We start from the raw sequence: 84486 nt of genomic DNA on the forward strand, positions 1-84486 counted from the left end.
ATCTAAAACAAACATTTCAATCCCCAGTTCTTTAGCATCATTGACAATATTCATAATTTTGTCTTCATTAAAGTCAAAATACGTTGCTTCCCAATTGTTGATTAAAGTTGGACGTTCTTGTAGACGATAGTTCCCACGAACTAAACGATGGTTATACAGTTCATGATACGTATGAGATAACGCATTTAGACCTTCATTACTATAAACCATCACGACTTCTGGTGTTTGGAACGTTTCGCCAGTTTTTAATTGCCAGCCAAAATTAAATGAATTAATTCCCATAATAACCCGAGTTTGCTCAAATGGGTCTTTTTGAATCACTGTTTCATGGTTTCCACTATATACGAAATTAAATCCATATGCTTCCCCTTGAAATTCATCCGTTTTGGGAGTAACTAAAGCCACAAAAGGATTTTGCTGGTGACTGCTTGAACCACGTTTACTATCCAGAACTTTAATTCCTGTATGAATTTTCTCTCTGGTCATTTGTCGTTCTCTTGCCCACGTACCATTTAAATGAATTAACTCTAATGGACGGTTTGCAAAGTCAATTGATTGACTGGCTAGACGATTAATCTCTACTGTTTCATCACTATTATTGACTAATTGGGTAGAGCGAATAATCGCACTGTGGTTTTGATAGATTGTATATAACAAATGTAAAGTTAGTCCACTGATAACATCTTTTAATTGAATAATCAGGGTTTCTGCTTCATTTTCATCTTCCGTATATAGGGCAGGTAAGCCAACTAAGCTAGGTTTTCCTTTTTGAATTTCGTAACTGTCATAACGAAAATCATTTACACGACTACCATTTGCTAATTTAATATTGTGTGCTGGTTCTCTAAAATCACCATGTCCATATCCTGGAAATTCTAATGGTAGCGTATCTAAAGATAACAACCGATCTTGCGCATTTGCATTATTTGGCGAAAAGGAACGATCTGTTCGTGGATAACGATAACCACCTGAATAGTGCCTAATCTTTTTCCCAAAATAAAGATGTGTTAAATAATTATTTTCTTCAATTCCTAATAAATAACTGATTTTTTTATTTTGCAAATGAAATGTTTGCGTTTGATTGTCAAATATAATCATAAGTTTGTAAACTCCTTTATAATGAAAATAATTTTTTACTATTTCACTGCTCCATTGCTCATACCTGCGATAATATTTCTTTGGAAAGTGAGATAAACTAGTGTAATCGTGACAATCCCTACTATATACGAAGCAAAACTTGGACCATAATCGTTAAAATATTGCCCCGTATAGTTATATTGAAACAATGGTAGTGTCCACATATTAGAATCACGATTTAAAATTAATAAAGGTAACATGAAATCATTCCAAAACCATAAAGCATTAAGGATAATAGTTGTCGCATGCATTGGTTTTAACATTGGGAAAACAATTTTAAAATAAGTGGTAAAGTGACTAGCCCCATCAATTTCTGCAGCCTCATCTAGGCTAATAGGGACATTTAGTTTAATAAAACCAACATATAAAAATAACGTCTGTGGTACGGCATATGTGAGATATAGCAAGATTAATCCCCACATATTTGCTAAACCAATTTTACTCATCATAACAGTAATCGGAATCATAATTACTTGGAATGGAACAAAAATTCCTAAAATTAAAAATAAATACATCAATCCGTATGCTTTTCCACGGTTCATTTTTCTAGCTAATGAATACGCAGCCATAGGAATGATTGCTGTCACAGCAACTACTGCAATGATCGTGATGATTGCAGAATTCCAGAAGTAATGACCAATTCCATCCGCTAACAATCTTCGGAAATTTTCCAAAGTCGCTGGGTTAGGAAAACTAAAGAAATTATTCATAATATCGGGTGTTGTTTTAAATGAACCGAATAACGTTGAGACTAAGGGAACTAAAATCATGAAGCCCCCTAACAATAAAAGCAAGTATTTATAAATATTTTTTTCTTTCGATGTTTTCATTGGGAAACCTCCTAGATTTCAAATTTTTTCGATAATTTTAATTGTGCCAGTGAAACAATCCCAATTAGGATAAATAAGACTAAAGCAATAGCATTCGCATAACCAAACTGGTTGTTTTTAAAAGCGTAATTATAAACAAGTAAACCCAAAGATGTTGTGGCATCGCTTGGTCCACCACCAGTTAAAGCAAAAATCTGATCGAATGCCGTTAAACCGCCTTTTAATGCCATAATAAATACCATTGAAATGCTTGGTAATAAGTAAGTGATTTCAATATTCCAAAAAATTTGCTTATCATTCGCCCCATCCATTCTAGCAGCTTCAATAATTTCTTGCGGAATACTTTGAAAACCCGCTAAAAAAATGATGACTGGCATGGCTATTCCTTGCCAAAGTAAAACAAAAATTACTGCAAAAATCGCTCCCCATGTTGTTCCTAAAAGACTGGTTTGTAAAAATTCAATGCCTAACATACTACCAATTTTTGGTAAACCATAGTTGAAAATTTGTTTAAATACTAAAGAAACAACAACGCCCGACAAGACTGCTGGAAAAAAGAACCATGCTCTAAAAAATGTTTTCCCTTTAATATTTGCGTTCAACGCCCGAGCAATCAAAATCCCAAAACCAATTTGTCCAGCAATCATGCAAATCGTCACAATTAAAGTGAAACCAATTGATTTGATAAACTTCGGATCAGAAAAAAGAATCTTATAATTGTTCAAACCAACAAAATCAAAATTATAAGTCAGACCAGTCCAATTAGTTAAACTGTAAAAAGCACCTTGAACCATCGGAAAGTAGAAAAAAACCATCTGCAAAATAATTGGAATTGCTACAAAAATGATTGCCCAGTAACGATTTAAAATTTTTTTTATTTTCATTTTATTTTCCTACCTTCCGTCAGCTTTCATTGGATTAAAGAAAGCATTTAATGCGTTAATCATGGCTTTTTGATTGCCATTGTGTAAATAATTGGTTGTTAAGGTATAAAAATCATTTTCACTATTCCAATCTTTGGCTAGCCAAACTAAATGACGATCAGTAAACGCAAGTTCAGTTAAACCACTCAATGGTGAATCTTGAGTATTTTCGATAACCCCCTCAACAGCACATGGTGCGCCATCTACATCATAATATTTCTGCATCGCTTCAGGCGTTGTCATATATTCTACAAAACGTTTGGCTTCTTCTTTATGTTGAGAAGTTGCAGAAACTGATAAGGCTAGATCTCCTGCACCAATCGTTAGACTTTGACCAGCTTCATCTGCTGGAAAAGGAAAAGTGGCTACTTCAAAATCTGGATTCTGTGAATTAATCATTGGCATTGCCCATGAACCATTCGGCATAATTAGCGCATCACCTTTTGTAAAAGTAACTACTGTATCGTTATAACCTGCACCTTGCCAGTTGTTTTGCAAAGCTTTCGGTTCTCTTAACAAATCTAACCGATTAAAATCTTTCTGCATTTCTTTGCTTTCAGCATTAATTCCATTAACTTCTGAGAAACGCCAAACATTGTTCGCTTCCTCTTCACCACCCGCAACAGTCGCTAAAGCTAGTTGGTGATAACCATTTAATGTCCAGCCTTCTGCGCCTGCAATCGCAAACGGTACCTTGTTTTGATTTTTAATTTCAGTTACTATTTCTTTAAATTCTGCCCAAGTTTCTGGTGCTTGAATCCCCATTTCCTCAAAAGCAGTTTTGTTATAGTAAAATCCATAGACATTAGCTGTCAATGGTATGCTATATACACGATCCTCAATAGCAAAACGTTGTGCATAGCCATTTTTGATATTCTCTAAATACGGTTCTTCAGTTAAATCTTCTAAATAACCTGCTTTCGCCCATTCTTTCAATTCTATGCTTTGGGGATACAGATTAATGACATCCGGTACATCGCCTGCAAGCATACGTGTTTTAATTACTTCACCTGCATTCGGTACATCCACAACTTTTACATGAATATCAGGGTTTTTTGCTTCAAAATCTTTAGCAATTTCTTGTATTGTCTGAGTCATTTCTTTTTTTTGATTAAAAAATTCTATTTCTACCTTACCGCTTGCGTCTTCCTGATTTTTTCCACAAGCAGTCAATGAGATTGTTGTTCCCAGTACCATACAAGCTAAAATGATTTTTTTAGACCATTTCATTTCATGCTCCTCCTTACACATTACGAATGCGTTTTCTTTTTTGTTAACAACACTATAACTGTTTACCAAGTGTTTTGTCAATATATTTTACTAAAAATATTAGTAAACAAAAAAGTAAACACCCGTTTATTTGGATGTTTACTTTTTTAATCGATATTTTTTTCGCTCTCTCTAACAATAATATTATTAGAAACAATGACTTGGATCGGAACTTTTCTGACTTCTTTTATTCGTTCATGAACAATACGAACTGCTAATTTACCAATTTCTTCTGTATTGACATTCACTGTGTTCAATGCAGGTGTTAAAAATTCTGCAACTTCAATATTGTCAAAACTGACAATCGAAATATCTTCTGGAATATGCAGACCATTCTTTTGAAGTGAACGATAAACACCTACAGCGATAGGATCATTGCCAACGATGAGCGCCGTTGGCAACTCTTTTTTAGCACATTCTTTTAGAAGTAAATCGGCTGATTGCATTCCATCAAGTGTCGTCCAGCCTTCTAAATACGTCTGAATATATTTTTCTAATCCCTTATCTTTCATCCATGTTTCATAAGCTGTTTTCCGATAATCATCATCTGACACATGTCTATGTCCCTGACTATCTAACCGAATACGTCTACCTCCGATAAAAGCAATGTTTCGATGCCCTTTTTTATACAACCGCTCTAAATGCTGATTGGTTGCTTTCGTTAAATCAGTGTAAACGGCATCCACTTCAGCTTCAATACTCGGATCATCAATAACCACAACGTTGGCATTAATTGCCAATACTTCTTTGATGACAGAAGGTAATACTTGCCCAATAATTAATACGCCCTGGCATTTAAGTAAATCATTTTTCTCTAACGGTGTTTCTGATAAGCGAATAATCTTTTTTAAATTGACTTTACTTTGTTCTGCTTCGACTTGAATTCCTCTGCGAATTGTTCGGAAATACGGATCTTCTAGCTCATCTACTTCAGAGACCGTGGTAATCAATGCAATATTGGTTAGATTTCTTGTTGCGGGATTTTTTTTGACATAATTATAAAAGTCAACCGATTCTGCAATCTTCCGTTTGGTTTCATCGGTTACTGAAAGCGTTGGGTCCTCATTTAATACTCGCGATACAGTTGCAATGGACACCCCCGCCCGTTTGGCAACGTCTCTAATTCCTACCATAGTAGTTCCTCTTTTCATTTTTGACAGTGTTTACTAAAATATAAGCATATTTTTTAGAAATAAGCAAATTCAAATAAATCACTAAAAAAAGGCCTGCGACATAAGAAAGCATAAGACGAAAACAGCCGAACAAAATAGCATAAGTTACGCCAAAGTAAGGCGAACTTGCGACGAAGATCAACTGGACCGTAGGAGTAATCTTCTATTATTCGAATATTTTACTGTCAATCTACTTATATCACAGACCTGTTCACGATACTCTATACATATTTACCAGTAATTGTTGCTGATGCTCTCAAATCTTTAACGGTTCCCTCAAAGAGAATCGTACCACCATCGCGACCACCGTCTGGACCAAGATCAATGACCCAATCTGCATTGCGAATAACATCGACATTATGCTCAATCACAATCACTGTATTGCCTTTTTCAACTAAATTGTTAATAATTCGAATGACATTTTTAACATCAGACATATGCAACCCGGTTGTTGGTTCATCTAAAATATAAATATTGCCATTTGTCTTTAATTCGTTCGCTAGTTTCAAACGTTGCGCTTCGCCTCCAGACAAAGTATCCATTGGTTGTCCTAATGTTAAATAGCCAATCCCCACTTCTTGAAGATTTTTCAGTTTACGTTGAATATCCTTTACATCAAAAAAAGTAACGGCTTCTTCAATTGTCATGTCCATCACTTCGACAATGTTTTTTCCTTGATAGACATATTCTAAAACAGTTGGATCATACCGCTTGCCCTGACAATGTGTACATTCTACTTCAGATTTATCCATAAAAGATAGGTTCAATTCAATCGTACCATTTCCATTGCATTCTGGACAAGCACCTTTAGAATTATAACTGAAGTAACCTGCATCCATGCCACTTTCTTTCGCAAATGCTTTTCGAATACTATTCATGATTCCTGTATACGTTGCTGGATTTGACCGTTTATTCGTATGAATTGGTGTTTGATTAATTTGAATTGCTTCTGAGTAATCTTTCGCAAAAACTTGATTAACCAAGGTACTTTTACCAGAACCTGCAACACCCGTAATAGCTGTGAAAATCCCTTTTGGTACTCGCAATTGCACATTTTTTAAGTTATGCAAAGAACTGTACTGACTCTCATAATAATCATTTGCTAGTCGTGGTTGTTCGTTAATTGGTAAGGATTGCCTTAATGATTTTCCAGTTAGCGTATCTGATTGTAATAATTCTTCGTAACTCCCTGTAAAAGTAATTTCTCCCCCATGTGTTCCAGCAAATGGACCTACATCTACAATATAATCAGCAATCTGAATAACATCTGGATCGTGTTCAACGACTAAAACCGTATTTCCTGCGTCACGAATCTTTCGTAAGAGTTCATTTAATCGATAAACATCACGGGGATGCAAACCGGTACTTGGTTCATCAAATATATAGATCATATTCGTTAAACTACTTGCTAATTGTTTCACCATTTTCACGCGTTGTGATTCTCCGCCAGACAAACTATTCGTCTCACGACATAAATCCATATAGCCTAAACCAATATCAACTAAATCCTGCACACGCTTTTGGATACCACTAACAATCGGGTGGCGTGTTTCAGTATCAATTTCTTTTAACATTTCAACAAGTTCAGTTAATTGGACAGATGTAACATCATGAATAGTATAACCATCAATCTTTGAAGCTAGAACTTCAGGGTTATAACGTTTGCCTGCACATGATGGACAAGATTTCATTACGGTAAATTCTTCAATCACTTTTGCTGCACGTTTACTGGTTTCTTTTTCGGTATGAATAGTCGTACGCATGAAACGAGTGACAATCCCCTCATAGGTTACATTCATATCGCCCGTTTCCACAGTTGTAATTTTTTGTGCCTCAGCATACATTAAAAGTTGATATTCTTCTGATGTATACTCTTTAATTTTTTTATCTGGATCAAACAAACCTGTTTCTGCATGTAGTTTCCAATACCACGAGCCTACTGTAAATCCTGGGAGCAAAATCGCTCCTTCATTTAAGGAACGGTCATGATTGACAGCCTTTTCCACATCTAATGTGATTGTCTTGCCAATTCCCTGGCAAACAGAACACATCCCACTAGGATCATTAAATGAGTATGCATTAGCATAGCCTAGACTAGGAGTCGCAAATCGTGAAAACAACACTCGGAATAACGCATTGATGTCAGTAATCGTCCCTAACGTTGAGCGCGCACTACCACCAATCTTCTTTTGATTAACAACAATCGCCGTAGAAAGATTGTTAATCTCATCCACATCTGGACGACTGTATTTGGGTAAGAACAAGCGAGTGAAACTATCATAAGTTTCATTTAACTGACGACCCGCTTCTTGGGCAATTGTATCAAAAACAATCGATGATTTCCCTGAACCTGAGACACCAGTAAAAATAGTAATTTTATTTTTGGGAATGGTTAGATTGACATTTTTCAAGTTGTTTTCTCTTGCGTGGATAATTTCAATATACTCGTTCATTTGGTACTCCCCTTTATTTTAAAATAGTTGAGAATGTTTCAATGAGACACGGTATTTTTGGCAGACGTTTAGTTTACCAAGAAAGCGGTATAAAAATCAAGAAAAAAAGAAGAAACAAAATTGTTTCTCCTTAGTCTGTAGAAAATGATATGGTCTCTGATAATGACTTAGGCATGAGTGAAGCTATTCTTGGAGAGCTTCACAATCAAACGGTTGAAAATAAACACTACGAAGAGCAAGAACAAGTTATGCAAAGCGTAGAGAGCTATACAACAATTGAAACAGTTGAAAATAATACGGTAAAAAAGAACACGTACATAAAATTGGAAATTACATTCATAACTAGTTATAAAATCGACTTCATAGCAGGATATTCTGTTAATTTTCTATTTGTTTTAATCTTAATAAATCTATATGTTTTTTTTCTGCAATTTTATCTAAATTATCATATAGATAGTCATATGCTTCTTGGCTAGAATTTGCGTTTTTAAAAATTTCAACTAATTCAATATTATCAACTAATTCAATATCATGTGCAGCAAGAAGAGAAGAAAGCTCAACAACCACGCTCACACTTTCGCATTCAAAATGTAAATAGGTCCCATCATTTAAGAATATTTTCAAATCTAAATTAATTCGAGTTCCGGGAGCAAAAACGACCACTGTCATTTTTTTGATAAGACCAATTTCTATTTTTTTAATTGTAGAGTAACGAATATCATCCATTGGTGTCTTTTTCTTTTTGTTTAACAAAGGCTCAGTGCCACTTATTTTGATTCCGCTTTCATAAAAACTCAAAAAGCAGAATGGTGGCATTTTTGTAGGAACACTAGGGTAGTCTTCCTTATTAATTTCAATTATTGATTGTAAAATACGGTTGTTAGCAAACTCTCTAAAATTTTTAGTATCCATATATAACCTCTCCTATTCGTAATTTTTTATTTTAATACAAGTAATAAAGGGATACAATGTACCATTTCTGCAATATGTTTCTACCTACAATCTGAGAAGAAACAAAATTGTTTCTCCTTACTCTTCGTCATGTTCTTGGCTGGCTAATTGTTGTTCCACCTGTTCACGAACAAAACTTAAATATTGTGGTAAATACAAAGGAATCTCTTCAAAACGAGGACTTTGATTTTCATATGCTTTCTCCTCTAATTTTCCTTCGCTTGTCGCTACTTCAATCAGCAATTGATTAGGATCACGATAATAAAGTGATTCAAAAAATTCACGGTTTTTTATTCCTGAATTCATAAAATTACGCTCTTGCAATTGTTTGTCAATAAGTTGCAAATCAGATTTATCCTCTACACCAAAAGCAACATGATGAACCCCACCAATTCCTGAAACAGCGATTGGGTTTTCACGATCTTGAATAATCTGAACTTCTTGATAGAACTGTCTATCTTGATTTTCCAAGATTGTTACCCGTTGATGACCAGAAAAGAAACCAACATATTCTTTCTGCTGCCAACCTAATGATAACAATTCTTTTTCGGTTGCATCTGAATACTGTACTCGCAGTTGAATAGCATCAATTCCTAAAATAGCATGTTCTTTGGGAATATGATCAGTAAGATATGGAAAATAATCATCACTGTCTTCAAAATCACGTAGAGGAACTAAAGCAAGCTGTGTCGCATCAGGTCCTTCGAAACGTAATATTGAGCGCCCTGAAAATGATTCGATTCCATAATGGCAAACTCCTTGTGTTTCAAAGTACATTTCCCAGAAATGTAGCGAGGCTTCAGAGGGAACTTTTAAGATTGTTCGTTCAATCGTATTGGTTCCAAAAAATTGATTATTTCCTTCGCGAACTTCAAAAAAAGTAAGTTCGGTACCAATACGCTGGTGATTATCTGAAAAAAACACATGGTACATAGTATGATCGTCTTGATTAATTGTTTTCATTAGTAATTTTAAACCGAGTATATTATGATAAAAGTCAAATGTCGGACGAATAAAGCGATTCAAAATCGAAACGTGATGAATACGTGCAGGCATAATAGAGTTCCTTTCTTTTTAGGAGGTTAGTCATGGATTATTTTTTTCAAGAAGGTACTACTCAAAAACAACTGGTTCTTGCTTTTCATGGCACAGGTGGTAATGAGTATCAACTATTAACGACAGTAGCAGAATTATTTCCACAAGCAAGCCTCTTGAGTTTTCGTGGTCCCATAGCAGAAGGCAATCAACGTCGTTTTTTTGCGCCTTTAACTAACGGGCAACTTAATCGTGAAGAGTTTGAACAGCAAACCACACAATTTTTACAAGAGGATTTTCTTACTTTGCTTCAAGATTATCAAGAAATCATTTTAATTGGCTATTCCAACGGTGCAAATTTTATTCTGGGACTGCTTGAACAACAAGCTGATATAGCCGATATCGTTATTCTACTGCATCCAAGTCGACTCGTCTATTCATTCACCCAATCCAGCAAAACGAGCATTTATTTAACAGTCGGTGCACAAGATGAAATCAGTCTTCCAGGTGATGGCGTAAAATTAACCGAAGAATTAAAAACATTTTTCCCAAATACAACAATACTTTTAACAGATGGCGGACACCAATTGACTGAACAAGAAGTCAATGACCTTCAAAAACGATTAGGAGAATGATTATGATGAAATCTCAAGCAGTTTTACATTTTTGGTTTAACGAGCTATCCCCTGAACAATGGTTTAATAGTACGGATGTCGATCAATTACTCGCTGAACGTTTTACTAATTTGCATAAACAAGCTACAGCTGGTGAATTGGTTAGTTGGCGCGACACTATCCATGGCCGTTTAGCAGAGATTATTGTATTGGATCAGTTTTCTCGTAATCTTTTTCGGCAGTCACCAAAAGCTTTCGCAACTGATGGCATGGCATTAATCTTAGCTCAAGAGGCACTGGCCCATCCAGACATCAATGACCTCTCTAATACTGAACGCAGTTTCTTGTATATGCCATTTATGCACTCTGAATCGTTGATGATTCATAATAAGGCGATGATTTTATTTGATCAACCAGGATTAGAAGAAAATTTTGAATATGAAAAGCAACATTATGCCATTATCAAACGGTTTGGCCGTTACCCACATCGGAATCAAGTACTAGGACGTACGTCGACTGCAGCAGAACTGGACTTTTTAAAAGAACCAAATTCATCATTCTAAAACTAAAAACATAACCCGTTTTTTCAAAGCAACAATCCGAACTATATAGAGACCCGTTCTGCTGTCTAGCAGATTTTCAGTGCAAATTCACAAGAATTAGGGCTCATTATATAGTTCGGATATTTTTGTGCTTGTTTTACTGATATCACCATTAATTTTTAAGCAAATAATTGAGAGAGACGTTTATCATGAAAATCATCGATTACAAAATCAACGACACCCGTTTCTTCCAATTTTTGATGGTTGCCATTTGTTGAAACAGCGATAATCTGTTTGGCTTTAGCATTGGTAGCACCTTGTAAACCAATTGGCGAATCTTCAAATACTACCATTTCTTGTGGATTGGCATCGATATTTTTAGCTGCTTGTACATAATAATCAGGTGCTGGTTTACTATTCAATGTACCATCATCATATACAACTCTTTCCAAATCAAACCAACGATTCAATTGAAAATAATCAAAGTAAAATTCTACATTGACGCGTGGGGACGCCGTTGCAATGTTCATTGAATAGCCTTTTTGTTGTAAGAAATCAAAAAATTCAGTCACACCACTAATCAATTGATCGTGTTGTTTTTCTAAGACAATTTCCCGATAAATAGCTTCTTTACGATCTGAAAAAGCAGCGCCTTCTTCTTTTGATAAACTGCGATTTAACAAGCGTTCCATTGTTAGGTGATTGGTTCGTCCATGAATTTTAGCAAACTCATTTTCTGAAAGTTGATAACCCAAAGTTTCTTGAATGAAGCGTTGCCATGCTTCTTCATGTAAATCAGTATCGCTGAATAACGTGCCATTGAAGTCAAAAATAATTGCTTGCATCTTTTCTACTCACTTTCTTTTTCTTTTATCTTAGCGTACTTGAATAACTTTTCCTAGTCTAATTCCATTAAAGAACGCTGTCGTAACATTGTCGTAAACACTAGTGGCGCTTCTTGAAGTGTTGCCTCTGTTCCTAAAAATAAAAACCAGTTAACCATTTCCATCACTTCATCGAGATTTTTTTCATTCACAAATGTTCGCAATAATGCTTGCATTTGATATGGATCAGTATAGGATAAGCTCAACTTAAACGGATGATATTTTTTGAATTGAGTAATTGCTTTAGGTCCTAACGTTGCAATCAAATTGATTGGCTCTTGCACATATTGTTTTTGGTGCCAGCGTTTTTTCCCGGTATAACAAACAACATCTACCAGTTGTCCTACCGCAAAAATCTGTTTGGTAGCTGACTGCAATTCAATTCCTTCAACAAACCATTTCCCTTTTTCATGATACAGATGTAGCACGTATACGTCGAGTTTATGCTCTTTAAACAAACATGTTACGTGGCAATCTAGCAACAACAATTGAATGACTTTTTCTAAAAGTGGGTGTGGCAAATCAGCTAAGTCTAATAAATCAGGATTAGATGGGTTGGTTCCTTCGAATAACAACATTTGATTTAATAAAACCAAATCATCTTGCTGATTTTCTGACAAAAGTGAAAGTAATTTTTCAGCTAATGATTGCCGACTTTTCAAATAAGGTAACTGTTGATTTCGTGTTGCCATAAATGCTACAAATAATGCTTTGACTTCCGCATCTAAAAAATGAATGGGTGGTAAAAAAGAGTTGTGCATGACAGAATATCCTCCATCACGTCCGACTTCCGCAATCAACGGAACGCCCATTGTTTCAATTTCACGAATATCTCGAATAGCCGTAGATCGAGATATCCCGAATTCTTGCATAATTTCTGCAATCGTAAAATGAGCACGATTATTAATGTAACGAATCATCGTATGAATTCTCTCTGTTTTTTTCATCGTATGCTCCTAAACAGTGTCAGTTTTTGACATGATTTAACTCTATTATAAATGTATCAAATATGAATTGACAACATTTGATACCATCAAAAGAAAGTAGGGATTACAATGTCAGTTTACACATTGGAAGAAAAAGAAGCCTTTACAGTTTTAGGTTTTGGTACAGAGTTAACAAGTGATTACACAGATTTTATGGGAATTGCGAAAGAAAAAGCAGCTTTTTGGGAAAAAATCACGACTGATGGCACACTCGATCAATTAAAAACCGTAGCAGATAACGAATTCGTCTTTGCTGTTAATGAAGCATACGATAATAAGATGATGTATTATGTGGGTGTCTTAACAAGTGAAACATTACCAAATGCAACACGTATCATTCAATTTCCAAAAGGGACGTATGTCATTGTTAAAGCAGAGGCAGCCACCTCTGAAGAATTAAAAAATACGTTAACAGGTCTTGCCTTTGGACAAGCACTAGTGGAAGAACAAAATTATGAATACGTTGGCGGACCAAACGCTGCCGTTGAAATGGGAACAAATGATCATCAAACTTTTGGTGAAATGTGGATTCCTGTAGTTGAAAAATAACAAAACAGAGAAACAGCCGAATCAAGCTGTTTCTCTGTTTTTTGTTTTCTTTACAATCTTAACGCTTCATTTACATAAACATTACCAAAATCTGCTTTTTGCTTTTTATACTTATATTATAATGATAGCAAGTTACTTTAGTTTATTGATGGAGGAAATCTATGAAAAAAAAGAAAAATATTGCCATTATTGATATTGGATCAAATACTGTTCGTTTAGTCATTTATCAATTAAATGAACAAATGATCTTTACTGAACTGCAAAATATCAAATTGCCTGTTCGCCTCTATCAATTTCTAGATGCAAACAATGAGCTAACTAAAGAAGGTATTCATCAATTACTTCGAGTAATGAACTTATTCAAAGAAATTGCCCATAGCTACACATTAGAGGAAATGATTACTACTGCCACCGCTGTTATTCGGCAGTCAAAAAATGCCCAAGAAATTTTAGAGGTAATCAAAAAGAAAACAGGCCTTACTATTCGGTTATTATCTGAGAAAGAAGAAGCTTATTATGGGCAATATGCCATTGTGCGTACTACTGCATTTTCAGAGGCGTATACCATTGATATGGGTGGTGGTAGCACGGAAATTACTTATTTTAAAAATAATGAAATCATTTATAGTCATAGTTTTCCTTTTGGTGTTGTCACCTTAAAACAACTATTTTTTAATGAATGTGCCACCAACGATGAACATGCCATTGCACAAATAAAAAGTTATCTCAAAAAACAATTCACCTCTTTGTCCTGGTTAAAAGATCGTAATATACCCATTATTGCGATTGGTGGGAGCTCCCGAAATATTGCAACAGTTCATGAACGGATGACTGATTTTCCAGTCGTAGGAATTCATCAATATGAAATGAAAAAGAAAGATTTGAAGGAAACACTCACTTTGTTCACCTCATTATCTTTTTCCGAGTTGCAGTCATTAGACGGTTTAAGTAAAGAACGTGCTGATATTATCATCCCCGCAAATCTTACCTTTATTGCTTTGATGGAACAAGTGCAATCATCCAAATTTATTTTTTGTAACAAAGGGTTGCGTGAAGGTTTGTTAATGGCATCTGTTAATCAAAAATATCCCGCAACATACAGTCCACATCAGGTAGCGATGACTAGCATTCAACGATTTGTCGATACCTATCAAATTGATAACTATCGTGCAAAAAAACGAACACAAATTGTTGAATTATTACTAAATGAAATTAAGCAAAAACAATTAATTAAAGAGGAAATCGAACAATTAATTGCTTATGTTTCTTACGGTTCACAGCTTTATCATATTGGTTCATACATTGAAGAAGATAATAGCGCGTATCACTCTTTTTACTTGTTAGCAAATAGTAATCTAAATGGATTTACTCATCGCGAACGCATATCTTTAGCGTTATTAGCCAGTTATAAGAATAAATCCTTGTTCAAATTATTTGTTAAACCTTTTAAGCAATGGTTTACAGAAGAAGAATTAAAGTACATTCGCTTAGCAGGTAGTTTAATTAAATTTTGTGAGGCACTTAATATTACTATGGTCAATGACATCATCCGGTTCTCGCTAAAAGAAAAAGAGACCTATTTTCTCTTGAAAGTCGAATGGTCTTTTGATCCCGTCGCTGAGGAATATCGTGCCAATCGTCAGAAAAAAAATCTAGAAAATATCCTTAATAAAAAAGTGGTTATTGATTTTAAGAAAGCATAGAGTAGGAGCATTCAAATGGAAGTATCTGAGTTTACGAGTCTCAATTACTATCATAGAGATTTAAGTTGGTTATTATTTAATCGACGCGTTATTCATGAAGCCAAAGATTTTTCAAATCCTTTATTAGAAAAATTACGTTTTCTAGCCATTGCAAGTAGTAATTTGGATGAATTTTTTATGGTTCGTGTACCTAGTATCCAAAGCTTAGCTCGCTTACAACCTAAAGCAACAGACGCTCGCACAGGTTGGACACAAGAAGACGTTTTATTTAAGTTATACGAAATAAATTTAAACAACACACGATTACAGTATCAATATTTCAAGCAGTTGATGGAAGAATTAACAAAGCATCAAAAATTTGTGAAATCAATTAATGAATTATCTGTCGAACAACTTCAAGAAGCAGATCGTTTCTTTTATGAGCTATTACTACCAGCAGTTACGCCGATTGGTTTAGATGCGTATCATGCTTTTCCTAAATTAGCAGAGAAGAAGGTGCACATTTTTGTACAAGTTCGACAAGCTAATCGAGTTGAACGTGCGGTAATCCCTTTGCCACCACTCTTTTCACGATTGCACCAATTAGCTAATCAACAAACCTATCTCTTTGTTGAACAGTTAATTATCCGACATTTACCTGAAATTTTTGTTGGTTGGGAAATCGATCATTCCTTTTGTTTTCGAATTACTTATGATAAAGATTTAGAATTTCGGGAAGATACAGAGGAAAAGCTTTTTACTCAAATGACGGAATACATCATTGAACGTGCAAAAGGACTTCCTTCTCGTTTAGAAATTAGCAGTGAATGGTCAAAAGAAGTTGAAGAAAGTGTGTTAATTCTAGCAAATCTCCTACAATTAAAAGCTCGTGATTTATATTGGGTGCCTGGTCCATTAGACTTAACCTTTCTTTTTCCATTTGTAGATAGCTTGGCACCAGATTTGCCTGGTCTAGTATTCCCTCGATTTATTGGGGATACGCATAAAGAATTAAACGGTGCACAACTATTTCAATCGATTGAACAAAATGATTTACTGTTCCATCATCCCTACGATTCATTTGATATCGTTTTAAATTTTTTAGAATCGGCAGCAACAGACCCTAATACCATTGCTATTAAACAAACGTTGTATCGGATGGCACCGAATTCACGGGTCATTAATGCTTTGAAAAAAGCTGCAGCAAAAGGGAAACAAGTCACCGTGCTTGTAGAATTGAAAGCACGTTTTGACGAAGAAAATAATTTGCATTGGGTTCAAGAATTAGAAGATGCGGGCTGTTATGTTAGTTACGGTTTACAACAATTAAAAACTCACAGTAAGGCTTTACTTGTTGTAAAAAAAGAAGGCCGCCAAATTAAGCAATATGTCCATTTGGGTACGGGAAACTACAATGAAAAAACTTCGTCGATTTATACAGACATTAGTTTCTTTACTGCGAAAAAAGAGTATGTAGAAGATATTACTGCTTTTTTCAATTATTTAAGTGGTTATCGAAAAGTTCCAAATTATCAACGCATTGCCGTTTCACCAAATGGTATTCAGCAACAACTGCTCGAAAAAATAGAACAAATTATTGTTCGCTATCGACAAACAAAACAAGGATCAATCTGTTTTAAAATGAACTCGCTAACCGATAAAGTAATCATTCAGAAGCTTTATGAAGCTAGTCAAGCGGGTGTCCCTATCCATTTAATAGTTCGTGGCGCATGTTGCTTAAAACCAGGCATTCCTAATTTAAGTGAAACAATTGAAGTCAAAAGTATTGTCGGTCGGTTTTTGGAACATAGCCGTATCTATGCGTTTTATACCACTGATAAAGAAGCTGAGGTTTGGATTTCTTCAGCAGATATTATGACCCGAAATATGTTACATCGAATTGAAATTGCAACCCCCATTGAAAAGGGCCCCGCTTTAGATAAGTTATTAACCATTTTAGATAGTTTTAGGAAAGATTGTAAAAAAGCTTATTCTCTGACAACATCTGGTCACTTCCGTCGTTTAAGTAAAGACCAGGAATTTTCTGCACAAGAATATTTCATTGCACATAGTCACCCACAATCAGAAACAATTGTTCCGGTGAGTGTCCAAGAAAATACTAATTTGTTATCTAAAATTCGCAAAATCTGGCAAAGCTATTAAAAAAGTTAGACTTACTTCAACAGTAGGTCTAACTTTTTTATAATTTGTATTTGTATTACTGTAAACTACTAACCAATCTTGCTTATTTTTTTGTAGCACTATAAGTGATGATTTCTGAGGCGTCCACACCGTAACCAACTTCTTTTTCAATTTCTACAAATCCTACTAAACGTAACAACATTTCAAATTCATTTAAACCATACCAATACATTGTAAAATGAGAATATTCCGTTTGTGTTACTTGTCCGTTCTCGACCAATTCATATTTGCTAAGAACAGTGGTCTTTTGATTAAACCAATCAATCGCTTCATTAAAATTTGTCATAATGATTCCTTTGTTTGAACTTAATAAGAAATGACTTTGACTTGTTTCACCTTCAGTAAATCCATTGGGCATTTCTAAATCAACAATTAGTTTTCCTCCAGGTGCTAGATGGTGAAAAAAATTAACTAAGATTTCTTTAATCCGCTCTCTAGGCAGCAAGCAAAAACTACCTGTTGGCATAATAATCGCTTGATAGCTACGCGGCATATCTAGAGTTAATAAATCTTGTTGGTAAATATGTGCGGTAACCTCATGCTTTGCCATGTTGGCACGACATTGAGAAAGCATTTCCTTTGATAAATCGACACCATCCACATCCAGTCCTTTTTTCACTAAAGGAATTAGCATACGACCTGTTCCTACCCCAGCTTCTAAAATGGGGCCTGACATATTTTTTAATTTTTCAAAATAGTATTCCACATCTCCATTCAAAGAGGTGCCGATTGGTTTAGTATGCTCATATAACAAAGTACTTAAACAGCCATATTCTTTAAACATTAGTACCCTCCGTCCAGTTAAGCTATTCATTATTCTATCAGTAGTTAACTCTATAATAACATGCGTAGCAAGTCTTACGTATATAGCAATCTATAAATACCAAATATCCTTTATTTTTTCACGTCGCTTAAATGCACGTTTATTTTTGGAAAAATAGCTTTCATTCGTTCTTCATTCATCTCATTTTATGACAAAAACCTTAGAAAATAACAATCGACCGTAGTTGTCAGTTGTTATTCGCTAAGGTTTAAGTTATCTATTGGTTCCTAAAAGACTATTTTTTTACACATAAAATAAATTTTTCGAAGGATAAATCGGATCACAAGTAAAAGAAATACCTAAATTACGTAATACTTGTTCATCGTCTTTATTAAAAATCACGGTTGAATGAGCTTGCGTATCTTTTAGCTCTGCCAACTTATCATATGCTAATTGGGCAGTTGGATTCGTTACCGCACTGATGGATAAGGCAATTAAAATCTCTGATGTATTTAAAGAAGTGATTCGACCAGATAATTCATTTGCTTTTAGTTTTTGAATTGGTTCTAAAATATTGGGTGACAACAATAAAATTTCATCACCAATATTTGCTAATTTTTTAATCGCATTTAAAATGGCTGCTGCACTCGCATCCATTAAATCAGAACCACGACCAGTAATAATTTGGCCATCCGATAACTCTAAAGCCATTACTGGTGGCACAAACTCTTGATCCCAATCTTTTGTTTTTAATTCTTCTGCATAATCTCTGGCAGGTTTCACACATGGACGATCTTCTGGACGCAAATCAATTTCTTCCATAATGATTTGAATACGATTTAATGTTTCAATATCAGTAATTCCTTTTTTATAATTGGATGCTGTTTCAAAATAACGACGGATAATTTCTTGTTTGGATGCTTCTTGTACCACTTCATCATCGATAATTCCAAAACCAACACGGTTAACCCCCATATCTGTTGGTGAATGGAATTCTGATTCTCGGCCAGTAATCCGTTCAATCGTACGTTTGATAATTGGGAAAGTTTCTAAGTCACGATTATAGTTAATCGCCAATTCTTCATAATAATCAAAATGGAAAGAGTCAATCATATTCACATCTTTTAAATCAACTGTTGCTGCTTCATAAGCAATATTCAATGGATGTTTCAACGGAACATTCCAAACTGGGAAAGTTTCAAATTTAGAGTAACCCCCTGTGTTGCCATAACGACTTTCATGATATAGCTGGTTCAAACAAGTGGCTAACTTCCCACTGCCTGCGCCTGGACCTGTCACTACGACAATTGGTTTTGTTGTAGGAATGTATTCATTTTTTCCAAATCCCTCATCGCTAACAATTTTATCCACATTAACTGGATAACCTTCAATTTCGCCATGGGTAAAGACTTTAATTCCACGTTGTTTCAACTTATTAATAAAGATTTTTGTGGATGGTTGACCGTTATAACGTGTAATAACAACACTATTAACAGCTAATTCATATTCACTCAACTCATCAATCAAGCGCATAATATCCATATCGTACGTAATACCATAGTCACCACGAATTTTATTTCGTTCGATATCGCCTGCAAATACGCAAATAATAATTTCAGTTTTATCTTTTAACTTGTGCAATAACTTAATTTTTGCATCTTGATCAAATCCAGGTAAAACTCGTTTTGCATGCATGTCTCCGATTAATTTGCCACCAAACTCTAGATACAATTTATCATAATTGTTTACACGTTCTAAAATATATTTTGATTGTTCTTCAATATACTTCTGTGGATCAAAACCAATTTTTTTCACTATTCTCTTCCCCCTCACCTAAATTAAAAACTTGCCGCTACAAAAACTAAAATTCTCTTGTATAATTCAAACAGAAATCGCCGAAATATACAACCGTAAATCACTAAAAACATGAAAGATTTTTAACATTTTATATTGTAAGGGAATCCATTCTGTAAATTGATGAAAGAGGCAGAAATTAAGATTTTACTTGTCTTTTTTAATAAGCCTTGCTAGAATACAGCGTATTGCTAAAACAGAAGCAGGTGAATCTTATGATAACAAAAAAAGCATTTGGTGAAGCGAGCACTTGGATTAACTTAAATACACAATCACGAGCAGAATTACGTACCCTCTATAAAAGTTATGAAATTGATAGTGAAGTAATTGACTACACACTTGATAAAAATGAACGTGCTCATTTAGACTACGATCAGATCACACAGACTCTGGTTGTTATTTTCAATGTACCTAATCGAGAAAAAAATGATAATCATTATGAAACCTTACCTATGACCTTTATCGTAAAAGACAATCAACTAATCACTGTAACGAACGAAAAAACCCACTATATTTTTCAAGAAATGAAGAACTATCTAGATAAATTTCCGGATAGTACATTATTTAGTTTTTTATTCAGCAGCTTATTTTTAATTACTGATTTATTTTTTCCTTATATTGAAGAAATGGATGAATCACGTATTTCTGTCAATCATAAGTTAAAAGAAAAAACGAGTAAACAAAACTTACTTTTGTTATCTGATTTAGAAATTGGGATTGTTTATTTAGTTGCTGCTTCCAAACAAAATACTGTCTTACTTGAACAAATACGTTCACATGCCGTTTATAAAACACTCTCTCCAAATGAAAAAGAACAGCTAGAAGACGTGGTAATTGAAGCAAAACAATTAGTTGAAATGACTCGACTATCTGCCCAAATTTTACAACAATTATCTGGTACTTATAACAATGTCTTAAATAACACATTAAATGATACTATGCGCATTTTAACTGTTCTTTCTGTATTGTTAACTATCCCTACTATCATCACAGGTTTTTTTGGGATGAATATGCCGCTACCCTTAGAAAATAATACTTCCGGATGGATTATCACGATTGCTATGAGTACCATTATTTGGTTTATCTTATCCTGGATACTTCGTAAATTTATGAAATAGCTGCACACCATGACCGGTAATGTCATGGTGTTTTTTATGATGTTTATTTACTAATATACGTACTTTTTTTCATTTCATATTTTTTCTTCAATTTTTTAATGCTTTATTATTTTATATAAGCTATACTTCAAGTGAAAACAAAAAAGGAGTAAAAATATGAAAACAATTCGATGGAAAAAAGTCTTAAATCAGGTTTTGTTGGCTAGCCTCTTTGCAAGTTTTATTTCTGTTCCTACAGCCATTACAGCCGATGCAGCAACTACTCCCGTTATAGCTGAAAAAGAATTTAACGGTGATAATAAACATGCAAATAATCTTGTTTTAGGTAGAAAAATACAGGGGAATTTTTCTGGAAAACAAGATACCGATGTCTATGCACTTACGTTAAATACAACGAGTGATATTCAACTCGTCTTTAACGGGTCAGGAACAGCCAATGAACAACTAGCAACGTTTCAATTAAGTAACAGCACTGGTAAAGTCATCATTAACGCTAAAAAAGTGTCTAATGCGGCTTCGCAAACACTGGTAAAGCAAACTTTACCTAAAGGAAAATACTATTTTAACTTTAAAAATTCACAAAATTTAACGAAAGCCAAAAATTATCACTTTACCACTTCTATTTTACCAGCAGTTGCTAGTGTGACGGTTTCTCAAAAAGAAAAAAGTTTGTACGTCAACGAAACAACAACTTTAAGTGCCACAGTCGCACCAAACAATACGTTAAATAAAAATGTTGCTTGGACAAGTTCCAATACGTCGGTTGCAACTGTCGACGCTAAAGGAAAAGTCACTGCTAAAAAAGCGGGTTCAGCAACCATAACAGCTAAAAGTCAAAGTAGTACCAAAGCCGCAACATCAAAAATCACAGTTAAAAATCGAAATGTAACTGGTCTATCCGTCTCTCCAACGTCCAAAACACTTGAGGTTGGCACAACAACAACAGCGACTGCAACAGTTACACCGACTAATGCAACCATCAAAACAGTCTCTTGGAAATCTTCTGATTCAAAAATTGCTACTGTAGATAGCAAAGGGAAAATTTCTGGCAAAAAAGCGGGCAAAGCAACCATAACAGCGACATCAACGGATGGTAAAAAGACCGCTAAAGTAAGCGTTACGGTTCAAGCCAAGAAAGTAGCTGTTAAAAGTGTCAGTATCAACGCACCCACAAAAACGATCGATGTTGGTAAAACGACAACTGTTAAAGCAACATTTAATCCAACCAATGCTAGCAATAAAAACGTAACTTGGAAATCATCAAACACCAAAGTCGCTACTATTGATAACAAAGGGAAAATTTCTGGCAAAAAAGCTGGTAAAACAACAATCACAGTTACCACTAAAGATGGTAAAAAAACCTCTTCGGTAACAATTACGGTTAATGCTCCAAAACCAATTGGTAAAACGGTCTATATTGCACCTAAATCAGGCAAAAAATATCATTATGACGCGCATTGTCGTGGTTTAAAAAATGCGCATTCTATCTCAACTATGAAAGAAAGCCAAGCGAAGAGCGCTGGTTATGATTTGTGCGGTTGGGAAGACTAAATAAATAACGTTGATAAACAATCGCTACTAAATAAAATAGCCGAACTATAAAAAGCAGGATTAGCCGCAAATTTTCAAGAATGTGCGTCATGCTTTACAGATAGTTCGGCTATTTTATTTTCCAGACTGTTATTGTATTTTTTACCAAAAGCTCTGATAAATTTCTTGTGTTACTACTGCATCGTTCATCGTAAATAAATGAATGCCGTCTACACCATGAGTCAGTAATTCATCAATTTGATAAAGCGTATAATCAATTCCAGCTGCACGCATGGATGACGGGTCATATTGATATTTTTCTAAAATAATTGCTAATTTTCTAGGGATTGATAATTGATTCCGCATAACCATGTTTAAGACTTGTGAATAGCTAACAATCGGTAAGACCCCGACAAGTAGTGGCAACGTCAAATAACGCTTGTAAACTTCCTGTAGTCGATAAAAACCGTCATTTTCAAAAAACAACTGCGTCAGAAATTGTCGACAACCAGCTTCCATTTTTTGTTGGAGATACGCAACTTCTAATCGTGCCATGTCTTGATTGATAATGTGTTCTGGATGACATATTCCCAACACATTAAACTGATTATTTTGTTCGTTGATGTAATCACTTAATTCATTTGCAAATTGAAATTCCCCAGTCAAAGTATCCTGTGTGGTAAGTTCTCCACTGACTGCTAGCAGCTGAAAAATATTTTTTGCTTGTAACGATGTTAGAGTGTTTTGAACTTGTTTTTTAGTCATAAAACGTGCGGGTAAATGAGGTAATGCATCCATGCCTAAAGTTTGTTGAATATAACCTGCAAGTTGGACAGTATTTTCAATTTTCATTTTATCAATACTCGGTACCCCTATGAATGTAGGCTGTAAGTTTGTCAGTTGTTCAGAGATTTGTTTGACTTTTTCCCAAGAAAAACGTTCATTAGGTGGGATGATTTCCAAAGAAAAGGCTGTGTTTATCATAAAAGTACTCCTTAATTTTTCTTTATTATACATGAATATTTTTATAACTTGGTTTGACAGAAAAATGAATTCGGTTAAAAAATATATGTTAACCGATTGACACAAAAATTTATCTATACTATAATCCAAATTAAAGAAAGCGCTTTTGAATATGTGTCAACCGGTTATCATGTATTCAAAAATTAAATGTTTGGAGGAATTCTTAATGTTAAAGCAATCAAAATTAATAGCTGCTTTAAAAAATCAATCCTATCTACAAAGTTCTGTAACCATGCTCTTATTCTTTGCCTCTTGGGGTGTTTGGTGGTCGTTTTTCCAACTTTGGTTAACTTCACCCACAAATGGTTTAGGCTTAAGTGGAAGTGCTATCGGTACAGTTTTTTCAGCCAACTCTTTAGTCACTCTCATTTTAATGTTTATCTATGGTACACTACAGGATAAATTAGTCATTAAACGTCATCTACTAATTTTTTCTGCAACCATTGCAACTCTGGTTGGCCCATTCTTTATTTGGGTGTATGCGCCTTTACTTCATAGTCATTTTGTATTAGGTCTCATTGTGGGTTCTTTTGTGTTATCAGCAGGATTTTTAGCAGCTGTCGGAATTTATGAAGCAATGGCAGAACGTTTTAGTCGTCTATTCGACTTTGAATACGGTCAAGCACGTGCTTGGGGTTCTTTTGGTTATGCTTTGGCAGCGCTTTTAGCTGGGTTTTTATTTGTTATCAATCCAGATTTAAATTTTTGGGCAGGATCATTTTTTGGCTTATTATTATTGATAAACTTACTCTTTTGGAAACCAGATGCTGAAAAACGTGCCAATGCACAAGCAACAAATGACGCTAGCAGTTCTTCTGTTCCCTCATTAAGAGAAATGATTGGGTTATTGAAACTTCCACAACTATGGCTTATTATCATCTTCATTATGTTTACTTGGACATTTTATACTGTATTCGACCAACAAATGTTCCCTGGTTTTTATACTGGTTTGTTTACAACTCCAGAATTAGGGCAACAAATGTATGGTACGCTAAATTCCATCCAAGTATTCTTTGAAGCAATTATGTTAGGTGTTGTGCCGTTAATTATGAAAAAAATTGGCGTGCGTAACACATTATTACTAGGTGTCACAGTAATGTGTCTTCGAATCGGTCTTTGTGGGTTTGCAACGAGTCCAGTTCTTGTTTCAATGATTAAAATGCTTCATGCTTTAGAAGTACCCTTATTTATCTTACCAATGTTTCGTTACTTTACGCTACATTTCGATACAAAACTATCAGCCACTCTATACATGATCGGGTTCCAAATTGCAGCACAAATAGGACAAGTTATTCTTTCTACTCCTTTAGGAACTCTACGTGACAATGTTGGCTATAGTAACACGTTCCGCATCATTTCCTTAATAGTATTGGCTGCAGGAATTTATGCTGCCCTTGTATTGAAAAAAGATGATCAAGATGTTCATGGCGATCCATTTGTACGTTCTTAAAAAATTATAGAAAAGAGGAATCTATTATGACAAAATCACCAATTTCACTAACAAATTCAAGATATCGTTTAGGGTATCATGTAGCAGCACCTGCTGGTTGGATTAATGATCCAAATGGTTTTTGCTACTTTAAAGGCTACTATCATATCTTCTATCAACATCATCCATATAGCGCTGAATGGGGACCTATGCATTGGGGACATGCACGCAGTAAGGATTTAGTTCATTGGGAGTCTTTACCTCTTGGATTAGAACCTGGTAGCCCAGAAGATGCAGATGGCTGTTTCTCTGGTAGTGCAATCGTTAAAGACGATGTAATGTATCTATTTTATACAGGTCATCACTACTACGGTGATGGTGATCCTGAACATTTTTGGCAAAATCAAAATATGGCTTACAGTGAAGACGGCATTCATTTTAAAAAATATGAACATAACCCAATTATTGCTAAAGAACCAGAAGGCAACACACATCACTTTAGAGATCCCAAAGTTTGGGAACATGAAGGAATCTACTACATGATTCTTGGGAGTCAAGAATCGGATGGATTGGGTCGTGCTATTTTGTATTCTTCTCAAGATTTAAAAGATTGGGAATATCTAGGAAGTATGTCGAAAGCAACTGATTTAAAAGAAGAAGGCTTTATGTGGGAATGTCCTGATTTCTTCCACTTAGATGGCAAAGATATTTTATTACTATCTCCACAAGGGATTGATCCACAAGAAGAAAAATATTTAAATCTTTACCAAACAGGCTATTTTGTAGGCGAAATGGATTATCAAACTGTGAAATTTACACGTGGTGAATTCCATGAATTGGATAAAGGACATGACTTCTACGCAACGCAAACAACTTTAGCACCAGATGGGCGTCGAATTGTCTTTGGTTGGATGGCAATGTGGGAAAGTTATATGCCTGAAAAAGAAGATGGTTGGGCGGGTGCTTTGACCTTGCCAAGAGAGTTACGTTTGAAAGATGGTCATCTATTCATGACACCTGTAAAAGAATTAGAGGCTTTACGTGTGGATGAAGGAAAATCAGAAACATTAACTGTTTCTGAAGCAACCTTAATCGCCCAAGATGCGTCACACGCAGAAATTGTCTGCTCATTGCCAACGACTGACACTACTTTAACGTTCAAAGATGCGCAAGGACAAGAAATTTTAGCGCTGACTTACACAGCAGATACACATAAATTTGTTTTGCGCCGCAACGATAATGATGAAGCGCGCTATGGTACTATTCAAGCAAATGATACGCTTAAATACCATTTATTTATCGATACTAGCTCAGTAGAAATCTTCATTAATGATGGTGAAACTGTTTTTACAGAACGCTATTATTCAGAAAGCAAACCTGCTGTTTATCTAACAACGGCTAGTGAAACAAGTGTAGAAAGTACTGTTTATCAATTAAAAGCTGATGCTGTCACGTATTCATAAGGAGGAACAAGCAATGTTAATCGGAAGTATTGAAGCAGGTGGAACGAAATTTGTTTGTGCAGTTGGTGATGAGGATTATCGAATAAAAGATCAATGTATCATTCCAACAACGACGCCTGAAGAAACAATTCAAAAAACGATTGCGTATTTTAAACAATTCGATTTAGATGCACTCGGAATTGCTTCGTTTGGTCCCATTGAAATTCGTAAAAATTCACCGAAATATGGCTACATTACGAGTACTCCTAAACAAGGTTGGGCAAATACGAATTTACTAGGACAAATTCGTGAAGCTTTTGATGTTCCAACCTCTTGGACAACGGATGTAAATGGGTCTGCTTATGGTGAATACGTCATGTCTACCTTAAGCAACGAAAAAATTCATTCACTAGTCTACTATACTGTAGGGACTGGTGTCGGTGGTGGAGCTGTAGTTGATGGTCATCTTCTTGGTGGGAGTGGTCACCCTGAGATGGGCCATACCTTTGTTAAACGCCACGAGCATGATTTAGATTTCAAAGGCATTTGCCCTTTCCATGGTGATTGTTTAGAAGGGCTGGTAGCAGGCCCCACTTTTGAAGCACGTTTAGGAAAAAAAGGAGAAACTGTCCCTTTAACGGATCCGGTATGGGATATTTTAGCTTATTACCTTGCACAAGCAGTTATTCAAGCCACTCTTATTACTCGTCCTGATAAAATTGTGTTTGGTGGCAGTGTCATTAATGAGACTCTTTTAAGTCAAGTCCGTCAATATGTGACTGAACTGTTTAATGACTACGTAGAATTACCACCATTAGAACAATATATTACACAACCATTAATCCAAAACAATGGTTCCGCAACATTAGGAAACTTTGCACTTGGCTTACGACAAACACAAGAATAAACCAATAGAAACTTCATGGCTTTTGCCGTGAAGTTTCTATTTTGCTATCGCTTTGGCACAATATCAATTACAATAGATGTGTTGAATAAATCTACATAGAAAGGACTTGCCTATGAAACCCAAATTAGAAGATGTTGCTAAGTTAGCAAACGTATCTAAAACAACTGTTTCGCGCGTTTTAAATAATCGTGGTTACTTAAGCCAGGAAACAATCAAAAAAGTAAATGAAGCGATGGAACAATTAAACTACCAGCCTAATGTAGTTGCCAGACAGTTATACAAAAAACAAACGAATATCATTGGCTTACTTTTTCCAACAGTTGCTAATCCTTTTTTTGGTGAATTGATTGAAGCACTCGAAAAAAAATTATACCAAGAAGGGTTTAAAGTCCTGATTGGAAATTCAATGAATGATCCTGAAAAAGAAACAGATTATTTAAATCAATTACTTTCAGAACAAGTCGATGGCTTAATTGTGGGAACCCATAACCAAGGTATTAAAGAATATAAATATGCCAATTTACCCATTGTCGCTATTGATCGAATTATGAATGAAGATATTCCAGTTATCGAATCAGATAACTATGCTGGTGGTGTTTTAGCGACAACGCGTTTAATTAAAATGGGCGCAAAAAAAATCGTCCATACAAATGGTCCTATTGATTTAGAAACGCCTGCTAAACGCCGACGTATCGCCTATGAAGAAACCATGCGTGCCAATCAATTAGATCCAATCACTTTTACGCTGGACTTTAACATTCCTTATGATGAAAAAAAGCGATTATTTTATGAACTTTTTGAAACCTACCCAGATGTCGAAGCTATCTTTGCTTCCAATGATGTCGATGCTGCCTTGATTTTACAAATTGCTCAAGAATTAAAACGACGTGTTCCAGAAGACTTGCTCGTGATTGGTTATGATGGGTCAACGATTACCCGCAGTATTTTGCCAAATTTAACCACAATCATTCAACCAATTGATGAGATAGCAACCACAGCCATTCAAGTATTAAAACAGCGTCTCAAAAAAGAAGCGACCAGCACTGAATATATCTTGCCTATTTCTTTATGGGAAGGAACGACCAGTCAAAAATAAAACAAGCGAAGTCTCTCTTACGGAGATTCGCTTGTTTTTTAACAATATTCTTAGATTAATTCTGGCCAGTATTCTTTATTCGCTTCAATTAAATCATCCAAAATTTCTTTGGCAACAGCGGCACTTGGGACAGTTTTAGATAAGATTAGTGCTTGCCATAATTTTTGATAACTTTTCTCAATATATGCTTCAACTACTAATTTTTCGACTGCCACTTGTTGCTCCATCATCCCTTTTTGGAAGGTTGGAATTTCGCCTTGAGTTAATGGTTCTGGACCATTTTTTCCAACTAAACAAGGGACTTCCACCATTGCATCTTTACCAAAATTCTCAATAGCACCATTGTTAGGTACAATTAATAACATACGTTCCATTGTATTAAATGCAATTGCACATGCTAAATCAACAATAAAGGTTGCATGTACACCTGAATGGAAACCATATCCTTCTGCTGTGCCATTTTCAATAATTTTATGCGCCGTCTCAAAAACTTCTTTTTCTCGTGATTCCATCACTTCATTTGCACGTGTAAAATTCGGATTTGAGTGTGCTACTTCATAATCTGGATATAGGTAATACTTCAAATAAGTATTTGGTAAAGTTTCAGGATCCACTGCGTATAAATCTTTGGCTTTTTTAAACGTTGCTTGCCAGCTTGGGTGCTTGTGTTGAAAATCTTCTGTTTCTAACGCATATCCATTTTCTTTTACGTAAGCTTTTAATTGCGGCATTAAGTCATTACCTAACTTGTCTGTAATACTTGTCCACCAGCCAAAGTGATTTAAACCGTAATATTTTACAATCATATCTTTTCTTGACTCTAATTTTAATATATCTGAAAAAATTGATTCAATTGCAATTGGCATGTCGCAAATATTAATGATTTTTGAATTTGGCCGTAACCGACGAGTGGCTTCAGCAACAATAGCAGCTGGATTAGAATAGTTTAACATCCATGCATCTGGTGAATATTTTTCCATATAATCAACTAGTTCAATGACTCCTGGAATTGATCTTAACCCATAAGCAATTCCACCAGGTCCACATGTTTCTTGACCTACAACTCCATATTTCAATGGGATTTTTTCATCTTTTTCACGCATCTCATATAAACCGACACGAATATGTGCCATACAAAAATCAATATCTGTGAATGCTTCTTCTGGATCAGTTGTGTATGAAAATTGGATATCAGGATTTTTTTCTTTTAAAAGAATTTTACACGCTTCTCCAATTGGTGCTTGTCTTTCAGCAAAGTCATCATATAATTTAATTGTTCCAATCGGAAAACGATCTGTGTTATCAGCTAACATTGAAACAATCCCTGGGGTATATGTGCTACCGCCACCTGCAATTAAAATATTAAATTTTTTCATTTTTTCCACTCCTTATTATTCATGAATGCCTAATTCTTCATCGACTATCGAACGAATTTGATTAATTTTCATACCATAAACGACTTGTACATGATTTGGTTTTCTAACTAGTCCTGCCGAACCAGTTTCTTTTAAAGCTTCCTCATCAACTAAAGCATCATCGACTACATCTACACGTAAACGAGAAAAGCAATTTTCTACCTGTACTATATTCTCTTTACCACCTAATGCAGCAACGATTGTTCTTCCTAAATCAGAAGTTTCCAACACTGCATTATTTACCATTACTTGATCAGTATCCGTACTCTCATCTTCACGACCTGGTGTTTTGTAATTGAATTTTTTAATCATAAAGACAAAGACGAAATAAATAACGGCAATTTCAATTAACCCTAACACTATAAAAATTGGCCAATTAGTTCTTCCTACACCGGCTGGAAGATTAAATACTAGAAAATCAATAATTCCATTTGTTGCACTTACTCGGACTCCCAATACATAGCACAACATTTGGAAGAAACCATCAATGATTGAATACACCAACCATAATAATGGTGCTCTAAAGATAAATTGAAATTCTAACGGCTCCGTAATTCCTACTAAAAATGATGTTAGTGCAGATGGAAATACTGTAGATTTTACTTGAGCAATATTTCGTTTATATGCAGTACGGTAAAAAGCTAATGCCACTCCTAAAATACCAAATGATTTAATTAATCCATACGTTAAAAAGCGTGCCGATGGACTCAACGTCAGAATTGATGGATCTGCAATTTCTGCTAAGAATATTGGTTTTGCACCAATGAACATTTCTCCATTGATTAACTCCTGACCACCTAGAGAAGAGAACACAAATGGTGACCAAATCAAATGATGTAAGCCCGTAGGTACAAGGAATCGATTCAAAAATCCATACAAGAATACACCAACGGCACCTGCTGTATCCATAAAACCAGTTAAAGCAGTAATTCCTTCTTGAACTATTGGCCAAATATACGTTACTCCGGTAGCTAATAAAGCGATTACAGGAATCATAACAATTAAAACAAATTTACTATTACCATAAATAGAAAAGGCACCCTTGAATTCTTTATCAATAAATTTATTGTGAATATAGGCTACCAAACAACCTAAAATAATTCCCAGAAATACACCCATATCTGTAACTTGATACCCTAAAACAAATGTTTGACCACTCCCAAACAAGTCAGAGTTAGTTGCTCCTTCTGCTAAACGATTGGTTAAAGATAACCAAGTCATATTGGAATTTAAAAACATCAAAAAACTCATCACCGCTACAAAGGCAGCTTCTGCTTTTTTCTTTTTAGCTAATCCAAATGCAATACCTACACAAAACAATACATTTAGATTATTCATGATTGCCCATAAAATACTTGATAAAAACTTACCAATAATAAATATACCTGAACCCTCTGTGACAAACGATGTATTTGTCATCACACTAGTTAATGCAATACCTAAACCCACTATGGGAAGAAAAAGTACTGGACCAATCATTGATTTTGCAAATTTTTGCATTTGATTCATCATTCGTTCCTTCATTTTGCCCCTCCTTAACTAACACTAGCTCTACTAGTGACTGATTAGATTTTAGCAAAAATAATAGGAATTACAACGCATCGGTAACGCTTTCAAACATGTTTACCCAACAGTGAACATGTTTGAAAAAAACTGACGGACTCGTTGTTAAGTTACAACAAGTCCGTCAGTTTTTATTCTTCCTGTAATTGACTGATTAAAAATTCTGCCAAAAATAAACATCCTGAATAGAAGTAGTTCATTTGCTTATTTTGGTCATTTAACACATTGGTTTCTTTGATGATAAATGTTAAATCTGAAAATTGAGATAATTGGCTGTCTTCTGTGCTACTAAAAGTAACAATCGACATCCGATTTTTTTTTGCTCGCTCTACAATTTTCAAAATATTTCCAGTATTTCCCGAACTTGATATAATCCAAATAACTCCCTCAGTTGCTTGAATGCCTTCATAAACTGCGAATAAATCAGTAAATAAACTATGATACCCTTTAATTAATAGTTTCATACTAATATATTCAGCAATCGGCTGAGCAAAACCACTTCCACATGTAAAGATATTTTTTTGTTGATGTTTCTTCATTAACAAACAGAAATCTTCTACTTGTTGTTTATCAATTGTAGAAAAAATAGTATTATCCATCAAGAGAGCATCATTGGGATTGATATGTTTTTTCATTTCAAAATATAAATGGTAGACCATATCAACAAATCCAGAATAATTCATTTTCTTCGCTAGCTTAATCACAGTTGCTGGAGAAACATAATTTTCTGCTGCAACTTCTCGAATACTTTTATTTTTCATTGTATCAATATCCGACAACATATATACAAGAATTTTTCTTTCTGTTTCCGAAAGATTATATTGATTGACTAATTTATAGATGTCAACATCTTTTGAAACCACATTATTCACCACTTTAAGAGTAATTTTTAATATGCTTTATTATATCAGAAGAATCAAGCGGTTTAACAATAAATATGTCTATCTCTTGTACTCGTAACTTCAACGCCTACTTTAATTTTGGTTGATAGGTAACTAACATTGCGTTTATTTGATTACTTTTTCCTACTTGAGGTATTTTTATAAAATTGTTGACGATAATTTTCAGTTAGATAACATACGACCAAGCGAATTTCTGTTATATTGCATTGGCTGTATTTTCTTGCTTGGAAATCTGTCATTAGCTGTGTTGAATAACTATTTTAGGTAGCACTGATTTCTTACAGAGGCTTCATCTCACACCAAAAGTTACTATCTGCCAAAATAACACCTTCTTAAAACGCGATTTCATTCATATGATAGACAACTTACCGAATGACTCACCAGTTCTTACCAACCAAATATCCGTTGCCAGCCTATCTGGTTTATTCATAGGTATGAAAGTACGAAATATAGATTCCCTTCCCTAAAGCTTCTAATCGTGTAAATAGTTCTTTGGGAATAATATATAAATGATAACAATCGCCACCGATATCCCAAAAGGCTAGAGTGTAGTTATGCTTCTCTAAGTAGTTCTTCAATCGTTCTAAAAAAATATGGGTAGACTCATTTGCTACTTTTGAAACATCATTTAAATTTAAAGCATAGTTTTTCTTAAGGATACTCGGTTCTAGCTGTGCGATAATTTCTTCAGGGCACTCTTTCCAGTCAATATATGCGCCAAAATCATAAGGTGTATCATATCCAGTTAACCAATAAGCTGTTATAATATCGGCTTCATCCACTGGTGAATATTCCATGTTTTCCACCCAATCAGCATATCGTTTCGTAAATTTTTCTGGGTCTTTAACAAGTAAGGAAATACTATGCACCGCTTCTGCATCAGAATCCGTCAAAATTTTGGTAATCTCAATTAATGGTGCCCAATTTGTTTTTGACATTTTGGTAACCTCCACGCTTTTTTTTAATTATACTGAAAAATTTCTACTTCAAGCAAACTTCGAGATTAGGATTTAACTATTATATTGTGCTAAACACCATGCTTTTACCTCTTCGCTTGCAAAAGCCGCTTCGACTGCCGTTTGATATATTTTATAATAAAGCCTCTCATCCGTTGCAAACGTTCGTTGAATGCACAACATTTCGTTGGTCATAGTTGTATCAGAAACGGTTCGATTATCTGTATTAATCGTTACTTTGATACCCGCTTGTTGAAATTGGTAAATAGGATGATCTAAATAACTTGAGACTGCTTTTGTTTGTACGTTACTTGTTGGGCACATTTCTAAAACAATTTGACGCGCCTTTACTAATTGATAAGCAGCTGGTTCATCCTTAATAAATACACCATGCCCAATTCGCTCTGCACCTAGTAATTCAATCGCATCAATTACATTTTGACCATTGCCCGTTTCCCCTGCATGGATAGTCACGCGATACCCGTATGTCTTTGCCAAAGCAATTGGCTCAATAAACCGTGCGCAAAAACCGACTTCTTCAATCGCACATAAATCTATCGCAACGACACCGTTTCCTAAAAAATTTTTGCCTGCTTCGATTACTTCAAATGCACTTTCAACAGACATTGAGCGTAAGCAAGATAAAATAATATTGCCTTTTATTTCATAACTGGCTTCAGCTTGTCTCATACCAGCAATCACACTTTGAATGACTTCTTCCAAAGTCAAGCCTTTTAAAGTATGCAATAAAGGTCCAAAACGTACTTCAAGATATTTCACATTTTCTTTGGCAGCATCCTCAAACAGTTCAAAAGTAATACGTTGTAAGCTTTCTTTTGATTGCATAACTGTATTAGGCAATGCAAATCGTTTTAAATAATCTTCTAATGAAGTACATTCAACGGGTGCTACCAATGCTTCTTTCAATTCTATTAAATCATAAGTTGGCAATAAAATTCCTTCTTTTTGGGCAATATCTAATACCGTTTCTACTCGAACACTTCCATCTAAATGGCAATGTAATTCAATTTTTGGTAATGTATTCATCATATCCTCCTCACGTAGCTCCTAAATAAAAAAACTCCTGCTTACGAAGAAAATACTACTCTTGTATCTTCTTCGTAAGCAGGAATTTCGGTTCCTGGTAGAGACCTCCAAACCATATTATTGGAGTTATACGAAAATTTATTCTTGTTTAATTTTTATTAGAATAATAAATATTAATGAACTTGTCAATTATTCTTCTCAAACTTCATTATTCTGATAAATTTTCTCATGATCTACCAAATAAGTTAAAACTTAACCAATCTCTCCAATTTTCCCACTCTTTTATAATAATTTTCTTTGATGGTATCTACTAGGTAATCAACTGACTACAATCAAATTCTACGTCTTGTTCACTGGGACAACATGAATTAGAAGAAACCTAACAATATCCTAGTTGATATCATTAGGTCTAAAATCATTTATAATGCACGTCATCCAAAAACAAGCCTTGTGCAGGAACTGTTTCCCCAGCATTTTGTCGAATTTTACTTTCAAAAATAGCATCGATGTCCTCGACTTGCATTTTCCCAGCGCCAATTTCTATGAGTGTTCCAGTAATAATGCGAACCATTTTGTGTAAAAAACCATCGCCAACAAAAGTAAACTGCAACATACTGCCTTCACGCTGAATGAAAATTTCATCAATCGTACGAACGGTAGATTTCTTAGTTTTTTTCAAAGCCGAAAAACCAATAAAATCATGCTTTCCTAGCAATTTTTCACATGCTGCATTCATTTTTTCCATATCTAATGTTTGCGCAACGTGAAAACTGCGATGACGCTCAAATGCTGACGGAATCGGATCATTCCAGATATAATAGCTGTATTGTTTCCCTATACAATTGTAACGAGCGTGGAATCGTTCTGGAACTTCTTCTACCTTCTTAATAACAATATCTTGCGGTAAATAACGATTCATAAAATCTAATATTTCATCACGCGTTAATGTTGTATTTGTTTTAAAATTAGCAACCTGACCTCTAGCGTGTGTCCCAGCATCTGTACGTCCAGAACCAATAATTTCAATTTTTTCACCAGTCATTTGAGTGATAATATTCTCGATTTTCCCTTGAATCGTTTTATCTGAATCACCTAATCGTTGCCAGCCAAGATATCGTTTGCCATCATATTCGATAGTTAGTTTTATATTTCTCATGTGTATGCTCCCTTATTTTTAACATCTAACTCCTACATTGTATACGAAATAATCGCACATTCCTAACATAAAAAATAGCTACAAACTTTTTTATCAAAATAAATGAACTGGTTGCAGTTGCAAGTCCACTGATTTTCAATGAATATCACAATAATTGATGCACCTTAAATACAGACTATTTACAAAGCACATTTACAGCTACTCTTCCAAATTGCGAAGACACAAAACATGTTCGTGTTTTTTCCGTTAATTAGATGACCATACCGACTACTTCATATTTTCTCATTAATAATAGATACTTTTTCTAATTTCTACTATCATTCAATTTCATTATTTGATGGTAGATTAGTTTTATTGTAGTTAAAATAACATTTCAATTTCCACTAGATAATTAGTAATTTTGTTAGATAAGCCCTTCAAAATTCACTTTTCTATCACACAACCAAGCAGGGAAAAAGCCAGCTTTAATTGCTACTCGTTGTGAGTTAAGATTACTCGCAGATGTTTCATAACATGGAATAATTCCTCGTGTAAGTAACTCATTACTAAGTTGATTTACTAAGTAGGCCGCCAAACCGTTTTGCCGATAATTAGGCAATACATCTACACCCAGTCCCCACATTGTTGGGCACCAATTATAGGCAGAAGCAATAGCAACAATTTGATTATTACGTTTAGCTACCAAAGATAGTTGAATCTGAATAGTAGCATCCTTTTTTATATACAAAGCATTATCAAAATTTTTTTGATTACTTATCGCTTTAATTTTTTCTTTTTCTAAGAATTCATAAGTGAAATTTTTAATTGGTGTTAAGGACTTCTCACTCTTTAAATCGAATAAATAATTCAATGAATAATCTAAAACGAAAGGCATTGAATAAGCTTCTTCACGTGTTTTTCCTTGTAGTTGTTTTTTTGCATATGCTAACCGTTCGGCAGTAGCTGAAACAATCACTGAACTACCCATTGTCAACATTTCAAAATAATGATTGCCTCTAGGAAAAGCTCTTCGCCCTTCATTTTCTTTTGCCTCAACAAAAATAAATTCTGGCTTTTTGCTAGTTAAATCTACCACACTACAGTTTAAATCAACAGCTAGTTGTTGTTGAACAATCGAAAACATTTCCTCTTTATTCAATTGTATTCTTCCTTTCAACTGTTTTCTCTGAAAAACAAATTATCGACTAATTATTTTATTTCTGTTTAATTTTCCAGTTGATATATGTTGTTTTTCCATGGATATTTAGTTTATTTTGACTTTCTTCAATAACTTTTATAACCAAGGGAGAAGCATTATCAATCGTTAAATCTGACAGCTCTATCCATCGAATGCCACTAGAATCATTCTCTCCATCAATCACTTGTTGTGGTATTGCAATTTGCTCTTCAGATAACTCTACATCGTATAATGCAAAAAGATGATGAACAGTTACTCTACGTTGTTCTTCTTTAACAAATACATCGTAAATACGATTATTAATAAAAGACTGCACTGAAAACCCTGTTTCTTCTAAAAATTCACGTTTTAAAGTTTCTGTTAATCCCTCACCATTCTCCTGACTACCACCAGGTAAGTCGTATCTATTTTGGTAAGGTCCAGCATTTTTTTCAATACATAATAATTTTCCATGTTGAATACATACACCATATACACCAAAATGAGTATGAAATTGTTGTTGCATTGCATTTCACCTACTATCTACTATTAATGAAAGTATATCATTAATCATTAACCTACGCTCTTTTTCATTAAATCCAAATTAACTGGTTAGTATTTCATACAATACATATAACTCCCAATCAGAGATTTCAATCCGATAGAATTTTTCTAATGTATATAAGATACTCTTCATGTTTTGATAAAATGGCTTTTTGTCAATCATTAGTGTTTCGATTTCTTCAGGTAGCGGATAATCTGCTCCTCCTAAAATTGTTCGCTCAATCATTAAAGCAAGATGCATCGTCATATTGAATTTCATTTTGGCGCTTAATTTTAAACTAAACCGTTTCTCACTCTTTTCAGTAACGTCTTCAACTTGTCGAATAATGACATCCGGATTTAAAAATTCTAGTTTTTCGGATAATCCTTCTTTTGAAAAAAAATGAATCGATTCTTGAATAAAATTGGGGATATTGTTCGGATGCATGAGATTTTTTAAAACCTGATTCAAATGTTCCTCTGCATCTTCATCCACGACATCTAATAAATTTAAGGTTGGTACTTCTGTATTATTATCTAAATAAGTAGTTGTAACGATTAACGATGTTTCTTTTAAATAATCTTCTTCTTCGTAAACTCGATTCAAAGTATTCATTAACTCATTAAAATTCAATACAATTTTTTTAATATCCGTATAAAAATACTTCTCGCAAATTGCACGAATTTTTTTGGCTACATCCAGTCCAGATAAACTCGAAATTAGAATGTTTTTTTCAACAGCAAAGCCTTCAAAATATTGGACTTCTGTTTTAAACTCTTTTTCCGTTTTTTTCGCAATTTCATAAAATGGATAATTCGCAACCAAATATTGACCGATTTCAAGTGCGTAAGACGTTGTTAGGTTGTTAACAACTAATAATTCACCTAAAATTTGTGGTTTCAAATTTTTATATAATTGTGTAAGCGATCCCATATCAACAAGCATAATGACACCTTCTGAAGTATCTCTTTCAGACAACCATAATTTCACTTGATGGATGACATCATGAACGGAAGAAGTCAGTGGCATATTAATCGCATCAAAGATATATTCACCACATAATTTATTTGCGACACCTTGAATACTGCTAGCGGTTGCATTCCCATGTGCTACTAACAAAGCTTGATAACGAATGCTTTCTGAAACTTGTTCCAACAGCATAATAGTAAGAAGGTTTTGTGTAAATCGCTTAAATTCAGCAGATACGCCTTCTGTTAAATACCCACAAAGTAACGTTGTTCGAGGATAGTTTTGTTTAATCAATGGATAAAGAGTCTCAACATCTGGAATTTTGCCGTAATCACTAACCAATTGTAAAAGACGCATCACGCATTGGATTGGTTCTAAAGTCAATTCTTCATTATCTAGAATCCTTTTATTATTCTTTTGTACGATCCGATAAATATCGGCTGAAATAACATGATGTTCTAATTGCCAATTATCAACTAGATATTCCTGATCTAACTGTTGAATTTTTTCTCTTAAAGAAAGTAAATTATGCTCTTCTAGTAACAAATTTTCTAACTTATCAATGATTTTTTGTTGGTACTCTTGTTGAATATGCGACTCATTGTTTTCTTGATGTATTTCTATAAAATCATCGGCCTTATTGCCAATCGTCACTTCTTTTTCCTGTTTTCTTAAAGCATTTGCGCAATACATTTGAACTTCATTCACTAAACTACCGATATTCCCAGGAAACTCTTTTTCAATAAAATATCCGAATCATAAAGACATTGGCAAATTCATAAAAATTTGCGTTTCACTCTTTATCATTCGGATATTTTTGTTTTAATTCATCCTGTAAATATTCACTCTTTTTTCAATGCTGCATACGTAAATAAACTGCCTGCAATGGCTAAGCCAAAAATAGATACACCCACAACGATTGTCGATACTAGCTGAGAAAACATTAACGTCATCGCGGCAACAACCTTCCCTAGTTGAAAGATAATGCCATTAAAAGCTAAATAACTTCCTCGTTTTTCGTAATCAACCATCTGAGCCATAACTGCTTGGCGTTTAGGTGTATAGATCAGTTCTCCAATTGTTAAAAGAATTGTGGCACCTATAATAACCGGTAAGTGCACAGCAACGGCATTCATTGCATACCCACCCCCAAACAATAAAAAGCCAACATACAAAATCTTTGATGAAGAAAAGCGATTCAACCATTGTCCTACAGGAACAGAAAAGAAAATCACCATCAAGGTATTGATAGCGGTCATCAAACTTAATGCTTTGACACCATCAATTTTTGTACCAAAAAGGTTCATAGCAATAAAATCATTCGCCATATGCACGGAAATGAAATTGGTTCGTTGAAACTCAATACCTAAAATCAAAATACCACCTATAGTAAAAAGTAAAAAACGACGATCACGAGCAACATCCCGATATTTTCTCAAAACATCCATCAAACCAATTTTTTGTCTGCTCTCAACAGGTTGGTAGGTCTCAGAAATAAAACGCCATGTAATAAACCATGTCACCATACTCAATAAAACTAAAGCAATCAACAATTCCATTAAATGTGATTGAAATAACCAACCTCCAACAGTCATTCCGATAAGCAATGATAAATTCGTTGTCCAATATGTGATTGAATACATAAAAGGACGATTTTCTTCCGTACTTACATCTACCAACATTGCTTCACTGGCTGGTGCAATTAATCCGCTAGTAATCGAAGTAATTAAAATGAAAATATACATGGCTATTGGTGACTGTAGCCAAGATGAATTCACAATTACCATTCCAATCTGTGCAACTAATTTAATGCTTTCTCCTACCACCATTAACTTTTTCCGTCCAAAGACATCTGTCAAATGTCCGCCATAGATTCCCGCTAAAAAACTGATGATAACATTCACTAATACCAAAACACCTGCAATGCTTGCGCCAAATTTTTCTGTGTAATAAATAGCAATAAACGGAAAAATCATTGAACCAACGACTTTACTTAAAAATTGAATCACAATACGTAGCTGTATATTCGGATGCAATGATTGAAACATCCTCTTCACTTCCCTTCTCGTATCAACTATTATAAAAGAGAAACAGAAAACGAAAAATGGACAATCCAAATAAAAATGTCCCCTTTTAGCTAACAGGAGGTCTCCTATGAATCAAATTTATTTACAATTACGCGCAATTTTCCAAACAGATGAACCCAGGTATTTTAAACTGCAACAACTAAGTGAACAGTGGTTCTGTACCCCTAAACAAACCCGACGGCGCTTGATTATGTTGCAAGACCAAGGTTATATTCACTACATTCCCGGTAAAGGACGTGGCAATCCCTCAAAGATACTCTTTAACAATTCTCTAAAAGATGACTTAGATCAATTACTGCAGCAATTATTAGCCACGAATGACATTTCAGGAATTTTAAATTTACTAGATCTTGGCTTTCCTATTCACTTTTTTGATCGTTACTATGAAAAAATTCAAACGTTATTGGGTCTACAAGAAAATACAAGCGCACAAATCAAATTACCTGTCATTATTCATCGCCCCTTAACCACCATCGATCCAATTAAGGTGGCTGTTTATCGCGAATCTTTTATTTTAAAGCAACTAGGAGACACCCTAGTTACAATCAAGGAACGTGAATTGATGCCTGCTATCGCCCACCACTGGGTCATTGAAAATAATGCCTGTACATGGCGTTTTTTTATACGAAAAGGCGTGAAGTTTCATCACGGTAAAACATTAACTAGTCAAGATGTCGCTTTTACAATCACTCGTTGTATGCAAAAAGGAGCGAATACATTTACACAGCTGAAAAATATCCAACGTATCGAGTTAGTCTCTGATTACGAAATCCTTTTTCACCTCAAATACGCTGAACCTTTTTTTGGTCATCTGTTAGCAAGTCATAGTTGTATCATTTTACCGGAAGATATTCCATTTGATGAAAAGAAGTTCATTTCATGTGGACCATTTAAATTAAATGACTACAGTCACACGACCTTTTCTTTAAAAGCATTTGATTATTATTATGGCTTTCGTGCATTAATTGATGAGATTGAATTTTTTATTAATCCCACTGACTCTTCTAAATTAACTGATTATGAACATGTTCAAACCAATAATATTGGTGTTGAATTTCTCATTTTTAATCAACAGCGCTCGCCGATTGTTAAGGATCCTTATTTTCGTGAAGCCGTCTATCATTTATTAGACAGCCAACAGTTACTAAAGGATTTAGGCCATGATTTAGGGAGTCTTGCAAGTCGGTATTTTTCTAAAGAATCAACGAGCCTGCATAAATCAATGACCAAAGCGAAAGCGGCCTTAAAGAAATCGGCTTACACAGGCGAGTGCCTACATCTTGGGTACCTCCCTATGTTCCAAAATGCCGTTCGCCAATCGGAGTGGCTCCAAAAAAGGGCCGTAACCATCGGGCTTTCCTTTAAGCGAATACCATTTACATTTAATCAAGAATTTTTTACTTCTCATATGGAAGAAACGATGGACATGGTGATGATTGGTGATATTCCAATGGCAGATGAAGAACTTTCTTTCCTTGATTTTTGTACTAACGAAACTCTTTTGTTGCAACGTTTTTTAGCTACAGAAAAGCAAAATGAACTACAGGAGAAAATGACTTCTTTCAAATTTGAAGGAAATACAGAAAAAAGATGGCACTTATATCAAGAAATTGACCGTTGGCTTGTTGACAACTACTTTTTGATTTATACCATCCATCCACATAAACAAGCACTTATTCATACAATGCTGCATAATATTCCTAGAGATACTGCTGGGTACTATGATTTTAAAAATGTCTGGGAAACACCCAATAAGAAGACATCATTCAACTATTAGCTATTTCGTCTCAGTAAATCGACTAGTTATGGTAGGATATAAGTAACAATTAAATAGGTATGGGAGAGGTTTATATTGAAAATTTGTCAGAATTGTCATGTTGAAAATGATAAAAATGCACAGTTTTGTCATGCTTGTGGGGAAAAATTATCAGAGGAAACTAAGATGTCACGAATGAGGGTTTCTAGTAAAAATCAGCGAAAAAATACTTCGTTGATCGTGATTGTTGTTTTATTACTAGCTGTCCTTGGAATGGGATTATTTTTATTAGTCAATGTCTTTCAAACAAATACACCCGAAATAGCGGCAGCTCCTACAAAGAACACTACTACAAGCAGTGTTTCTACAGCATCTACTAGTCCTGATGAAAAACTAAGTCAGTATGATGAAATAATTGCTGAAGCAAAAAAGTTAACTGTTGATGAAAAATATAAAGAATCTGAACTCAAACTTGCTTCAATTCCAGTAAGTGCACTAGCAAATCCCGAATTTTCATCGATTAAAGAAGCTGTCGAAAAATTATCAGCCTCTAATAACGAAAATATTCAAAACAAAAATAAGCAAACAAGTCCACAAGAAAGTCCACAAGCATCAAACTCAAGCTCAGGCTTCACAGGTGATTTAGCAAAGTGGGCTAACACCTATATGTTCTATTATTCATTGCCCTCACAAAAACAAAGTCGCTTAACTATCTCTGCGAATGGTAGTGTGACTCAAAGTAATTATGATGGCACACAATATTTTGGGACAGCTACGATTGAATCTGCTACTGAAAATATACTAAGCTATACTACCGATGAGCTGTATCCAATGGATTTACCAGCAAGAAAAGAAATCACATCAAACATAAAAATTACCATTGAATGGGACAATCAAGGGGGAACACAAGTCCTTTACGGCTATCTTTCTTATTCTTCTAGACTTGCTTTAACTGATGGTATTACCAAAAACTCAGGTATGAATGAAGTTTGGATTACCTATTAATTCATTTCGTGCAGTTGAAGACGACACTTTGCTGATTTTAGTCAGAAAGTGTCGTCTTTTAAACGAACCCATAAATAGACTTACCATCAGATTAATCCTACATGACGGAGCCTGTCACCGTAATCGACTAGAGACATCTACTACTCAAATGGTAGAAAAATTTATGAAATACAGCTATGTAAAATTTGACCTACTTTAAACGTTGCGCATTAGATTTTCTATATTATTTATGATACGGTCCGCCTGTATTAATTCGAAAAGCCCGATAAATTTGTTCTACTAGAATTAGTTTCATTAATTGATGTGGATAGGTCATTTTGCCAAATGAGATTTGGGCATTGCTCCGTTTCATTACCGATTCACTTAACCCTAGTGATCCACCAATCACAAAAACGAGTTGGCTTTTCCCGCGAATTCCTAGCTGATCAATTTGCTTAGCAAAGTCTTCGCTACTTGGATTCTTTCCTTCAATGGCTAATGCATAGACGTATTCTTGCTCTTTAATTTTTGCTAAAATTCGCTGCCCTTCCTTTTCCTTCACTTGAATCATCTCTGCCTCACTTAAATTTTCAGGTGCTTTTTCATCAGGAACCTCAACTAATTGAAGTTTGGCATATGCTCCTAGGCGTTTTACATATTCATTAATTCCTTGAACAAGATATTTTTCTTTTAATTTTCCGACAGTAATGATTTTAATATTCATATTGACGCTCCCTCTAATTACTTATTATTCATTATACATGCAAAACAAATTTGCTTCTATACTTAGTTTTCCCACATAGTTATCCACACTTTTCACAGGTTTATCCACAGAGTTATCCACAGAACTGAATCTCGTATAGTTATTCATTAGCTTTAATTACTATTTTTCATCTTTTTGAACATTTTTATACGTATCTTTTTCATAATTTGTTCAAAGTCTAGCAGTAGACTATATTCAGAAATTAATATTATACTAATTATAAGAAAACTAAATAGGAGGTAGATTCTCATGGCTCGAAAAAATGTTACACCTAACAGAACAAGTAACGGTGTATTAAAAAAATTTGGTATTGGTTTACTTGGAGGAGTACTGGGCGGTATGTTAAGTGTCGGTGGTTTTTACTATGCAACTGGGGCTAACGATGCTGCTTCTGCCAACGAACCTCTTACTAGCGAAAGTACGAAAGATTCTACTAACGATACGAAAGTAACTAATGTCAAAGTCGATGTAAATAGCGACGTTACTTCAGCAGTTGAAAAAGTTCAAAATGCCGTTGTTTCTATTATTAATTTACAAGCAACTGCTTCTCAAAATCAATGGACAAATCCTTTTGAAACTCAGGAAGAAAATAGTGCTGAATTACAACCAGTTGGTGAAGGTAGTGGTGTTATCTATAAAAAAGATGGTAAAGATGCCTATATCGTGACCAACAATCACGTGGTAGACGGACAAGAAGGCTTAGAAGTCGTGCTAACAGACGGGACAAAAGTAAAAGCTGAATTAATCGGATCCGATGCTTACACTGATTTGGCCGTTTTAAAAATTTCTTCGGATAAAATTGATACGGTTGCGACCTTTGGCGATTCTGACTCATTAAAAGTTGGCGAACCAGCAATCGCAATTGGTTCTCCATTAGGTTCTGATTATGCGAACTCTGTAACGCAAGGAATTATTTCTTCGCTAAATCGCTTGGTGACAAATACCAACGAATCTGGACAAGCAATTAGTATCAATGCCATTCAAACAGATGCAGCAATCAATCCAGGAAACTCTGGCGGTCCACTCATTAATGTTGCTGGTCAAGTAATTGGCATTAACTCAAGTAAGATTGCCAGTTCTTCTGGTTCTGGTGTAAGTGTTGAAGGGATGGGCTTTGCAATTCCAAGTAATGACGTTACTCATATTATTAACCAACTAGAATCCAAAGGTGAAGTTACCCGTCCAGCTCTAGGTATTTCAATGGTTGACTTAAGTAGTATCTCTACGCAACAACAAGAACAAATCCTAAAAGTTCCTTCTTCGGTTGTTAATGGTGTTGTTATTTCTGCGGTTGGTAATGCAACCCCTGCAGAAAAAGCTGGTATCCAACAATACGATGTCATTACTAAAATTGATGGTAAAGAGATTAGCAGTGGAACAGAATTACGCTCTGCACTTTACAGCAAATCAGTCGGCGATACAATTGAAGTAACATTCTATCGTGAGGATAAAGAGCAAACGGTTAAAGTAGAATTATCAGTGGATCAATCTATCATCAACAATCAAAATCAAACACAAAACCAACAACCACAAAACTAAAGAGAGCGTGGTTGCACTAGCAATACATGAAAAACTATCCGAACAAAAGCGGTATAACCAATAGCCGCTCTTGTTCGGATAGTTTCTTGTTGCTTATTTACCTACTTTAAAAGCTTCCCCAATGACAGCATCGCTACCTAATTCTAAAATTCCACGTTTCATTGGTGCATTGGGTAAATGCAATTCTTTTGCTGAACAAATCATTCCATGACTTTCAACGCCACGTAGTTCACCTGGCCAAATCAACATTCCATCAGGCATCATAGCACCTGGTTTGGCAACAACAACTTTTAGACCTTTACGGATATTTGGTGCGCCACACACGATTTGTAGTGTTTGTCCATTATCAACTTCAATTTCTGTAATCGATAAGTGATCGCTGTCTTCATGCGCTTCACATGATTTTACAAAACCTACAACAAACTTCGGTTCATGGTCTGGTGTTAGTTGTTCTGTAAAACCAGCTTCACGCATCAATTCATTTAATTGTGCTACTTGTTCATCAGAAAGTGTCACTTGACCTGTCCCATCAATTGTCATCACTTCTGAAATAGCAAAAAAGTTCCAACCTATTACACGACCGTCTTCTGTTTGAATACGTGCTACGTTTCCTTGACGTTCAACAGTCTGTTCTAAGTTTTTATCATTTTCTGTAATCACTAATAATGTATCACTAACATATTTCGGGTTGTAAGCAAAAATCACAATGTTTCCTCCTAAAATTCATTTCGACAACTATCTTAACAAATTTTACGTTCAGAAACACTATTCATGGCATTTTTTTTATAAAAAAAGTGTTCTTTTAAAAATCATTCTCTAGACGGAGTAAAAAAACTTAAAACATGCTATACTTACTTCACAAAGAAAGCGTTTTCTTTTATCTAAAAAAGGAGAGGATTATTATGAAAAACAAAGGCTCATTCTGGCAAAACGTATTTAGTTTCTTATCAATAGATATCGTTGTTCGAGGGATTGTTGCAATTGTTGCAATTATTCTCCTGTTCTGGTTCTTAACACGTTAATCCAAGGATCTGTGATATAAGGAAGAAATAAGACGGAAATATCAAAAAAAATAGCATGAGTTATGCCAAACAATTTTCTATTGTTCGGATATTTTACTGCCAATCAACTTATGTCACAGTCCCATTTTACAAAAAAGAAGACTGATTACTCAGCCTTCTCTTTTGTTGGTGTCACAACTAAGACATCACAAGGCGCTTCACGAATGACATAACTCGCCACACTTCCTACCATCAAGCGTTCTACTGCATTTAATCCAGATTGCCCTACCATGACTAAATCTACCCCATATTTTTTTGGCAAATCACGAGCCAAAGCTGTTTTTGGTGAACCAAAAACAACCACACCTTCTACATTATGAAAAGAAACGGAGGCGGCATATTCTTTTGCTTCTTCAAGCATTCCTTTTGCTTCTTCTTCTTCTTTTTCTAAAACGGATTCACTTAATGGTGCATACCCCATCGTTGTTGGTAATTGAGGTTCGATAATTGCTGCAACAACTACTTTCCCCTCATTTCTACGAGCAACTTCAACTGCTTTTTCAAATGCTTCTTTTGCTTGTTCTGAACCATCAATCCCTACTAAAACTGTTTGATAGTTTTGTTCCATTGTGCTCACCCTTTCAGCTTTATATTAAAGATTACGAAGAAATGTTTCGATCTCTTCTTTTGTCTTACGCTCTTTATTGACTAGTCTTCCTAACTCTTTACCATCTTGAATAACAACAAAACTTGGAATGCCAAAAATATTCCATTCAGAAGCAACATCAATATATTCATCACGATTTACTTCTATAAATTGATAATCTGGAAAATCTGCTTCAATTTCAGGCATTGCTGGTTTAATAAAACGACAATCGCCACACCAATCTGCGGTGAAGAAAAATACGTTTTTTCCTTGCTCTACATAACCCGCAAGTTCTTCTAAATTTTTAGGAATAATCATTCACTCGCCCACTTTCTCATTTATTAACTTCAGTATACTCTTTTTAATCCATGAAAAAAAGCTATCCAAACTAGTTTCGTTTGAATAGCTTTGATAATTATTGACCTTCAATAATCGTATTGATTGTACTTTGATCTAACCCACGTAATGTTTGAATCAACATTTCTTTTGCTGCATCATAGTCAGCAATACTAAACATTGTTTGATGTGTATGAATATAGCGACCAACAACACCAATTACTGTACTTGGAATCCCTTCGTTTGCAGTATGAGCTGCGCCCGCATCGGTTCCACCTTTTGAAACGAAATATTGGTAAGGAATATTGTGTGTTTCAGCAGTATCCAATAAATATTCTTTCAAGCGTGGCAACATAATTAAACCTGGGTCATAAATACGCATTAATGTTCCTTCACCTAAATGTCCAAACGTGCCATTTTTAGTCACCGTATCGTCTGCTGCAGAACAATCTACGGCAAAAAACAAATCTGGTTTAAATTTAGTCACAGATGGTTTTGAACCACGTAGACCAACTTCTTCTTGCACATTGGCACCAGCAATGAGTGTATGACCAAGTTTTTCATCTTTAAGTGCTTCTAAAGCTTCTAAAACAACTGTACAGCCATAGCGATTATCCCATGCTTTGGAAATAATATTCTTGCCATTTGCTGTTTTAATTGTTTCGACTTGCGGAACAATCGTATCACCTAAACGTACACCATAATTAGTAGCTTCTTCTCTTGACTCAAATCCTGCATCAAATAAAATATCCGTAACTTCTAAGGACTTTTGACCAGCTGTTCCACGTAATAAATGTGGTGGGATTGAAGAAGAAATACAAGGATAATCACCTTTAGCTGTTTTCAAGGTAAATCGTTGTGCCGAAACAACGTATGGATTCCAGCCCCCTAATGGTGTTACTTTAAACAATCCTCGATCAGTAATTTGCGTAATTATAAAACCGACTTCATCCATATGAGCTGCAACCATCACACGAGGCGCATCTGCATTTTCATGATGGCGAATACCAAAAATACCACCTAAACCATCTTGTTGGATTTCATCAACAAGTGGTGTCATCTCATTTCTCATGTACGCTCGAATTTCATGTTCGAAACCGCTTGTTCCTTGCATCTCTGTTAGCTCTTTGATTCGTTGAAATGTTTTTTCTTGCATTTTTTTGTTTGACATTTGTCAAACCTAGCCTCCTTTATCATTAAAACTACCTATTCAGTATAACGCAAAACCAATAATATGGTAAAATAAACAGTAATTAGATTAGATTTTAAGAAAAGAGGACATAGTATGGCAACAAATCAATCATTCAATTATTTTAAAAATGGCTTAACAATTGGAGCAACTATTGGATTGGCAAGCGGGATTGCCGCAACGATCTGGGTGAAAAATCGAAAAGAATTGTCTGCTGACGATGTCTTAAATCAAGTAAAACGCGCTTTTTTATTGGAGGGTCCAATTGAAGGTTCTTGGATTAATTTTGAAAAACAACCTCTCCGTAAATTTGCTGTTCACTCAACTGCCTACAACGGGGGCATTACCCGCATGGAAGATGGTGAGTTGGCTGTTTATCAATTTTTAGCAGATACTAAAACTGGAACTGTTTTAGACATTACACGTTCAATCTAAAGAAAAGAGGAATGAATCATGGGTTTATTTGATGGATTAATGGGAAATGCAACTGAAGCCAATCACCAAGAGATTACCAAGAAATTAGCTGATGTTTTAATCCCCGACGAACAAGTCGATTTAGCTTTTAAACTAGTCCGTGACTTGGTCGTTTTTACTGACTATCGTTTAATTATTGTTGATAAACAAGGTATGACAGGTAAAAAAGTTACGTATAAATCAATTCCTTATAAGAGTATTTCACGTTTTAGCGTCGAAACATCTGGTCATTTCGATTTAGATGCTGAATTAAAAATTTGGATTTCCAGTAGTATCGAACCAACTGAAACACTACAGTTTAGAAAAGACAAAAATATTACTCAAATTCAAAAAGCACTTGCTACTGCTGTCTTAAAATAAGTAAGAAACTAGACAAAAAGAGCAATCAAACAACGCATGAAATCTGTTTTTTAAACATTGATTTCATGCGTTGTTTGATTTTACGAGACTTTTTGCCCCGTCTCTTTAGTTTTATTTCGCCAAACGGTAAATGGCATCTGCATAGATTACTGCCGCGCGGAATAAATCGTCCAGTTCCATAAATTCATTAGCTTGGTGCATCGTATCTGTATAACCAGGGAACATTGCGCCATAAGCAACACCACGTTCTAATAAACGTCCGTAAGTACCCCCGCCAATAATTTGTTCAAACCCTTTTTCACCCGTGTGTTCTTCGTAAACCGCTAATAATGTTTGTACCAACGGATCATCTTGAGGAACATAGTGTGGCGGCATATGATGCGGTTCAGCTGAAAAAGTTGCACCTAGTGTGCCAATCGTTTCTTGTAAACCTGCCTCAATTTTTTCTAATGTTGTTCCTTGAGGATAACGGAAATTCAAATTAATGAATGCTTGATCTTTATCTGCTGAAAAATCAAATAAGCCAGCGTTCATTGTTAATTTACCCATTTTTGCGTCTTCGTAAGCAACGTGTAAGTTTTCGCCGTACACATCTTTATGAATATATTCTGCGATAGCTTGGATAAAGTTTTTAGCTTCACCTGCAAAATCATAGTCATTTAAGAACACTGCTAAAAATGTTGCCGCATTAATTCCAATTTGTGGACTAGCGCCATGTGCCCCTTTACCAACTAGATCAAAAGTGACTGTTAAACCATCGATTGCACTTGTCCCGTTTACTGGATTTGCTTCAAGATAAGTAGTAAAAGCTGTTGCAAGTTCAGCTGCTTTTTCTGCATCAGGAGCAGTAACAACTGCCTTAGCTGTTCCAGGCACCATATTTGCACGTAAACCAGAAACAAAACTTTCTAACGTATAGCTGCCTTTATTACCACTTGGCAAATGAACAGCCACAGATACATTACCTTTTTCTCCATTAATAATTGGAAACTCTGCATCAGGTGAGAAACCAAAATCTGGCTTTTCTTCATGTTCAAAATAATAATCCATATCTGCCCAGCCGCTTTCTTCATCAGAACCGACTACAAAACGGATTTTTTTTGATAATGGTAAGCCTAATTCTTTAATGATTTTCATGCCATAATAAGCTGCCATGCTTGGCCCTTTATCATCAGAAGAACCACGAGCGTAGATTTTATTTTCTTTAATCACTGGCTCATATGGATTAGTATCCCAACCATCCCCAGCTGGTACAACATCCATATGACCAAAAATACCTAATGTTTCATCGCCTTCGCCAAATTCAATATGTCCAGCGTAGTTATCGACATTTTTGACGATAAAACCATCGCGTTCACCATAAGCTAACATGTGTAACAACGCATCACGAGGTCCTGGTCCAAATGGAGCGTCTGGCGTTACTTTATCGTCTTCACGTTCACTTTTTACTTTCAATAAGTCGATTAAATCTTGCAACAAATCATCTTTGCGTGCATCGACTTCTTTTTGCCAATCAATTGTCATTTGATTCCCTCCAATTCTATTCTCGTGTTCCATGATACCACTTCTAACATCGAAAGTGAAAAAGTTTTGCGCTGAGACTCTTTTTTGAAAAAAAGTTATAATAAGTTAAGTATAAAAAAGGACTGAAATGTATGAAAAAGCTAACAGAAGAATGTCTTGCAGTCATTCAACCTCGCCCAAAAATCTCTCACAAAGGAACATTTGGCCGAGTCGTTTTAATTGGTGGCAATGCCCAATATGGTGGAGCAATTATAATGAGCGCCGAAGCTTGTGTACGCGCTGGTGCTGGTTTAGTGACTGTTATTACCCATTCTAAGAACCACGCCCCTCTACACGCTCGTCTACCAGAAGTAATGGTCGTTGATTGGCAAGATGAAGAAATAATTGCTGATGTTTTTGCCACAGCCGATGTTTGTTTAATTGGTCCAGGATTAGGGTTAGAAGGTCGTAGTAAAGAATTGCTGACCTTTGCTCTTGAAAACCAAGACAAGCAATGGCTGGTAATTGATGGTTCAGCAATCACCTTATTTGCTGAGTCTAATGTATTCTTACCCGTACCTAAACAAACAATTTTTACGCCACATCAGATGGAGTGGCAGCGACTAAGTCACATTCCAATTGCTGAACAAACTCCGTTCATCAATCAACGCAGCCAACAAGAATTACAAGCAACTATCGTCTTAAAAAGTCATCGGACAGAAATTTATCATCACACAGGTATTTGGCAAAATCCATTAGGAAATCCTGGGATGGCGACAGGTGGAACTGGCGATACTTTAGCCGGAATCATTGCTGGTTTTTTAGCTCAATTTCCTAAAAATATTACCACAATTCATGCTGCAGTTTATTTACACAGCTATATCGGTGATCAATTAGCCAAAGAGCGCTATGTCGTTCTACCAACTGAAATTAGTGCTGCTTTACCTTTTTGGATGAATTTTTTCGCAAATGCTTGAAAAATGATCTGTTATCCCCTATAATTCTTGTTCTGTTAACTTTTTGACAAAAGGAGAATGTGTATGGTCAACACTGAATTTCAAAAAGAAAAAAATTATTTGTCACAAGTCTATCAACAACTACTGCAAACAGAACAAGCCCTTCAAAAGCTTGTTCAAACAGCCAAAGAAGATGGTTTAACTTCTTTACGAGAAATGGGCAGAGATATCAGTCTCAATTTTGATAGTGTCCTTGATAACTTGGATACTTTCTCAATGCTCGAGATGAAAAATCGTGAAATCGATCAAATGAATATCCGAATTCAATCGAGCGAGCGCACGTTACAGCAAGTTCAACAGCTATTGAAAAGCCCTTATTTTGGTAAAATAAAGCTGACTTTTTCAGATGAAAAAGTACCGGATACATTTTATTTTGGTCGCTATAATTTTACTAATGAAGCCGGTGAAACCTTGATTTTTGATTGGCGTTCACCCATTGCCGAAACGTATTACAACAATATGCTGGGGCTTTCTTATTATGAAGCTAACCAGCAACAAATCCCCGTCACTATTCTTGATCGTCGTCAGTTTTTGATTGAAAAAAAACACTTACTCCAATATTTTGATACATCTGTTGCGATTCAAGACGATATTTTACTCGAAGCACTTAAACAAGATGCTACTCACCAAATGCAAGACATCACTGCCACAATTCAAACTGAACAAAATAAAATCATTCGTGACACCCAACATGCTATTGTCTTAGTCAACGGTGTCGCTGGTAGCGGTAAAACCTCGACAATTATGCAGCGTATTGCTTATTTGTTATATTCCTTCCGTAAACAAATGACTGCTGATAACTGTTTGATTTTATCCCCTAACCATCGCTTTATTGATTATATTTCGAATGTATTGCCTTCATTAGGTGAACGTACACCACTTAATTTAACAATTACACAATTTTTACAACAATTTCTCACATTACCACTTGAAGATGAAACAAGCTATTTTGAACGCATTAGTCATAGGACAGTCGATGAACAAACATCGCATTTGCGCAGTATTGCTTTTTTAACTTTTCTAAAAAAAGCAAACTACTCACCCGAAGACTTTTTCAAAGACATTGATTACAAAAAATACATTCTGATTAGCCGTGAAAAAATCAAACATATCTATCAATCTACACCTGCACAAGCAACTATCCAAGAGCGAATTCAAGCAACCAAAAAACGTTTGCTTAGTGATTGGGAACGTCATTTATTACACCAAGCAAAATCAGTTCGAATTCAAGATCAGTTACTCGCTTTATCAGAAGCGCAACAATTGCACTATTTTGGGGAACTGATTATCGATGATTCCGAACATCAACTTTTTCACTATGCACAAATTTTATTAAGAAAAAAATACCACCGTGTCCGAAAACAAATCGAAAAAATGCACTGGATTGATACCCTGGCAATGTTTCAATCTTTAGTACAAGCATATACTAAAACAAAAATAGACTTCTCTCCTAGCATCAATGTAGATGAAGCGGTTGGACTAGTTTTAATGAAGCATTGGTTTCTTGAAAAAATTGAAACAAGCCAAATGCAATATGTTTTTATTGATGAAGTACAAGATTATACACCAGCACAGTTCGTTCTATTAAATGAACTTTTTCCTAAAGCACGTTTTACTATGGTGGGTGATGAAAATCAAGCTATTTTCAATTCAACTAGTTCTTTTGACGAAATCGCCCAACAATTTGCTCATCGGCAGTCAGTTGTAACTTATCCTTTACTTTATAGTTACCGTTCAACGGGTGCAATCACTCAGTTATTCAATCAACTAACTACCCAAGAAATCACCATTATTCCGGTTCGTCCTTTAGGAAAAGCAACACAATATCTAGCTATTGATACAATTTCTGATTTGAATAGCTTACTAACAAAGATTGCTCAAGAAAATCAAACAACTGCCCTCACGCTATTAACTAAAACGTCACAACAAGCCACTCAATTAAAAGAAAAATTAACTTTATCTGAAATTGATATCACCGTTTTACCAATTAGTTTGGCTAAAGGTTTAGAATTTGATCATGTTGTACTTTACGATGTATCTGCTGAAACGTATCATACAAAACAAGATAGACGTATTTTATATACAGCTCTTTCTCGAGCGATGCAGACAGTCACTTTACTGTATACTCATCAACTAACATATTTCTTGAAATAAAAAAGCATAAAAAAAAACCAATTAATGCGGGCTCTAATTTCCAGCGCCTCATTAATTGGTTCTTTTTATTGTATTAAGTTTTAGCCACGCAATGCTTCAACATCGCGAGCGATAACTAGTTCTTCATCTGTTGGAATCAATAATACTTTTACTTTTGATTCTGGTGTTGAAATTTCTAATTCTTTTCCACGAGTAGCATTTTTCTCAGGATCTAATTCACAACCAAACCAAGTCATACCATTAATAATATTAGCACGAGCGTTTGCATCATTTTCCCCAATACCAGCAGTAAAGACAATGGCATCTACACCGTTCATTACAGTTACATAAGAACCAATATATTTGCGGATACGATCAGCAAAGATGTCTAAAGCTACTTGAACTTCTTCTTTATCTAAATTCGCTTCTAAGTCACGCATATCACTAGAAATTCCAGTTAAACCTTGTAAACCAGACTTTTTATTTAAAATATTCAACATTTCTTTAATGTCAATATTTAACTTGTCCATTAAGAATGGCAAAACAGCTGGGTCTAAATCACCAGAACGAGTACCCATTGTTACTCCAGCTAAAGGTGTAAAGCCCATTGATGTATCTACTGATTTCCCGCCATCTACAGCAGTGATTGATGCACCATTTCCTAAGTGGCAAGTAATAATTTTTAATTCTTCAATTGGACGACCTAGCATTTCAGCTGCACGATTCGCAACATATTGATGACTTGTTCCATGTGCACCATACTTACGTACACCATATTCTTCATAAAACTCTTTTGGCAAACTGTATAAATAATTTGCTTTTGGCATTGTTGAATGAAATGCTGTATCAAATACTGCAACACTAACGATATCTGGTAGTAGATTTTTGAACGCTTTAATCCCCATTAAATTTGCTGGATTGTGTAGCGGAGCGAAGTCAGCTAATTTTTCAATTTTTTCCATAACTTCTTCATCAACGATAACTGATTTATCGAAATAGCTACCACCTTGAACCACACGGTGACCTACACCTGTAATTTCATCGTAAGTTGCTAAGATATTTAATTCAATTAGTTGATCCAATAACATTTTTACAGCTACTTCATGATCAGGAATATCAATAACTTGTTCGAATTTTTGATCTTCTCCGTATTTAATTGTAAAGATAGAATCATTCAAACCAATACGTTCAACAATTCCTTTCGCTACTACTGTTTCTTCTGGCATTTGATATAATTGCCATTTTAAGCTTGAACTTCCTGCATTAATTGCAATTGTTTTAGACATCTTATATTCTCCCTCATTCTTATTATTTTAAATCCTCGAAAATACTTTTCAAGGCTCATACACTAATTCAAATCGTTGCTTTTTTTCCAGGTAATAAACTCTTGAAAGAACGCTGTTACATATTTTGGTTCTTTTAAAGAAGTTAATTTTGCCAACAAGACTTCTGGTACTTGTTTGCTATCAGAACCTTTACGTTGTAAAATCAGAATACTTTTACGAGACCCTTCATTTTTAAATAATTCATCAGGCAGTTGAATAATTCCTTGCAGATAGACTTTGCTACCTAACCATTGTTTCAAAGAATCACTTTGCTCAGTTTCCAAGAAATTAGATGGCACTAAAAACAAACCAAATCCGCCTTCTTTAACGTAATTCATACTTTGTTCCATCAATAAATGATGAGCAAACGTGTGACCACTTTCTGAAGCAGTAGCAAACTCTTGCGCTTTTTCGTCAATTGGATAGTAACCAACTGGCAAATCACCGACAGCAACATCAGCCGGATCTACTAAAAGGCTTTGTAACCCATCTTGATGGAATAATTGCGTATCAGCATTCAACCATTGACTATTTGCTGCCGCAATACCTAACAAGGTCTCATCATTATCGACACCAACGCCTGAAGCTTGATACTTGGCCAATTTTAAGTTACTGATAATGGTTAATAATAAATTTCCCATTCCAACAGATAAATCTAACACGGTTAATGGTTGATCTTTTTTTGCTAATTGTTCAATTAAGAAAACAAATAAAAAGCCAATACTATCAGGTGTTAATTGATGGTTTGGCTGTAAGGGTTCTGTTTGCGCCCCTTTAAGTAGTAACAGCTGAGAAAGCTTACGAATTTCTTCTTGTTCTAACGAAATTGCTTTTAGTTTACGATAGATTTCATTTACTTTTTCAGTCGTTTCTGCATCTGGAACGCCATCAATCACACGCACTTGGTATTGATCAACGATATTTTCCACATGTTCTACATAGGCATCCAAATATGAGGACTTCAATGCAGTTTGCAACAATTGAATGGCTTCAAGATGCAAGTGGAAGCTTTCTTCAATTTTTTCTGGAAACATGGTGCACCTCATTTCAAGCTCTAAACTATAACAACTATTATACCTGTTTAATTTTATCCGATTTAGGTTAAATAATCAACAGCTTCCGCTTGTAATCCTTTATTTCCTTATGTATTTGTGTTTTTACAAACAATCCCAAATGATAAAGGAAAGGCTTTCACGGAACTTCCTCTCCTTTATCTGTACTATTTCAGACTTTCATCTGTTATTTCTTTACTCCTTTTTTGCGCTTCTTCTCCTTGCAATTCTGTATTATTGTCAGTGCTTTCTGTATTGTTTTCTTTCAAATTTTCTTGATACGTTTGGTGATATTTACCTGCATAAGCCGTTACCACTAGATAATTTTTTTGTACTGAATAACTAATTTTACCCGTATTGTAATAAATTTCCCCCTCCATTTTTTCTTCTACAGATGCCTGATCATACTCTTGCAGAAATAGCTCTGTCATGATTCGCATTTCATAATAGCGCCGAGTCCGTGTCGAAAACTCCAACGCATTTCGATAATTGCCAATCAGAAACACCAGCATTGCACTTAGCAAACCAATGGTAAAAATTGCTGTAATTAAAATGCCTCCTTGATGCTTAAAACGTCCATTTACCATCTCGTTTTTCTCCATTATTAAAAGTGATTTCAAAAGTCACACTATAGGGATGTTGTATAAAATTTACGGTTTCGACTGACGTTAAAATAGGCTCATAGCCACCGTCATCACGAATAACAATTTCTTGATTTTTAGCATTGTATTCAATGCGACATTCATAGAATTTATTTTCAACCGTTCTTGGTTTATTAAAAAACAATTTGCTTCCTTGAACTCTTACAAAGTTTCCTTCTGATAATTTCTGTTCAAATTGTAGTAAAAACACGTGCCATTCTTGTTCATGACGACCAAAGACTAAATCGTTCATCTGTTTGCTTTGAATAATTATTTGTGGAACCACTAATAGACAAAGACTAAAGACCAAAAGAGCAATCAGACATTCCAATAATGTAAATCCTTTATACTTCACGAACAACACGCCACGAATGATTAGTTGATTCAATAGTTGCTGCTTGAGTTGTAATCGTAATTGTCTGATTGTTTTGCTGCACGATATACGGTGTCGTGACTGTCATTTGACGATATTGTGCGATTTCTTCATATAGTGTACGTAACATCGCTAAATCTTGATATGCTTGTTGACTTTTTTTCACTAATTGAAGCTGACAACCTTGATAATATAAAATACCAATAGTCAAAATACTAATTGCCACTAATGACTCCAATAAGATGAAACCTTCTCTAAAGCGTAGTAATAACTTTGTTGTAGTGCCCTTTGCCAAACAAGAAAACATATACAACTTTTTGCTTTTTTGCTTGCCATACGAATTGGATTTGCCGTTGCTGTCCCACATTTCCCGATCCTCCTGCAAATGAAATTTTTTTACTTAATTTACTAGCCACTAATGTATCTGGTACAGTTAACGTTTCTAACCAATCGCCAGTCGTTAATTGAAATGCTAATTGTGTACTATCTGGTTGGAGTATATCTGTATTTTTCTTTGAAATAATCGCTACTTGCTGACTTGTTAGGATACTTTTTTCTAAACGATCAAAAAAATAAAGTGTCTCTAACGTCTTAGTCGTTTCTTTAATCATTAGCGTAGGGAGAAAAACAAATATCGAAACAATCAGCAAAACCAATAAGGATTCTATTAAAGTAAAGCCTGTATATTTTCTCATATTCTTAGGGTTGAGCCGCTCGATAAATCTTTAACTGTTCGGCTGGAATTTCTTGGTTCATATCTTCTTCAGTCATTTTTCGGTTATTTTCTAGTTCAAATAAATCTATTTGAGTTTCGACTGATTTGACAACAGCTGAATCACCTTGCTTCTTAACTGTCTCTCTACCTTGCATCAGATTAGGAATAAATAACATCACTAAAATGCTTATTATAAGTAAAACAATCATCATTTCGATTAAAGTAAAAGCTTCATACAATTGCTTTTTCATGTCATCATACCTCCTATATTTCCATAAATTGGTAAAAACATTGCCATATAAATCGCTAAAATCAAAATCGCCACAAATAAAAAAACTACTGGCTGAATCCATTGAATATATTTTTCAATTTGTACAATAAATTTATTTAACAATAGTTGACTGTAAACAAATAATTCTTCTCCTAATTTCCCTTTCACCTCTCCTTGATAAATAATCAAAGGAAATTCCTTTGTTAAAAAAGAATAGTCTTCTAATTGTGTCGCTAAACTTTGTCCAATAATTAATCCTTTGTGCACTTCTTTAGCAACAGCAGTCAATAACGTTTCTTGTTCCATTTTCATCATATAATCCAAAATTTGATGTGCTTCCATCCCTTGTCTAAATAACCGTCCCCATTCTAAAGCAAAATAGCTAGTCTGATAAAAAATATATAATGTCCCAAAAAAAGGCAACTTCGCAAGAAAGCAAGCTTTCTCTAAAATACTATGACGTTTAAAGTACATATTAATCACTATCCCTAAAATACCAAGCAAGAGTACAAATCCTAATAAAATAATAGGACTATCTTTTAAAAAGATTATCCCTAAATGATTCGTATCAATGATGCCTGACTGAAGCAATGATGGTAATAAAAACAAGCGCATTCCTACTAATAGAGACACAATAAATGTTACTAATAAAACCGGATATGTCGCCACTTTACGTAATTCTTTTTGTTGTTTTTCAAATAATTTTATATGCTGTAGCATCAAATTTAATGTCTGATTTAACTCGCCATGGGTTTCTGCTAATTGGATCTGGATTGTCTGCTGTTTAGAAAATCCTATCTTTAGAAAACAGCGTGCACAAGAATCTCCCTGTATCAGTCCAGATATAAATTGATTTAGTTTTTCTTCGGGGAATTGCCCACTACGTTTCATCACAAGTAAACTTTCTTGCAGTGAAAAACCATTGTCCAACAAAGCAACAAGTAGTTCTAAAAACTGCTTACGGAAAATTTCATTTTTCACAGATTTCCCCCTGTAGTTGTAATTGTCTGTACCGTGTTTGAAAGCTTTCTTTGAGTTGTTTATCAAAAAAGAACTCATACCCTAGCAATGCTTGCGTTTCATTTGTCGCATTGAGGAATAACTGTTGATAGAACACCCCATTTAAGCAATGTTTTAATTCTGTATCTGTTCCTACTAAATCTATTAAGCGACTTTTCGTTTCGTGTAGACCTTTGGCATGAACAGTCGCTAAAACAGTATGACCCGTTAATGCTGCTCGAATAGCTGCCAAGGCCGTTACACGATCACGAATTTCACCGATTATTAATAAATCTGGCCGGTGACGCAAAGCTAATTTAATTAACTGATCATACGTTTGTCCAATTTTTTCATTAGTCTGTAGTTGTAAGAAAGCTTCCTCTTCAATTTCAACAGGATCTTCAATCGTAATCACTTGCCCTGTACTTTGTTTAGCCAATTCATACATCATCGTTGTTTTTCCCGAGCCTGTGGGTCCACTAAATAAATACAAGCCGACTTTCCGCTGAACATATTCTTGAATGATAGATAGATCTTCTGGATAAAAATAGCGTATTTTTTGTTGCACCGTATGCAAAAAACGAATGACCATGCTCTCTTGTCCGCGATAATCACCAACAGAGGATAAACGTAAACGTTGCTTAGTTTCTGGTAGAAGATACGTGATTGCCCCAAGCTGTGCTTTACGTCGCTCACCAACATCCATTTCACCTAAATACTTAAAACGAGCAATCAATTGTTGGATAGTTGCCAAGGGTAATTGTCGATACAACTCAGTAGTCATGCTTTGCCTGAACCGTAATTGGCCCATCTCTCCTATCGAATAAATATATAGATCTTGCATCTGATGCTTGATTCCGTATCCAATCAATTCATCAGACAATTTCTGAATATCCACTCCATCGCCTCCTTTCATTTCTAACATACGAAAAAACTCCCTTAAACTTTTTCGTCTAAGGGAGTTTTTTATTTTAGTTTAAGATTGCTTTGGCGATTAAAGAGACATAGGCAGTTAACCCGTTTTCGTCTGGATGGACCGAATCTTCTCGGAACCATTCTTCATGATTCACACTTTCACTGTACCAATCAATCAAAGTGATATTATCGTATTTTTCAGCCATCCGATTAAATAAATCATTGACTTCATTTTGCCAACGTTGTGTTGGTACATGCACATTCACAAGGTATACCTGACGATCACCAATCGTTTCCATAATACCGTCAAATTGTGCTTCTGTAGCTGTTCCATTTGTTCCTAAAGCTAATATAACTTTGTCTTTTAATAAGTCTTGTTCACGTAAGCTTTTTAATAGTTCAGCTGCTTGATATAACTGGCGACCAACATCAGCATCAACAATTGCTTGCGGAAAGACTTGTTGTAAATCAATGGTTGCTCCTAGCATCACCGAATCACCAAAAGCCGTCACTTCTGTATTGTAGGCTTTTTCTAATTGTTCTTTGGTTAAACCATAAGTTGCCATAATTTCTTCAGCATCTTCGCCTAGTTCGACTTTGTTTTGCTGATCTTTTGTTTTATCAGCAGCCTCTTTGTTTTTAGCAATGTCTTCTTGGAATTTTTCTTGCGCAGCATCTACTTGATTACTTGGTGCAGTTGTAATTCCGACAAGTGCAATAACGGTAACTAAAGCACAAACAATGCCTGTAATTTTTCTAGCATTTTTCCATGGTAAAGCTAACCATTCTTTCACTTTAATCCTTAATTTACGGAAATTAAAGTAACGCATCGGTTTTTCAACCAATTGGTAGGATAATTCACTGATAAATAGAATTAAGAATAATTCAATGACAACATGCATCCAACTATGATTAGCAATATTTTTTATTTTCGCTTCATAAAAAATCATGACAGGAAATTGATATAGATAGATTCCATAGCTTCTTTTACCAAGATAAGTAAAAAAGCGATTCGTTAACAATCGGTTCAAACTCGCTCCAGGATGTGCCGTAACAGCTACTAAAACTGCTGCAACAAGACTGATTAAATACATACCACCGTAATATACAAAGGTCTGTTGTGCCCCTAAATAAATAAACGAAAGAACTAAAATGATTAATGAGAAGATCCCTGCAGCATTTAACACACGTTTGGCTTGCGAAGGAATTTTACTTTTTAATTGCATACTAGGCCAAATAAATGCCAAAGCACTTCCTACCCAAACAGAAAAAATACGCGTATCTGTTCCATAATATACTCGAGTTGGATCCACTCCTGGTGTATATAAAATACCCATTAATATTGCAGATAGTACTGTTCCCACAGAAAGGATCATAAATATTTTGTTTTTACGTTTCACAAATTTTACCAACAAGACAAAAACAATGGGCCAAACTAAATAATGCTGTCCTTCTAACGCTAACGACCATAAATGGGTAAAAGGCGACTCCCCACCAAATCGATCAAAGTAAGACATCCCATGCTTAATTTGCCACCAGTTATTCACATAGAGTAAACTGCTAGTCACAACGCCCCTTAAATTATTTAATAAATTCCTCTGAAATAACGTAATGTATGCAGAAGAAGTAATTAAAAGGACAAGCATCGCCGGATACAATCGTTTGATTCGCCGGATATAAAAATCTTTAATTTTAATTTTACCATTTTGTTGCCATTCTTGACGCAACAGATCCGTAATCAAATAACCTGAAATAACAAAAAATACTGGTACACCTAAATACCCTCCTTGCATACTTGTAGGGACTAGATGATAAAATATAACACTGATTACAGCTAAACTTCGAATGCCGTCAAATCCAGTGATATAGCGACTCTTTTTGATTCGTTTTTTCTCCATGTGTTTACCTTCTCTATTCATTTCTCTACCTTTCATCATGCCATAGAAATGACAAAAAATCACCAGAGAAAACATAAAAAAAAGAAATTTTTTTCATTTTATTTCTCTTGTTCAAAAATTCTAACAATCTCAAATTCACACAATCATTTAATACAAAAACAGCATCTGATCACTCATCAAATACTGTTATCCGTTTCTATAATTCTTCTTCATAAAAGCGTCCAAGAATTTGTACATTGTCAGCAATACTCACAAAAGCTTTTTCATCCGCTTCACGCATTGCTTGACGTAAGATGGGTAATTCAAAGCGAGTGACGACAGTTAATAAAACGGTTTGTTTATCATGACGAAAAGCCCCTTCTGCTTCGTGAATAATCGTAATCCCACGACGTAAACTATCTTGAATCGAATGGATGACTTGATCTGGATGCTGTGTAATAATCGTCACTTGCATTTTCTTTTGTTTCGTATAGACTGCATCGGTTACTTTACCACTTACGAAGATGGCCAAAGCACTGTACAACGCATATTGCCAACCAAATAACATTCCAGCTGCCAGCAAAATAAAGAAATTAAAAATAATCGAAATTGAACCGATAGTCTTTCCAGTTTTTTTGCGTATTGCAATACTTATAAAATCTAAACCACCTGAAGACAAACCATTTTTTAATGCATAACCAATCCCAGCACCCATAACTGCTCCACCAAAAATTGCACAAATAATTGGATCAGTTGTTAACACCTCAGTGGGCATAATTTGCATAAAAAGTGATGTCAATACGACAGTAATACCAGTAAAAATAGTAAATTTATGACCTATTTTAAACCAGCCGATTAAAAATAGAGGAACATTTAACAATAACAATGCTAATGAAACAGGCAAATGAATATCAAACCAGGCTTCAGATAAGGTCGATAATATTTGGGCAATACCGGTCAATCCACTTGAATAAATTTTTCCTGACTCATAAAAAATATTAACTGCTACAGAAGCTAAAATAGCATATACAATAGAAAAAGAAAATTTCATCGCATAGTCTGGATGCGGTAGAAATTTAAATAGGCGGCTCATGATGGTTCCTCACTTTATATTTAGATACGTTTCATTACTATTATAGGCAGTTTTAGTCTAAAAAGAAATTAAAAACCCAAAAAAAGTTATTTCATTAAACTTTTTTTGGGTTTTATGAGATTACTCTTCTTCTACAGAAGTAACATCAATATTCAATTCAAACAACTGTAATGGTGATACGGTACTTGGCGCTGCAGACATTGGGTCAACTGCTTTTCCGTTTTTAGGGAAGGCAATGACTTCACGGATATTCTCTTCACCAGCTAATAACATTGCTAATCGGTCTAAACCTAAAGCAATTCCACCATGTGGAGGGAAACCGTAGTCTAAAGCATCTAGTAGGAAGCCAAATTGTTCTTGCATTTCACGACGAGAAAAACCTAACGTTTCAAACATTTGTTCTTGGAGATCACGTGTATGAATCCGTAGTGATCCGCCACCTAATTCATAACCATTTAAAACAATATCATAAGCTTCAGCATAGACTTTTGCCGGATCAGTTGCCAATAATTCCACATCACCTGCTTTAGGTAAAGTAAATGGGTGGTGGGCAGAAACGTAACGACCAGCCTCAGCATCATATTCAAATTGTGGCCAATCAACTACCCATAGGAAATTGAACGCTGACTCATCAATTAATGCCAATTCTTTTCCTAAACGTGTACGAATTGCTCCTAAAGTCGCTGAAACGATATCAAAACTATCTGCACCAAACATTAATAAGTCGCCAACCTCAGCATTTGTTGCTGCAATAATTGCATCTGTTGCTTCTACTAAGAATTTAGCGATTGGCCCTTTCAAACCATCTTCTTCGACTTTCAGCCAAGCTAAACCTTTCGCACCAAATTGGCTTGCATATTGACCTAAGTTATCCATATCCTTACGAGAATATTTTGCAGCAGCGCCTTTAGCATTTAACGCTTTAACAACCCCACCATTTTGCAATGCCATTTGGAAAACTTTGAAATCAATGTCTTTCACTGTTTCTGATAAATCAATTAATTCCATGTCAAAACGAGTATCTGGCTTGTCACTACCATAGCGATTCATCGCTTCATCCCAACTCATACGAGGAAATGGTAAAGTAACATCCATGCCTTTAACTTCCTTCATAACTTTCGCAATCATTTGCTCTGTATATTCTTGAATTTCATCAACCGTTAAGAAAGATGTTTCAATATCAACTTGAGTAAATTCTGGTTGACGGTCCCCACGTAAATCTTCATCACGGAAACAACGAACGATTTGATAGTAACGATCAAATCCAGCATTCATCAATAATTGTTTAAAAATTTGTGGTGATTGCGGTAATGCATAAAAATGCCCTGGATGGACACGGGATGGGACCAAATAGTCACGCGCTCCTTCTGGTGTTGATTTTGCCAGATACGGTGTTTCAATGTCTAAGAAATCATTATCATCTAAGAAACGACGAATAGATTGTGTAATTTTTGTTCGTGTAATTAAATTTTTTGTCATATTTGGACGACGTAAATCTAGATAGCGATATTTCATACGAACTTCATCGCCTACATTTGCATCTTCTTCAATTGGAAATGGTGGTGTTTTTGATTTGCTTAAAATAGTGATTTCATCAATCATTACCTCATACTCACCAGTCACCATTTTAGGGTTCACTGCTTCTGGAGCACGAGCAATCACTTCACCAGTCACCTCAATTACATATTCGCTACGACAAGTGTCTGCTATTTCCCAAGCTTCTTTTGATAATTCTGGATTAAATACAACTTGGACGATGCCTTCACGGTCGCGTAAATCGATAAAGATAACGCCTCCTAAATCGCGACGTTTTTGTACCCAACCTTTTAATGTTACTTTTTGGCCTAATTGTTCTTTTGACACGCGGCCACAATAAACTGTACGTTTTGCCATTTGTTTACTCCCCTTTAGTCATTTCATCATAAATTGTTGTGAACGATTCATAGATTTCCGTTAACGGTACACGTTTTTCTTCACGTGTCGCCATTGCTTTAACATTAATCATTCCAGCTGCTAGTTCATCTTCGCCTAGTGTGAAGACCAAGGTTGCATCTTCTTTATCAGCAGTTTTAAATTGCGCTTTGGCTTTTCTATTCATAAAATCGCGATCAGCAGAAAAACCTGCATTACGGATAGCCTGAACAACTTTCAGTGCTTCAATATTTGTTGCTTCTCCTAGGTTCACGACATAGGCATCCACTTTATTAAAGGCTGGAAGAACCACTCCCTCTGCTTCTAATACAAGTAAAATTCGTTCGATTCCCATCGCGAAACCAAATCCCGGAGTTTCTGGTCCACCAAGATCTTCAACAAGTTGATTGTAACGACCACCTGCACAAATGGTTGACTGTGAACCCATTCCTTTAGCATCGCTCATGATTTCAAAAATGGTATGTGTGTAATAATCTAATCCACGAACCATATTAGTATCAATTTCATAAGGTATTTCTAACGCATCCAACATTTTAACAACTTCTTCAAAATGCTTTTTAGCAGTTTCGCTTAAATAGTCTAAAATAGATGGCGCAGCCGCTACAAATTGTTTATCGCGCTTGTCTTTACTATCTAAGACACGTAATGGATTTTCATGTAGTCGACGTTTTGAATCTTCGCTTAATTCAGCTTCATGTGGTTCTAAGTAATCAATCAATGCTTGACGATAATTTTGGCGTGTTTCTTTATCTCCAAGCGAATTGATTACTAAACGAATTTCTTCAATTCCCAATTGTTTGAAAAATTCCATTGCCATAACCATTGTCTCAACATCAGTCGCTGGATTTTCAGAACCAAATGCTTCCACTCCAATTTGGTGGAATTGACGTAAACGACCTTTTTGCGGACGTTCATAACGGAACATGGGTCCTGTGTAATACACTTTGTATGGTTTAGCATGTTCTGGACCAAATAATTTATTTTCTACGTAAGAACGAACAATTGGCGCAGTTCCTTCTGGACGTAGGGTCACATGACGATCCCCTTTATCATAAAAATCATACATTTCTTTTGAAACGATATCTGTCGTATCTCCCACACTACGGGCAATTACTTCATAATGTTCAAACATCGGTGTACGAATTTCGTTATATTGATAATCTTTAAATAATAAACGCGCTGTCTCTTCAACAAATTGCCATTTTTCGGATTCTCCTGGCAAAATATCATTCGTGCCTTTTGGACGTTGATAACTCATTTCTCTTCCTCCCTAAATAATGAAAACTAACCTTAACAGACTATTGGGGTGCAAAAAATAAAAAATCGCCCTTGTTTTTACACAAGGGCGAATTATTTCGCGGTACCACCTAAATTTGAAAGTCTAATGCTTTCCTCTATGCGAATAACGCTCGCTCGCGGAGTGGCTTTGCACACACTCGCCTCCAGACTGTCTTTCTGCCGCATGTCTTAAACTACTTTCAGCCTTGGTAGTTCTCTCTTTAAAGTCTCAATTGCTGCATACTCGTTCTTTCACTGGCTTTTTTCCGATATTAGCTATACGGTACAGGAAAGCTAGTGAAAAGTCAAGATTTTAGAAACAACATTTTCAGAAAACTCGCACGATTCTATTTCTATACCTGCTTGTTTTTTTCTCGTCTTTCTTTTCGTTGTTGCCGTCTCTCTTCTCGTTCAATTTTACGTATCTTTTCTTGAAATGAAAAACCAATAATGGCTAAAACTGCCAAGATATTTGCTATTGTTGCTACACCTATCATCCATTTGTTTCCTGAAGTATAAAATAAGATGTTTAAGGCTACGACATATAAAATTATTACGTAACGATACATTGCCATTCGTTGTTTCACTAACCAGCGCATCTGTCTCTCTCCTTTTTCATTGAGTATACACCCGATGAGAATGATTCTCAATTAACTTTATTCAAAAAAAGATTCTTGCATCCCACTATTTCTAACCGTAAACTAATAAATAGAAATTAATAGAAAGAAGGGGTTTTGTTTGACCTTATATTCAGGATACATTCGTCAACCACACTACTATGAAACTGACCAGATGAGTATTATTCATCATTCCAATTATATTCGTTGGTTTGAAGAAGCTCGCGTTGATATTTTAAGTTTTTTAAATTTGCCTTATCAAAAAATTGAAGAAGCAGGAATTATTGTCCCAGTATTAGAAGTAAGCTGTCAGTATAAGGAAATGATCCGTTACGGAGATACTGTACGCATCGATGTTTTTGTTGAAAAGTACACTGGAACACGTCTTGATTTTTGTTATGAAATTCGCAATACTAACAATCATTTACTAACTACCGGAACTAGCAAACACTGTTTTTTAACCAAGGAAACACAACGGTTAGTACAGCTTAAAAAAACTGTCCCAGAATTTCATAAAATATTCGCAGAATACGCCCAATTACAAAAGAAAATTCATGAAAAATAGTGATTTTCTTAACAATTATTGGAATTTTATTAAAACGAACGCGTTCTCTTTGATTTTTATCTCCTCCTTCGTATAATTAATGGTAGAGAGGAGTGGTTTAATGTACGCAATCAAAGTGTTTCACGGTTACATCTCTAAAGACGGACAACGTACAAGAGAAAAATCCCCAGATAAATTGTTGATTTTCAAAGACAAAAAACAATCTGAAGCATTCGCAGATAAAATCGGCGGCCGTGTGAAAAAATTAGAAAAAAACCAAGTCTGAGTCTTTTTTGTTGAAAAGTTACTCAGGCTTTTTTCTTTACATAAAAAATCTATCACAAGCGTGTTACATTCACTGTTTATATTTGTCATGTTATCCTTATCCTATAAGGAGTGAGTAGATGAGCAAATCATTATTAAAAGAAGTTTTTCATTTAAATAAGTCTAAAATTAATCCCATGCAATTAATTGGTTCCGGAGTGTGTATGTTTGTTATATTATTTTCAGGTTATTTTTTAAATAATATGGCAATTGCCAGTTTTGGCTCATTTGGGATTTTTGTGTTTCTTTATTATCAGCATTTACCGCTAAAGCATTTATTAATCCGCTTGAGTGCTGTTGGAAGTTATATTTTCATCAGTTATCTACTAGGAGTCTTAGCCACACATATGGATTGGTTGTCCCCTCTTATGGTAGGGCTTATTGCCTTTATCGGTCGTGTTTTCTTTCGTCTGTATAACATTACTAAACCAGGTGCTTTTTTTGGGGTAATGGTAGCGGCAATGGGTTCCAGCACAAAGCTTCCCTTAGCAATCTTGCCTTCTGCTTCGCTATATTTTCTTATGGGGATTGGACTGTCATTACTTGTTGCTGTATTGGTGCATGCTACTGAAAAAACATCTGCTGAACCTGTATCAAAAATTCCCTTATCTCAACGGTTAGCAAATGATCCTGCGGTTATTTTAGACGGTATTTTTTATTCTGGCGTGTTATTTTTTGCAGTTTATCTTAGCCAAGGCTTGCAATTAACTAATCCTTATTGGTTTGTTGTTTCAACAGCTGCGATTTTACAAGGTGATAATCTACGAGCCATGTTACACCGAAATATCCAACGTATCTTTGGTACAACAATTGGGCTAGGGATTGCAGCATTATTATTAAGTTTGCCACTCTCAATCATTCAAACCCTATTAATTATTACTGCCTTATATATGATTGTTGAATGTTCGATTCGTTCAAATTATGCCTTAGCAAACTTTTTTATTACTCCCATGTCTTTAATGTTGGCTGGATTAATTAAACATCAATATGTTACTTCATTATTGCAAGATCGATTTATTGGAATTGTTTTAGGAAGTTTATTAGGTTTGTTGGCTGCGTGGGTTATGACAGTTGGTTTGGAATTTTATAATAAAGCATTTCATCTCCATGAAAACTTAGACAAAGAAAATGACTAGCAGATTAATCCTCTGCTTTTTATTTTTTATAGCAAATGATAGAATAACCTGAGAACTTATGAGGGGAATGATTCTAATTGAATCAACAAGAACGATTTGATCTAATCTATGATATTGGTGAAACACTGTTAAAAAATGGTGCTGAAGTAAAACGCGTGGAAACAACTATTACACATGTAGCGCAGGCCTTTGGTTTAGAAGATTTTGATAGTTATGTATCGATCCATGGTATTTTTCTAACAGCAAACCTTAATGACAAAACCTTTCAAGCGAGAGTGCGCGATACCCCAATTTCACCGATTTCATTAGGACGAATTGATGCCATTAACACCTTATCACGTCATATTACAGAAGGAAAAATAGGCCCTGCGGAAGCTCGAGAGCAACTGCATAACATTCAACAAGAAACCTTTAGTCGTCTTCCTTTAAAATTTATTGCTTACATGTTAGGTAGCGCAAGTTTTTGTTATATTTTTGGTGGTACACTAATTGATTCATTAGGGGCTTTTTTCTTAGGTATGCTTTTAGCTTGTTATAATTTATTTATTGCCCCAAAATTGAAACTATCGCAAATTATTATTTATGTAACAAGTAGCTTTATCGTTAGTCTTTGTGCAGCTTCCATGACCGTGCTTTTCCCTAGTCTAAATTTAATGAGTCTGATTACAGGCGGTATTGTCTCGCTTTTACCTGGAGTCGCTATTGCGAATGGTATTCGGGCACTTTTTGATGAAGACTATCAAACAGGTTGGACCCAAATTTTATACGCTTTAATTACTGCTCTCTCTGTTTCCATTGGTGTCGGCTTAGGTTTACTCGTTATCAATCAGTTACAAGGAGTTTCCTTATGACTATTTTTATTCAACTACTTGCTAGTTTTCTTGGAACGATTGCCTTTGCTATCTTTTTTGATGCACCAAAAAAATACTATCTTTATTGCGGCATCATCGGTAGTATTGGCTGGGGCATTTATCTACTGACCAATCATCTTTGGCAATCAACAGTTATTGCAACTTTTGTGGCTGCTGCTGTTTTAATCTATTTATCTCGTGAAGTCTCTTACGGATTACGCGCGCCAGTAACCATCTTTTTAATTTGTGGGATTTTTTGTCTCGTACCTGGTTTAGGAATCTATCAATTTGCTTATGATTTTTTCTTAGGTGACTCATTAGATGCAGCGAATACCTTTGTCAAAGTAATTAAAGTATCTATCGCCATTGCTTTAGGAATTACTTTGGGATATGAGTTGCCCCCAACTTTTTTCTATATGTATCGTCGTCGGCAAAAATAATCAACAGCATCCGAATCATTATTGTAGTGCCTCCAAAAGCTAGATAAAAAAAGCTAACATTTTGGAGGTCCGTACATATATAATGGATAGGATGCTTTTTCTTACACCCAAACAAGTTACTAAGTTATGCAAATTTATCAACAATCCATGAAAAATTTCTACTTGTTACCTACAGCTTAAGGTCTCATCATAATTGAACCTTCCTCCAAAAACACTTGAAAACAACATCAAATTTGGGTTCATTTTAACAATCAAAATACAAATTCAGCGACTTCTTTATTCAATAGTCAAGACAATGTATTCTTCCCCGGCCTCTTCAATTGTTTGATGGTACACATGTTTACCAATAATTTCGCAGGATTGTTTTACTTCTTCAAGATTCCCAGCCACTTCAAAGTAACATTCTTGTTCATTTTCTTTATTTAATTCATCATAAAAATCTGATACATATAAGCTATAGGTATCCAATAAATCTTCAATTACATAAGGCCCATATAAACTGCCTACTTTCTCTTCTCCAAGTTCAGGTTCAAATGAAAAACTTGTTACGTATTCATTGCCAAATTGATAAATGTTTTCAGCAACAGGTACATATTCTGCCTGATTTTGATATTTTTCTGCAACAAACTTTTTAATATTTTTCATTGTTTTCCTCCTTATTTTCCCAACAAGATTCTTCCGTCGGACAAGCATTTCAAACATATTCGATATCGTAAGCAACTTTTTTTGACACGATCTTTGCCATATTAATCGGCAATAAAGCCCAGCCTCCTATTATTCTTTGTATGTGTAACCTCTTATTATCGCTATTGTACCACAGAAAAAAAACATCAATATGTTTATTGTTGACGTTCACGCATGGAGTTACAGTGAAGGTAGACCACAATCTCTGCATATAAAACGAGAACGTTTCAAGTGTTGCACTATTTTTCTACCACGAAGAAGAGGAATTGTGAACGAGTGAGATGTGGGCCATCTTTAACGATTTATCCTACATTTTTACAGTCGCATTTTCGACAGAACGTGGGGGTAGAGCTTAATTTCTCAAAAATAATCTTTTTGCTATTTTTTGACTAGTAAAAAAGTGTTGAGAGAAAACCAGAAAGTTTTCCATCAACACTAAATATTATAGAACCGAAAAAAGAAGGCTGAGACCTAAAAGAGAAAACTCAACCTTCTGAATCTGATTTTGAAAACTAGTATGGGGTTCTCAAACATTCAATTTTTTAGAAGAATCATTTCCTATTGAAAACAATAGGACTATAAAATTTTTATGCAGTTTCTTCAAAAGAATGATTGTTTGCCAAAGAATAGTTTACAAATTTAAATCTGAATACACAAAACAATTCATATCAGAAAAGTTTTCCTCTACTTTTCAATTCGGAAAGCCATTTCGTAATCTAGTAAATAAGGTCTGTAATAAGCAACAATATCATTTAATGGTAGAATGTCCTCAGAGATAGAAATCTGTAATGTGTTTTTCAAATATGCTCTACGTCTGCTAATTCGTTCCCATACTTCAGGATACTCTTTAGCAATTTCTGTACGTAATTTTTGATCAGCGATTGCAATACCATCCTCGCAACCAACTCCTCCAAGTCCTTCAATTTTAGGAATTATATCAATTTGAAACATCTGACCACTTTTAATTTTTGCAGTAGACTTAGGATAAAACGGTGAAGACAACCATTCTTCATCTGAAGTAAAATGACCTGGGTTAAGCTCCCAGTGATATGTTTCTTTAGGTAAAACATTTTCTATACGATTAAAAATCTCCGAAGCCTCCACTCCAATTTGGATACTTTCTAACCATGTTACTACTGCTCGATAGTATGGTTTCGCCAAAGATTCTTCGAAAAGTTGTTTGGAAGAAGGCAAATCTTCTTTATTTTTTGCTACATATGCTGATCGACTCGACAACCCACCTTTATAACCTACAGATGCAGAAAATCCATCTCCTAGTTCTAGCTTCTTATTTCTTGGGTAGATAATTGCATCAGTAAATCTCTCACCGCTAGCACAAATAGTTGTAATAGTATTAGGTTGACCGTCCATACTCAGATGATTAGCCAAAGATATCTCTGTTTTCCCAACAGCTACCTGATTAAGCGTCTGCAACATTCCCATTCCTGCAAGGGTTGCTCCGTACTCATAATGAGCAATCTCGTTAGCATTGTTCACCGTTCGTATTCCTTGATCAGCTGAAATAAGGATATCGCTTCCGTTAATTAAACATTCTTCATCTTTTATTATTTTCTTTAAAGAATCTACAATAAAAAATGGAACATCAAAAAGATACTGATTTTTTTCAAATTTCGAGGTGAAATGTTTCCAACCTATAAGTGCAACTTGACTGCTTTCTCGGATGTTTGTTTTTCTGAGTAAACTCTCTAAAGTTTCCTTATTTTCCATGGGTTGATTGGGTAAAGAAAAATAAGGAACGTGGATTAACTCTGCTTTGATTCTTGAATAATTCACCATTTTAGTATTTTCATTTCCTAATAAAAGAAAAGCTTTTCCATCTCTATGGATAACCAATAAAGCTTCCTCGAATCTTGGAATAAAACCTGTAAAATATTCGAAATTAGCACCATGCTCTCTATCAGCATAGATAATAACTGTATCCAACTTCCTTTTTTTCATTTGAGCAAGTAGCTTACTCTTTCGTTCTTCCATCGTTTGTTTCGTTAAATCCACGGGTATAATTGTTTGGGATACTTCTGGTAATTCTACCTTCGCTAAATTTACATTCATCTTACTATTCTCCTTTTTCTATTATATTTACACAAACATATTAACATAAAGTAACATCAAAGTAACTTATTTTAACAAAAAAGCCGTGATTTTTATCTAAAATAGTAAAAATCACGGCTTTTATTTATTTTACTGCTAAAATTTCTGGTTGCACTTCTATTTCTTTATCAAAAAAAGCATGTATCTCAGAATAATCAGTAACTATCTTATCTACATCTCCAATAACACCTACTTCATAAAGTAATTTTTTACCTACTTTACTTCGGTCGAAAACTAAAATTGTTTGCTTAGAATGCGCAACTACACTTCGCTTTACCATCGCATCTTCTTCCGAATGAACACTCATTCGGCCATTTTGAGAAATGCCTTCTATACCAATAAAACAATAATCAAAATACAGTTCCTTAAGATATTCCAACGTTGAAATTCCTAAAAAACCATCCGACATAGAGCGATACTTTCCAGGTATAATATGGATATCCAAATTTTCAATTTTTGCAAAATGATTTGCTACAGATAAAGAATTGGTATAAAAAGTACAATTTTTCTTGTTCAGTAGCTCTAAAGCAACATAAAAGACTGTTGTACCAGTTTCCAAAAATATAGCACTTCCATCTGCTATATTTTTTACAGCTAATTTAGCAATTCTTTGCTTTTCTTTAACAAAGAGGTCTTGTTTAATAAAAATTGGATTTTCTAGAATATTAGCCCATTTATACATAGCCCCCCCATGAAAAAGTTCAGCTACACCTTTTGACTCCAATTCTTTAAGATCTCTCCCAATTGTCATTTTGGACACACCTAATTCTTCTACTAATTCAACAGTTGTAATGCTACCTTTAACTTTTAAAATCTCTAATATATATTCTTGTCTTTGCTTTTGATTCAACTTAACAATCTCCTCCATAGTAAGCACCTATTCTAGATTAATCATACTATTTATTTTAGTTTGATTCTAGTAAGTACAAACAAAAGATAGAAGTAATACATTTTAAAGAGAACAATTTCATAATAACTAAAACTTGAAAAATCAAAAACCAACTTATCCCCTTGCTATAACTAACTTTGTCCCAATAAAAATAACATGGATCTTTCCAAGTTGGTGACTCTATATATTTTTAATGTTGGTAGAAATTACTAGCACTCTTTTTTATGTACATATAAAAAAAATCCCCACTATTAAAATAGTGGGGAAAGAGTTCTTATTTAGCTAATGCAGATTTAGCTTGGTCAGCTAATGCAGTAAATGCTGCTGCATCGTTTACAGCTAAATCAGCTAACATTTTGCGGTTGATGTCGATTTCAGCAACTTTCAAACCGTGCATTAATTTAGAATAGCTTAAGCCATTCATACGAGCTGCAGCGTTGATACGTGCAATCCATAATTTGCGGAAGTCGCGTTTTTTCTGACGACGATCGCGGTATGCATAACTATATGATTTCATTACTTGTTCTTGAGCTGTTTTAAATAAAGTATGTTTTGAACCGTAATATCCTTTTGCTAATTTAAGCACTTTTTTACGACGTTTACGAGCTACTGTTCCACCTTTAACACGTGCCATGTTTAATTCCTCCTAATATATCAAATCTAGTAATTGGTTTATTTCATTCTTGCTAATTGTTGACGGATACGTTTGAAATCGCCACTTGATACCATACGTGCTTTACGTAATTGACGACGTTGTTTTTTAGTTTTTCCGTGGAATCTATGGCTAGTAAAAGCACGAGCGCGTTTTAATCCACCTCCGCCAGTACGTTTAACACGTTTTGCTAATCCGCGGTGAGTTTTTTGTTTTGGCATAACTAATTTCCTCCTCAAAATCTTTCGTTAATCAGTTTTATTTTTCGTTTTTAGGTGCAAGCACTAAGAACATGCTTCGTCCATCCATTTTCGCTTTTTGTTCTACTGTTGCAATATCAGTAGTCTCTTCTGCTAAACGATCTAGAACTCTTTGACCAATCTCTTTATGGGTAATGGCACGTCCTTTGAAACGGATAGAAGCTTTCACTTTATCGCCTTTTTCTAAGAATTTTCGTGCATTACGCAATTTAGTATTGAAATCATTTACGTCGATCGTTGGACTTAAGCGTACTTCTTTAATGTTAATTACTTTTTGCTTCTTACGGGCTTCACGTTCTTTTTTCTGTTGTTCAAAACGATATTTACCGTAGTCCATAATTCGCGCAACTGGTGGTTTTGCATTGGGAGCCACTAATACTACATCTAGATTTGCTCTCTCAGCAATACTTAATGCTTCTGCTTTAGATTTAACTCCTAATTGTTCACCATTTTGATCAATCAAGCGTAGTTCTCTTGCACGAATGCCGTCATTTACCATCATATCTTTAGCTATGGTCATTCACCTCCAAGTTATTTGAGAGAAAGAAAGAATTACCATTATGGCAATAAAAAAACGAGTTCTTCTACAAGAACCCGCGCGTACCCCAGCTAATCAATTAGTCGGAATCCTATTCTGCCCAGCAATTTATTCACTCAGGCGAGAAGCGGGTGCTTCTGCTTTCATTTCTCAACTTTTACATCATATCAAATTTTCCATAGACTGTCAATGGATAAACCATAATTTTCTTTTGTGGTATCATTATTTAAAAAGGAGTTGCTTTCGTATGAATGAAAAATCACTTATTGATGCTCGTACTAAGTTACTAAAACATGTCCAAACCTTAGCTGAAAAACAAACTTCTGTGCAAGGAATTTTCCTTGGTGGTTCGCTAGCAACGGGAAACCCTGATGCCTATTCTGATATTGATTTTCGGATTGTTCTCTCACCAACAGTAGACAAAGAACAATTTTTGAAGACATTTCTCAAAAAATTAGCCCCTCTTCTATTTATTGAAACACAAATGCCTTTTTATGCAGTGGTTCATTTTTCTTCTTTTATTAAATTAGATATCTTTGTCTATTTCCTAGAAGAATTGCAACCTAGTCCGTGGTTTGCCAACATTCAGATTCTAAAAGAGGAGCAACACAAGCTACAAGAGCTAAAAGTCGCTTCACAAAAACAAGCCTATCTACCAACTCAAGCCGAACTGGATTTCTTTTTAATGAAATATTATGCAAATCTCCATGAATTTTATCGTCGATCAAAACGCCATGAAACAATCTACGCACAAACATGTCGTTTCATGTTATTGCATTGCTTAATTTCTTTTTGGTATATGGAACAAGGACATCAACCAAACAATTTAGGTGATTGGAGCAAGTATGAAGGCTTGCGATCCCAGTTAACAGATACACAAAAGAACACTGTTCAGCAGCTTTTAGTTTTAGAACCACTTGATTTTATTAATACATTAATAGCTGTCACGCAAACTGCATTGAGAAAACTTTCTGTAAATCAAACACTTTGCTTTGACTCTGTGCACTACCAAAAAGTCACATCACTCGTTAAATAGACGGTAGCATCGCTACCGTCTATTTTTAAAAAGTTAAATTCAACGTGGAAATTCGGGCAACTGCTTCTTCTAATCGCTCTTCTTCAACTAATAATCCCACGCGCACATAGCCTTCACCACCATCGCCAAAACCGCTTCCTGGCGCGACTGCTACCGCAACTTCATTCAATAAGAACTCAGCAAATGAGCTACTCGTATAACCTTTTGGTACTGGCATCCACGCATAAAAAGCACCTGTAGAAGGATACGCTTGCCAACCGATTTGGGCAGCTGCTTCGACAAAAGCTTTCCGACGACGATTATATAAAGCAACCAATTCAGCTACTCCTTCATTACTTTTAAGAGCATGGACTCCAGCTTCTTGTAAAGCGGGAAATAATCCTACAAATAAATGGTCTTGAATGATATTAATCGCCTCGATAATGTCAGCATTCCCAGCCGCAAAAGCCACGCGCCAGCCTGCCATATTATACGTCTTAGACAACGTATATAATTCTATACCAACTTCTTTCGCTCCGTCACTCTGTAAAAAGCTAATCGGCGGTTCTTCTTCACTCCCTAATGCACCATAAGCAAAATCATGCACTACCGCAATATCGTTTTCTTTTGCAAACGCTACTGTTTGATCAAAAAAATCCGCATTTGCCTGTGCTCCAGTAGGATTATTGGGGTAATTCAAAAAGAGCAACTTAGCTTTCTTCAATATTTCTTCATCCAAATTACTGTAATCAGGCAAATACCCATTTTCTGGTAATAAAGGCAAAAATTCTTTTACTATTTGTGCAAAAACAACTCCGGATAAATAATCTGGATAACCTGGATCAGGTAACAAAATACAATCTCCTGGGTTTAATAATGCTAATGGTAATTCCACTAAGCCAATTTTTGAACCACCCATAACAGCAATTTCTGTGTCAGGATCAAGCGTTACACCATAATGTTCCAAATAGAAATCTGCTGCTGCTTGTTTAAAAAAATGATTTCCTCTAAATTGTGAGTATTTATGATTTAATGGATTCTCAACAGCTTTCTGGACAGCATGAATAATCCCTGGTGGCGTTGGTTGATCTGGATTTCCCTGCCCTAAATTAATTACATCCTTTCCTTCTGCAACTTCCTTATTTACTTGTTGGACTAAATTGGCAAAAAATTGCGTTGGTAATTCTTTTAGTATTTTCGATTGCTGTATCATTTTTTCCCCCCTCAATATAAATCCGTGCGTCGGTCTTCAAAAACAGGTATTTGTCCACGTGTTTGTAGCACTTCTTTGTGATCAATAGTCACCCGTCCAATTGTTTCTGTGTCATCTAGTTCTAGCAATATATTGCCTAAAGAATCGACGACTAAAGAATGTCCGCCAAATTGATTATTGGGATCTTTTCCCACACGATTCACCGCTACAACAAAACATTGATTTTCAATCGCTCTCGCTTGAACTAATTTTTCCCAATGTTCAATTCGTGGCGTTGGCCACTGAGCAGAAAGTAGCAATAAATCTGTCCCTTGTTGTGCACTTTTACGAAACCATTCCGGAAAACGCAAATCATAGCAAATAAAAGGAGCTGCTGAAAAATCAGCAATCGTTGTTTGCGTTAATTGTTTACCCGCATGTAAAAATTTTTCTTCTTCCATTAAGCGAAACAAATGGACTTTATCATATTGTGCGCGAATCTCTCCTGTTGGGGCAACAATATAGGTTGTATTAAATACCTTATCACCTGTCTGGCGTGCAATAGAGCCGCCAGAAATAAATACTTGATATTTTTTTGCTAATTTTGACAAAAAGACCTGCGCTGTGTTTCCTTCCTGATCGGCAATTTCAGATAATCGTGTCAAATCATATCCCGTATCCCATAACTCTGGCAATAAAACTAAGTCATTTGGTTGAAGTTTTGCTTTAGCAAACCACTCACTGACTTTTTGGCGATTTGCTTCTGGACTTCCAAAGATTACATCTAATTGAAGTAACACAATTGATAATTTCGACATCTTTCCACACCCCTCTTAATGTTTAATAAATGATATTTTAATGGAGCAATCATATCGTCAGAATTTTCAGAAGTCAATTACTTTACCGATATTTTTTTTCAATCACTTGAAAAAAACGACAATCTTTGAGCGATTGTCGTTTCCTTATTTTATTCAGCTGCTAAGGCTGCTTTATTAATATAGTTATATGGTTGGTTGAAATGTGGCAAGAAGAACAAGTCTAATAATGCTAGTTCATCAATGGTTACCCCACGTTCAATTGCTAGTGAGAACATATGAATTGCCATTGAAATCTCTGAAGTAGTTGACGCCATTTGAGCACCGACAATGCGACGTGTTGTTGCATCGTAAACAATACGAATTTTTACAGTGTCATTATGCTTCATAAATTCTGGTTTTTGTGTGTCTTCAAAATCAGTATATTTCACATCTAAGCCAAAACGTTTCGCTGCTGCTACTGAATACCCGGTTGAAACCATATTGTAACCAAAGATTGAAATTCCATTTGATCCTTGTACGCCAGGAGATTGAAGTGCATTACCGCCGATATTTTCACCAGCTACCATTCCAGTACGGACAGCATTTGTAGCTAATGCAATATACGCTGTATCTTGTAAAGCATTTGAATAAACTGTCGCACAATCCCCAACCGCATATACATCAGGATCACTTGTTTGTTGGTGACGATCAACTACGTAAGCACCATTTTTAAATAAATCTAAATGGTCTTTAGCCAATTCGTTATTTGGTAAGAAACCGATAGCATTGATAACTGCATCAACTGGATATTCACCTTTCGCTGTCACAACAGCTTCCACTTTGTCAGTTCCTTTGTATTCTTGAACTAGTTCACCTAAATGTAGTTCAATATCGTGATCTGCTAAGTTTTTATCCATTGCATCTGTAAACTCACGGTCATAATAACTTGGTAATGAACGATCTTCAGCATCAAATAATAAAACATTTTTGCCACGACGTTTCGCTGCTTCAGCCATTTCAACACCAATATATCCAGCACCAATAACGGCAACATTTTGGATTTCATCTGAAGCTAACAAGTTATCAATAAATTGACCTTCCTGGAATTTTTTCATAAAAGTAATATTTTTTAGTTCACGCCCTGGTACTTTTGGTGAAATAGGGACAGAACCCGTTGCTAAAACAAGCTTATCGTACGTTTCGACAATTTCTTCACCAGCAGCAGTAACACAATGAACTTCTTTCTTCGCAAAATCAATACGATCAACGGTTGTTTCCAAATAAACTTTTGCACCTTTTGCTTCAAAGTCATCGCGATTTGTATAAAATAACCCATCAACGCTATCGATTTGACGACCAACCCATAAAGCCGTTCCACAACTTAAATAGCTAAAATTGCTATTACGCTCAATCATTACAACTTCTTGATTTTCAAATCTATCTAATAGAACGTTCCCAGCAGCAATACCTGCGTGATTCGATCCAATAATTACTGTTTTTGTCATTGAAAGTTCCTCCTTTAATTTACAAGCTTATTATAGCTAGATTGTGAATTAAGAAACTATCACTTTTTTTTGCACAAGTAAAAAAAATGACATTTTTCTGGCAAAAACTTATTATATCAGTCTATTTTTCATTGATATTTTTTTATAACTTTATACATTGTGAAACAGATATCTTGCAAATTATATTATTTTAAACAAAAAAAGAACCTGTCAGCGGGGACTGACAGGTAAGGAGTAAAAATGAAAAAGTGTTTTGTTAGGGTTGTTTGTTGGTATGTTTATACTATAACCAGTAAGTGTGAAAAAAGTGTGATAAATTTATTTCATTTTCGTAAAACAATAATTGAATCAAATAAAGGACTAACTTTTTAGTCAGCCCTTTTATTTGATTCAAACTGTTCAGCCCACAAAGGTAACCCTGCCTTTATTAAGCGATAAGTCTGCTCAAAATCACCTGTATACCAAGGATCTGGAATAGCTTGATCTTCTTTCTCTGGTACGACTTCTTGATACAAATGGATTTTATGTTGGTACTTTTGTGGTGCCATCGCTAGCAGATCTTCTATATTATTGTGATCCATACCAATAATCCAATCAAATAGTTCAAAGTCTGCCAATTTGATTTGTCGTGAAAACATCTTTGAATAATCAATATTTTCTTTACGTAAAATTTTTTGTGTTACCGGATAAACCGGATTGCCAACTTCCCAACAACTCGTGGCAGCTGAATCGACAACTAAACCTAACTGATGTTCTACACTATATTTACGCATTAATCCTTCTGCCATCGGTGAACGACAAATATTTCCTAAACATACAAATAAAACTTTCGTCATTCATTTACTCCTCATTTCTTTGATAAATTCGATACGAATAAACCTCGATATCTTGTGCCAAACGTAAGAGTTGTGTAGCAATTTCTAACGGTGTCTCTTGAAAGTTCCCACGAATCCAGGCTTCTAAAATACCGCTACATCCAAAAGAAAAAAAGCGACTATAAAATTGAATATCTTGAGTAGATAATATTTGTTCTTCATCTGCTTGTCGGAACAGCTGATTAAAAATTTCTTGAACAACCCGAAAAAATTCGTTCATTAAAATATCGCGTTCACCTTTCAAAGTATTCTGGTAAAACACTTTTTTTTCTTGCATTGTTTTCAACATTTTTAATGCCTGCTCTTCCCAATTGTCTAAAGAAACCTCATCAGCTGATAGATATCTTAATGAATCATTCAAATAAACCCATTGCAACAATGCTTTTTTATCTGGAAAATGATAATAAAAGGTTTGACGATTAATACCGGTACGCGCAGCAATATCTTGGACACTGATTTTTGCCCATTCTTTTTCCTCACATAACTGAATATAAGCTGCAGCAATCGCAGCTTTAGTTTTTTTGCCCTCTGCCATTGTCTTCCTCACTTCTATTCTTGATAAGAGTAACCAAAATGTTCATATGCTAAAAGCGTGGCTACTCTTCCACGTGATGTTCGTTTTAAAAAACCTTTTTGAATCAAATAAGGTTCATACATATCTTCTACGGTTTCTCGTTCTTCTCCGATATTTACCGATAACGTGCTTAACCCAACTGGCCCACCACTATATAACTCAATCATCGTTTTAATTAATTTTTGGTCAATTAAATCTAACCCTGCACTATCTACTTGGAGCAAAGATAACGCCTTATCAGCAATTTTTTGATCAATGACTCCATTCGCTTGAACTTGAGCAAAATCACGCACACGTTTCAACAAGCGATTAGCAATTCGTGGTGTCCCTCTAGAACGGCGTGCTATTTCAATTGCACCTTCTTCAACAATTTCCGTTTGAAAAATTTCTGCAGAACGTTGAACAATTTCCTTTAAATCAGCTTCTTCATAATACTGCATATGTGAAATGATTCCAAATCGATCTCGCAATGGTGCTGAAAGCATTCCTGCGCGAGTTGTTGCGCCAATTAAAGTAAATGGCGGCAATGGAAAATGTACTGGATGAGCAGTTGTTCCTTGCCCTACCATGATATCTATATAAAAATCTTCCATTGCTGAATATAACATTTCTTCTACTACCCGTGGTAAACGATGAATCTCATCAACAAACAAAACATCTCCGGGCTCTAACTCATTTAAAGTAGCTACTAAATCTCCTGGCTTTTCAATTGTTGGGCCACTTGTTGTGCGAATATTAACACCCATTTCATTGGCAATTACCATTGCCATTGTTGTTTTTCCCAATCCGGGAGGTCCGTAAAGTAACACATGGTCTAATGATTCTTCACGATATTTGGCCGCTTGTATATAGATATTTAATTCTTGTTTTACTTTATCTTGCCCAATATATTGTGCAAAATACTGCGGACGTAGTGTTCTTTCAAGAAAATCATCCTCTTGATTCGTATTTGGCGAAATCATTCGATCAGTCATACGTTTCTCCTTATTTTTTCATCATTAATTTTAATCCAGCTCGTAAATATTCATCCGTTGACTGAATTGGTTCTTGTAATAATTGTTTATGGACTTTTTTTGTTTCCCTTTCACTATATCCCAATGCTTGTAAAGCTGCCATGGCTTCTTCTAACGCTGCGTTATCTGAAGTAGTGAATAATTCCATTGGTAATTCCCCTGTAAGCTCTCCTGCAAGTTCTCCAAGCTTTCCTTTTAAATCAAGAATCAATTGCTGGGCTGTTTTTTTACCTACCCCAGGAAACTTTGTTAAATATGTAATGTCTCCTGATTCAATTGCAGCGATTAGTCCTTCATGGTCATTATTTGCCATAATCGCTAAACCACTTTTGGGGCCAATACCTGATACGCTAATTAAGCGTAAAAATAATTGCTTTTCCTCTAAACTATTAAAGCCATATAAAGTATGCGCATCTTCACGAATCACTTGATGAACAAATAGTTTTACTTCTTGATCCATTTTGCTACTATAACGATAAGGATTTCCTGAAGCAATTTGGAACCCAATACCATTCGTTTCAATTACAATATATGCGGGATGAATTGCCGCAACTTTCCCAATAATATACTCGTACATAACTTTTCCTTTCTGTACATATGTTCCCTTTATTGTATCATAAAATGAAAAGGATATAAAAAAAACAGATAACCTATTTGCTATCTGTTTCCATCTTTATTTTACGTACTGTTGATATTCCTCATAACCTTTTTCTATCATTTCATCATATGGAATAAACTTTAATGCAGCAGAATTAATGCAATATCGTAATCCACCTAACTCTTCTGGCCCATCAGTAAATACATGACCTAAGTGTGAATCAGCTTTCTTACTCCGAACTTCTACACGTGGATAAATTAATTCATAATCCTTTTTTTCTTGAATCTCTGTAGTAACAATTGGGCGTGAAAACGATGGCCAGCCACACCCCGCATCAAATTTATCACTAGAAACAAAAAGTGGCTCCCCGCTTACTACATCTACGTAGATTCCTTTTTCATAAAAATTATCATATTCCCCTGTAAAAGGACGCTCAGTTGCATTCTCTTGGGTGACGGCAAACTCAATAGGTGATAATTTTTTCTTCAGTTCTTTTTTTGAATGTTCTGTCATTATTTCAACCACCTTACTTTTCTTCTCATTTTCCTCTGCTTCAATTCATTTGTCTATTTATTTGCTTATCAGTGTATAATGACTTTATGTAATATAGAAAGGAAGGTGATGGAGTTTTAACTCCACTCAAATGCAAACAGCAGAACACTGGATTCAACAATTACAATTAATGCCTCATGAAGAAGGTGGTTACTTCAAACAAACAGATAGCAGCGAGCAAACAATTGTAACTACCAATGGGCCACGCCCACTTTATACTTCGATCTTATTTTTACTCAATACCGATAGTCCTTCTCATTTTCATCGATTACAATCAGATGAAACGTGGTTTTATCATGAAGGAGAAACCTTGACCGTTCACTGCATTTTTCCAAATGGACATTATGAAGCCATCGCATTAGGCAAACATCCTCATTTAGGCGAAAGATTATCTTATACAGTTCCTAAAAATACTATTTTTGGTTCCAGTGTAGAAAATGGATTTGCTTTAGTTAGCTGTGTTGTCGCTCCAGGTTTTGATTATCAAGACTTTGAACTATTTACACAAAATGAACTGTTAGAAGATTATCCTCAACATGAAATAATCATTAAAAAACTAGCATATGAGACTATTTAACCTATTGTATCACTGTTCTTCTAGAGCAGTGATTTTTTAATTTGAAAAAATTTTTTTAAAAAACAAAAAAGACTATGGTAGACATTCTAAAATGGAATGACTACTATAGTCTCATCAAATGATATTGCGTGGCGACGTCCTACTCTCACAGGGGGCAACCCCCAACTACAATCGGCGCTAAGAAGCTTAACTTCTGTGTTCGGCATGGGAACAGGTGTATCCTTCTCGCTATCGCCACCACACTATTTAATTGAATGAACGTTGTTCATTCAAAACTGGATTTAAAGTAAAGGTCAAATCAACCTTGAATTCAATTTTTTCTTTTGGTTAAGTCCTCGATCGATTAGTATCAGTCCGCTCCGTACATCACTGCACTTCCACTTCTGA

General features: G+C 35.1%; 82 protein-coding genes, 2 rRNA genes, 1 riboswitch and 2 other annotated features (2 of these 87 cut by a window edge). Of the genes, 25 read left to right on the forward strand and 59 right to left on the reverse strand.

The features are described from left to right. The 8 genes from AC4BC5_RS04675 to AC4BC5_RS04710 all read right to left on the reverse strand — a co-directional run. Positions 1–1098: the 5' portion of an alpha-galactosidase gene (locus tag AC4BC5_RS04675; protein ID WP_490497013.1), read on the reverse strand. The gene continues 1086 nt to the left of window position 1, outside the view; only the first 1098 of its 2184 coding nucleotides appear in the window; the start codon lies at positions 1096–1098; the stop codon falls past the left edge of the window. Positions 1099–1136: 38 nt separating this feature from the next. Continuing rightward, positions 1137–1967 carry a carbohydrate ABC transporter permease gene (locus AC4BC5_RS04680; RefSeq protein WP_490497014.1) on the reverse strand — a complete coding sequence of 277 codons (831 nt, stop codon included), beginning with the start codon at positions 1965–1967 and terminating at the stop codon, positions 1137–1139. 11 nt (positions 1968–1978) lie between these two features. Then, the gene (locus AC4BC5_RS04685; RefSeq protein ID WP_490497015.1) at positions 1979–2851 is read right to left on the reverse strand and encodes a carbohydrate ABC transporter permease; all 873 of its coding nucleotides are present in this window, start codon (positions 2849–2851) and stop codon (positions 1979–1981) included. A gap of 9 nt (positions 2852–2860) precedes the next feature. Further along, the gene (locus AC4BC5_RS04690) at positions 2861–4120 is read right to left on the reverse strand and encodes an extracellular solute-binding protein (RefSeq protein WP_490497016.1); all 1260 of its coding nucleotides are present in this window, start codon (positions 4118–4120) and stop codon (positions 2861–2863) included. Between the two features lie 146 nt (positions 4121–4266). After that, positions 4267–5292, reverse strand: coding sequence for a LacI family DNA-binding transcriptional regulator (locus AC4BC5_RS04695; RefSeq protein WP_490497017.1), 1026 nt, complete (start codon positions 5290–5292; stop codon positions 4267–4269). 260 nt (positions 5293–5552) lie between these two features. Then, complete coding sequence (locus tag AC4BC5_RS04700; protein WP_490497018.1) at positions 5553–7784, reverse strand: ATP-binding cassette domain-containing protein; 2232 nt, start codon at positions 7782–7784, stop codon at positions 5553–5555. A 378-nt stretch (positions 7785–8162) separates the two neighbouring features. Next, positions 8163–8696: a hypothetical protein gene (locus AC4BC5_RS04705; protein WP_490497019.1), complete on the reverse strand. Its 534-nt coding sequence runs from the start codon at positions 8694–8696 to the stop codon at positions 8163–8165. Between the two features lie 117 nt (positions 8697–8813). Next, positions 8814–9791 (reverse strand): VOC family protein, encoded by a 978-nt coding sequence (locus AC4BC5_RS04710; protein WP_490497020.1) that lies wholly within the window; start codon positions 9789–9791, stop codon positions 8814–8816. Between the two features lie 32 nt (positions 9792–9823). On the opposite strand from AC4BC5_RS04710, the gene AC4BC5_RS04715 reads away from it, so the two are divergent. Together AC4BC5_RS04715 and AC4BC5_RS04720 are read left to right on the forward strand one after the other, a co-directional pair. Then, positions 9824–10405 carry an alpha/beta hydrolase gene (locus AC4BC5_RS04715; protein WP_490497021.1) on the forward strand — a complete coding sequence of 194 codons (582 nt, stop codon included), beginning with the start codon at positions 9824–9826 and terminating at the stop codon, positions 10403–10405. A 2-nt stretch (positions 10406–10407) separates the two neighbouring features. After that, on the forward strand, positions 10408–10947 hold the full coding sequence (locus tag AC4BC5_RS04720) for a DUF924 family protein (RefSeq protein WP_490497022.1): 540 nt from the start codon (positions 10408–10410) through the stop codon (positions 10945–10947). 158 nt (positions 10948–11105) lie between these two features. On the opposite strand, the gene AC4BC5_RS04725 is transcribed toward AC4BC5_RS04720, so the two are convergent. Together AC4BC5_RS04725 and AC4BC5_RS04730 are read right to left on the reverse strand one after the other, a co-directional pair. Beyond that, positions 11106–11771 carry an HAD family hydrolase gene (locus tag AC4BC5_RS04725; RefSeq protein WP_490497023.1) on the reverse strand — a complete coding sequence of 222 codons (666 nt, stop codon included), beginning with the start codon at positions 11769–11771 and terminating at the stop codon, positions 11106–11108. A gap of 53 nt (positions 11772–11824) precedes the next feature. Next, positions 11825–12757 (reverse strand): helix-turn-helix transcriptional regulator, encoded by a 933-nt coding sequence (locus AC4BC5_RS04730; RefSeq protein WP_490497024.1) that lies wholly within the window; start codon positions 12755–12757, stop codon positions 11825–11827. A gap of 108 nt (positions 12758–12865) precedes the next feature. On the opposite strand from AC4BC5_RS04730, the gene AC4BC5_RS04735 reads away from it, so the two are divergent. The 3 genes from AC4BC5_RS04735 (at position 12866) to ppk1 (ending at position 17190) form a co-directional block, all read left to right on the forward strand. Continuing rightward, positions 12866–13345 (forward strand): GyrI-like domain-containing protein, encoded by a 480-nt coding sequence (locus tag AC4BC5_RS04735; RefSeq protein ID WP_490497025.1) that lies wholly within the window; start codon positions 12866–12868, stop codon positions 13343–13345. A 161-nt stretch (positions 13346–13506) separates the two neighbouring features. Next, the gene (locus AC4BC5_RS04740; protein ID WP_490497026.1) at positions 13507–15048 is read left to right on the forward strand and encodes a Ppx/GppA phosphatase family protein; all 1542 of its coding nucleotides are present in this window, start codon (positions 13507–13509) and stop codon (positions 15046–15048) included. 15 nt (positions 15049–15063) lie between these two features. Beyond that, complete coding sequence (gene ppk1, locus AC4BC5_RS04745) at positions 15064–17190, forward strand: polyphosphate kinase 1 (RefSeq protein WP_490497027.1); 2127 nt, start codon at positions 15064–15066, stop codon at positions 17188–17190. Between the two features lie 82 nt (positions 17191–17272). On the opposite strand, the gene AC4BC5_RS04750 is transcribed toward ppk1, so the two are convergent. Both AC4BC5_RS04750 and AC4BC5_RS04755 read right to left on the reverse strand, forming a co-directional pair. Continuing rightward, positions 17273–18013 (reverse strand): class I SAM-dependent DNA methyltransferase, encoded by a 741-nt coding sequence (locus AC4BC5_RS04750; RefSeq protein WP_490497028.1) that lies wholly within the window; start codon positions 18011–18013, stop codon positions 17273–17275. 282 nt (positions 18014–18295) lie between these two features. Beyond that, positions 18296–19807: a DUF1846 domain-containing protein gene (locus AC4BC5_RS04755; RefSeq protein ID WP_490497029.1), complete on the reverse strand. Its 1512-nt coding sequence runs from the start codon at positions 19805–19807 to the stop codon at positions 18296–18298. Positions 19808–20061: 254 nt separating this feature from the next. Here AC4BC5_RS04755 and AC4BC5_RS04760 point away from each other — a divergent pair, with 254 nt between their 5' ends. Together AC4BC5_RS04760 and AC4BC5_RS04765 are read left to right on the forward strand one after the other, a co-directional pair. Further along, on the forward strand, positions 20062–20964 hold the full coding sequence (locus AC4BC5_RS04760) for a magnesium transporter CorA family protein (protein ID WP_490497030.1): 903 nt from the start codon (positions 20062–20064) through the stop codon (positions 20962–20964). A 156-nt stretch (positions 20965–21120) separates the two neighbouring features. Then, positions 21121–22515 carry an Ig-like domain-containing protein gene (locus AC4BC5_RS04765; protein WP_490497031.1) on the forward strand — a complete coding sequence of 465 codons (1395 nt, stop codon included), beginning with the start codon at positions 21121–21123 and terminating at the stop codon, positions 22513–22515. 141 nt (positions 22516–22656) lie between these two features. Here AC4BC5_RS04765 and AC4BC5_RS04770 read toward each other — a convergent pair whose 3' ends face one another. Then, positions 22657–23478 (reverse strand): methylenetetrahydrofolate reductase, encoded by an 822-nt coding sequence (locus AC4BC5_RS04770; RefSeq protein WP_490497032.1) that lies wholly within the window; start codon positions 23476–23478, stop codon positions 22657–22659. A gap of 205 nt (positions 23479–23683) precedes the next feature. On the opposite strand from AC4BC5_RS04770, the gene AC4BC5_RS04775 reads away from it, so the two are divergent. From AC4BC5_RS04775 to AC4BC5_RS04790, 4 genes are all read left to right on the forward strand, one after another. Next, on the forward strand, positions 23684–24967 hold the full coding sequence (locus AC4BC5_RS04775; RefSeq protein WP_490497033.1) for an MFS transporter: 1284 nt from the start codon (positions 23684–23686) through the stop codon (positions 24965–24967). Positions 24968–24993: 26 nt separating this feature from the next. Further along, positions 24994–26409: a glycoside hydrolase family 32 protein gene (locus tag AC4BC5_RS04780; protein WP_490497034.1), complete on the forward strand. Its 1416-nt coding sequence runs from the start codon at positions 24994–24996 to the stop codon at positions 26407–26409. A gap of 13 nt (positions 26410–26422) precedes the next feature. Beyond that, entirely contained in the window at positions 26423–27295 is an 873-nt protein-coding gene (gene scrK, locus AC4BC5_RS04785) for a fructokinase ScrK (protein WP_490497035.1), read from the forward strand. Between the two features lie 112 nt (positions 27296–27407). Beyond that, positions 27408–28391 (forward strand): LacI family DNA-binding transcriptional regulator, encoded by a 984-nt coding sequence (locus tag AC4BC5_RS04790; protein ID WP_490497036.1) that lies wholly within the window; start codon positions 27408–27410, stop codon positions 28389–28391. Positions 28392–28441: 50 nt separating this feature from the next. Here the strand turns inward: AC4BC5_RS04790 and AC4BC5_RS04795 are convergent, their stop codons facing one another. The 10 genes from AC4BC5_RS04795 to AC4BC5_RS04840 all read right to left on the reverse strand — a co-directional run bounded on the left by AC4BC5_RS04795 (position 28442) and on the right by AC4BC5_RS04840 (position 40147). After that, positions 28442–29767 carry a 6-phospho-alpha-glucosidase gene (locus AC4BC5_RS04795; protein ID WP_490497037.1) on the reverse strand — a complete coding sequence of 442 codons (1326 nt, stop codon included), beginning with the start codon at positions 29765–29767 and terminating at the stop codon, positions 28442–28444. A 15-nt stretch (positions 29768–29782) separates the two neighbouring features. Next, positions 29783–31330, reverse strand: a complete 1548-nt coding sequence (locus tag AC4BC5_RS04800) for a PTS transporter subunit EIIC (RefSeq protein ID WP_490497038.1) — start codon at positions 31328–31330, stop codon at positions 29783–29785. Positions 31331–31500: 170 nt separating this feature from the next. After that, a complete protein-coding gene (locus AC4BC5_RS04805) occupies positions 31501–32232 on the reverse strand; it encodes a MurR/RpiR family transcriptional regulator (protein WP_490497039.1) in 732 nt (243 codons plus the stop codon). 461 nt (positions 32233–32693) lie between these two features. Next, positions 32694–33209, reverse strand: coding sequence for a DUF6630 family protein (locus AC4BC5_RS04810; protein ID WP_490497040.1), 516 nt, complete (start codon positions 33207–33209; stop codon positions 32694–32696). 72 nt (positions 33210–33281) lie between these two features. After that, positions 33282–34277: an adenosine deaminase gene (gene add, locus AC4BC5_RS04815; protein ID WP_490497041.1), complete on the reverse strand. Its 996-nt coding sequence runs from the start codon at positions 34275–34277 to the stop codon at positions 33282–33284. Between the two features lie 52 nt (positions 34278–34329). After that, a riboswitch (purine riboswitch) is annotated at positions 34330–34428 on the reverse strand. A gap of 261 nt (positions 34429–34689) precedes the next feature. Continuing rightward, the gene (gene truA, locus AC4BC5_RS04820; RefSeq protein ID WP_490497042.1) at positions 34690–35430 is read right to left on the reverse strand and encodes a tRNA pseudouridine(38-40) synthase TruA; all 741 of its coding nucleotides are present in this window, start codon (positions 35428–35430) and stop codon (positions 34690–34692) included. Positions 35431–35833: 403 nt separating this feature from the next. Beyond that, positions 35834–36568 carry a GNAT family N-acetyltransferase gene (locus AC4BC5_RS04825; RefSeq protein WP_490497043.1) on the reverse strand — a complete coding sequence of 245 codons (735 nt, stop codon included), beginning with the start codon at positions 36566–36568 and terminating at the stop codon, positions 35834–35836. A gap of 55 nt (positions 36569–36623) precedes the next feature. Then, positions 36624–37112: an NUDIX hydrolase gene (locus tag AC4BC5_RS04830; protein WP_490497044.1), complete on the reverse strand. Its 489-nt coding sequence runs from the start codon at positions 37110–37112 to the stop codon at positions 36624–36626. Between the two features lie 78 nt (positions 37113–37190). Further along, complete coding sequence (locus AC4BC5_RS04835; RefSeq protein ID WP_490497045.1) at positions 37191–38792, reverse strand: PRD domain-containing protein; 1602 nt, start codon at positions 38790–38792, stop codon at positions 37191–37193. A 149-nt stretch (positions 38793–38941) separates the two neighbouring features. After that, positions 38942–40147: an MDR family MFS transporter gene (locus tag AC4BC5_RS04840; RefSeq protein WP_490497046.1), complete on the reverse strand. Its 1206-nt coding sequence runs from the start codon at positions 40145–40147 to the stop codon at positions 38942–38944. A 106-nt stretch (positions 40148–40253) separates the two neighbouring features. On the opposite strand from AC4BC5_RS04840, the gene AC4BC5_RS04845 reads away from it, so the two are divergent. Further along, positions 40254–41963, forward strand: a complete 1710-nt coding sequence (locus tag AC4BC5_RS04845; protein WP_490497047.1) for an ABC transporter substrate-binding protein — start codon at positions 40254–40256, stop codon at positions 41961–41963. 75 nt (positions 41964–42038) lie between these two features. Next, positions 42039–42947 (forward strand): zinc ribbon domain-containing protein, encoded by a 909-nt coding sequence (locus AC4BC5_RS04850; RefSeq protein ID WP_490497048.1) that lies wholly within the window; start codon positions 42039–42041, stop codon positions 42945–42947. Positions 42948–43170: 223 nt separating this feature from the next. Here AC4BC5_RS04850 and rlmH read toward each other — a convergent pair whose 3' ends face one another. Then, positions 43171–43650, reverse strand: coding sequence for a 23S rRNA (pseudouridine(1915)-N(3))-methyltransferase RlmH (gene rlmH / locus AC4BC5_RS04855; protein ID WP_490497049.1), 480 nt, complete (start codon positions 43648–43650; stop codon positions 43171–43173). Between the two features lie 288 nt (positions 43651–43938). On the opposite strand from rlmH, the gene AC4BC5_RS04860 reads away from it, so the two are divergent. Continuing rightward, complete coding sequence (locus AC4BC5_RS04860) at positions 43939–45228, forward strand: S1C family serine protease (protein WP_490497050.1); 1290 nt, start codon at positions 43939–43941, stop codon at positions 45226–45228. Between the two features lie 93 nt (positions 45229–45321). On the opposite strand, the gene ytpR is transcribed toward AC4BC5_RS04860, so the two are convergent. The 4 genes from ytpR to pepA form a co-directional block, all read right to left on the reverse strand. Beyond that, positions 45322–45933: a YtpR family tRNA-binding protein gene (gene ytpR, locus AC4BC5_RS04865; protein WP_490497051.1), complete on the reverse strand. Its 612-nt coding sequence runs from the start codon at positions 45931–45933 to the stop codon at positions 45322–45324. Positions 45934–46395: 462 nt separating this feature from the next. After that, positions 46396–46857: a universal stress protein gene (locus AC4BC5_RS04870; RefSeq protein ID WP_490497052.1), complete on the reverse strand. Its 462-nt coding sequence runs from the start codon at positions 46855–46857 to the stop codon at positions 46396–46398. 24 nt (positions 46858–46881) lie between these two features. Beyond that, entirely contained in the window at positions 46882–47193 is a 312-nt protein-coding gene (locus AC4BC5_RS04875; RefSeq protein WP_490497053.1) for a thioredoxin family protein, read from the reverse strand. A gap of 97 nt (positions 47194–47290) precedes the next feature. After that, a complete protein-coding gene (gene pepA / locus AC4BC5_RS04880) occupies positions 47291–48367 on the reverse strand; it encodes a glutamyl aminopeptidase (RefSeq protein WP_490497501.1) in 1077 nt (358 codons plus the stop codon). A gap of 129 nt (positions 48368–48496) precedes the next feature. On the opposite strand from pepA, the gene AC4BC5_RS04885 reads away from it, so the two are divergent. Both AC4BC5_RS04885 and AC4BC5_RS04890 read left to right on the forward strand, forming a co-directional pair. Next, a complete protein-coding gene (locus AC4BC5_RS04885) occupies positions 48497–48835 on the forward strand; it encodes a hypothetical protein (RefSeq protein WP_490497054.1) in 339 nt (112 codons plus the stop codon). Between the two features lie 18 nt (positions 48836–48853). Beyond that, positions 48854–49234, forward strand: coding sequence for a PH domain-containing protein (locus tag AC4BC5_RS04890; protein ID WP_490497055.1), 381 nt, complete (start codon positions 48854–48856; stop codon positions 49232–49234). A 111-nt stretch (positions 49235–49345) separates the two neighbouring features. Here the strand turns inward: AC4BC5_RS04890 and pepV are convergent, their stop codons facing one another. Continuing rightward, complete coding sequence (gene pepV / locus AC4BC5_RS04895) at positions 49346–50758, reverse strand: dipeptidase PepV (protein ID WP_490497056.1); 1413 nt, start codon at positions 50756–50758, stop codon at positions 49346–49348. A 131-nt stretch (positions 50759–50889) separates the two neighbouring features. On the opposite strand from pepV, the gene AC4BC5_RS04900 reads away from it, so the two are divergent. Both AC4BC5_RS04900 and AC4BC5_RS04905 read left to right on the forward strand, forming a co-directional pair. Further along, a complete protein-coding gene (locus AC4BC5_RS04900; RefSeq protein ID WP_490497057.1) occupies positions 50890–51714 on the forward strand; it encodes an NAD(P)H-hydrate dehydratase in 825 nt (274 codons plus the stop codon). 63 nt (positions 51715–51777) lie between these two features. Continuing rightward, on the forward strand, positions 51778–53907 hold the full coding sequence (locus tag AC4BC5_RS04905; RefSeq protein WP_490497058.1) for a HelD family protein: 2130 nt from the start codon (positions 51778–51780) through the stop codon (positions 53905–53907). A gap of 80 nt (positions 53908–53987) precedes the next feature. Here AC4BC5_RS04905 and AC4BC5_RS04910 read toward each other — a convergent pair whose 3' ends face one another. From AC4BC5_RS04910 to AC4BC5_RS04975, 14 genes are all read right to left on the reverse strand, one after another. Next, positions 53988–55172, reverse strand: a complete 1185-nt coding sequence (locus tag AC4BC5_RS04910; RefSeq protein ID WP_490497059.1) for an acetate/propionate family kinase — start codon at positions 55170–55172, stop codon at positions 53988–53990. A gap of 62 nt (positions 55173–55234) precedes the next feature. Further along, a complete protein-coding gene (locus AC4BC5_RS04915; RefSeq protein WP_490497060.1) occupies positions 55235–56245 on the reverse strand; it encodes a class I SAM-dependent methyltransferase in 1011 nt (336 codons plus the stop codon). 185 nt (positions 56246–56430) lie between these two features. After that, positions 56431–56850, reverse strand: coding sequence for a competence type IV pilus minor pilin ComGG (gene comGG / locus AC4BC5_RS04920; RefSeq protein ID WP_490497061.1), 420 nt, complete (start codon positions 56848–56850; stop codon positions 56431–56433). Next, on the reverse strand, positions 56831–57292 hold the full coding sequence (gene comGF, locus AC4BC5_RS04925) for a competence type IV pilus minor pilin ComGF (protein WP_490497062.1): 462 nt from the start codon (positions 57290–57292) through the stop codon (positions 56831–56833). The genes comGG and comGF overlap by 20 nt, the downstream gene beginning before the upstream one ends. Then, the gene (locus tag AC4BC5_RS04930; protein ID WP_490497063.1) at positions 57249–57515 is read right to left on the reverse strand and encodes a hypothetical protein; all 267 of its coding nucleotides are present in this window, start codon (positions 57513–57515) and stop codon (positions 57249–57251) included. Before AC4BC5_RS04930 ends, comGF begins: the two co-directional genes overlap by 44 nt. Positions 57516–57531: 16 nt before the next feature. Next, positions 57532–57972 (reverse strand): competence type IV pilus minor pilin ComGD, encoded by a 441-nt coding sequence (gene comGD, locus AC4BC5_RS04935; RefSeq protein WP_490497064.1) that lies wholly within the window; start codon positions 57970–57972, stop codon positions 57532–57534. A 4-nt stretch (positions 57973–57976) separates the two neighbouring features. Further along, the gene (comGC, locus tag AC4BC5_RS04940) at positions 57977–58243 is read right to left on the reverse strand and encodes a competence type IV pilus major pilin ComGC (RefSeq protein ID WP_490497065.1); all 267 of its coding nucleotides are present in this window, start codon (positions 58241–58243) and stop codon (positions 57977–57979) included. Continuing rightward, on the reverse strand, positions 58240–59244 hold the full coding sequence (gene comGB / locus AC4BC5_RS04945; RefSeq protein WP_490497066.1) for a competence type IV pilus assembly protein ComGB: 1005 nt from the start codon (positions 59242–59244) through the stop codon (positions 58240–58242). The genes comGC and comGB overlap by 4 nt, the downstream gene beginning before the upstream one ends. Continuing rightward, on the reverse strand, positions 59234–60160 hold the full coding sequence (gene comGA, locus AC4BC5_RS04950) for a competence type IV pilus ATPase ComGA (protein WP_490497502.1): 927 nt from the start codon (positions 60158–60160) through the stop codon (positions 59234–59236). Before comGA ends, comGB begins: the two co-directional genes overlap by 11 nt. A 73-nt stretch (positions 60161–60233) precedes the next feature. After that, positions 60234–62075 carry an acyltransferase family protein gene (locus AC4BC5_RS04955; protein WP_490497067.1) on the reverse strand — a complete coding sequence of 614 codons (1842 nt, stop codon included), beginning with the start codon at positions 62073–62075 and terminating at the stop codon, positions 60234–60236. Positions 62076–62271: 196 nt separating this feature from the next. Next, positions 62272–63147: a YitT family protein gene (locus tag AC4BC5_RS04960; RefSeq protein ID WP_490497068.1), complete on the reverse strand. Its 876-nt coding sequence runs from the start codon at positions 63145–63147 to the stop codon at positions 62272–62274. A 120-nt stretch (positions 63148–63267) separates the two neighbouring features. Continuing rightward, positions 63268–65040: an aspartate--tRNA ligase gene (aspS, locus tag AC4BC5_RS04965; RefSeq protein ID WP_490497069.1), complete on the reverse strand. Its 1773-nt coding sequence runs from the start codon at positions 65038–65040 to the stop codon at positions 63268–63270. A 4-nt stretch (positions 65041–65044) separates the two neighbouring features. Further along, positions 65045–66337 carry a histidine--tRNA ligase gene (gene hisS / locus AC4BC5_RS04970; RefSeq protein WP_490497070.1) on the reverse strand — a complete coding sequence of 431 codons (1293 nt, stop codon included), beginning with the start codon at positions 66335–66337 and terminating at the stop codon, positions 65045–65047. Positions 66338–66417: 80 nt separating this feature from the next. Continuing rightward, positions 66418–66622 (reverse strand) — a binding site (T-box leader). An 88-nt stretch (positions 66623–66710) separates the two neighbouring features. Continuing rightward, entirely contained in the window at positions 66711–66956 is a 246-nt protein-coding gene (locus AC4BC5_RS04975) for a hypothetical protein (RefSeq protein WP_490497071.1), read from the reverse strand. A gap of 139 nt (positions 66957–67095) precedes the next feature. On the opposite strand from AC4BC5_RS04975, the gene AC4BC5_RS04980 reads away from it, so the two are divergent. The 5 genes from AC4BC5_RS04980 to AC4BC5_RS05000 all read left to right on the forward strand — a co-directional run bounded on the left by AC4BC5_RS04980 (position 67096) and on the right by AC4BC5_RS05000 (position 70269). Beyond that, positions 67096–67539 carry an acyl-CoA thioesterase gene (locus AC4BC5_RS04980; RefSeq protein WP_490497072.1) on the forward strand — a complete coding sequence of 148 codons (444 nt, stop codon included), beginning with the start codon at positions 67096–67098 and terminating at the stop codon, positions 67537–67539. Between the two features lie 100 nt (positions 67540–67639). After that, on the forward strand, positions 67640–67804 hold the full coding sequence (locus AC4BC5_RS04985; protein WP_490497073.1) for a hypothetical protein: 165 nt from the start codon (positions 67640–67642) through the stop codon (positions 67802–67804). 118 nt (positions 67805–67922) lie between these two features. Next, complete coding sequence (locus AC4BC5_RS04990) at positions 67923–68978, forward strand: FUSC family protein (RefSeq protein WP_490497074.1); 1056 nt, start codon at positions 67923–67925, stop codon at positions 68976–68978. Between the two features lie 77 nt (positions 68979–69055). Further along, positions 69056–69829: a threonine/serine exporter family protein gene (locus AC4BC5_RS04995; RefSeq protein WP_490497075.1), complete on the forward strand. Its 774-nt coding sequence runs from the start codon at positions 69056–69058 to the stop codon at positions 69827–69829. Then, positions 69826–70269 (forward strand): threonine/serine exporter family protein, encoded by a 444-nt coding sequence (locus AC4BC5_RS05000; protein ID WP_490497076.1) that lies wholly within the window; start codon positions 69826–69828, stop codon positions 70267–70269. Before AC4BC5_RS04995 ends, AC4BC5_RS05000 begins: the two co-directional genes overlap by 4 nt. 276 nt (positions 70270–70545) lie before the next feature. On the opposite strand, the gene AC4BC5_RS05005 is transcribed toward AC4BC5_RS05000, so the two are convergent. The 6 genes from AC4BC5_RS05005 to infC form a co-directional block, all read right to left on the reverse strand. Then, on the reverse strand, positions 70546–70914 hold the full coding sequence (locus tag AC4BC5_RS05005) for a hypothetical protein (protein ID WP_490497077.1): 369 nt from the start codon (positions 70912–70914) through the stop codon (positions 70546–70548). 723 nt (positions 70915–71637) lie between these two features. Beyond that, on the reverse strand, positions 71638–73023 hold the full coding sequence (locus tag AC4BC5_RS05010; protein ID WP_490497078.1) for a M24 family metallopeptidase: 1386 nt from the start codon (positions 73021–73023) through the stop codon (positions 71638–71640). A 124-nt stretch (positions 73024–73147) separates the two neighbouring features. Continuing rightward, entirely contained in the window at positions 73148–73912 is a 765-nt protein-coding gene (locus tag AC4BC5_RS05015) for a DeoR/GlpR family DNA-binding transcription regulator (protein ID WP_490497079.1), read from the reverse strand. 313 nt (positions 73913–74225) lie between these two features. Continuing rightward, entirely contained in the window at positions 74226–74585 is a 360-nt protein-coding gene (gene rplT, locus AC4BC5_RS05020) for a 50S ribosomal protein L20 (RefSeq protein WP_490497080.1), read from the reverse strand. A gap of 38 nt (positions 74586–74623) precedes the next feature. Next, positions 74624–74824, reverse strand: coding sequence for a 50S ribosomal protein L35 (rpmI, locus tag AC4BC5_RS05025; RefSeq protein WP_016176000.1), 201 nt, complete (start codon positions 74822–74824; stop codon positions 74624–74626). A 37-nt stretch (positions 74825–74861) separates the two neighbouring features. Then, on the reverse strand, positions 74862–75383 hold the full coding sequence (gene infC, locus AC4BC5_RS05030; RefSeq protein ID WP_016176001.1) for a translation initiation factor IF-3: 522 nt from the start codon (positions 75381–75383) through the stop codon (positions 74862–74864). 40 nt (positions 75384–75423) lie between these two features. After that, positions 75424–75550: a sequence feature (ribosomal protein L20 leader region), on the reverse strand. Positions 75551–75648: 98 nt separating this feature from the next. Between infC and AC4BC5_RS05035 the strand changes: the two genes are divergently transcribed. After that, a complete protein-coding gene (locus AC4BC5_RS05035) occupies positions 75649–76437 on the forward strand; it encodes a nucleotidyltransferase domain-containing protein (protein ID WP_490497081.1) in 789 nt (262 codons plus the stop codon). Positions 76438–76462: 25 nt separating this feature from the next. Here AC4BC5_RS05035 and AC4BC5_RS05040 read toward each other — a convergent pair whose 3' ends face one another. The 8 genes from AC4BC5_RS05040 to msrB form a co-directional block, all read right to left on the reverse strand. Then, the gene (locus tag AC4BC5_RS05040) at positions 76463–77629 is read right to left on the reverse strand and encodes a pyridoxal phosphate-dependent aminotransferase (protein WP_490497082.1); all 1167 of its coding nucleotides are present in this window, start codon (positions 77627–77629) and stop codon (positions 76463–76465) included. 11 nt (positions 77630–77640) lie between these two features. Then, the gene (locus AC4BC5_RS05045) at positions 77641–78426 is read right to left on the reverse strand and encodes a carbon-nitrogen family hydrolase (protein ID WP_490497083.1); all 786 of its coding nucleotides are present in this window, start codon (positions 78424–78426) and stop codon (positions 77641–77643) included. Positions 78427–78575: 149 nt separating this feature from the next. Further along, positions 78576–79910, reverse strand: a complete 1335-nt coding sequence (gene nox / locus AC4BC5_RS05050) for a H2O-forming NADH oxidase (protein WP_490497084.1) — start codon at positions 79908–79910, stop codon at positions 78576–78578. Between the two features lie 368 nt (positions 79911–80278). Beyond that, positions 80279–80746, reverse strand: a complete 468-nt coding sequence (locus tag AC4BC5_RS05055; RefSeq protein WP_490497085.1) for a low molecular weight protein-tyrosine-phosphatase — start codon at positions 80744–80746, stop codon at positions 80279–80281. A gap of 4 nt (positions 80747–80750) precedes the next feature. Next, positions 80751–81320 (reverse strand): TetR/AcrR family transcriptional regulator, encoded by a 570-nt coding sequence (locus AC4BC5_RS05060; RefSeq protein WP_490497086.1) that lies wholly within the window; start codon positions 81318–81320, stop codon positions 80751–80753. 14 nt (positions 81321–81334) lie between these two features. After that, entirely contained in the window at positions 81335–82333 is a 999-nt protein-coding gene (gene ruvB / locus AC4BC5_RS05065) for a Holliday junction branch migration DNA helicase RuvB (RefSeq protein WP_490497087.1), read from the reverse strand. Between the two features lie 10 nt (positions 82334–82343). Further along, a complete protein-coding gene (ruvA, locus tag AC4BC5_RS05070; protein ID WP_490497088.1) occupies positions 82344–82949 on the reverse strand; it encodes a Holliday junction branch migration protein RuvA in 606 nt (201 codons plus the stop codon). A 96-nt stretch (positions 82950–83045) separates the two neighbouring features. After that, a complete protein-coding gene (gene msrB, locus AC4BC5_RS05075; protein ID WP_490497089.1) occupies positions 83046–83483 on the reverse strand; it encodes a peptide-methionine (R)-S-oxide reductase MsrB in 438 nt (145 codons plus the stop codon). 130 nt (positions 83484–83613) lie between these two features. Between msrB and AC4BC5_RS05080 the strand changes: the two genes are divergently transcribed. After that, entirely contained in the window at positions 83614–84099 is a 486-nt protein-coding gene (locus AC4BC5_RS05080; protein ID WP_490497090.1) for a cupin domain-containing protein, read from the forward strand. A 126-nt stretch (positions 84100–84225) separates the two neighbouring features. Here AC4BC5_RS05080 and rrf read toward each other — a convergent pair. Next, positions 84226–84341: ribosomal RNA gene (rrf, locus tag AC4BC5_RS05085) — 5S ribosomal RNA — on the reverse strand. 81 nt (positions 84342–84422) lie between these two features. Then, a 23S ribosomal RNA gene (locus AC4BC5_RS05090) occupies positions 84423–84486 on the reverse strand (it continues 2850 nt past the right edge of the window).

The sequence above is a fragment of the Enterococcus sp. AMC2644 genome (genome assembly GCF_058216475.1).

What these genes read in the sequence shown, in the direction of transcription:
- AC4BC5_RS04760 (WP_490497030.1), top strand. Translation starts at nt 20,062, where the DNA reads ATGATAACAAAAAAAGCATTTGGTGAAGCGAGCACTTGGATTAACTTA.
- AC4BC5_RS04840 (WP_490497046.1), bottom strand. Translation starts at nt 40,147, where the DNA reads ATGTTTCAATCATTGCATCCGAATATACAGCTACGTATTGTGATTCAA.
- ruvA (WP_490497088.1), bottom strand. Translation starts at nt 82,949, where the DNA reads ATGTACGAGTATATTATTGGGAAAGTTGCGGCAATTCATCCCGCATAT.
- AC4BC5_RS04720 (WP_490497022.1), top strand. Translation starts at nt 10,408, where the DNA reads ATGATGAAATCTCAAGCAGTTTTACATTTTTGGTTTAACGAGCTATCC.
- AC4BC5_RS04725 (WP_490497023.1), bottom strand. Translation starts at nt 11,771, where the DNA reads ATGCAAGCAATTATTTTTGACTTCAATGGCACGTTATTCAGCGATACT.
- AC4BC5_RS04890 (WP_490497055.1), top strand. Translation starts at nt 48,854, where the DNA reads ATGGGTTTATTTGATGGATTAATGGGAAATGCAACTGAAGCCAATCAC.
- AC4BC5_RS04690 (WP_490497016.1), bottom strand. Translation starts at nt 4,120, where the DNA reads ATGAAATGGTCTAAAAAAATCATTTTAGCTTGTATGGTACTGGGAACA.
- ruvB (WP_490497087.1), bottom strand. Translation starts at nt 82,333, where the DNA reads ATGACTGATCGAATGATTTCGCCAAATACGAATCAAGAGGATGATTTT.
- AC4BC5_RS05045 (WP_490497083.1), bottom strand. Translation starts at nt 78,426, where the DNA reads ATGTCGAAATTATCAATTGTGTTACTTCAATTAGATGTAATCTTTGGA.
- AC4BC5_RS04845 (WP_490497047.1), top strand. Translation starts at nt 40,254, where the DNA reads ATGAATCAAATTTATTTACAATTACGCGCAATTTTCCAAACAGATGAA.
- AC4BC5_RS04900 (WP_490497057.1), top strand. Translation starts at nt 50,890, where the DNA reads ATGAAAAAGCTAACAGAAGAATGTCTTGCAGTCATTCAACCTCGCCCA.
- AC4BC5_RS04685 (WP_490497015.1), bottom strand. Translation starts at nt 2,851, where the DNA reads ATGAAAATAAAAAAAATTTTAAATCGTTACTGGGCAATCATTTTTGTA.
- AC4BC5_RS04700 (WP_490497018.1), bottom strand. Translation starts at nt 7,784, where the DNA reads ATGAACGAGTATATTGAAATTATCCACGCAAGAGAAAACAACTTGAAA.
- AC4BC5_RS04715 (WP_490497021.1), top strand. Translation starts at nt 9,824, where the DNA reads ATGGATTATTTTTTTCAAGAAGGTACTACTCAAAAACAACTGGTTCTT.
- AC4BC5_RS04985 (WP_490497073.1), top strand. Translation starts at nt 67,640, where the DNA reads ATGTACGCAATCAAAGTGTTTCACGGTTACATCTCTAAAGACGGACAA.
- AC4BC5_RS04735 (WP_490497025.1), top strand. Translation starts at nt 12,866, where the DNA reads ATGTCAGTTTACACATTGGAAGAAAAAGAAGCCTTTACAGTTTTAGGT.
- AC4BC5_RS04830 (WP_490497044.1), bottom strand. Translation starts at nt 37,112, where the DNA reads ATGCAACAACAATTTCATACTCATTTTGGTGTATATGGTGTATGTATT.
- AC4BC5_RS05000 (WP_490497076.1), top strand. Translation starts at nt 69,826, where the DNA reads ATGACTATTTTTATTCAACTACTTGCTAGTTTTCTTGGAACGATTGCC.
- AC4BC5_RS04740 (WP_490497026.1), top strand. Translation starts at nt 13,507, where the DNA reads ATGAAAAAAAAGAAAAATATTGCCATTATTGATATTGGATCAAATACT.
- AC4BC5_RS04870 (WP_490497052.1), bottom strand. Translation starts at nt 46,857, where the DNA reads ATGGAACAAAACTATCAAACAGTTTTAGTAGGGATTGATGGTTCAGAA.
- AC4BC5_RS04730 (WP_490497024.1), bottom strand. Translation starts at nt 12,757, where the DNA reads ATGAAAAAAACAGAGAGAATTCATACGATGATTCGTTACATTAATAAT.
- aspS (WP_490497069.1), bottom strand. Translation starts at nt 65,040, where the DNA reads ATGGCAAAACGTACAGTTTATTGTGGCCGCGTGTCAAAAGAACAATTA.
- rplT (WP_490497080.1), bottom strand. Translation starts at nt 74,585, where the DNA reads ATGGCACGTGTTAAAGGTGGAACAGTAGCTCGTAAACGTCGTAAAAAA.
- AC4BC5_RS04975 (WP_490497071.1), bottom strand. Translation starts at nt 66,956, where the DNA reads ATGCGCTGGTTAGTGAAACAACGAATGGCAATGTATCGTTACGTAATA.
- comGD (WP_490497064.1), bottom strand. Translation starts at nt 57,972, where the DNA reads ATGAGAAAATATACAGGCTTTACTTTAATAGAATCCTTATTGGTTTTG.
- ppk1 (WP_490497027.1), top strand. Translation starts at nt 15,064, where the DNA reads ATGGAAGTATCTGAGTTTACGAGTCTCAATTACTATCATAGAGATTTA.
- AC4BC5_RS04810 (WP_490497040.1), bottom strand. Translation starts at nt 33,209, where the DNA reads ATGTCAAAAACAAATTGGGCACCATTAATTGAGATTACCAAAATTTTG.
- AC4BC5_RS04910 (WP_490497059.1), bottom strand. Translation starts at nt 55,172, where the DNA reads ATGTCTAAAACAATTGCAATTAATGCAGGAAGTTCAAGCTTAAAATGG.
- infC (WP_016176001.1), bottom strand. Translation starts at nt 75,383, where the DNA reads ATGACCATAGCTAAAGATATGATGGTAAATGACGGCATTCGTGCAAGA.
- comGC (WP_490497065.1), bottom strand. Translation starts at nt 58,243, where the DNA reads ATGAAAAAGCAATTGTATGAAGCTTTTACTTTAATCGAAATGATGATT.
- AC4BC5_RS04710 (WP_490497020.1), bottom strand. Translation starts at nt 9,791, where the DNA reads ATGCCTGCACGTATTCATCACGTTTCGATTTTGAATCGCTTTATTCGT.
- AC4BC5_RS04780 (WP_490497034.1), top strand. Translation starts at nt 24,994, where the DNA reads ATGACAAAATCACCAATTTCACTAACAAATTCAAGATATCGTTTAGGG.
- AC4BC5_RS04875 (WP_490497053.1), bottom strand. Translation starts at nt 47,193, where the DNA reads ATGATTATTCCTAAAAATTTAGAAGAACTTGCGGGTTATGTAGAGCAA.
- truA (WP_490497042.1), bottom strand. Translation starts at nt 35,430, where the DNA reads ATGAGAAATATAAAACTAACTATCGAATATGATGGCAAACGATATCTT.
- AC4BC5_RS04705 (WP_490497019.1), bottom strand. Translation starts at nt 8,696, where the DNA reads ATGGATACTAAAAATTTTAGAGAGTTTGCTAACAACCGTATTTTACAA.
- add (WP_490497041.1), bottom strand. Translation starts at nt 34,277, where the DNA reads ATGATGAATACATTACCAAAAATTGAATTACATTGCCATTTAGATGGA.
- AC4BC5_RS04800 (WP_490497038.1), bottom strand. Translation starts at nt 31,330, where the DNA reads ATGAAGGAACGAATGATGAATCAAATGCAAAAATTTGCAAAATCAATG.
- AC4BC5_RS05010 (WP_490497078.1), bottom strand. Translation starts at nt 73,023, where the DNA reads ATGAATGTAAATTTAGCGAAGGTAGAATTACCAGAAGTATCCCAAACA.
- AC4BC5_RS04765 (WP_490497031.1), top strand. Translation starts at nt 21,121, where the DNA reads ATGAAAACAATTCGATGGAAAAAAGTCTTAAATCAGGTTTTGTTGGCT.
- AC4BC5_RS04990 (WP_490497074.1), top strand. Translation starts at nt 67,923, where the DNA reads ATGAGCAAATCATTATTAAAAGAAGTTTTTCATTTAAATAAGTCTAAA.
- rpmI (WP_016176000.1), bottom strand. Translation starts at nt 74,824, where the DNA reads ATGCCAAAACAAAAAACTCACCGCGGATTAGCAAAACGTGTTAAACGT.
- AC4BC5_RS05035 (WP_490497081.1), top strand. Translation starts at nt 75,649, where the DNA reads ATGAATGAAAAATCACTTATTGATGCTCGTACTAAGTTACTAAAACAT.
- AC4BC5_RS04790 (WP_490497036.1), top strand. Translation starts at nt 27,408, where the DNA reads ATGAAACCCAAATTAGAAGATGTTGCTAAGTTAGCAAACGTATCTAAA.
- AC4BC5_RS04770 (WP_490497032.1), bottom strand. Translation starts at nt 23,478, where the DNA reads ATGATAAACACAGCCTTTTCTTTGGAAATCATCCCACCTAATGAACGT.
- AC4BC5_RS04775 (WP_490497033.1), top strand. Translation starts at nt 23,684, where the DNA reads ATGTTAAAGCAATCAAAATTAATAGCTGCTTTAAAAAATCAATCCTAT.
- AC4BC5_RS04915 (WP_490497060.1), bottom strand. Translation starts at nt 56,245, where the DNA reads ATGTTTCCAGAAAAAATTGAAGAAAGCTTCCACTTGCATCTTGAAGCC.
- AC4BC5_RS05055 (WP_490497085.1), bottom strand. Translation starts at nt 80,746, where the DNA reads ATGACGAAAGTTTTATTTGTATGTTTAGGAAATATTTGTCGTTCACCG.
- AC4BC5_RS04680 (WP_490497014.1), bottom strand. Translation starts at nt 1,967, where the DNA reads ATGAAAACATCGAAAGAAAAAAATATTTATAAATACTTGCTTTTATTG.
- scrK (WP_490497035.1), top strand. Translation starts at nt 26,423, where the DNA reads ATGTTAATCGGAAGTATTGAAGCAGGTGGAACGAAATTTGTTTGTGCA.
- AC4BC5_RS05080 (WP_490497090.1), top strand. Translation starts at nt 83,614, where the DNA reads ATGCAAACAGCAGAACACTGGATTCAACAATTACAATTAATGCCTCAT.
- AC4BC5_RS05005 (WP_490497077.1), bottom strand. Translation starts at nt 70,914, where the DNA reads ATGAAAAATATTAAAAAGTTTGTTGCAGAAAAATATCAAAATCAGGCA.
- AC4BC5_RS04795 (WP_490497037.1), bottom strand. Translation starts at nt 29,767, where the DNA reads ATGAAAAAATTTAATATTTTAATTGCAGGTGGCGGTAGCACATATACC.
- comGG (WP_490497061.1), bottom strand. Translation starts at nt 56,850, where the DNA reads ATGGTAAATGGACGTTTTAAGCATCAAGGAGGCATTTTAATTACAGCA.
- AC4BC5_RS04960 (WP_490497068.1), bottom strand. Translation starts at nt 63,147, where the DNA reads ATGAGCCGCCTATTTAAATTTCTACCGCATCCAGACTATGCGATGAAA.
- pepA (WP_490497501.1), bottom strand. Translation starts at nt 48,367, where the DNA reads ATGCAAGAAAAAACATTTCAACGAATCAAAGAGCTAACAGAGATGCAA.
- AC4BC5_RS05040 (WP_490497082.1), bottom strand. Translation starts at nt 77,629, where the DNA reads ATGATACAGCAATCGAAAATACTAAAAGAATTACCAACGCAATTTTTT.
- AC4BC5_RS04860 (WP_490497050.1), top strand. Translation starts at nt 43,939, where the DNA reads ATGGCTCGAAAAAATGTTACACCTAACAGAACAAGTAACGGTGTATTA.
- AC4BC5_RS04835 (WP_490497045.1), bottom strand. Translation starts at nt 38,792, where the DNA reads ATGTATTGCGCAAATGCTTTAAGAAAACAGGAAAAAGAAGTGACGATT.
- hisS (WP_490497070.1), bottom strand. Translation starts at nt 66,337, where the DNA reads ATGAGTTATCAACGTCCAAAAGGCACGAATGATATTTTGCCAGGAGAA.
- AC4BC5_RS04695 (WP_490497017.1), bottom strand. Translation starts at nt 5,292, where the DNA reads ATGGTAGGAATTAGAGACGTTGCCAAACGGGCGGGGGTGTCCATTGCA.
- AC4BC5_RS04885 (WP_490497054.1), top strand. Translation starts at nt 48,497, where the DNA reads ATGGCAACAAATCAATCATTCAATTATTTTAAAAATGGCTTAACAATT.
- AC4BC5_RS04955 (WP_490497067.1), bottom strand. Translation starts at nt 62,075, where the DNA reads ATGGAGAAAAAACGAATCAAAAAGAGTCGCTATATCACTGGATTTGAC.
- AC4BC5_RS04750 (WP_490497028.1), bottom strand. Translation starts at nt 18,013, where the DNA reads ATGTTTAAAGAATATGGCTGTTTAAGTACTTTGTTATATGAGCATACT.
- rlmH (WP_490497049.1), bottom strand. Translation starts at nt 43,650, where the DNA reads ATGAATATTAAAATCATTACTGTCGGAAAATTAAAAGAAAAATATCTT.
- pepV (WP_490497056.1), bottom strand. Translation starts at nt 50,758, where the DNA reads ATGACAATTGATTGGCAAAAAGAAGTCGATGCACGCAAAGATGATTTG.
- nox (WP_490497084.1), bottom strand. Translation starts at nt 79,910, where the DNA reads ATGACAAAAACAGTAATTATTGGATCGAATCACGCAGGTATTGCTGCT.
- AC4BC5_RS04905 (WP_490497058.1), top strand. Translation starts at nt 51,778, where the DNA reads ATGGTCAACACTGAATTTCAAAAAGAAAAAAATTATTTGTCACAAGTC.
- AC4BC5_RS05060 (WP_490497086.1), bottom strand. Translation starts at nt 81,320, where the DNA reads ATGGCAGAGGGCAAAAAAACTAAAGCTGCGATTGCTGCAGCTTATATT.
- msrB (WP_490497089.1), bottom strand. Translation starts at nt 83,483, where the DNA reads ATGACAGAACATTCAAAAAAAGAACTGAAGAAAAAATTATCACCTATT.